At 57.6% G+C, this 115,343-nt stretch carries 99 protein-coding genes and 2 tRNA genes (2 of these 101 only partly in view); 48 read left to right on the top strand and 53 right to left on the bottom strand.

Features of this window, described 5'->3' with window-relative positions:
• From BM069_RS09305 to rpsO, 5 genes are all read left to right on the top strand, one after another.
• On the top strand, positions 1-582 hold the 3' portion of the coding sequence (locus BM069_RS09305) for a phosphodiester glycosidase family protein (protein WP_425288674.1). The gene continues 156 nt to the left of window position 1, outside the view; only the last 582 of its 738 coding nucleotides appear in the window; its start codon lies off the left edge, out of view; it ends in the stop codon at positions 580-582.
• Between the two features lie 57 nt (positions 583-639).
• A complete protein-coding gene (truB, locus tag BM069_RS09300; protein ID WP_093323171.1) occupies positions 640-1,554 on the top strand; it encodes a tRNA pseudouridine(55) synthase TruB in 915 nt (304 codons plus the stop codon).
• Entirely contained in the window at positions 1,551-2,078 is a 528-nt protein-coding gene (locus BM069_RS09295) for a DUF1643 domain-containing protein (protein ID WP_093323170.1), read from the top strand. Before truB ends, BM069_RS09295 begins: the two co-directional genes overlap by 4 nt.
• 74 nt (positions 2,079-2,152) lie before the next feature.
• Entirely contained in the window at positions 2,153-3,124 is a 972-nt protein-coding gene (locus BM069_RS09290) for a calcium-binding protein (RefSeq protein ID WP_093323168.1), read from the top strand.
• A 132-nt stretch (positions 3,125-3,256) separates the two neighbouring features.
• A complete protein-coding gene (gene rpsO, locus BM069_RS09285; protein WP_093323166.1) occupies positions 3,257-3,526 on the top strand; it encodes a 30S ribosomal protein S15 in 270 nt (89 codons plus the stop codon).
• A 100-nt stretch (positions 3,527-3,626) separates the two neighbouring features.
• On the opposite strand, the gene BM069_RS09280 is transcribed toward rpsO, so the two are convergent.
• On the bottom strand, positions 3,627-4,475 hold the full coding sequence (locus BM069_RS09280) for a hypothetical protein (protein WP_093323165.1): 849 nt from the start codon (positions 4,473-4,475) through the stop codon (positions 3,627-3,629).
• Positions 4,476-4,822: 347 nt separating this feature from the next.
• Here BM069_RS09280 and BM069_RS09275 point away from each other — a divergent pair, with 347 nt between their 5' ends.
• Positions 4,823-5,839 carry an AraC family transcriptional regulator gene (locus BM069_RS09275; protein ID WP_093323163.1) on the top strand — a complete coding sequence of 339 codons (1,017 nt, stop codon included), beginning with the start codon at positions 4,823-4,825 and terminating at the stop codon, positions 5,837-5,839.
• Positions 5,840-5,985: 146 nt separating this feature from the next.
• Here BM069_RS09275 and BM069_RS09270 read toward each other — a convergent pair whose 3' ends face one another.
• Together BM069_RS09270 and BM069_RS09260 are read right to left on the bottom strand one after the other, a co-directional pair.
• Positions 5,986-6,252, bottom strand: coding sequence for a glycine zipper domain-containing protein (locus BM069_RS09270; protein WP_093323161.1), 267 nt, complete (start codon positions 6,250-6,252; stop codon positions 5,986-5,988).
• Positions 6,253-6,523: 271 nt separating this feature from the next.
• Positions 6,524-7,303 (bottom strand): SGNH/GDSL hydrolase family protein, encoded by a 780-nt coding sequence (locus BM069_RS09260; RefSeq protein ID WP_244503583.1) that lies wholly within the window; start codon positions 7,301-7,303, stop codon positions 6,524-6,526.
• 359 nt (positions 7,304-7,662) lie between these two features.
• Here BM069_RS09260 and pnp point away from each other — a divergent pair, with 359 nt between their 5' ends.
• Positions 7,663-9,804 (top strand): polyribonucleotide nucleotidyltransferase, encoded by a 2,142-nt coding sequence (pnp, locus tag BM069_RS09255; RefSeq protein ID WP_093323159.1) that lies wholly within the window; start codon positions 7,663-7,665, stop codon positions 9,802-9,804.
• A 145-nt stretch (positions 9,805-9,949) separates the two neighbouring features.
• Here pnp and BM069_RS09250 read toward each other — a convergent pair whose 3' ends face one another.
• From BM069_RS09250 to BM069_RS09240, 3 genes are all read right to left on the bottom strand, one after another.
• Complete coding sequence (locus BM069_RS09250) at positions 9,950-11,518, bottom strand: methyl-accepting chemotaxis protein (protein ID WP_093323157.1); 1,569 nt, start codon at positions 11,516-11,518, stop codon at positions 9,950-9,952.
• Entirely contained in the window at positions 11,515-11,826 is a 312-nt protein-coding gene (locus BM069_RS09245) for a hypothetical protein (protein WP_093323155.1), read from the bottom strand. Before BM069_RS09245 ends, BM069_RS09250 begins: the two co-directional genes overlap by 4 nt.
• A gap of 119 nt (positions 11,827-11,945) precedes the next feature.
• The gene (locus BM069_RS09240) at positions 11,946-12,599 is read right to left on the bottom strand and encodes a peroxiredoxin (protein WP_093323154.1); all 654 of its coding nucleotides are present in this window, start codon (positions 12,597-12,599) and stop codon (positions 11,946-11,948) included.
• Between the two features lie 255 nt (positions 12,600-12,854).
• On the opposite strand from BM069_RS09240, the gene BM069_RS09235 reads away from it, so the two are divergent.
• Positions 12,855-14,282, top strand: a complete 1,428-nt coding sequence (locus BM069_RS09235; protein ID WP_093323152.1) for an aldehyde dehydrogenase family protein — start codon at positions 12,855-12,857, stop codon at positions 14,280-14,282.
• A gap of 58 nt (positions 14,283-14,340) precedes the next feature.
• Here the strand turns inward: BM069_RS09235 and BM069_RS09230 are convergent, their stop codons facing one another.
• From BM069_RS09230 to BM069_RS09215, 4 genes are all read right to left on the bottom strand, one after another.
• On the bottom strand, positions 14,341-15,156 hold the full coding sequence (locus tag BM069_RS09230; RefSeq protein WP_093323151.1) for a M48 family metalloprotease: 816 nt from the start codon (positions 15,154-15,156) through the stop codon (positions 14,341-14,343).
• A gap of 224 nt (positions 15,157-15,380) precedes the next feature.
• On the bottom strand, positions 15,381-16,595 hold the full coding sequence (locus BM069_RS09225) for an ABC transporter permease subunit (RefSeq protein ID WP_244503594.1): 1,215 nt from the start codon (positions 16,593-16,595) through the stop codon (positions 15,381-15,383).
• 124 nt (positions 16,596-16,719) lie between these two features.
• Positions 16,720-17,526 carry an ABC transporter ATP-binding protein gene (locus BM069_RS09220; RefSeq protein ID WP_093323148.1) on the bottom strand — a complete coding sequence of 269 codons (807 nt, stop codon included), beginning with the start codon at positions 17,524-17,526 and terminating at the stop codon, positions 16,720-16,722.
• A 124-nt stretch (positions 17,527-17,650) separates the two neighbouring features.
• Positions 17,651-18,646, bottom strand: a complete 996-nt coding sequence (locus BM069_RS09215) for a taurine ABC transporter substrate-binding protein (protein ID WP_093323560.1) — start codon at positions 18,644-18,646, stop codon at positions 17,651-17,653.
• Positions 18,647-19,061: 415 nt separating this feature from the next.
• Between BM069_RS09215 and BM069_RS09205 the strand changes: the two genes are divergently transcribed.
• The 5 genes from BM069_RS09205 to pta all read left to right on the top strand — a co-directional run bounded on the left by BM069_RS09205 (position 19,062) and on the right by pta (position 25,640).
• Positions 19,062-20,462: an aminotransferase family protein gene (locus tag BM069_RS09205; RefSeq protein WP_093323145.1), complete on the top strand. Its 1,401-nt coding sequence runs from the start codon at positions 19,062-19,064 to the stop codon at positions 20,460-20,462.
• A gap of 148 nt (positions 20,463-20,610) precedes the next feature.
• Positions 20,611-21,189: a GNAT family N-acetyltransferase gene (locus BM069_RS09200; RefSeq protein WP_093323143.1), complete on the top strand. Its 579-nt coding sequence runs from the start codon at positions 20,611-20,613 to the stop codon at positions 21,187-21,189.
• A 44-nt stretch (positions 21,190-21,233) separates the two neighbouring features.
• Positions 21,234-22,694, top strand: a complete 1,461-nt coding sequence (gene pdxR, locus BM069_RS09195; RefSeq protein ID WP_093323142.1) for a MocR-like pyridoxine biosynthesis transcription factor PdxR — start codon at positions 21,234-21,236, stop codon at positions 22,692-22,694.
• A gap of 116 nt (positions 22,695-22,810) precedes the next feature.
• Positions 22,811-24,592 (top strand): sulfoacetaldehyde acetyltransferase, encoded by a 1,782-nt coding sequence (gene xsc, locus BM069_RS09190; RefSeq protein ID WP_093323140.1) that lies wholly within the window; start codon positions 22,811-22,813, stop codon positions 24,590-24,592.
• A 4-nt stretch (positions 24,593-24,596) separates the two neighbouring features.
• On the top strand, positions 24,597-25,640 hold the full coding sequence (gene pta / locus BM069_RS09185) for a phosphate acetyltransferase (protein ID WP_093323139.1): 1,044 nt from the start codon (positions 24,597-24,599) through the stop codon (positions 25,638-25,640).
• A 14-nt stretch (positions 25,641-25,654) separates the two neighbouring features.
• On the opposite strand, the gene BM069_RS09180 is transcribed toward pta, so the two are convergent.
• Positions 25,655-26,506, bottom strand: a complete 852-nt coding sequence (locus BM069_RS09180) for a phosphate acyltransferase (RefSeq protein WP_093323137.1) — start codon at positions 26,504-26,506, stop codon at positions 25,655-25,657.
• Between the two features lie 32 nt (positions 26,507-26,538).
• On the opposite strand from BM069_RS09180, the gene BM069_RS09175 reads away from it, so the two are divergent.
• The 4 genes from BM069_RS09175 (at position 26,539) to BM069_RS09160 (ending at position 32,280) form a co-directional block, all read left to right on the top strand.
• Positions 26,539-27,672, top strand: a complete 1,134-nt coding sequence (locus BM069_RS09175) for a citrate/2-methylcitrate synthase (RefSeq protein ID WP_093323135.1) — start codon at positions 26,539-26,541, stop codon at positions 27,670-27,672.
• An 81-nt stretch (positions 27,673-27,753) separates the two neighbouring features.
• On the top strand, positions 27,754-30,564 hold the full coding sequence (locus tag BM069_RS09170; RefSeq protein ID WP_093323134.1) for a molybdopterin oxidoreductase family protein: 2,811 nt from the start codon (positions 27,754-27,756) through the stop codon (positions 30,562-30,564).
• Positions 30,565-30,646: 82 nt separating this feature from the next.
• Positions 30,647-31,408, top strand: coding sequence for a 4Fe-4S dicluster domain-containing protein (locus BM069_RS09165; RefSeq protein ID WP_093323132.1), 762 nt, complete (start codon positions 30,647-30,649; stop codon positions 31,406-31,408).
• Complete coding sequence (locus BM069_RS09160) at positions 31,408-32,280, top strand: dimethyl sulfoxide reductase anchor subunit family protein (protein ID WP_093323131.1); 873 nt, start codon at positions 31,408-31,410, stop codon at positions 32,278-32,280. The genes BM069_RS09165 and BM069_RS09160 overlap by 1 nt, the downstream gene beginning before the upstream one ends.
• A 1-nt stretch (position 32,281) precedes the next feature.
• Here BM069_RS09160 and BM069_RS09155 read toward each other — a convergent pair whose 3' ends face one another.
• The 9 genes from BM069_RS09155 to BM069_RS09115 form a co-directional block, all read right to left on the bottom strand.
• Positions 32,282-32,926, bottom strand: a complete 645-nt coding sequence (locus BM069_RS09155; protein ID WP_093323129.1) for a DUF1523 family protein — start codon at positions 32,924-32,926, stop codon at positions 32,282-32,284.
• A 13-nt stretch (positions 32,927-32,939) separates the two neighbouring features.
• Positions 32,940-33,206: a hypothetical protein gene (locus BM069_RS09150; RefSeq protein WP_093323128.1), complete on the bottom strand. Its 267-nt coding sequence runs from the start codon at positions 33,204-33,206 to the stop codon at positions 32,940-32,942.
• Position 33,207: 1 nt separating this feature from the next.
• Positions 33,208-34,557: a DUF6638 family protein gene (locus tag BM069_RS09145; RefSeq protein WP_093323126.1), complete on the bottom strand. Its 1,350-nt coding sequence runs from the start codon at positions 34,555-34,557 to the stop codon at positions 33,208-33,210.
• A 48-nt stretch (positions 34,558-34,605) separates the two neighbouring features.
• The gene (locus BM069_RS09140) at positions 34,606-34,929 is read right to left on the bottom strand and encodes a GIY-YIG nuclease family protein (protein WP_212611527.1); all 324 of its coding nucleotides are present in this window, start codon (positions 34,927-34,929) and stop codon (positions 34,606-34,608) included.
• Between the two features lie 168 nt (positions 34,930-35,097).
• On the bottom strand, positions 35,098-35,478 hold the full coding sequence (locus BM069_RS09135; protein WP_093323124.1) for a hypothetical protein: 381 nt from the start codon (positions 35,476-35,478) through the stop codon (positions 35,098-35,100).
• Positions 35,478-37,412 carry an AAA family ATPase gene (locus BM069_RS09130; RefSeq protein ID WP_093323123.1) on the bottom strand — a complete coding sequence of 645 codons (1,935 nt, stop codon included), beginning with the start codon at positions 37,410-37,412 and terminating at the stop codon, positions 35,478-35,480. The genes BM069_RS09135 and BM069_RS09130 overlap by 1 nt, the downstream gene beginning before the upstream one ends.
• A 69-nt stretch (positions 37,413-37,481) precedes the next feature.
• The gene (locus BM069_RS09125; RefSeq protein ID WP_093323121.1) at positions 37,482-38,603 is read right to left on the bottom strand and encodes a hypothetical protein; all 1,122 of its coding nucleotides are present in this window, start codon (positions 38,601-38,603) and stop codon (positions 37,482-37,484) included.
• A gap of 93 nt (positions 38,604-38,696) precedes the next feature.
• Positions 38,697-39,773, bottom strand: coding sequence for a coiled-coil domain-containing protein (locus BM069_RS09120; protein WP_093323120.1), 1,077 nt, complete (start codon positions 39,771-39,773; stop codon positions 38,697-38,699).
• A 148-nt stretch (positions 39,774-39,921) separates the two neighbouring features.
• Complete coding sequence (locus BM069_RS09115; protein ID WP_093323119.1) at positions 39,922-40,374, bottom strand: MarR family winged helix-turn-helix transcriptional regulator; 453 nt, start codon at positions 40,372-40,374, stop codon at positions 39,922-39,924.
• 121 nt (positions 40,375-40,495) lie between these two features.
• On the opposite strand from BM069_RS09115, the gene BM069_RS09110 reads away from it, so the two are divergent.
• Together BM069_RS09110 and BM069_RS09105 are read left to right on the top strand one after the other, a co-directional pair.
• Positions 40,496-40,921, top strand: coding sequence for an organic hydroperoxide resistance protein (locus BM069_RS09110; protein ID WP_093323117.1), 426 nt, complete (start codon positions 40,496-40,498; stop codon positions 40,919-40,921).
• An 80-nt stretch (positions 40,922-41,001) separates the two neighbouring features.
• The gene (locus BM069_RS09105) at positions 41,002-41,973 is read left to right on the top strand and encodes a P1 family peptidase (RefSeq protein ID WP_093323116.1); all 972 of its coding nucleotides are present in this window, start codon (positions 41,002-41,004) and stop codon (positions 41,971-41,973) included.
• 13 nt (positions 41,974-41,986) lie between these two features.
• Here the strand turns inward: BM069_RS09105 and BM069_RS09100 are convergent, their stop codons facing one another.
• The 8 genes from BM069_RS09100 to BM069_RS09065 form a co-directional block, all read right to left on the bottom strand.
• A complete protein-coding gene (locus BM069_RS09100; protein WP_093323557.1) occupies positions 41,987-42,766 on the bottom strand; it encodes an alpha/beta hydrolase in 780 nt (259 codons plus the stop codon).
• Between the two features lie 144 nt (positions 42,767-42,910).
• Positions 42,911-44,119, bottom strand: coding sequence for an MFS transporter (locus BM069_RS09095; RefSeq protein WP_170846717.1), 1,209 nt, complete (start codon positions 44,117-44,119; stop codon positions 42,911-42,913).
• A 138-nt stretch (positions 44,120-44,257) separates the two neighbouring features.
• Positions 44,258-44,731 carry an Hsp20 family protein gene (locus BM069_RS09090; RefSeq protein WP_093323113.1) on the bottom strand — a complete coding sequence of 158 codons (474 nt, stop codon included), beginning with the start codon at positions 44,729-44,731 and terminating at the stop codon, positions 44,258-44,260.
• Between the two features lie 119 nt (positions 44,732-44,850).
• Complete coding sequence (locus BM069_RS09085) at positions 44,851-45,654, bottom strand: trypsin-like serine peptidase (RefSeq protein WP_244503582.1); 804 nt, start codon at positions 45,652-45,654, stop codon at positions 44,851-44,853.
• Positions 45,655-45,738: 84 nt separating this feature from the next.
• Complete coding sequence (gene glcF / locus BM069_RS09080; RefSeq protein WP_093323111.1) at positions 45,739-47,061, bottom strand: glycolate oxidase subunit GlcF; 1,323 nt, start codon at positions 47,059-47,061, stop codon at positions 45,739-45,741.
• Entirely contained in the window at positions 47,061-47,312 is a 252-nt protein-coding gene (locus tag BM069_RS20205) for a CPCC family cysteine-rich protein (protein ID WP_093323110.1), read from the bottom strand. The genes glcF and BM069_RS20205 overlap by 1 nt, the downstream gene beginning before the upstream one ends.
• On the bottom strand, positions 47,309-48,406 hold the full coding sequence (locus BM069_RS09070; RefSeq protein ID WP_093323108.1) for an FAD-binding protein: 1,098 nt from the start codon (positions 48,404-48,406) through the stop codon (positions 47,309-47,311). Before BM069_RS09070 ends, BM069_RS20205 begins: the two co-directional genes overlap by 4 nt.
• A gap of 75 nt (positions 48,407-48,481) precedes the next feature.
• Positions 48,482-49,921 (bottom strand): FAD-linked oxidase C-terminal domain-containing protein, encoded by a 1,440-nt coding sequence (locus tag BM069_RS09065; RefSeq protein ID WP_093323106.1) that lies wholly within the window; start codon positions 49,919-49,921, stop codon positions 48,482-48,484.
• Positions 49,922-50,007: 86 nt separating this feature from the next.
• On the opposite strand from BM069_RS09065, the gene BM069_RS09060 reads away from it, so the two are divergent.
• A complete protein-coding gene (locus BM069_RS09060; protein ID WP_093323104.1) occupies positions 50,008-50,706 on the top strand; it encodes a DUF599 domain-containing protein in 699 nt (232 codons plus the stop codon).
• Between the two features lie 114 nt (positions 50,707-50,820).
• Here BM069_RS09060 and rlmH read toward each other — a convergent pair whose 3' ends face one another.
• From rlmH to BM069_RS09045, 3 genes are all read right to left on the bottom strand, one after another.
• On the bottom strand, positions 50,821-51,297 hold the full coding sequence (gene rlmH, locus BM069_RS09055; protein ID WP_093323102.1) for a 23S rRNA (pseudouridine(1915)-N(3))-methyltransferase RlmH: 477 nt from the start codon (positions 51,295-51,297) through the stop codon (positions 50,821-50,823).
• 47 nt (positions 51,298-51,344) lie between these two features.
• A complete protein-coding gene (rsfS, locus tag BM069_RS09050; RefSeq protein WP_425288679.1) occupies positions 51,345-51,728 on the bottom strand; it encodes a ribosome silencing factor in 384 nt (127 codons plus the stop codon).
• 233 nt (positions 51,729-51,961) lie between these two features.
• Positions 51,962-53,362: a mechanosensitive ion channel family protein gene (locus BM069_RS09045; RefSeq protein WP_093323100.1), complete on the bottom strand. Its 1,401-nt coding sequence runs from the start codon at positions 53,360-53,362 to the stop codon at positions 51,962-51,964.
• A gap of 271 nt (positions 53,363-53,633) precedes the next feature.
• Between BM069_RS09045 and leuC the strand changes: the two genes are divergently transcribed.
• From leuC to BM069_RS09025, 4 genes are all read left to right on the top strand, one after another.
• Complete coding sequence (gene leuC / locus BM069_RS09040) at positions 53,634-55,040, top strand: 3-isopropylmalate dehydratase large subunit (protein ID WP_093323099.1); 1,407 nt, start codon at positions 53,634-53,636, stop codon at positions 55,038-55,040.
• Between the two features lie 12 nt (positions 55,041-55,052).
• Positions 55,053-55,658, top strand: coding sequence for a 3-isopropylmalate dehydratase small subunit (gene leuD, locus BM069_RS09035; RefSeq protein WP_093323097.1), 606 nt, complete (start codon positions 55,053-55,055; stop codon positions 55,656-55,658).
• 445 nt (positions 55,659-56,103) lie between these two features.
• Complete coding sequence (locus BM069_RS20035) at positions 56,104-56,937, top strand: hypothetical protein (protein WP_093323553.1); 834 nt, start codon at positions 56,104-56,106, stop codon at positions 56,935-56,937.
• A 92-nt stretch (positions 56,938-57,029) separates the two neighbouring features.
• Complete coding sequence (locus BM069_RS09025) at positions 57,030-57,956, top strand: endonuclease/exonuclease/phosphatase family protein (protein ID WP_425288678.1); 927 nt, start codon at positions 57,030-57,032, stop codon at positions 57,954-57,956.
• On the opposite strand, the gene BM069_RS09020 is transcribed toward BM069_RS09025, so the two are convergent.
• Complete coding sequence (locus BM069_RS09020; protein ID WP_212611526.1) at positions 57,923-58,834, bottom strand: Rossmann-fold NAD(P)-binding domain-containing protein; 912 nt, start codon at positions 58,832-58,834, stop codon at positions 57,923-57,925. The two genes, BM069_RS09025 and BM069_RS09020, sit on opposite strands and share 34 nt — an antisense overlap.
• 92 nt (positions 58,835-58,926) lie before the next feature.
• On the opposite strand from BM069_RS09020, the gene BM069_RS09015 reads away from it, so the two are divergent.
• From BM069_RS09015 to BM069_RS09000, 4 genes are all read left to right on the top strand, one after another.
• Positions 58,927-59,823 carry a LysR family transcriptional regulator gene (locus tag BM069_RS09015; protein WP_093323096.1) on the top strand — a complete coding sequence of 299 codons (897 nt, stop codon included), beginning with the start codon at positions 58,927-58,929 and terminating at the stop codon, positions 59,821-59,823.
• 58 nt (positions 59,824-59,881) lie between these two features.
• Positions 59,882-60,985: a 3-isopropylmalate dehydrogenase gene (gene leuB, locus BM069_RS09010; protein WP_093323094.1), complete on the top strand. Its 1,104-nt coding sequence runs from the start codon at positions 59,882-59,884 to the stop codon at positions 60,983-60,985.
• Positions 60,986-61,102: 117 nt separating this feature from the next.
• Positions 61,103-62,047: a DMT family transporter gene (locus BM069_RS09005; protein WP_093323092.1), complete on the top strand. Its 945-nt coding sequence runs from the start codon at positions 61,103-61,105 to the stop codon at positions 62,045-62,047.
• A gap of 57 nt (positions 62,048-62,104) precedes the next feature.
• Positions 62,105-62,181, top strand: a tRNA-Pro gene (locus tag BM069_RS09000).
• A gap of 525 nt (positions 62,182-62,706) precedes the next feature.
• Here the strand turns inward: BM069_RS09000 and BM069_RS08995 are convergent.
• The 8 genes from BM069_RS08995 to BM069_RS08960 all read right to left on the bottom strand — a co-directional run bounded on the left by BM069_RS08995 (position 62,707) and on the right by BM069_RS08960 (position 73,193).
• Positions 62,707-63,660 carry a 2-hydroxyacid dehydrogenase gene (locus BM069_RS08995; RefSeq protein ID WP_093323091.1) on the bottom strand — a complete coding sequence of 318 codons (954 nt, stop codon included), beginning with the start codon at positions 63,658-63,660 and terminating at the stop codon, positions 62,707-62,709.
• An 80-nt stretch (positions 63,661-63,740) separates the two neighbouring features.
• Positions 63,741-64,403: an ABC-type transport auxiliary lipoprotein family protein gene (locus BM069_RS08990; RefSeq protein WP_093323089.1), complete on the bottom strand. Its 663-nt coding sequence runs from the start codon at positions 64,401-64,403 to the stop codon at positions 63,741-63,743.
• Positions 64,400-66,493, bottom strand: coding sequence for an MlaD family protein (locus tag BM069_RS08985; RefSeq protein WP_093323088.1), 2,094 nt, complete (start codon positions 66,491-66,493; stop codon positions 64,400-64,402). The genes BM069_RS08990 and BM069_RS08985 overlap by 4 nt, the downstream gene beginning before the upstream one ends.
• On the bottom strand, positions 66,493-67,293 hold the full coding sequence (locus BM069_RS08980; protein ID WP_093323086.1) for an ABC transporter ATP-binding protein: 801 nt from the start codon (positions 67,291-67,293) through the stop codon (positions 66,493-66,495). Before BM069_RS08980 ends, BM069_RS08985 begins: the two co-directional genes overlap by 1 nt.
• Before the next feature lie 2 nt (positions 67,294-67,295).
• The gene (locus tag BM069_RS08975; protein WP_093323550.1) at positions 67,296-68,411 is read right to left on the bottom strand and encodes an MlaE family ABC transporter permease; all 1,116 of its coding nucleotides are present in this window, start codon (positions 68,409-68,411) and stop codon (positions 67,296-67,298) included.
• Between the two features lie 188 nt (positions 68,412-68,599).
• Entirely contained in the window at positions 68,600-71,659 is a 3,060-nt protein-coding gene (locus BM069_RS08970; protein ID WP_093323548.1) for an efflux RND transporter permease subunit, read from the bottom strand.
• Between the two features lie 11 nt (positions 71,660-71,670).
• Positions 71,671-72,711, bottom strand: a complete 1,041-nt coding sequence (locus tag BM069_RS08965; protein WP_093323085.1) for an efflux RND transporter periplasmic adaptor subunit — start codon at positions 72,709-72,711, stop codon at positions 71,671-71,673.
• Positions 72,708-73,193, bottom strand: coding sequence for a MarR family winged helix-turn-helix transcriptional regulator (locus BM069_RS08960; protein WP_093323083.1), 486 nt, complete (start codon positions 73,191-73,193; stop codon positions 72,708-72,710). The genes BM069_RS08965 and BM069_RS08960 overlap by 4 nt, the downstream gene beginning before the upstream one ends.
• 216 nt (positions 73,194-73,409) lie before the next feature.
• Here BM069_RS08960 and BM069_RS08955 point away from each other — a divergent pair, with 216 nt between their 5' ends.
• Positions 73,410-75,443 (top strand): DEAD/DEAH box helicase, encoded by a 2,034-nt coding sequence (locus BM069_RS08955; protein WP_244503581.1) that lies wholly within the window; start codon positions 73,410-73,412, stop codon positions 75,441-75,443.
• A gap of 77 nt (positions 75,444-75,520) precedes the next feature.
• On the top strand, positions 75,521-75,883 hold the full coding sequence (locus BM069_RS08950; RefSeq protein ID WP_093323082.1) for a hypothetical protein: 363 nt from the start codon (positions 75,521-75,523) through the stop codon (positions 75,881-75,883).
• A gap of 58 nt (positions 75,884-75,941) precedes the next feature.
• Here the strand turns inward: BM069_RS08950 and BM069_RS08945 are convergent.
• A tRNA-Lys gene (locus BM069_RS08945) sits at positions 75,942-76,017 on the bottom strand.
• Positions 76,018-76,119: 102 nt separating this feature from the next.
• On the opposite strand from BM069_RS08945, the gene dapF reads away from it, so the two are divergent.
• The 5 genes from dapF to BM069_RS08920 all read left to right on the top strand — a co-directional run bounded on the left by dapF (position 76,120) and on the right by BM069_RS08920 (position 80,313).
• Entirely contained in the window at positions 76,120-76,965 is an 846-nt protein-coding gene (gene dapF, locus BM069_RS08940) for a diaminopimelate epimerase (RefSeq protein WP_093323080.1), read from the top strand.
• Positions 76,962-78,230: a tRNA (N(6)-L-threonylcarbamoyladenosine(37)-C(2))-methylthiotransferase MtaB gene (gene mtaB / locus BM069_RS08935; RefSeq protein ID WP_093323078.1), complete on the top strand. Its 1,269-nt coding sequence runs from the start codon at positions 76,962-76,964 to the stop codon at positions 78,228-78,230. Before dapF ends, mtaB begins: the two co-directional genes overlap by 4 nt.
• A gap of 67 nt (positions 78,231-78,297) precedes the next feature.
• A complete protein-coding gene (locus tag BM069_RS08930; RefSeq protein WP_093323077.1) occupies positions 78,298-78,939 on the top strand; it encodes a glutathione S-transferase in 642 nt (213 codons plus the stop codon).
• A gap of 120 nt (positions 78,940-79,059) precedes the next feature.
• A complete protein-coding gene (locus BM069_RS08925; RefSeq protein WP_093323545.1) occupies positions 79,060-79,695 on the top strand; it encodes an FMN-binding negative transcriptional regulator in 636 nt (211 codons plus the stop codon).
• 12 nt (positions 79,696-79,707) lie between these two features.
• A complete protein-coding gene (locus BM069_RS08920) occupies positions 79,708-80,313 on the top strand; it encodes a glutathione S-transferase (protein ID WP_093323544.1) in 606 nt (201 codons plus the stop codon).
• A 217-nt stretch (positions 80,314-80,530) separates the two neighbouring features.
• Here BM069_RS08920 and fdhF read toward each other — a convergent pair whose 3' ends face one another.
• The 3 genes from fdhF to BM069_RS08905 form a co-directional block, all read right to left on the bottom strand.
• Positions 80,531-83,314, bottom strand: coding sequence for a formate dehydrogenase subunit alpha (fdhF, locus tag BM069_RS08915; RefSeq protein ID WP_093323075.1), 2,784 nt, complete (start codon positions 83,312-83,314; stop codon positions 80,531-80,533).
• Positions 83,314-85,005 (bottom strand): NAD(P)H-dependent oxidoreductase subunit E, encoded by a 1,692-nt coding sequence (locus tag BM069_RS08910; protein ID WP_093323074.1) that lies wholly within the window; start codon positions 85,003-85,005, stop codon positions 83,314-83,316. Before BM069_RS08910 ends, fdhF begins: the two co-directional genes overlap by 1 nt.
• 88 nt (positions 85,006-85,093) lie before the next feature.
• Positions 85,094-85,984, bottom strand: a complete 891-nt coding sequence (locus BM069_RS08905; protein WP_093323072.1) for a LysR family transcriptional regulator — start codon at positions 85,982-85,984, stop codon at positions 85,094-85,096.
• A 323-nt stretch (positions 85,985-86,307) separates the two neighbouring features.
• Here BM069_RS08905 and petA point away from each other — a divergent pair, with 323 nt between their 5' ends.
• Genes petA through BM069_RS08890 form a run of 3 tightly spaced genes read left to right on the top strand, consistent with a single transcriptional unit; the run spans position 86,308 to position 89,008 of the window.
• Positions 86,308-86,868 (top strand): ubiquinol-cytochrome c reductase iron-sulfur subunit, encoded by a 561-nt coding sequence (gene petA, locus BM069_RS08900; RefSeq protein ID WP_093323071.1) that lies wholly within the window; start codon positions 86,308-86,310, stop codon positions 86,866-86,868.
• 11 nt (positions 86,869-86,879) lie between these two features.
• Positions 86,880-88,202, top strand: coding sequence for a cytochrome b (gene petB / locus BM069_RS08895; RefSeq protein WP_093323069.1), 1,323 nt, complete (start codon positions 86,880-86,882; stop codon positions 88,200-88,202).
• Positions 88,203-88,216: 14 nt separating this feature from the next.
• Complete coding sequence (locus BM069_RS08890) at positions 88,217-89,008, top strand: cytochrome c1 (protein WP_093323068.1); 792 nt, start codon at positions 88,217-88,219, stop codon at positions 89,006-89,008.
• 75 nt (positions 89,009-89,083) lie between these two features.
• On the opposite strand, the gene BM069_RS08885 is transcribed toward BM069_RS08890, so the two are convergent.
• The 3 genes from BM069_RS08885 to BM069_RS08875 all read right to left on the bottom strand — a co-directional run bounded on the left by BM069_RS08885 (position 89,084) and on the right by BM069_RS08875 (position 97,152).
• The gene (locus tag BM069_RS08885; protein WP_093323066.1) at positions 89,084-89,587 is read right to left on the bottom strand and encodes a DinB family protein; all 504 of its coding nucleotides are present in this window, start codon (positions 89,585-89,587) and stop codon (positions 89,084-89,086) included.
• Between the two features lie 81 nt (positions 89,588-89,668).
• Positions 89,669-91,711, bottom strand: a complete 2,043-nt coding sequence (gene pbpC, locus BM069_RS08880; RefSeq protein ID WP_093323065.1) for a penicillin-binding protein 1C — start codon at positions 91,709-91,711, stop codon at positions 89,669-89,671.
• Positions 91,711-97,152: an alpha-2-macroglobulin family protein gene (locus tag BM069_RS08875; protein ID WP_093323064.1), complete on the bottom strand. Its 5,442-nt coding sequence runs from the start codon at positions 97,150-97,152 to the stop codon at positions 91,711-91,713. Before BM069_RS08875 ends, pbpC begins: the two co-directional genes overlap by 1 nt.
• Positions 97,153-97,298: 146 nt before the next feature.
• Between BM069_RS08875 and BM069_RS08870 the strand changes: the two genes are divergently transcribed.
• Entirely contained in the window at positions 97,299-99,494 is a 2,196-nt protein-coding gene (locus BM069_RS08870) for a response regulator (protein ID WP_093323062.1), read from the top strand.
• On the opposite strand, the gene yaaA is transcribed toward BM069_RS08870, so the two are convergent.
• The 3 genes from yaaA to BM069_RS08855 form a co-directional block, all read right to left on the bottom strand.
• Positions 99,479-100,252: a peroxide stress protein YaaA gene (gene yaaA / locus BM069_RS08865; RefSeq protein ID WP_093323061.1), complete on the bottom strand. Its 774-nt coding sequence runs from the start codon at positions 100,250-100,252 to the stop codon at positions 99,479-99,481. The two genes, BM069_RS08870 and yaaA, sit on opposite strands and share 16 nt — an antisense overlap.
• A gap of 20 nt (positions 100,253-100,272) precedes the next feature.
• Complete coding sequence (recQ, locus tag BM069_RS08860) at positions 100,273-102,312, bottom strand: DNA helicase RecQ (RefSeq protein WP_093323060.1); 2,040 nt, start codon at positions 102,310-102,312, stop codon at positions 100,273-100,275.
• 78 nt (positions 102,313-102,390) lie between these two features.
• On the bottom strand, positions 102,391-102,672 hold the full coding sequence (locus BM069_RS08855) for a YggT family protein (RefSeq protein ID WP_093323058.1): 282 nt from the start codon (positions 102,670-102,672) through the stop codon (positions 102,391-102,393).
• Positions 102,673-102,813: 141 nt separating this feature from the next.
• On the opposite strand from BM069_RS08855, the gene BM069_RS08850 reads away from it, so the two are divergent.
• From BM069_RS08850 to BM069_RS08815, 8 genes are all read left to right on the top strand, one after another.
• On the top strand, positions 102,814-103,350 hold the full coding sequence (locus BM069_RS08850) for an acyl-CoA thioesterase (RefSeq protein ID WP_093323057.1): 537 nt from the start codon (positions 102,814-102,816) through the stop codon (positions 103,348-103,350).
• A 56-nt stretch (positions 103,351-103,406) separates the two neighbouring features.
• Complete coding sequence (locus BM069_RS08845; protein ID WP_093323055.1) at positions 103,407-104,759, top strand: MFS transporter; 1,353 nt, start codon at positions 103,407-103,409, stop codon at positions 104,757-104,759.
• A gap of 89 nt (positions 104,760-104,848) precedes the next feature.
• Positions 104,849-105,655 (top strand): penicillin-insensitive murein endopeptidase, encoded by an 807-nt coding sequence (mepA, locus tag BM069_RS08840; RefSeq protein ID WP_425288677.1) that lies wholly within the window; start codon positions 104,849-104,851, stop codon positions 105,653-105,655.
• Positions 105,628-106,539 (top strand): esterase-like activity of phytase family protein, encoded by a 912-nt coding sequence (locus BM069_RS08835; protein ID WP_093323052.1) that lies wholly within the window; start codon positions 105,628-105,630, stop codon positions 106,537-106,539. The genes mepA and BM069_RS08835 overlap by 28 nt, the downstream gene beginning before the upstream one ends.
• Before the next feature lie 89 nt (positions 106,540-106,628).
• Complete coding sequence (locus tag BM069_RS08830) at positions 106,629-107,264, top strand: queuosine precursor transporter (protein ID WP_093323051.1); 636 nt, start codon at positions 106,629-106,631, stop codon at positions 107,262-107,264.
• A gap of 379 nt (positions 107,265-107,643) precedes the next feature.
• The gene (arfB, locus tag BM069_RS08825) at positions 107,644-108,066 is read left to right on the top strand and encodes an alternative ribosome rescue aminoacyl-tRNA hydrolase ArfB (RefSeq protein WP_093323543.1); all 423 of its coding nucleotides are present in this window, start codon (positions 107,644-107,646) and stop codon (positions 108,064-108,066) included.
• 66 nt (positions 108,067-108,132) lie between these two features.
• The gene (locus BM069_RS08820; protein WP_244503580.1) at positions 108,133-109,398 is read left to right on the top strand and encodes an aspartate aminotransferase family protein; all 1,266 of its coding nucleotides are present in this window, start codon (positions 108,133-108,135) and stop codon (positions 109,396-109,398) included.
• Positions 109,395-110,351 (top strand): phosphotransferase enzyme family protein, encoded by a 957-nt coding sequence (locus BM069_RS08815; RefSeq protein WP_093323049.1) that lies wholly within the window; start codon positions 109,395-109,397, stop codon positions 110,349-110,351. The genes BM069_RS08820 and BM069_RS08815 overlap by 4 nt, the downstream gene beginning before the upstream one ends.
• 15 nt (positions 110,352-110,366) lie before the next feature.
• Here BM069_RS08815 and pncB read toward each other — a convergent pair whose 3' ends face one another.
• The 3 genes from pncB to pncA all read right to left on the bottom strand — a co-directional run bounded on the left by pncB (position 110,367) and on the right by pncA (position 114,628).
• Entirely contained in the window at positions 110,367-111,659 is a 1,293-nt protein-coding gene (pncB, locus tag BM069_RS08810; protein ID WP_093323048.1) for a nicotinate phosphoribosyltransferase, read from the bottom strand.
• Positions 111,660-111,727: 68 nt separating this feature from the next.
• Complete coding sequence (locus tag BM069_RS08805) at positions 111,728-113,968, bottom strand: PAS domain-containing hybrid sensor histidine kinase/response regulator (RefSeq protein ID WP_093323046.1); 2,241 nt, start codon at positions 113,966-113,968, stop codon at positions 111,728-111,730.
• A 63-nt stretch (positions 113,969-114,031) separates the two neighbouring features.
• Positions 114,032-114,628: a bifunctional nicotinamidase/pyrazinamidase gene (gene pncA / locus BM069_RS08800; protein ID WP_093323045.1), complete on the bottom strand. Its 597-nt coding sequence runs from the start codon at positions 114,626-114,628 to the stop codon at positions 114,032-114,034.
• 52 nt (positions 114,629-114,680) lie between these two features.
• Here pncA and BM069_RS08795 point away from each other — a divergent pair, with 52 nt between their 5' ends.
• Positions 114,681-115,343: the 5' portion of a YegS/Rv2252/BmrU family lipid kinase gene (locus tag BM069_RS08795; RefSeq protein ID WP_093323043.1), read on the top strand. It continues 342 nt past the right edge of the window; only the first 663 of its 1,005 coding nucleotides appear in the window; it begins with the start codon at positions 114,681-114,683; its stop codon lies off the right edge, out of view.

Here is a 115,343-nt window from a genome sequence, read left to right as displayed (position 1 = left end):
GGCGCGATCCTTGGCCAGTTCCGCGATATCCAACGCGAGTTAGCAGACCGCCGCTTCCTTGCCTTCGCGATGAACGCAGGCATGTATCACTCAGATCGCCGCCCCGTGGGTCACTACGTCGAGTTCGGCGATCAGGAAACGCCGCTCCTGACCAAAGCCTCCAAGGGCAACTTCGGCCTCTTGCCCAACGGAGTATTCTGCATCAACGACACCCGCGCTGATGTGATCGAAACGCTCACCTTCGCGACCACCAAACCCGCCTGCGAACACGCCACCCAATCCGGCCCCATGCTGGTGATCGATGGCGAGTTGCACCCCCGTTTCCTCGTGGACAGCACGTCAAAATTCATCCGCAACGGCGTCGGCACGTCGGCGGACGGCAAAACCGCCCACTTTGTGATCTCGCGCAATTCAGTGACTTTCCACGAATTCGGCCGCTATTTCCGCGACGTGCTGCAAACCCCCAATGCCCTCTACTTCGACGGCAAGATCAGCCGCCTGCACGCACCCGCCATCAACCGCTCCGATCCCGGTTTTCTGATGGGCCCGATTGTGGGCGTGGTGGAAACCTCGGCAAATTGACACGCCGCGCGCGATCCGTTACCTCGCCGCCCTTACCTGATCTCAAAGGCGCACATCATGGCACGCAAACGCAAAGGCCGCGACATTTCCGGTTGGCTCGTTGTCGACAAACCCGCAGGCATGACCTCCACATCGGTGGTCAACAAGGTCCGCTGGGCATTCAACGCCAAGAAAGCCGGCCACGCAGGCACGCTTGACCCCGACGCCACCGGCGTTCTGGCGGTGGCCCTTGGCGAGGCGACCAAAACCGTGCCCTACATCACCGACGCACTAAAGGCCTACACCTTCACCGTACGTCTGGGACAGGCCACCAACACAGACGACGCCGAAGGCGAAGTGATTGCCCAATCCGACCTGCGCCCCGAAGACGACGAGATCAAAGCTGCCCTTGGCCAGTTCGTCGGCGACATCATGCAGGTGCCACCGAAGTTTTCCGCTGTGAAAATCGACGGCCAACGCGCCTACAAACTCGCCCGTGATGGCGAAGACGTCGAACTCGCCGCCCGCCCGCTCTGGGTTGAGGAGCTCTTGATGACCGACCGCGAAGACGTCGATCACGTGACGCTTGAAATGACCTGCGGCAAAGGTGGCTACGTGCGCTCCATTGCTCGTGACCTCGGCCAGGCACTCGGCTGCCATGGCCACGTCCGCGAGCTGCGCCGCATCTGGTCCGGCCCCTTTGACGCCACGGACGGGCTGACAATAGAGCAGATCGACGAAATGGCCAAACAGCCTGAACTCGACCAGTACCTGCGTCCGATCGAAGAAGGCCTCGCAGACCTGCCCGAAGTCAAAGCCACTCCCGAAGGCGCAACCCGCCTTCGCAACGGCAATGCAGGCATGGTGATCGCATCCGACGTAGACTATGGCGAAGAGTGCTGGGCCAGCCTTGACGGCCAACCCGTTGCAGTTGGCACCTTCAAAGCAGGCGAGTTACACCCCAGCCGCGTCTTTGTGTTGCCGCAAGAATGATCACCCGCACGTTCCAAAAAGACGATGCTGCCTCTTCAGCGATCTATTCGGACTGCGAAACCTATCGCTATGCGCTGACCCGCGTCTGGGACGAGAACAAAGAGCGTGTGCTCTTCATCATGCTCAACCCGTCCAAGGCGACCGAGCAGCAAAATGATCCCACAATCGAGCGGTGCGAACGCCGCGCCCGCGCGCTTGGCTTTGGCGGCTTTCGCGCGGTGAACATTTTTGGCCTTCGCGAAACCGATCCTAAACTCCTGCGCAAACACGCGGCCCCTGCAGGCCCTGACAACGACGCAGTCATCAGCAAGAGCTGCGCTTGGGCCGACACCATCATCGCCGCGTGGGGCGCCCATGGAGACCACCTAGACCGCGGCTTTGAGATGCGTGACGTGCTCGCCGCCACCGGCCGACCTATTCACCATCTTGGGCTGACCAAACACGGACACCCCCGCCACCCGCTCTACATCGCCTACGCCACACAGCCGGACCTCTGGAAGGAGCTTTCCGAACAGGGGCGTTAACGACTTTGCCAATTGGTGTTTGGTCAAATCCGCAAGGTGTGGCCTAATACTGGTGGGGGAAGTGGAGTTTTGTGATGCTCATGTTTGCGAGCTTGCTGGCCGTTATGGCTGGCGCAGCCGTTTTTGTCGGCGCGGATGGCGACGTCGAAGATCCGGATTTGGAAGACGATCCAACTGAGGAGCCCGAGGTTTCAGTCTCGACCGGTTCCAGCCTGCTTGATGATCCGGATCCTGACACGACCCCGACGTCGCCGAACCTGATTCACGGCACCGAGGGCCACGATATTCTTTCCGGAACATCCGCTGCTGATGACATTGTTGGCGCCTCTGGTGACGATCAGATCAACGGTTATGCCGACAATGACACGATCTATGGCGGCGCAGGCGATGACATTCTGCACGGGGCACAGGGCGATGACGCACTCTCCGGCGGGTCAGACGATGACATTCTTCACGGAGAAGATGGAAACGACAGCCTACTCGGCGATGACGGCGCCGACAGCCTGTTTGGCCACATGGATGACGACACACTGAATGGCGGTGGCGGCGATGATTCACTGATCGGCGGTTTCGGAGAAGATGTGTTGTCAGGCGGAACCGGCAGCGACGCCTTGCACGGCGGTTATGGCGATGACGAATTGGACGGCGGCGCGGGGCAAGACACCCTTTTTGGCGGCGATGGAAACGACATTGTTATTGGGAACACTGACGCTGAAACAGACTATCTGAACGGTGGCGGCGGGGAGGACACGCTGATCGGTGGAACCGGAGACATCCTGACAGGTGGCGAGGGCGTCGACACCTTTGCGCTGGACGGCGCGGCGGCTTCTCCGATCACGGTCATGGATTTCGATCGCGCAGAAGACAACCTTGTCTTGCTTTATGCGGATCAAGACGGCCCACCGGATATCGAAATCCGCCCCACTTCATCAGACCCCGAAATGATCGAAGTGGTGGTAGACGGAGAACCCCTCGCCGTGGTGCACGGCGGCTCCAATCTCACAACATCCGATATCACCCTGATCGCGCAGGCTGTCGCGGGATAGAAACCCCTTTTCTTTCCACCCGATTCCGCCTATACGCGTCCATCTGCGCAGGGAATCCCCGCGCAGACCTCTATGGACCTTGCTGGACGACATCCCGGCTTGCGCCCGAAACCTTTAGATTAGGAGATCCCGATGTCGATCACTGCTGACGAAAAAGCACGCCTGATGAAAGAATTCGCAACCAAGGAAGGCGACACCGGTTCGCCCGAAGTACAGGTTGCAATCCTCACCTCGCGTATCAACACCCTGACCGAGCACTTCAAAACCCACAAGAAAGACAACCACGGTCGTCGTGGCCTTTTGAAAATGGTTGCTCTGCGTCGTAAGCTGTTGGACTACACCAAGAGCAAAGACGAAGCACGCTATCAGGACCTGATCAAACGTCTGGGCATCCGCCGCTAAGACGTCCGATCAACCGGAATACACGGAAAGCGCCTACTCTTCGGAGTGGGCGTTTTTTTTGCAGACGCCAGTAGTTCGGACGTCGGTCTGCCGGTCATCGCTATTCATAGAGCTCACGCCTCGCGTCGTCCCAGATGCTTGTATCAAAGCCCAAAACTTCGCCTGCAAACTTATACTGATCATCATATTTCGCTCGCAAGTCCTCCAGAAATCCAACCGGATACGTCAGCTTGAAAGGTGATGCGAAGTCTCTTTCCTCTGTGGAAAACCTATGATTTGCCATTCCAAGGAACTCAGCCAATCGCTGAAGTTCCGAGGGGTGGAAGAGGGTTTCATAGAACCCAAGAAATATTTGATGCTGCTCAAAACTTCGCTGCAAATTCGTAGCGGTGCGGCGATAATCTGCGCGGGACAAATCCTGTTCCGTTCCCGCGTAGGTCTCCATAAGCGATATTACTTGCTTCTTCGCGTCTTGGGATTCACCCCGCTTTCTCACAACCATTTTGGCTGCGCTTTCAAGGCGCGTGACCGGTTCTCGCATAACAAAGACAACTCGTGGTTCAATCGATCGCGACCGGAAACCCGCGTTGACCCGACGCAACGCATCGACAGGTAGCGCGGCATAGCTCGGTGTAATATCGCTCGATAATCCTTCAAGTTCGCCAATGAGCGCATCGTAGTAATCGAAATATCTCTCCACGTTCTCGATCATGCTAAAACGGTGCACGCTTTTGGGATCATCGCATTGGAGAGAGGATGCGGCATCGACCTTCCTGGCCCTGTCCTCGACCTGCTTACGCTCCGCCCCAAACGCGTCAATAAATGCGAGATCCAGCACATGCATTTCTTTTGCAAAAGGAGCAGAAAAGGCGGGATCTTTAGAAATTTGCGAATACAGCCACGTCGTTGCAGCCTTCTGAGCCCCTACTCCCAAAATAATCCGTCGCATGGTCGTCTCCGGCATACCTTGAAGGCACGATCGCCTCCGTAATTTAAAGCCAGGTATCGGAACTGATCTGTCATTCAGCGTAGTGCGCGTGACCTGAAAAATCCCTAATAACTTTAGGCGCTATTTCTACTTCGCGAGCGGACCATCAACAATAAGAAAGGGCGCCCGCTTTCGCAGACGCCGCCTGAATTGGAAACCCAAAGGCTCTTTGCCTGAGCTCCCTGCCTCAACCTCTTTGATCACCGCGGCCACCCGCCAACCGATCTCGCGGCCTGCCTTCAGTGTAGAAATTGACCCCATCACCTCTATACTCAAGACATAGACAAACCGAGTTTACTTGAGGCGACATGAAATCTGTTACGCCAACGCACAATGTGATTTGGGCTCAGGTCCTGCTGCAAAAGATCATTCAAGAAGGTGTTTCAGAACGCGACGCTCTAAAGGGGTTGGGCCTCAACCCCAACCAATTCAATGATCCAGACGCACGCTGGTCATTTGACAAAACACTTACCCTGTTTCGCAGAGCCTGCACTCTGACTCGGAATGACCTGTTCGGCTTTGACCTTGCACAGTCACCCGACATCGTCAAAAAGGCCGGACTTCTGGCGTATGTTGGCGTGTCCGCCCCCACTGTCGGCGGGTATCTAAGAAACATTACCCGCTTTCAACGCGTGTTGGGCGATGCCAGCAAATCATCCTTGGAAGAGACTCCGGATACCGGGCTTCTACGTTGGCGTTATGACGTGTCCACATCACTCCCGACCAGCCAGTATGCAGAATTCGGCGCAGTCGGCACGGTGTTCGCTTTGCGCGATTATACCAACCGCCAACTAACGCCGCGATATGTGCACTTTGCCCATTTGCGGAATGCCAACACCAAACCGTTTGAAAAGTTCTTCGGCTGTGACGTTGCCTTCGGGCGGTCGGAGAATGCCATCGCATTCAAATCTTCTGACATGGATGTGCCGCTCTTAACCGCAGATGACAATCTCCAGCGGGCGCTTCTGGCGATTTGCGAAACCACAATCGCCCAACTGCCTCGTTCCCCTGATAGCATTGCGCGAAAAATCGAGAAATTGCTCTCCGAACGCCTTGCTTCAGGATCTGCCACTCAAGACAATATTGCCCGCGAGCTCGGAATGAGCGTGCGCACAATGGCGCGCCGGTTGTCCGAAGAAGGCACCACTTTTGCAAACCTCGTCAATGACCTTCGCAAAGCGTTGGCACGCGACTACCTCCTAAGCAGTGACCTGCCGCTGACCGAGATAGCGTTCCTCTTGGGATACAACAATGCCGGAAGTTTCAGCACCGCATTCCGGCGGTGGTTTGGCACCACGCCACGCGATTTCCGCAAACAAAGCTAAACCGGACCACCGCCCCCGAACGCTGACGAGATGATGAAAGCAACAAACCCGACAAGCGGGACGCCGGCCGGGTTTGCAGCAGAATGTCGGATACCTCCGACACCGGTTGGAAAGGGTGGCCCTTTCAAGCGGTTTCTATTCGCACTTTAGCGACGTTTGTCTTTGCCGTTTTTATGTGAACGACGATCATTCTTGCGGTTTTTGTCAATCGCGCCGCTCAATGCGCCGGCAGCGGCGCCGATCTTTGCCCCATCTTCTGCGTCCCCGCCGGTGATCTCGGAAATGACTGCACCTGCGACCGCCCCTTTGAGGGCCTTTTTGCCAATACTACCAGCGTGAGCAGACATCGGAGCAGCCAGAGCCATAGAAGCGACGATTGCGGCGATTGCTGTGGTTTTGAATGTGTGTGTCATGGGTTCCAACCTTTTCTGATTTTAGCAACCTCCGTGGCTGCCTTTCATGAAAAGAAAATGGGATGTTCCCGTGCCAAAACTTCGGCCTGACTGCCACGAACTTTTGCATGCGCGCCAATCTGCAAAAAGGGACACTTTTTTGGCAAAGCGAGGCCAAAGCTTCAGGTACCGATGTACATGCGTTTGCCCGCCGTCTCCCAACTGCCCCCAAGAGAAACGGCGCCCGCTTTCGCAGACGCCGCCTGAATTGGAAACCCAAAGGCTCTTAGCCTTAGCTCCCTGCCTCAACCTCTTTGATCACTGTGGCCACCCGCTGACCAATCTCGCGACTTGCCTTCAGCGAGGGGTGGATCATGTCCACCGTGTGATAGCTGCGGTCCCCATGTGGCACCAGATCTTCAAGCGACACAAAATGCATCTCCGGTACGATGTCCGCCAGCTTCTTGATACGCGCCTCAAGACGATCCCCATCATCCTTGCACCCTTCGATCGGCGACCACGCGCCCGGGCTGCGCAAATAGCCGACATAGACAATCTTTGCCCCCGTCCCGCGCAGGCTGTCCACCAGATGCGGAATCGCGCCCTTGCGACCGTCCTCGGAAATCATCTTGCCCATACGCGCGTCACAAGCACCACAGCCACAGCCCATCCACAGATCATTGCCGCCGCCGTTCAGCACAACCCAATCCCAATCGCCTTTGCGGTATTGGTTGGCGATTTTCATGCCCATGGCACCCGACATCGGCAATTTATAGATGATACGCGCGCCACCAATGGCATGGTTGGCAACCGGCTCGTTCAAAGCGTCTCCAACCGCGTGCGCGATCGAATTGCCGGTCATGTTGTGCCATGCCATCAAACTATCACCCATCGCGAGAATACGCGGTGATGAATTACGGCTTACCTCGGGTTCCGAGGGGATTTCTGCCACAGGAATGTCTTCAATGACATTGCGTGTCACAGGCTCGGAACAACCCGGCAGAAACAGAAACGCCCCCATAAACAGGGCGAGAATCAGCGTAAATGGAATACGTAAAGTGGGGACTTTCATAATAAAACTCGCAGCATAGCGCCGATTCTGGCGCGTCAATATCTCCGCGCAACCAGCCCCCACTGCCACGCGATCTCCGCCACATATTCGCCTTTTTTGCGCCCCAAATCCACCTCGGATTGGGAAACAATGTGTTCAAGGGTCGGAATCAAACGTCAAATTTGACGCTTCGCGACCTTATTCTTCGACAAATTTGGTTTCCAAACGCCTTGTTTTCAGATATGCGCGCTGCATCTGAGACGTTGCGTCCTGACCCCGGCGTTGCAAATCAAGGATAGAGGGGTCGGCGGCAATGGGGCCGCCATTTCAAACGGGAGACCCGGGATACGCCTGGGAGTGCTCCCAGCTAGGAAACGAAAATGTTCGAAGTTAGCAAAAAATCCATGCAGTGGGGCGAAGAAACGCTCACGCTGGAAACGGGCAAAGTTGCCCGTCAGGCCGACGGCTGCGTCATCGCCACACTGGGCGAGACCTCTGTTATGGCCGCAGTGACCTTTGCGAAGGCACCCAAGCCCGGTCAGGACTTCTTCCCCCTGACTGTGCACTATCAGGAAAAATACTACGCTGCCGGTAAAGTACCCGGCGGTTTCTTCAAGCGCGAAGCGCGCCCGACTGAAAAAGAAACACTGACCGCGCGCCTGATCGACCGTCCGATCCGCCCGCTGTTCGTGGATGGCTTCAAAAACGAAGTCCTCGTGATGTGCACGGTTCTGTCCCACGACCTCGTCAACGATCCCGACATCGTTGCGATGATCGCGGCCTCCGCGGCTCTGACCATCTCCGGCGCACCGTTCATGGGCCCGATCGCCGGCGCCCGCGTTGGTTTCGAAGATGGCGAATACGTCCTGAACCCGACCGTGGACGACATGCAGGATCTGCGTCAGAACCCCGATCAGCGTCTGGACCTCGTTGTTGCAGGCACCAAAGACGCCGTGATGATGGTGGAATCTGAGGCCTACGAACTGTCCGAAGCAGAGATGCTCGGTGCCGTGAAGTTCGCTCACGACTCCATCCAGCCGGTCATCGACCTGATCATCGATCTGGCAGAAGACGCTGCCAAAGAGCCGTTTGATTTCCAAGCACCCGACTACGCCGACCTGTTCGCCGCAGTCAAAGCCGCCGGCGACGAGCAGATGCGCGCAGCCTTCGCGATCTCCGACAAGCAAGAGCGCACCGCCGCTGTTGCCGCTGCACGCGACGCGATCAAAGCCGCGCTGACCGAAGAACAGCTGGAAGACGCGAACCTCGGTTCCGCTCTGAAAAAACTCGAAGCCGGCATCCTGCGCGGCGACGTTGTCAAAACCGGCAAGCGTATCGACGGCCGCAAGACCGACGAGATCCGCGACATCGTCTGTGAAACCGGCATGCTGCCGCGGACCCACGGCTCCGCCCTGTTCACCCGTGGTGAAACTCAGGGTCTGGTTGTGACCACACTCGGCACCGGCGACGACGAGCAGTTCATCGACGCGCTGCACGGCAACTTCAAATCCAACTTCCTGCTGCACTATAACTTCCCTCCCTACTCGGTTGGCGAAGCTGGTCGCGTGGGCCCTCCCGGCCGCCGCGAAATCGGTCACGGTAAACTCGCATGGCGCGCCCTTCAGGCCGTTCTGCCTGCCGCAACCGACTTCCCCTACACAGTGCGCATCGTGTCTGAAATCACCGAATCCAACGGCTCGTCCTCCATGGCGTCCGTATGTGGTGGTTCCTTGTCGATGATGGACGCAGGTGTGCCGCTGAAATCCGCAGTCGCGGGTGTGGCCATGGGCCTGATCCTCGAAGACGACGGTTCCTACGCGATCCTGTCCGACATCCTGGGCGACGAAGACCACCTCGGCGACATGGACTTCAAAGTGGCAGGGACCGAAAACGGCATCACCTCGCTGCAGATGGACATCAAGGTTGCAGGCATCACGCCTGAGATCATGGAAAAAGCACTTGCACAGGCCAAAGACGGCCGCATGCACATCCTCGGTGAGATGAACAAATCCATCACGGGTGCCGCTGAATTCTCGATCCACGCACCGCGCATCGAGACCATGAACATCCCGACCGACAAGATCCGTGAAGTTATCGGTTCCGGCGGTAAGGTCATCCGTGAAATCGTTGAAGTGTCCGGCGCCAAAGTCGACATCAACGACGAAGGCGTGATCAAGATCGCATCGCCAAACGGCGAAGCCATCCAGAAAGCCTACGACATGATCCACGCGATCGTCGCAGAGCCCGAGGAAGGCGCCGTTTACACCGGTAAAGTTGTGAAGATCGTCGACTTCGGCGCCTTCGTGAACTTCTTCGGCAAGCGCGATGGTCTGGTGCACGTGTCTCAAATCGAGAACCGCCGCCTGAACCACCCGTCCGACGTTCTGAAAGAAGGCCAGGAAGTGAAAGTCAAACTGCTTGGCTTTGACGACCGCGGCAAGGTGCGCCTGTCCATGAAAGTTGTGGATCAGGAAACCGGCGAAGAAGTCGTTCCGGAAAAGAAAGAGAAGAAAGAAGACTAAGCGCTTCTCTCTGACAAACAGAAAGCCCCGGTGGAAACACCGGGGCTTTTTGCTTTCCTGCCAGCTCACTTTGCTTGGCCACCCCGTCGCCAAACAAAAAAACCGCCCGATTGCGCGGGCGGGTTTTCTACGTCAGTGCGTCAGATCAGGCCACTTGCAGGTTTGCCCTTTCGGTGGAGGCATCTCTCGGATCTTGGCTGACCACGACAAAATCGCGCAGACTCTCAACCAGCCTCTCGACCGAAGAATCAAGGCTCGCGGTCGACGCCGAAGCCTCTTCTGTGCGCGCCGCGTTGCCCTGTGTCTCGGCGCCCAATGTCTGCATCGAGCCGCGAATGTCCTCAATCGAGGCAGCCTGCTGTCCCGAAATATTTGCCATCTCGTAAATCGATCCGGACACTTCGTTCACTTCACTCAGGATCGTCTCAAGCGCATCCCCCACTTGCCGCACTAAAGACACGCCGACCACAACGTGTTCGTTGCTTTGGCTGATAAGCTTGTTGATGTTCTGCGCCGCCTCGGCCGAACGGTGTGCCAGGGCCCGCACTTCAGAGGCGACAATGGCAAACCCCGCACCCGCTTCACCAGCCCGCGCAGCCTCGACACCGGCATTCAGCGCCAAGAGATTGGTCTGGAACGCGATGTCCTCGATCAATGCCACAACATGGTCAATCTGGCTCGAGCTTTGCTCAATCTCATCCATCGTATCCACGGCCTGTCGGACGACAGCCGTCCCCGACGTTGTGACCTGACGTGTGTTGTCAAACCGCCGCTGCATCTCTTCGGCCTTGTCCACGGCACTCTTCATACCATCGGCAATCACTTCAACAGAGGCAGTGACCTGCGACAACGCATTGGCCTGCTTCTCGGTGCTGATCGCGACATTCGCCGATGCTTCCGCAAGTTGCGATGCGTCCACGCCAATTTGATCGGTGACAAAAGTCACATCTGTCACGGTTTCTCTTAGCGACGACATCGACGCGTTAAAACTCAACCGCAACGCCTCATACTCCGGCGGGAACGTCTCCGTGATGTCATCCGCCAGATTGTTCGCCTCCACCTTCGCCAAGCCGACACGCAACTGTTCCACAACCATGCTCGACGCTTCCTCCTTGGCCTCAACCAAGGCTTTTTCACGCTCAAGAATCTCCATCACCTCCGACAGCCGATCTTGCTCTGCATTGAGGTCAGCCATCCGCGACACATTACGTCGCACGCCATAAAAAAGCGCCGCTGTCTCAACCGCAATCACCGCGCCATGGAACAACGACCGTAGAATATTCTCGCTCAGGTCTGCGGACGGAAACACCAGCGCTGGCATGACAAAAGACAAACCCAAATGGTGCACAACCGCGACCAGCGCGGCGACGATAATGGACGTCGGGCAAAGCATCGCCGCGGTCATCGGGATATAGGCAAAGAAAATCATATGCGCATCCAGTTGCCAGGGATGGCCGGCAAAAGCCGCAAGGATCAGCGTCACCTGACCCGCGCCGGCAACTGTGGCCGCTATCCTGTGCTGGGTCTCATAGCCGCCACGAAGAGCCCATGCCCCGATGGCGAGAAAAACCACGGCCGCCGCGCCGACCCCGACAATCTCCTTGCCGAGAAAAACCGCCACTGACACGGCCGATACCGCTAGCAGGATATTGATCCCAAGCAGGGCTTTGACCCCCTTTGCTCGGATGCCATCAAGATCGTTCATCTCGTTCATATTTCCACTCCACAAAGTCCGGCCAACACGCGACCATCCAATACAGCCCAGGCACCGTTCGCCTTCAGTTTTTCCTCGAACCCGGGAACAGCTGAAAACCCCAGTGTGCCCATGGGGGCATTTTCAAGTCCGATGACGTTCCCTCCCGAGGCCTCGATGATGTGCACAGGGTTTGCGCTCGGAGCTGTCACCACAACAACGGGACCGGCTGGATCGACAGGCGTCATCGCAAGCGTCAGTACCGGAACAAGCACGAGGCTCAGTACCAACGCCAAGGCGGTGGGAAGATATGCCAGTCCCTCTTTCATCACCCGAGAGATGGCAGAAAGTTATTGCCAGCGGCTTAACGAGGGACAGCGCCCCCGCCAAAGCAAAAGCGCGCCCGAAACCGGACGCGCTTGTCATTGTTTTTGATTATGAAAAGCAATCAACCCGAAAGCTTGGTGGTCCGCAGATACGGGAAATGGGTGGTAAAACCGCCATATTTTGCAGTCGCATCCTCGTCGCTGACAGCCACGGGAATCACCACATCAGCTCCGGGTGTCCAGTTTGCCGGTGTGGCCACGTTCTCTTTGGCCGCGGTTTGCAACCCGTCCAGCGCACGAAGAACTTCGCCAAAATTGCGGCCCACGTTCATCGGATATGTCATCGACAGCTTCAGCTGTTTGTCCGGCCCAATGATGAACACCGACCGCACGGTCGCGCTGTCTGCCGGTGTGCGCCCGTCCGGCATATAGGCTTCTGCAGGCAACATGTCGAAGGCTTTGGAAACCTCTAGTCCCTCATCAGCAATGATCGGAAAGCCCGCTTCGGTGCCTGCAAAGGATTCAATGTCTTTCTTCCAGCCTTTGTGGTCTTCAACACCGTCCACGGACACGCCGATAACTTTGGTGCCGCGCGCGGCCCATTCATCGGCCAACTGCGCGACCGCGCCGAACTCGGTTGTGCAAACCGGTGTGAAATCCTTGGGATGGGAAAACAGGATGGCCCAGCTGTCGCCAATCCAATCGTGGAATGTGATTGTTCCCTGATCGGTGTCCGCCGTGAAATTCGGCACAGTGTCGTTGATTCGAAGACCCATATCTCGCTCTCTTTTCGTGCATGAGGACATCAGGCTAACGCGCGCCGCTCAAAAAAACGGCAATCATTCCGACATCCGAAAAACAAATCCTGGCCGACAAGCGACCTACAGCAGACTACATCCGTCGCATTTGAACACCACCCCCTGTTATCGGGAATAATTTGATCAAATCCTTTGTGACCGCGCGTCTCTTTCCCTTGCGGGGGCCGAATTGCGCGGGCAAGGTGCCTTTCAAGATCGAGAGGGAGAGATGCCATGATCGAGAAACGCGACTTTTATATCAACGGCGCTTGGACTGCCCCAGCCGCTGCCAACGACTTCAACGTGATTGATCCCGCAACCGAAGAGGTGTGCGCGGTGATTTCCATCGGCGACCAAGCCGACACCGATGCTGCGGTGGCCGCAGCTCGGAATGCATTCCCCGCATGGGCGGACACCCCGCTTGAAGAGCGTGTGGCGCTGGTCAAGAAGCTGCGCGACGTCTATGTGGCGCGCCGCGACGACATGGCCGAGGCCATGCGTGCCGAAATGGGCGCTCCGATTGATCTGGCGAAGAACAACCAGTGGGGTTCGGGCACTTGGCACCTCGACGGCTTCCTCGAAGCGCTTGAGGATTTCGAATTCGAATACGCTATGGGCAGCGACCGCATGCGCAAGGAACCGATCGGCGTCTGTGCGATGATCACCCCATGGAACTGGCCGATGAATCAGGTCTTTCTCAAGGCGATCCCCGCGCTCTTGGTCGGCTGCACCATGGTTCTCAAACCATCCGAAATCGCGCCTCTGTCGTCCATCGTCTTCACTGAAATGATGGACGAGGCTGGCTTCCCCGCCGGTGTCTTCAACATGGTCAATGGCGACGGTGTTGGCGTCGGCAGCCAGTTGTCGTCCCATCCTGACGTGGACATGGTCTCCTTCACCGGCTCCACCCGCGCCGGCATCGCGATCTCCAAAGCCGCCGCCGACAGCCTCAAGCGTGTCAGCCTGGAACTCGGAGGCAAGGGCGCCAACCTGATCTTTGCCGATGCTGATGAAAAGGCCGTCAAACGCGGCGTCATCCACTGCATGCAGAACTCCGGCCAATCCTGTAACGCGCCGACCCGCATGATGGTGGAAACCGGCCGCTACGCCGAAGCTGTGGATCAGGCCAAAGCCGCTGCCGAAGCCACCGCCACCGGCCCGACAACCGAATCCGGTCGCCATATCGGTCCCGTGGTCTCTGAGTTGCAGTTCAACAAAATTCAGGGCCTGATCGAAACCGGCATCAAAGAAGGCGCGACTCTGGTCGCCGGCGGTCTGGGCCGCCCCGAAGGTATGAACAAAGGCTACTATGTGCGCCCGACGGTGTTTGCCGACGTGACGCCCGACATGACCATCTACCGCGAAGAAATCTTCGGCCCCGTTCTCGCGATCATGCCGTTTGAATCCGAAGAGCAGGCTGTGCAAATGGCCAACGACACGGTCTATGGTTTGACCAACTATGTGCAAACACAGGACGACGACAAGCGCCTGCGCGTGGCACGTCAACTGCGATCTGGCATGGTTGAAACCAACGGCGTCGGCCGCGTGAACGGCTCGCCCTTCGGCGGCTATGGCCAATCCGGCAACGGCCGCGAAGGCGGCACATGGGGTCTGGACGAATTCTGCGAGGTCAAGTCGATCTCCGGCGTTCCGATGGGCTAAGCCCCCAAGAGACAAAACAAAAAACGCCGGAGGATTGTCCCCTCCGGCGTTTTCTTTTTCACTCGGCCTTCTTCAAACCGATATCGTTTTCAATGCGTTCAATCGTAGCCAAGACCGTCGCGACGCGTTTTTCGTCGGGCGGGTGAGTGCCCCAAAAGCTCAACTTGCCAGCCTCGGTTTTGGCATCCTCGGCACGGGCAAAAAACTTGGCTCCATCCAACGGGTCATAGCCTGCCGCGTGCACGATATAGGTGCCCACCGTATCACTTTCCAATTCATAAGATTGGGAATAGGCCATGCTGCCCGCCGCCGCGCCAAGGGCCACGCTTGCATCAACCAGATTTGGATCGTAGTAGTCCGCCGAAGCGCCTGCCGCCACTGCGATGCTGCCAAGGATCAGGGCGCCCACCATGGCTTGTTGTTGCTGTTTCTCGATGTGTTTCCCGATCAGATGGCCATATTCGTGGCCAACAACAAAGGCCACCTCATCGTCGCTGGCACTGTCTTTCAAAAGCGGCATTGTCACGCGAATGATCGGGGCATTGTCCTTGTAAGTGAAATAGGCGTTGCGCTCATTCAAACTGTGATCAATCGCGAGGTCCACATCACAGACCGCATCGGCCTTGTCTTTGGCAGCATGCTCACACACGGCCTTTCCGACCGGCGCAACTTTTGCCTTCACCCGCTGAAACCGCCGTTGCGCAGCCGCATCCGAAAGCTGCCTCCGCGCGCCTTCTTGCTGGCCCTCCTCAAACAACAATTTGGCCCGCTGTGTTCCTGTGTCACCAAGCGAGGGTATCTCATAAGTTGTCCCGCAACCAGAGACACCCACTGCGACCACAAGGGGCCAGCAGATCCTCGAAAGAGCTTTCATTTGAGAGTCCGTCCTTTTCCGTTTCAGTGTCGCGGTTCCGGCCTCAGGACCTACTCAAAACCGATTAAGAAAATGGAACCTGCCGACACCTGATCGCCCTCAACGGCAAAAGGCTGCCTGTTGGGCAATGCCGGCCTTTAGCCCGCCGTATAGGAGGCGCCAAACGAAAACCGCCGCCGGATCTCTCCGACGGCGGTTCGTTGTTTGTCAAAGACGACTTGCGATCAGCCTTTACCTTTCCAAGGCACAAGATACTTCTCGGCCCAGCGCATCAGCATGTCGATGCCAAAACCGATGATACCGATCAGGATGATCCCCATCAGAACAATGTCGGTGTCCTGAAACTTGGACGCGGCCACGATCATCTTACCGACACCTTTTTCCGCAGCCACAAGTTCCGCGGCCACAACCGTGCCCCAACAGACCCCCATCGCTACGCGTGCGGCGGTGAAAATCTCGGGCAAGGAGTTCGGAATGATCACATGGCGCAGGATTTGCCGCTTGCTCGCGCCCAGCGAATAGGCCGCATGAACCTTGGAAATATTGACGCCTGACACGCCCGATCTTGCTCCGATGGCCATGATCCACAAGGCCGCAAGGAACAGCAGGATAATCTTGCCCTGTTCGCCAATACCGGCCCAGATGATCACCAGCGGGATCAACGCAAGCGGCGGCACCGGACGCATGAATTCCACAATCGGATCAAACCAGCCACGTGCCCAGTCACTCAGACCCATGGCATAGCCCAGCGGGATCCCCACCATCGCGCCAAGCGCGAAACCGACAATCACACGGAACAGAGAATAGCTCAGGTGCTCGGCCAAAGTGACGTTCTGATAGCCTTCGCGGCTGACCGAGATCAGGCGACGCCATACGCTTTCAGGGGCCGGAAGCCAGATGCTCTCCATCTGCATGCCAGTGGCAGGGGCAAAGTTCAGCGTGCCTTTGTCTGTCAAAGTGACAGAACCAAAGCCCACATCCACATCCGTTTCGCGATCAATCGGCTTTCCGTCGATGGCGACTACCTTCGCCCCGTCCTTGCGCGTCACCTCGTCGTTCTGATCCCAGCGCAATAGCTTACTGCGATAAGACTGCACCACGATTGCATCATCTTTGGCAACGCCTTCACCTGGCGCTACAATCGGATCTTCCGGTTGCTGACCGGCAGGATGCACCACAACATTCACAGTCGCGTCATCTGTCGATCCGTCTTCCGCCTCAACCGTGTAGGTAAAGCTCGCCTCACCCACAAACGGACCCGGCGCGTGCAGGAAACCCGGCACCCATGCGGATCCGGTAAAGCTGCCCCAGAACACAAAGATCAACACAACCGACACAACAGATGCGACCTTGTTAGATACAACGGCGCTTTCGTCGCCAAAGGTCACAGTTTTCAAAGAGGTATAATCATGCACCGGCGTAAGCTGGCGTTTGATCATGTGATAGATAAAGAAGGCCGCCAGAATGACGCCCACATAGATTGCCAAATACGGCAGGCCGAAAACCACCGAAACAAACAGCGTGACCAATTCGCCGCCAAGGTCTGTGAAAATCTGTCCCATCTTATGAGCCCTCCTCGCTACGGCCCATGATCTCTTCTTCCATGTTCCAGATCATGTTGAGGATTTCTTCGCGTGTCGGCGCGTATTCGGGATGCTTCTTCACCTCGCGCAAATCCGCACCCACGCCCATGTCGGCAAATGGCAGACGGTATTCCTTGTGAATACGCCCCGGTCGCGGAGCCATAACGATCAGCCGCTCGCCCAGTAACAACGCCTCTTCTACCGAGTGCGTAATCAGAATGATTGTCTTGCCGGTCTCTTTCCAAAGCTTGAGAACAAGGCTCTGCATCTTTTCCCGCGTCAGCGCATCCAGTGCGCCAAGCGGCTCGTCCATAAGGATCACGTCGGGATCATTCGCCAGACAGCGGGCCAAAGCCACACGCTGCTGCATCCCGCCTGATAGTTCGTAAACCATCTTTTCCTTGAAGTCCTGCAAGCCCACAACATCCAGCAGATGATCGACGATCTCCGCGCTTTCGGACTTGGACATGCCCTTCATATCGGGGCCGAATCGCACATTGTCCCGCACACTCATCCATTCAAAAAGCGCGCCTTGCTGGAACACCATGCCGCGTTCGGCATCCGGTCCCTGCACCGTGTGGCCGTTCATCTCGATCTGGCCTTCGGTCGGGGCCAGAAAGCCCGCTACGATATTCAGCAACGTTGTCTTGCCACAGCCCGACGGCCCCAACACGCTCAGCAGTTCGCCTTGTTTTAGGTCAAGGCTGACGTCCTTGAGCGCCTGAACATGACTGCCGTTTGGCAGGTCAAAGCGCATGGACAGATTTTGTATTGTTAATCCGGTCATGGTCCCTATCAGTCTTTCAAGCCGTTCACGCAGCTGCGCGACGGGTCTCCCAAAAAATCGTCATGAGAGAGTATGAAAATAGGCCGGGCGCAACCCGCGCCCGGCCCGTATTCAAAAGGCTGCTTTACATGCCTTTTGCAGCTTCCAGCGGGCCGGTGTTTACCGCACCGTCATAGCTGTCCAGAGCGCTTGGGATCGAACCCGCATCGACGAAGACACCAGCAACACCGCCCATGAAGGACTGTGCAGTGCCACCGAACCATGCGTCGCCCAGCTGCTCGTCAATGGTTGGGAACTTGAAGGTCGCCAGTGTTGACGCTGTGCCTTCTTCGTCCATGCCCGCATCCTTGGCGATCACCGGCAGCATCTTCGCGTGGTTGGCTTCATCCGCCCACATCGCGTTTGCATCAGCAGTCACCTTCAGGAACTTCGCCAGCATGTCGCCTTCTTCAGCGATAAACGATGCCGGAGCGGTGGTCGCGTCAAACACCAGAATGCCGAGTTCTTCTTTTTCTGCACCAGTCAGCAGCACGTTGCCATGCTCTGTCATACGACGCAGTGCGCCGCCCCAGCCACAGGCCATGTCCAAAGAACCCTGCGCCAGCGCTGCTGCGCCTTCTGCGGGGGCCATGTCCACGACTTCCATGCTGGCGACATCAACGCCAAAATGCTTCATCTGGCTCAGGAAGCCATAGTGCGCCGCGGTGCCCAGCGGCACAGCCACTTTCTTGCCTGCCAGCTCACCGGCGCTGTCTTTGTCAATCTCGAGACCGGACGCAACAACGCAGTTGTCGTTGTCAGAGTAGCTCACAGCCACGTCCACAATCTGGATGTCCTGACCAGCGGAGGCCGCAACCACGAAGGGCGGCACGCCCTGGCTGACGGAAATCTGCACGTCGCCAGACGCCATCGCCGCGCTCATCGCGGTGCCGGTGTCAAAGCTAACCCAGTTGATCTTGGTGCCAAGAGCTTCTTCATATGTGCCCATCTGCTTGGCGTACTGGAACGGCATCGGCCATTCGAGGAAATACGCGACGGTGATTTCCGCCTGAGCCGCCTGAGCGCCAGCCATCATAGCAGTGGCGGCAATTGCGCTCGTCAGAGTCCGTTTGAATGTCATTTTCATTTTCTCCCGTTGTCGTTTTGGTGCCGTTCAAGTCCGGTCCCCAATGGGTGCAGAGAGGGTCTTCATGCCCTTTGTCACTCACCGGCTTCACGCGCCGCCTACAATCGGAGCGGAAATCTCGGCACCGATCAATGATTTTTTGTGCCTGTGTCACAGTTATTTTACTGCCCAATCAGATGGCAAAGTCGCCTATATGTCCAATTTTTTACTTTTTAATCAGAAAGTTATCGCACTCAAAGCTTAACCCAAGGGCAACAAAATTCGCATTTTGGACATACATTGCCAAAATAACTGGCCCTATAATCCTGCTTGAAAAACTCGCGAGGATATCGTGCAAACTTATGATCAGATTCCCGTTGGGGATTCTGTTTTCCACGCGACTCCGCATAACGAAAAGGGAGGGTCCACCATGGACGGCACATTGAAAGAGAACGATCTGAGCCATGTGGTGAGCGCTGACAAAGCCCACGTCTGGCACCATTTGGTACAGCACAAGCCCTTTGAAACAAGTGATCCCCGCATCATTATCGAAGGCAAGGGCATGCGCGTTTGGGATCAAAACGGCAAAGAATACATCGACGCCGTGTCCGGCGCTGTCTGGACAGTCAACGTCGGCTATGGCCGCGAACGCATTGCCAATGCCGTGCACGCCAACCTTATGAAAATGTGCTATTTCGCCAACGCAGCCGGCAACGTGCCCGGCGCGCTTTATGCCGAAAAGCTCATTGAAAAGATGCCTGGCATGAGCCGCGTCTACTATTGCAACTCCGGCTCCGAAGCCAACGAAAAGGCCTTCAAACTGATCCGCCAGATCGCGCACAAGAAATACGGCGGCAAGAAAACCAAGATCCTCTATCGCGACCGCGACTATCACGGCTCCACTCTGGCGGCGATGTCCGCAGGCGGTCAGGACGAGCGCAACATGCAGTACGGCCCCTTCGCGCCGGACTTCGTTCGCGTGCCTCATTGCATGGAATACCGCAAAGATGAACTCGGGCTCGGACACCTGTCTGGTCGCGAATTCGGCATTGCCGCGGCCAACCAGATCGAAGAGGTCATCCTGCGCGAAGGCCCCGAAACCGTGGGCGCACTTTGCCTTGAGCCTGTGACCGCAGGCGGCGGTGTGATCACCCCGCCCGAAGGCTACTGGGAGCGCGTTCAGGAAATCTGCAAGGAATATGACATCCTGCTGCACATCGACGAAGTGGTCTGTGGCATCGGTCGCACCGGCACTCACTGGTTCGGCTATCAACACTACGGCATCAAGCCCGACTTCGTGACCATGGCCAAAGGTGTGGCTTCCGGCTACGCCGCCATTTCCTGTATGGTTACGACCGAAGAAGTCTTCGAGATGTTCAAGTCTGATCCGTCCGACAAGCTCGACCACTTCCGCGACATCTCCACTTTCGGCGGCTGCACCGCAGGTCCTGCGGCGGCGCTAGAAAACATGGCGATCATCGAAGAAGAAGGCCTGCTTGAGAATTGCACCGCTATGGGTGACCGCATGATGGCCAACCTTCAGGCGCTCATGGAGAAACACGAGGTCATCGGTGACGTGCGAGGCAAAGGTCTGTTCCTTGGCTGTGAATTGGTCAAAGACCGCGACACCAAAGAACCGGTGGATGAGGCCGACATTGCCGCTGTGGTTGGCGATTGTGGCGCTCAGGGCGTAATCATCGGCGCCGCAAACCGCTCTGTTCCAGGGCGCAACAACGTCATCGCCTTCTCACCGGCGCTGATCGCGACTGCGGCTGACATCGATGCCATCACCGATGCCGTCGACAAAGCCCTGACCAAAGTGTTTGGCTGAGGTTTTTGGCCCAAGGCACGCTCCGTGTCTTGGGCATCTCATCCCAAATACTCAAAGGCTTTTGGGGCAAAAGGTCCGATTATCTTTTTCCCGCCTACCCGAACACTCTCAGGTTCGGGCCAATCTCATCGATCGACGGAATTCCAAAATGTGGCCCGCCCCCATCACCTTGACTGGCATTCACGCCAGCCTTGCGCCCTTGTCACAAGAGCACGCCGAAGACCTCAAAGAGGCCACGGCAGACGGCGATCTGCACAAGCTGTGGTACACCATGGTGCCACCTGCCGACGGCATTGAGGCTGAAATTGACCGCCGCCTCGGACTTTCTGATATGAGCGCCTTTGCGATTGTCGATGCGAACGGGCGGGCCGTGGGCATGACAACCTATATGAACACCGATTCTGCAAACCGTCGGGTTGAAATCGGCTCCACTTGGATGCGTAAAGCGGCCCAAGGCACGCCAATCAACACCGAATGCAAACTCATGCTTCTGCGCCATGCCTTTGAAACGCTGGATTGCATCGCTGTGGAGTTCCGCACCCACTTCATGAACCGCCAATCGCGCGCCGCCATCGAGCGTTTGGGTGCAAAATTTGACGGCGTTCTACGCAACCACATGATTATGGCCAACGGCACCCTGCGCGACACCGCCGTTTATTCCATTTGTGCCCACGAATGGCCCGCCGTTCAGGCCGGACTGAATCTGAAACTCTCACGATTTTCCTAAAGACCAGTTGGCAGCCATCATAAGTCCAGTATAGCCTCTTACCCATGGCGATTTCAGTCGAAACCTTCTTTCTGTCCCCTGACTCTCAGGGAACGCTTCAGGCGCAAATCCAGCAGCTGATCGCAGAAGGCATTTTGTCCGGCCGGTTCCGACGCGGCGAAAAACTTCCCTCATCCCGGAAACTGGCCGCCCACCTCGGCGTCAGCCGGATCACCGTGACGCTCGCCTACACCGAGCTGTTGGCAAACGACTACCTCGCCTCTCGCGGGCGCTCTGGCTACTACGTCTCCGACAACGCACCAGTGCCTCCGTCTTTCACACCTCCAAAGCATCGCGAAGACAGCATTGACTGGACCCGCGCTCTTGGCCGGCGTTTCACAGGTGGCGACACACCGGAGAAACCGCAAGATTGGGCCTCCTACCGATTCCCCTTTGTCTACGGTCAAACAGATCATTCGTTGTTTGATCACACCAACTGGCGGCTTTGTTCCTTGCAGGCGCTTGGGCAAAAAGATTTCACCGCACTGACCGCCGACTACTATGACCAAGACGACCCACGCCTTGTCGAATTCATCGCACGTAACACGCTTCCCCGCCGCGGCATCATCGCCCGCCCCGAGGAAATCCTGATCACTTTGGGTGCGCAGAATGCGCTTTGGATTGCGGCACAGGTCCTTCTGACCCAACGCCGCACCGCCGCGATCGAAAACCCCTGTTACCACGCGTTGCGGGACATTCTGAACCAATCCCGCTGTCATGTTGAACCCGTCAATGTAGACAGTGATGGGTTGGAACCCTCTGAAATTCCAGAGGAAACTGACGTTATCTTCGCAACACCCAGTCACCAGTGTCCGACCACAGCCACTATGCCTCTGGCCCGACGCAACGCGCTGTTGGAACGGGCGCGCGACATCGACGCCCTGATCGTCGAAGATGATTACGAATTCGAAATGTCCTTCGCCGACAGCCCCTCACCGGCTCTCAAATCTCTCGATACCGAAGGCCGCGTGATCTATGTCGGCAGCTTTTCCAAATCCCTGTTTCCCGGTCTGCGCCTCGGCTATCTGGTCGGCTCCGAAGCCTTCATCCGCGAAGCCCGCGCCCTGCGCGCGTCGGTGCTGCGCCATCCTCCTGGCCACATTCAGCGCACCGCAGCCTATTTTCTGTCCCTCGGCCACTACGACGCCCTGATCCGCCGCCTGCGCAAGACGTTGAAGCACAGACGCGCAGTGATGAAAGACGCGATCCGAGAACACGGCCTGACCATTGCGGGGCCCGACGCCAAAGGCGGCTCCTCTTTCTGGATGCAAGGAAAGGAGAGGCTGAACACGCACGAATTCGCGCAAAGATTGCAAAGCGAAAGCGTTTTGATCGAACCGGGAAGTTCTTTCTTCGTCACCGACAATCCGCCGCAAAACTTCTACAGGCTCGGCTACAGCTCGATCCCGGCAGACCGCATTCCAGAAGGCATTGCCCGCATCGCGCAAATTCAGAAGAACCTCTAAACTGGTATGATTAAGCGCCAACAACTGGCCCTAACGCCACCCTGCACCAACCCGTAATTTCGCCTCCAACCCCACGCGCGCAACGCGCGTGTTCACGTGATTCAGGAGGCCCCCCAATGAAAATGACCACCGAAGAGGCGTTCGTAAAAGTCCTGCAACGCCATGGCATCGAACATGCCTTTGGCATCATCGGCTCGGCCATGATGCCGATCTCCGACCTCTTCCCTAAAGCCGGCATCATGTTCTGGGACTGCGCCCACGAAGGCTCCGCCGGCATGATGAGCGACGGTTACACCCGCGCCACCGGCAAGATGTCGATGATGATCGCGCAGAACGGCCCCGGCATCACCAACTTCGTGACCGCCGTGAAAACCGCCTACTGGAACCACACGCCCCTGCTTCTGATCACGCCACAGGCCGCCAACAAGACCATCGGTCAGGGTGGCTTTCAGGAAGTCGAGCAAATGGCCCTCTTCCAGGACATGGTTGCCTACCAGGAAGAAGTCCGCGACCCCTCCCGCGTGGCAGAAGTTCTGACCCGCGTGATTTCTCAGGCAAAGCGCCTCTGCGGTCCGGCACAACTCAACATCCCGCGCGACTTCTGGACTCAGGTGGTCGACATCGACATTCCCGATCCCATCGAATTCGAAGCCTCCTCGGGCGGCACCAACTCCGTGGCGGACGCAGCTGCGCTTCTGTCTTCTGCCAAGAACCCCGTCATCCTGAACGGCGCGGGTGTGGTTCTGTCCAAAGGTGGCATTCCGGCGTCCATCGCATTGGCAGAAAAACTCGATGCGCCCGTTTGCGTTGGCTACCAGCACAACGACGCTTTCCCGGGCAACCACCCGCTCTTTGCCGGTCCTCTGGGCTACAACGGCTCCAAAGCCGGCATGGAACTCATCAAAGAGGCCGACGTTGTTCTGGCCCTCGGCACCCGTCTGAACCCCTTCTCCACCCTGCCGGGTTACGGCATGGAGTACTGGCCCGCGGATGCGAAAATCATTCAGGTGGATATCAACCCCAACCGCATCGGCCTGACCAAGAAGGTCTCTGTCGGCATCGTAGGTGACGCCGCCAAAGTGGCCACCGGCATCCTCGAACAACTCGCCGACAACGCAGGCGACGAAGGCCGCGCAGACCGCAAGGCACATATCTCCAAAACCAAATCCGCATGGGCACAGCAGCTGTCCTCGATGGATCACGAGGACGACGATCCAGGCACATCCTGGAACGAACGCGCCCGCGCTGACAAACCGGACTGGATGTCCCCCCGCATGGCATGGCGCGCGATCCAATCCGCCCTCCCGCGCGAAGCGATCATTTCGTCTGACATCGGCAACAACTGCGCCATCGGCAACGCCTATCCGGACTTCGACGAAGGCCGCAAATACCTCGCACCCGGCCTTTTCGGCCCCTGCGGCTATGGCCTCCCCGCCATCGTCGGCGCGAAAATCGGCCAGCCTGATGTGCCGGTCTGCGGCTTCGCAGGCGACGGTGCCTTTGGCATCGCGGTCAACGAACTGACCGCCATCGGCCGCGGCGAATGGCCTGCCGTCACGCAGATCGTCTTCCGCAACTACCAGTGGGGCGCGGAAAAACGGAACTCGACCCTGTGGTTTGACGACAACTTCGTTGGCACCGAACTGGACACATCTGTGTCTTACGCCGGCATCGCTCAGGCTTGTGGCCTGCAAGGCGTCGTGGCCCGCACCATGGACGAGTTGACCGCCGCGCTGAACAAGGCGATCGACGATCAGATGAACCATGGCAAGACCACCCTGATCGAAGCCATGATCAATCAGGAACTTGGCGAGCCCTTCCGTCGGGACGCGATGAAGAAACCGGTCGCAGTCGCCGGCATCGACGCCGCCGATATGGTCAAACAGACCGGAAGCTGACCCTTTGCAGCCGCTCCGCCAGATACTTGGTGCCGCCAGCGGCTCTGACAAGATCATCGCCCTTTCCGAGGGCGATGATCCCCGCGTGGTAGAGGCCGCGCTCATGATCCGCGACGAGGCTGTTGCCCGAGTCCTCCTTGTGGGCGATCCCGCAACCATCGCAGGCCACCTCGCCACCCACGGCACAACGCCGGATGAGGTCGCAGGTCACATCGACATTCACGACCCCGACAACAGCCCTCTGTTCGAGGAATTCCGCGACACGCTTGTCGCCTTGCGGGCCCACAAAGGCATGACGTCCGAACAGGCCGCGGAACAGGTCCGCAACCGCCTGACCTATGCTGCGCTCTTGGTGCAAACCGGTCACGCGCACGGCACTGTCGGAGGGGCGGCGGAAACCACGTCCGACACCGTCCGAACCGCGCTTCAGATCATCGGCAAAGCGCCCGACGCCGCCATGGTCTCGTCTTTCTTCTTCATGCTCTACTGCAAGGAACACCACACAGTAAAAGGCGCGCATATCTTTGCGGATTGTGGCCTTGTGGTCGACCCCGACGCGCACGAAATGGCCGAAATTGCCCGCGCATCCGCCGCGTCTTACCGCGCGCTGACCGGCGACACGCCGCGTGTTGCCATGCTGTCTTTTTCGACCGCTGGAAGTGCGGACCATCCCAAGGTTTCCAAGGTGGTCGCAGCGACGCATCTGGCCAAAGTGGCCGACCCCACGCTGATCATCGACGGAGAGTTGCAGTTTGACGCCGCATTTGTGCCTGAGGTCGCCGCCTCCAAGGCTGGCAAATCCTCCCTTGGCGGCGCGGCCAATGTGTTTGTTTTTCCCAGCCTGAACGCTGGCAATCTGGGCTACAAAATCGCGCAGCGGGTCGGCGGCGCCACCGCCATCGGCCCCGTACTGCAAGGTCTGGCAAAACCCGCCAACGATCTCTCACGCGGTTGCACAGCCGAAGACATCCTGCACATGGTGGCCGTCACTGTCGCGCAATCAGACGCACAGGATAAGGCAGATCAGGCGTCAGAGGCCAACGCATGACCCCTGCCCGAACGTCATTCCAACGCCAGCGTGACCACGGTGGCCGCCACGATATCCTGCGCGCTGGCGCCACGGCTCAGATCACAGACCGGTTTGCGGAACCCCTGCAAAATCGGGCCCAGCGCTTGCGCGTCGCCCAAAGCGACCGCCAGCTTGTAGGCGATGTTGCCCGCATCCAAATTCGGGAAAATCAAAACGTTGGCATCCCCCGCCCCCGCGCCCTTGCGCTCGGCCACGTCGGGGATCAGCGCCGCGTCCCCCTGTACAGGGCCGGTAAAGCCGGTAATCGCGGCAGCCTCTCGCACCTTGTCCACGCTCGCGCCCGAGCCGCTTGTGCCGGTGGAGAACGACAGCAAAGCCACCCGCGCCTCGCCCAACAGGGCCTCACCGCTGCGCGCAGACGCTTTGGCAATCGCCGCGAGCGTTTCGGCGTCCGGATCAACGGTCAGGCCACAATCGGCAAAGATCAGCGACCGGCCTTCTGGAAAATTCATCAAAAAGAAACTCGACGGAACGCTGACACCATCAGCCAATCCGATCGCCATGGATGCCGCCTCGATCACGCGCCGCGTCGGGGCCACTGCACCGGCGGTCATTGCGTCTGCCTCACCAGCCGCAACCATCGCAGCCGCACGATAAAGAGGCTTGTCGACCAGTCGTCGCGCAATCCCTTCCTTCATGCCACGCGTATCCATCAACGCCTGCACGTAACTTTCGGTGTTCTCGCCGAGTGTCACAGGCCGGCACAAGCCATCCCGATCCAACGCCCGCATGGCTTCCGCCGTGCGCGGCTCTTTGGCTTCGGGAAACACAACCCGCGCGTTTTTCGCGGCCACTTTGGCCGACAGCGCATCCATAAACTTCATGTATACCTCCGTATACGCAACAGGAGCCATCCGTGACCGAAAACGTCAAGATCAACCGCGGCCTCAAAGGCATTTATTTCGAACGTTCCGGCGTTTCCCACATCGACGGCGCCGCCGGCGAGCTCTCCTATCGCGGTTACTCGATCCACGACCTCGCGACCAAATCGACGTTTGAGGAAGTCTGTTACCTGCTTATCCACGGAGAGCTGCCCACCCAAGACGAACTGACCGCATTTGACGCAACGCTCAAAGCCGCCCGCGAGTTGCCGGATCAGGTCTACGACATCATCCGCGCCACCAAAGACGGCCACCCGATGGACGTCCTGCGCACCGCCGTTTCCGCCCTCGCCGCGCTGGAAGCAGACAGCCAGAACGTCGGCCCCGAGGCCTTCCTCGCCAACGGCCTGCGCCTGACCTCACAAGTTCCGATGATCATCGCCGCACATGAAAACATCCGCAACGGCCGCGATCCGGTGCCAGCCGACAAAACCCTCTCCCACGCCGCCAACTGGCTCTGGATGCTCAAGGGAGAGAAACCTTCTGAGGACGCCGCCCGTTTGGCGGATGTCGACTTCATCCTGCACGCAGAACACGGCGCCAACGCGTCGTCCTTCGCCGCCCGCGTGACCATCGGCACCGAGGCCAACCTGCACGGCGGCATCGTCACAGCACTCTCCACCCTCGCAGGCCCCGCCCACGGCGGCGCGGCTGAGGACGTGATGAAAATGGTGCACGAGATTGGCACACCCGACAACGCCGCCGCCTACGTCAAAGCCAAACGCAAAAACCGCGAGGCTGTCACGGGTTTCGGCCACCGCGTCTACCGCGCCGAAGACCCCCGCGCCCGCCACATGCGCGACGGTGTGAAAAAACTCGGCGAGGAAATGGGCGCGCCGGAGTGGTACGAAATCCTGCAAGGCGTGGTCGACGCCATGAAGCCCTACGCCCGCCACGGCCTGAACGTGAACGTCGATTTCTACTCCGGCGTGATCTACCAGCTGCACGGTATCCCGATGGATCTTTACGTGCCGATCTTCGCCATCGGCCGTATGCCCGGCTGGATCATCCAATGCATGGATCAACAGGACAGCAACATCCTGATCCGCCCGCTGACGCTTTACAACGGGCCGGACATGCGCCCCTACACGCCGATGACGAAGCGATAACTTTCCGACAAAACACTTTGCGAGGGGAAACATTCCCCGCAAAGATACAATTTCCGGAACAGCCAGACCGAAAGCCCGCCAATGACCTTCCAGCAGCCCAAGCTTAACACCTCTCCCAAAGTCTCTGACGAGGTGCGCCAGACCACCTGCTACATGTGCGCCTGCCGCTGCGGCATCAACGTGCATATGAAGGACGGGAAAGTTGCCTACATTGAGGGCAACCGCGACCATCCGGTGAACAAAGGCGTTCTCTGCGCCAAAGGCTCCGCTGGCATCATGCAGGTCAACGCGCCCTCGCGGCTGCGCGCGCCCCTGAAACGCGTCGGCCCGCGCGGATCGGGTGAATTTGAAGAAATCACATGGGACGAGGCGCTGGACATCGCCACCGGCCTTCTGAAACCGATCCGCGAAAACAACCCCGAGAAACTCGCTTTCTTCACCGGCCGCGATCAATCGCAATCCTTCACCGGCTTCTGGGCGCAGAATTTCGGCACCCCCAACTTTGCGGCCCACGGCGGCTTCTGCTCGGTCAACATGGCCACCGCTGGCATCTACACCATGGGCGGCGCCTTCTGGGAATTTGGCCAACCCGACTGGGATCACACCAAACTCTTCATGCTGTTTGGCGTTGCTGAGGACCACGACAGTAACCCGATCAAGGCCGGCATAGGCAAGATCAAGGCCCGCGGTGCCAAGGTCATCGGCGTGAACCCCGTGCGCTCCGGTTACAACGCCGTGGCCGACGAATGGGTGGGCATCACACCGGGCTCTGATGGTCTCTTTATCCTCAGCCTTGTGCACGAGCTGATGAAGGCGGGCAAAATCGACCTGCATTATCTGGCGCAATACACCAACGCACCGGTTTTGGTAGACGCTGAAACCGGCCTTCTGATGCGCGATGAGAACGGCAAGGAACTGGTGATCGATCGCACAACAGGCAAGCTCACACCGTTTGACCAAAAAGGCGTACAACCCGACCTCTCCGCGCAATACCGACACGCAGGCACAACCCACAAAACCGTCATGCACCTGTTGGCCGAGAAATACCTCGACCCTCAATATGCACCCGAGGCCGTGGCCGAGCGCACGGGCGTGACTGCTGACAAAATCAAAACCATCGCCGCCGATCTTGCCCGCGTCGCCTTTGACGAGGCGTTTGAGTTGGACCAGGAATGGACCGACTTCCGCGGTGAGACCCACAAAACCATGACCGGTCGTCCTGTCTCGATGCACGCCATGCGCGGCATCTCGGCCCATTCCAACGGCTTCCAGACCTGCCGCGCCCTGCATGTGCTGCAAATCATCCTCGGCACCGTCGAGGTCCCCGGGGGTTTCCGGTTCAAACCGCCCTATCCGAAACCCTACACCGCCCATCCCAAACCGCACTGCGGCGTGCAACCCAACTCAGCCCTCGACGGCCCGCACCTCGGCTTTGTGCAAGGTCCAGACGATCTGATGCTCAAGGAAGACGGCAGCCCCGCCCGCATCGACAAAGCCTTCACGTGGGAAAACCCCATGAGCGCCCATGGCCTCATGCACATGGTGATCTCCAACGCCCACGCGGGTGATCCCTACAAGATCGACACGCTGTTTATGTATATGGCGAACATGTCGTGGAACTCTTCGATGAACTCGGGCGGTGTCATGCAGATGCTGACCGACACGGATGAAAACGGCGACTATGTGATTCCCAACATCATCTATTCCGACGCCTACAGCTCGGAAATGGTGGCCTATGCCGACCTCGTGCTGCCCGACACCACCTATCTGGAACGACACGACTGCATTTCGCTGCTGGATCGTCCAATTTGCGAGGCCGATGCCGCCGCCGACGCCATCCGTTGGCCGGTGGTGGAACCCGACCGCGACGTGCGCGGCTTCCAGACTGTTCTGGTGCAACTGGCCAACAAACTCGGTATGCCCGGTTTCACCAACAAAGACGGCAGCGCCAAATATCAGGACTACGCCGACTATATCGTCAACCACCAGCGCAAGCCGGGCATCGGCCCGCTCGCCGGCTTCCGCGGTGAAAACGCCGATCAGGTTGGCCGCGGTGACGTGAACCCCGACCAACTTGACCGCTACATCGAAAACGGCGGCTTCTTTGTCGAACACATCCCCGACGGGGCCAACTACTACAAACCGTGGAATGCCAGCTATCAGGACTGGGCTGTCGGCATGGGGATCTATGATGCCCCCGAGCCATACCTGTTCCAGCTCTACTCCGAACCGGTCCGCAGCTTCCAACGCGCCGCCGAAGGACACGGCGACCGCCAGCCGCCCGAACACCTGCGCGACCGTCTGAAGGCAGTGATGGATCCGCTGCCCATCTGGTATCCCGCACTCGAGGACAATGGTGTCGATCTCGACGAATTCCCGATCCACGCACTGACCCAACGCCCAATGGCGATGTATCACAGCTGGGGCACCCAAAACGCGTGGCTGCGCCAGTTGCACGGCCACAACCCGCTCTACCTGCCGACCAAACTATGGGAGCAGCACGGATTTGCCGATGGCGACTGGGCGCGTGTGACGTCTACTCACGGCGAAATCACGGTGCCGGTGGCGCATCAAGCCGCGCTCAACGACAACACCGTTTGGACATGGAACGCCATTGGCAAACGCAAAGGCACTTGGGCATTGTCTGAGGATGCGCCGGAATCCAACAAAGGCTTCCTGCTCAACCATCTGATCCACGAGTTGCTGCCCCCGAAGGGCGACGGCCTGCGCTGGTCCAACTCCGACCCGATCACCGGTCAGGCGGCTTGGTTCGACCTGCGTGTGAAAATTGAAAAGGCCGACGCACCAGCGGAAAGCCAACCGGCCTTTGCGCCTATCAAATCGCCGGTCGCCCAAGGCCCGTCTGAGCTGAAATGGAAGGTGGGCAAATGACCACGACACAGCGCGCCTGCTTTCCCGACGCAATACCGACGCAATACCGACGTGATACAGCCCGCCTTCTGGAGGCCCAGCCATGACCACGCTTCCCACATCCACCGACCGCAAACTCGGCCTCGTGATTGACCTCGATACCTGCGTTGGCTGCCACGCCTGCGTGATCTCCTGCAAAGGCTGGAACACCGAAAACTACGGCGCGCCTTTGTCGGACCAACGCCCCTATGGCACTGAACCCATGGGCACTTTTCTGAACCGCGTCCACAGCTACGAAGTGCAACCCGAAGCTGGCCCCGCCCAGACCGTGCACTTCCCGAAATCCTGCCTGCACTGCGAAGACGCCCCCTGCGTCACAGTCTGCCCCACCGGCGCCAGCTACAAACGCGTCGAGGACGGCATCGTCTTGGTCAACGAGGACAGCTGCATCGGTTGCGGCCTCTGCGCTTGGGCTTGCCCCTACGGCGCCCGTGAACTTGATCAGGCCGAAGGCGTGATGAAAAAATGCACCCTATGTGTGGACCGCATTTACAACGAAAACCTACCCGAAGAGGATCAAATCCCCTCTTGTGTGCGCACCTGCCCCGCCGGTGCCCGTCACTTCGGCGACCTTGGCGATCCGAACTCCGATGTCAGCCAACTCGTTGACTCCAGAGGCGGTTTTGACCTGATGCCGGAAATGGGCACCAAGCCGGTCAACAAATACCTTCCGCCACGCCTCAAAGATTCATGGGACGATCAATCCCTGCTGGCCCCGCTGCTGGAACCCGTCGCCGAAGAACCCAAAGGCTTCCTCAGCTGGCTCGACAAAACTCTCGACAAAATCCCCGGAGGGGCTTCCTGATGCATCCCGCACCGTCCGTTATCATCTTCACCACGCTCTCCGGTCTCGGCTTCGGCCTGCTCTTCTGGCTCGGCATCGACCCGACGCCCCCCACTGGCTTCACCGGCTTTATCTTCTTCGCCATTGCCTATGCGCTGGCCGTGGGCGGGCTGCTGTCGTCCACTTTCCACCTCGGCCATCCGGAACGCGCATGGCGTGCCTTCAGCCAATGGCGCACAAGCTGGCTGTCGCGCGAAGGCGTCTGTGCCGTAGCCGCACTGTGCATCCTCGGGGTGTATGCTGCCGCCTTGATTTTCTTAGGCCAAAACATCGCCATTCTCGGCTGGATCGGCGCAGCTTTCGCGGTTGGAACGGTCTTCACAACTTCAATGATCTACGGGCAACTGGCCACAGTTCCGCGCTGGAAAACCCCTTTGACACCAGCGCTTTACCTGACCTTCTCCCTCGCAGGAGGCGCGCTTTTGTCTGGCCGTACATTCACCGCTATTGTGCTGTTGCTGTTTGCGGCTGCCGTGCAACTCGCTTGGTGGCAACGTGGCGACAAGGCGCTCTCTGAAAGCGGCACAGACCTCGGCACCGCCACCGGCCTTGGCGAGCGTGGCACCGTGCGCTCAATGGCGCACCCGCACAGTTCGCCCAACTATCTGATGAAGGAATTTGTCTACGTCGTGGGCCGCAAACACGCGCTCAAGTTGCGCGTCATCGCTTTTTGCCTGACCTTCGTTCTGCCACTGATCCTACTGCTTGTGCCGTTCAACCACGTCTTCGCAGCTCTCGCAGTCCTCAGTCACATCGCAGGCGTCGCCTGTTCCCGCTGGCTGTTCTTCGCAGAGGCCGAACACGTCGTCGGCCTCTACTATGGCATGCGTTAGGTTATTTGGATTTCCAACTGTCCAGCCAACGCCGGAAGCGCCCGCGCTTCTCCGCAAGGCTGTCGCCCGCAGCTTCAAAGCTGTCGCCCATATCCTCCAGCACCGGATCAATCCGTGCAGCACGGAATCGGCGCCAGCGCACCCATATCGCCCAGACCACCGCAAAGAACACCGTCAGAATGGCGATGTTGAGCCACGGAATGAACGTCACATCCGGCCCTGCAACGGCCTTAACACCCACTGCATTTGGATAGATCGACAGAAACTCGTTTCGCCAGCCATAGTGCTTGATCGCGACCCATTTGGGCGAGTCCGCCGTCGATTTCAGATCTCCCGCCTCAGCCTGTAGATTCGCGGTATCGAACTTGAAATAAGGTGGCCATCCGGCGCTGGTGTCCTCGTTGCGATAAACCATCACACGATCATTGGGCTTCTTCGTCTCGATAAAGAACACATCGCGATTGACGGTTGTCTCGGCATTGCCCGCATCCGATTTGGCCCAGAAAATCGAATTCTCCCCAAAATCGATCCGCTTTTCATAGGTGTCCGTGATCCGCACCACGTCATGTTGCGGCAACGTATAGTGGAAGAAAGACGCCACCAGTATCCAGAAAACCGCCCAGAAACCCCATTTTATATAGACCATCACACCGGTCCCCCTAGTGGAAATTCATGAAGTAGATCAGCGCTATAACCGCTGTCACCGGAATGATATAGACACCCCAAATCAATTTACGACGCAAAGATCCATCATAGTCGGCCAATCCCTGCTCAATGAACGCGTCCCGATCCCCGCTCATGCCCTCGCTGTCCCATTCCGCCTCAAGTTTGTCGCGCCGAACGGACCGCGAATACCACGACAGACAAACATAAACGATCGTCAGAACCACAAAGCCGACAACGGCCAATCTCGCCAGTGCAAACATCTTATCTCCTCACCGCTCCCCAAGGCCCGACACGCGCGATCATATCCTCACTGGCCCGTTTGCGCACCTTTGGCATTTCCAACGGCGCGTCATGTCCGAAAAGCGCCTCCCGCGCGCCCGCCTTATCCGCCAGATATTCCCGCTCAAGAAAGTCGGCGACAAAGCTCTTCTTGGTTTCGGTCCACCCCTGATAGGCGCGATAAAACACCTCTTTGTGGCAGATAAACAGCTGTCGAATGTCCTTGGGCGCCAGTTCCGCCAGCAGCATATTCACCAGATCCGCCTGATCCGTATCCGTCGCTCGCAGGGTATAAAAGTAAGCCGGATGATCAGAGCTAATACGCGGCCACTTGCCTTCGTTCTCCGCCCAATCCACCATCTGCCGCAGACCGTGATATTCGGGTGGCAACTGATCCGCATGATCCCGCGCCAACCGCCGGATATCGCGCCGTGTGGCCCCTGTCAGGTCTACCCCGGCATCCTGCGCTGCATCCACAACGATAAAGTCCATCTTCTGACGCAGGATCGCACTGGCATCGATGCCCCGCGCCTTTACAATCGGCTCCACCAAATCGTTGTAGTCAAAGAACTTCGCAATCTGGTTTCGGTCATTAAAATCAAAGATGTACTTGATCGGCAACTTCCCCAGATCAGCCTTGTCTCCCGAGGTGATCGCCGCTGGATGCCCCAATCCGCGGAAGACATAGACCCCACCGAAATGCGCGGTCCAGAAATCTTCCTGATCAAATGTCATATGCTTGAGCGACACCGGATTGCGCGTCACATCACCCGTGCGTTTCGCAAGGCTGATCATGTCCGCAATCAGCACATCGTCAAACCAGCCGTCTTCCTCCTGCTTGAACCGATCCGCTAGGTCACCCAACTTTTCCGCATCCCGCAGCGTGCCTTCAGTGGTGTCGGCCTCAATCGTAACCTTGCGAATGTCCAAAAGCCGCGCGGGCTGGCTCACGGAAAACACCGAGTTCACCAATTCCCCTGCAACCGCATCCCGCGCGGTCAGGGCAAAAAGCTGCGGCTCGTTTTCCTCAATGAAATGCCGCAGAATATCGCGACTGGTGGAGAACTTGATATTGAGCAGCGGCGCCGATTTCTGATCCGTGGTCAGCAGGATGAACTGCCGGTTACAGCCCCCGTGGTTGAGGTAAAGGTGATCCTCCAACTCATCCCCGATCTCGGGGCTATAGCCTGAGATATCGATATGAAAATCGGTGAGATTGGTGGTCTTGCCGGTTAAGTGTTTCAACGCGCGATTATAGCGCTCCAGAAGGATCGGCGAGGCCACCTCGATCAGGTTGCCAAACATCAGGCCGCGTTGGATCAGTCTATGCATTTGAAAATCCGATGTTATCGTGAAGAGCAACAGTTGCCATTGTCCGAGCTACCCCTGAAATTTTGGAATTTTATTGTATCCTTTTTTGGGGTTGTTTGCCTCCAGTTCAACAATCAACTCCATTTCCTTTTTTCCAACTTCAACTTTGTCCGAACTCTCAAACAAAATTTGTTTTCTCACATGGAAATCTGAAAGCTCTTCTTTGGTAAAGTCTGCCTCAACTACCTCTCGATTCCATGTTCCGAAGTATCTGAGACTGTGACCGCCCTTCCCTATGTCTTTTCCGACATAAATCTTTCCATTCGGAAAAGTGACTTTATAGACGACATATTTGAACGTTCTCGAGAAGCTAGGCGAATTGATTTTCGACACTTCAAACCTCCCGCACGGCCTCAAGCCGGGTCGCGCCCGACCTCCCCCCGGAGGGCGCGTTTGCACCGTCAGCCAAACACACGAACACCTGCGCACTTTGCACCAAAGCGCCAACACCAAACCAATCCAAAGCGCCCACCAGGTCGGGCGCGGCCCTCTTCTCCATCATCACCGTCCTCTCGCCACAAGGTCCTGCCCCCGCCGCGCTTCCACACCCTGCGCTTGGCCAAACCAGACCAGCCCCAAAATCGGCGCCCAAACGATCGCCGCCATCAGAGACAACCGTGAATGCACCCAAAGCGCCGAACCAAGCTCGGGCGAAGACCCAAGCGCCATCGCATGAACTCCTCGGGTGTGCGTCAGCACATATGAAACGGCATACCCAACCGCAAACAGGATCACTGCACACACACCAATTCCCGCAGCGACTTTGCCATGCGAACGTGTGTCGCCGTCCACAACAAGCCGTGGCAGAAGCACCGCAAGCACACCCAGCACAATCAACGGCAGCCCTGTGTTCACGAACCCAATGCTGTCGAGCACAAACATCAGGCTTTGCCTTCCAGATACCGCCGCTTCGCCGCCTCGCTCCGCTGCATATCCCGCACCATGTTGGAGATCGCGACCTCATCGGACTTATCAGCATAACGGAACTCGCTGTCCGCATAGCGGTTGATCTCCTGCACCACCATCTCGGTGGTGATCGGCACCCGCAACTCGCCAATCATCGCCTTCTTGGTGTCGTAGTCCTTCGCCAAGAAAAGCTCGGGCTGCTCCATCCACTCATCGGGCAATTCGAAATCCATCGCCCGCACCTTCACGGCATCGGTGATGTTCTTGATCGCCCGCCCCGTAAACCGCGGATCGGCTTCCTGAATGGCCTTCAGATAGGCCCCCATCTTGGCAATGGTGTCCAGATCGCCGACCTGCCCATGCACCTTATCAAACACGTTCATCAGCCCCGGTTCATGCGGCCGCGCATGACTCTCAAAACTCGCCGTCACGGCCTTCTGAATCGCCTGCGCTTCAAACAACTCATGATCGCCCAGCGCGATGTCGTGGTTCTTGCCCATCAACAGCGCAAGAATGTCGATGTAATCCTCCCGTGTCTGCGGCCCGTCCACCAGAAACCGCGCACCGGCCCGCTGGCGCAGCGCGTCGTCCACGTTCTCCGGATAATTCGAAAACATCCCGAACGTACAATTCCCGCGCACCACCGTATTGGCCCCGGCAAAGGCCTCCATGAAGACCGCCGTGACTTCCTGCTGCCCTGCTGAGGACTGACGATCCCCACGCTTGCCGGCGATCTGATCGATGTCATCAATCGTGCCAAAGCCAATCACCTGCGGGTCCAGAACATTCTGCACAAACGCCTTTGCATTCTGCCCCGACTTGCCCTGATAGCTGTCGATATTGTCGATGCCAAAGTTCTGATAGCGGAAGGCATAGCCCGCCACCTGACAATAGTCGTTGATCAGCCCCGCCATCATCTGAATAAGCGTGGTTTTCCCCGTCCCCGGTGCACCGTCTCCCATGAAGGTAAAGATAAACCCGCCCAGTTCCGCAAAAGGATTGAGCTTGCGATCAAAATCATAGGCCATCAGCATCTTGGCGAGCTTCATCGCCTGATATTTGGCAATGTGGTTGCCCACAACCTCATTAGGCTTTTTAAAAGTCATGGTGAGCGTCGAGCCTTTGGCAGCCCGCGCCGGCGTGAACCCGTTGATGGTCAGATCATCCGCCTCAACCTTCCAACTCGCCCCGACAAAAGCCCCCAACTGCGGCGCGTTCTGCGCCCGCAAGGCGACCTTCTCCATCAACTGCTCGGCAAAGGCGCAGACACACGCGACCAACCGATCTTCATCGCTGACCAACGCGGCAATATCCTGATCCAACTCCCACAAAGCGCCATGCAAAGCCAGTTGCGCGTTGTCGGTCAAAACCTCCTCAACCTCGCCCACCTCAACCTGCGTCTCGCCCAACATCGGCGCCAACAGGAACGAGGTCGCATTGGCAAAAACATAGGACACCGCTAAAGCCTCTGCCGAGAGCAACTCAGAAAACGTCGTCTTCTTATCCGCACCCAGCGCGCCCGCTAGATTGTCCCTCTTCAAATCCGCCAGACCCGAAGCTTCGGCAAAGTTCTCACCAACGGCCAATGCAATTGCCAACGCCCGCCGCGTCCCGTGCAACACATTGGCCTGCACCGGCGAAACCAGCGGATCCTCACCGCCCGCACCTTCGATGCGCTCCACCAAATGCACCCCTTCGGGCCGCGCAGTTGACCGTGTAACCAGCCCCGGCGTGGTCGATCGAAACCGCCGACGCGTGCCGATACCGCTTGACCGCTCCGCCACCGGCGCATCCATGGCCTTGGAAATCCGCGGCGTGTGGTCAAACCCGTCAAGCATCCCGACAGCCGCATCATAGTGCTTGCGAATGTCCTCTTCGCGCAGCTCCATCAAGTCACTGGTCACGCTCATCTATGTCTCCACCCAAATCTTCATCTTGCCAAAAATACGCGCGCTGCAGGCATAGTCCGCAAGGCCGTCTCAATACCTCAACACCCGTCCCTGCGGGCTCACCACATATTTGGTCACGCTACTAAACCCCGGCGGATTGAGCTCCTCCAACGCCTGAAACGGGCGTTGCGGTAGGATGATCGATCGCTCCATGCTGGTCGCCCCTGTGTCGCCGCCACGCCCCGCAAAAGGATCAAGCGCAAAGACCTGCCGCTCTACTGATCCGAACCAGCCGGATTTCTCATCCGTAACCCGCTCGCTCATCAGTTCTTCTGTGGTCCAAGCCAATGCCCAGTCCTCCCCTTCCGGCGCGCGCGCAGCCTCAAGCACCTCTCGGATCGGCCCCGACTGACGCGTGAAGGCGCTGGAATACATCGGACCCACGTGAATCCGTCGCAACCGTTTCGGGTGCAAATCGTCAAAGCTCTCGTCAAAGCCTTTTGCGATGGTCAAAAGCTTCAGCCCGCCCACCGCCTGCGCCATCAGATGGGCCTGCACTTCGGGCCAGCGCCGCTCGTCGTTGGGCAGGGCGCGCCGCCCCGTGTCCTCAAGGTCCATCAAATAGATCGTCGGCAGGTTGACCTGACTGTCATAAACCGCCCAATGCAGCAGATATTTGCGCCGCCGCTCCGACAGGTTCCCCATCCAGCGCACCTCAGGATGGTTCTGCGCCCAGAACAGGTCGCCCTTCAGCAATTCCTCAAAATAAAGCCGTTGGCTCAGCGCGAATTGCAGCTTTGTCGGGATTTCCTGATCACCAATGATGGTACGCAGCATCTCGTCCTTAAGCGCTTCGCTGTCCGGCATATTGCGCAAATGGTTTTCAGCCTGCTGCGCATCATTGGCCATCACCAAAAGCTCGTTGAACACCGGAAATCCGCTTTCCACAGCGTCCATTGCAAGGCTGCCGAAAAACTGCCCCGTCTCGCGCCCGACCAGCAGATACTTCATGCTCAGCGCCTTGAAGGTGTAACCGATTGCAACGAGGTAGCGGGTCAGAATCTTGACCTCCTCCTCACCAATCGCCCCTTCAGCCGCCCGCGCCGCCGCCACCTGTGTCAGGTGTTCGGTGATGCGTTCAAACTTCTGGAAATACCGGCGACTGGCGCGGGTTTCCATCAGAGCTGTATACTCTTTGGTCGTGTCGGTCATGCATTGCCCCCGGGGCACACAGTGTCACGGATCACGCCCGACCTCGTCCTCTTGGACGGGCGCGAACCTTTGTTGGGCCCTTCACCCAAAGCATCACGCCCCATAGAGGTTCTTGTCATGCTTCTCGACAATCTTGGCAAAACGCCGCGCGAACCGCTCGTCCGCCTTGGCCTTCGCCTCCAGCACATCACGCGCAAACACCATGTGTTCCTCATGGGCTTCCATCATGTCCGCCATCTTCTGATTGGTCGCCGTACCAATCGCCGCCATCGAGGCCTGAGCCTCCTTGTCGGTCTCCACACCAATCTCGTTGATCCGGTGGGCGATGTCCTGCTGCTGCGCGGTCTTGAGCGATTTGGTCAACGCATCATAAAGCACCACGCGCTGCTTGGTGTCTGTCTGCAACTTGTTGATCAGCACCATCTGCGTCGCCGCTTGGTTTTGCAGACTATCAACCCATGTCTTGCCCTTCTCGATATAGCGCTCAAGCGTCTGGCTCTGCGCCAGCTTCACCTGCTCCTGCTGCACCATCTCGTTGTAAGCCTTGTTCAGGTCCGCCAACTCGGTCTCAAGCTTGGTACGCGCCGCCGCGTCCTGCTCCACTGAAATCTTGTTCTCAAGCGCGATGATCTTGGGATCCATGCCCAATATCTCCGCCCGCAGATTTTCCAGCTCACCCACAGTGAACTCGCGCTCATCCAATGTCTCGGTCAAGTTCGCCTCAACCCTCACCTTCTGCTCTTCCAACGTCGCCAACTGTCCTTCCAGCAGCTTGGTGATCACATCGGATTTCGCAATCAGGTCTTGCAACTTGTCATCGATATTGGCGGTCTTGATCCGCTCTGCGCGCATGCTCTCAGATTTGCCGCGGCTGAAAATACCGACAAAGCTTTCCCAGCCGGTCTTGTCCCGCATCTGGTCAAAGTCCTTGGAGAACGCCGACGTCACATCATCGAGCCCCATAATCAGTTCGGCAATATTGGCGTTCATCACCTCTGTGTGGGCATGCACGTCGTCCAGCGTCGCGTTCTCAATGTCGATCGCAACATCTTCGCCCGTCTTCATCTTGGACCGCGCCGCATCAATCCGGCCGGTCAACTCGGCAATCTTCGCCTGCGTTTCCTGAACCTGCGCCTGAGATTCCCGCACCTGCGCTTCAAAATTCGCCATGAAACACTCCCTCTTTTCAATTATTTGAGACTGATATGGGTAATGTTACGCCCATTTACATCAGCCTGCGCTGTAAATCCCGCAAAGTGTTGCAAATGCGCAAGACAAAAGAAAGGGCAGAGGCATTTACACTCCTAATTAGGAAGCCTCAGTCGGCGGCCGCGCCATGCGACGCCAATCCATTCCGCAGTTTGCGCAGATCCAGCAACAGCGACTTCAACTCTGCTTCAGGCATCCCCGTCGCCTGAGCAACACAGGTTCCAATGCCTTTCGCTTCCTTGCGCAAGGCGTCACCGGCCTCTGTCAAAGCAACGCGCACCCGACGCTCGTCCTCGGCATCCCGCACGCGCGTCACCAAACCGGCTTTCTCCAGTCGTTTCAGAAGTGGCGTCAATGTGCTGCTCTCCAGCCCCAACTGCCCGCCAATCCCGTTCACCGTCTGATCGTCCGTTTCCCAAAGTAGGATCATCACCAAGAACTGCGGATAGGTCAGGCCAAGCGGCGCCAAAAGCGTTTTATACAGCCGCGAAAACGCGTGTTCCGTGCTGTAGACCTCAAAACAAAGCATCTGGTCGAGGATGGAGCGGGGCGAGTCTGACATGGGTGTCTCCTTGTCAGCAAAATAAATCGCACACGATTAAATCGCAAGTCCTTGACGAATCGCACGCCACAAACTTACATCGCCAACAATTAAATCGCACACGACTTAAATGGAGACTCCCATGCTGAAAACGACCCTCTACACAACATCGGCTACCGCAACCGGAGGCCGCGAAGGCCGCGCGACCTCTGACGATGGCAATCTTGATGTGACGCTGTCCACACCCAAAGCGCTTGGCGGCGCGGGTGGCGACGGCACCAACCCCGAGCAGATGTTCGCGGCGGGCTATGCCGCTTGCTTTCTGTCGGCCATGAAGTTCATTGCAATGCAGCAGAAACTCGCCCTGCCCGAGGACGCCGCCGTGACCGCAACCGTCGGCATTGGCCCGCGCGAGGACATCGGTTTCGGCCTTGAAGTTGGCCTGAAAATCTCCCTGCCTGGCGTGGAAACAGCTGTCGCCGAGAAACTCGTGGAAACCGCCCACATCACCTGCCCCTACAGCCACGCCACCAAGGGCTCTCTGACCATCACGCCAGAACTGGCGTAACCCAACCCAAGGCCGCCCCTTTCCGGCGGCCTTGTTCCTTTGGTTCAACACGTTAGTGTCAGTTCCAAAGGAGACATCCCATGCGAACCGGCCCCAGAAACCTGATCACCGATGTCACCGGCTTGCTAGTCGGCAATGCGCAAGACGACGTCATCAAGACCGGCACCACGGTGTTGGTAGGGGACAGACCATTCACCTGCGGTGTCTCCGTCATGGGCGGCGCGCCTGGCACACGGGAAACCGACCTTTTGGCGCCAGACAAAACCGTTCAACAGGTGGACGCGCTGACACTCTCCGGTGGCTCTGCTTTCGGGCTGGATGCGTCCTCAGGCGTGGCCGATGCCCTGCGCAACCAAGGCCGCGGTTTTGCGGTGGGTGATCAAAACGTCCCGATCGTGCCGGGTGCGATCCTTTTTGACCTGCTCAACGGCGGCAACAAATCTTGGGCTGAAAACCCCTACAAATCTCTCGGGGCTGCGGCCCTCGACGCGGCCAATGTCGACTTTGCGCTCGGCTCCACCGGAGCGGGATGCGGCGCGACACTCGCCAGCCACAAAGGCGGGCTCGGCTCCGCGTCAGTTGTACTGCCTTCAGGCCACACAGTTGGCGCGCTGGTGGCGGTAAATGCCTTGGGCGACGCAAGCCCTGACGGCGGGCATTTCTGGGCGGCCCCATGGGAAATCGGCGATGAATTTGGCGGCAAAGGGTTGATGACCTCCGCGCCGTCCGACTGGCCCAAAACTAAACTCAGCGCCCACAACACCACCATCGCGATTGTAGCCACAGACGCCGACGTTTCGCAGGCCGTCTGCACCCGCATCGCCACCGCCGCCCACGACGGTGTGGCCCGCGCGTTGGTGCCTTCGCACACGCCAATGGATGGGGATCTGGTGTTTGCGGTTTCGACGAACACAAGGCCGCTAGAGAACGAGGCTGCCGATGCCCTGATGCTCGGCCACGCGGCGGCCACCTGCTTGGCGCGCGCAATTGCCCGCGGCGTTTGGGAAGCAACCCCTGCAAGCGGCGACCTATTGCCTTGCTTCAGGGACTAGTCGACCCCACTCGTCAGCCAAAAACCGCCTTGCACAAATCGCTCTGCGCATCCGCCAGCGCGTCGATCACGTCAAAATGGTGCTTGCCGCCCAATACAATCCGGTCAGCGCCCCACGCCTCGCACAACCATTCTGCCTGATCCAGAAACACCGGCCGCTCTGCCGCGCCAACCACAACCGTGACCTCAACTCCGTCCCGAGGTGCCATCAACGCGGGGCTTTCCGCCTGACACTCGGCGTCGTCCAGCCTCAAGTTTTCATTCATCGACGTGTTCATCAAAGGCCGCAGATCCGACACCGGTGAAATCGGCACAGATCGCACAACACGGTTAGCGACATCGTCAGACAACACCCCGGGGCACACCGCGCGGGCCACAAGATGTCCGCCTGCGGAATGCCCTGCCAACACAATCGGCCCTGCGACCTGCCCTGCCGCATGCGTGATGGCTGCAGCCACTTGCTGGGTGATCTCCGAAATGCGCGCCGTCGGTGCCAGATCATACGATGGCAAAGCGACCGCCCAGCCCAACTCCCGCGCACCGCGTGCAAAGGCACTCCACCACGATTTGTCAAAATTCAGCCAATACCCGCCGTGCACAAAGACAAACAACCCTTTGGGCGCCGACACAGGCAGGATCAGGTCATAGACGTTGCGCGCGCCTTTTCCATAGGCCACATCAACCTGCGCATCCACGGCCTCACGATATGCAGTCGCCTCTGCCGCCCAGCGATCAGGGAAGGCACTTGCACCCTCGATATAGGCCCCGTTGGCGTATGCGTCATCCCAATCCATGTCACTCTCCGCTTGGACTTGTCGCGCACTTTGAAGGACGGCGACGCCAACCGCAAACAGCTTATCCCGGCTTGGGCAATCGCCACCCATGCCACCGACGCAATACCGACACGATACCGACGTTTTTCATTTAGGGTCTTTCCGTCAAAGTCCGCGCCGCACCCAGACAAGCGCGAAATACCCCCCCACCAAAACGGTTGAGAAACTACCGGTGAAAATCAGAGCTTTCTGCAAGCCGATGGCATCCGCCAAAATCCCCATCATGCCGGCACCCAAAGCAGACCCACCCGCCGCAATTACGGCCCAAAGACTCATGACGCGACCCCGCATGTCGTCCTCCAGATCCAGCTGAATCGCTGTTTGCGTAGAGATCGCGGTCACGGTGGTGACAAACGACATCGCCGCCGCCACAACAAGCGCCAATTCCCACGTCTGTGCCGCGCCCAGAGCCACAACCATCACAAGACCGATCACGATGGCCAGACGCGTGGACAACGGCAGCCGTCCCGGCTCTTGCGGAGGCAACAAGGCTTGTGAAAACCCACCCAGGATCGCACCCACACCGGTGACACTCATCAAAAGCCCCAACCCGCTCGCGCCACGGTTAAAAACACCATCTGCAAGGGGGGGCAGAATTTCCAAAGCGCCCCGTGCGACGACCGCCAGAACGCCCGCTACAAACATTGCCTCTCGCACGGGCAAGGTTTGCCAGACAAACCGAACCCCCGTTGCTAAGGCCTTGAAAAAAGGCTCTTGTGCGCTGCCGGTATCGCGCCGCGGGCGCAATGTCAGGCGCGACAGAACCAGCAAATAGGGCAAGAACAAAAGCCATTGCACCAAAAGAGTATGCGCCACCCCAATCTGCGCGATCAGGACGCCGCCAACCGCTGGCCCGATCATCCGCGCGATGTTGAAATTGATGGCCACAATCGTCACCACCGATCCGACAAATTCACGCCGCACCAATCGCGGCGTCAATGCCATGCGAACCGGATGGTTGGCCGCCATCACAACGCCCAACAGCACCGAAAAACACATGAGTAAAAACGGCGTCGCGACATCTGCCGCAACCGCCAGCCACAAGGCTGCCGATAAGGCTGCATTCAGGGTTTGCACCACCAAAACCGCCCGTTTCACATTCATCCTGTCGACCCAGACACCAAAAAGCGGAGACAGAACGATCGAAGGCGCAAACATAAAGAACGCCACGGCCCCGACCAAAGTTGCGGAACCGGTCATGTCCCAAGCAAGCCAACCCACCGTGATCCGTTGCATCCAGATCGCCAGCAACCCAAAGGCCGATCCCGCCACATAGGCGCGAAAATTGCTCGATTTCAAAGCGCCAAGGTTCACGCGCCACTCCTTTTTGGGGATGAAACGCAACTGTGACCTGCGCCCCAGAGAACCGCAATCCCTGAACGCAAAACGCGCGCCCCGAGGGGGGACGCGCGTCTGACAACAAGGGAAGAATGTTGTGTCAGTATTCTAAGCTCAGTTGACGGCTTTGGCCTCAACCACGTCTTGTTCCACAGCTTCTGCCGCGCCGTTAGAAATCTCGATCCGGCGCGGCTTCAGCGCTTCGGGGATTTCACGCTGCAAGTCGATGTGCAACATACCATCTGTGTGGCTTGCGCCCGTCACGCGGACATGATCGGCAAGGTGGAAGCGACGCTCAAACGCACGGGTTGCGATGCCGCGGTGCAGATAGGTTTTCTCAGTGTCTTCCTGCCCCTTTTTTGCGGTCACAAGAAGCGCGTTCTCTTTAACTTCGATGCTCAGGTCATCGGAACCAAAACCGGCGACAGCCAGAGAAATCCGGTAGGCGTCGTCAGCGGTTTTTTCGATGTTGTAGGGCGGGTAGCTCGGCTGTGCGACATCATTGGTCAAAACCCGATCCATCAGGCTTGCAAGTTGGTCAAAGCCAACGGACGAACGGTACAGCGGTGCAAAATCATAAGTGCGCATAAGGTTATCCTTTACGTAAGCGACAACATATTTTGCCTTCCTCAACGGACAGGCGGTGTGTTTCAGGACCCGAGTTTGGCGTCCAGATACAGTGTCATTTGGGAAAGGATTTTGGGGTTTCAACCCCCATTGGGCCGTACAAATTTCGCGCCAGTGCTGTTGCGCTGCTGCAAAGGGGTTTGTGAGCGGATTGTCACCGGTGCGGGCTGTGCCATCACTGCCTGTACCTCTTCCAACGCAAAATCCAACGCCGTGGCCAAAGCCACCTTGTCGCCCTTAAGCTGCGCCTTTGCCGCGACGACAGACGCAATCTTAACCTCGTCGTTTTCCAGCAAAAACACTGGCGCGCCGCTGCTGCCGAAATCGATGTCACAACTCAGCACATACACGCCTCTCTGGCGTCCAAGAACCTCGCAGGCCTCTTGAAACGAAGGGGCAGCTTCTCGGCCAACAGCATAAGATACAACGCCGATCTTTGATCCCTTGCGCAAACGAGGCGCGGTCTCAAAGGGTTCAATACGGGTGTTTCGGATCGCGTGATGCAGCTCCAAAATCGCAAGGTCGTTTTGCGATCGCGTCATCAGGTCATCCTGTCCGAAGACGTAGTCCGGATGCACCGTCGCACGCCGAATGGTGCGATAGGCCTCGGCCCGTCCGTTGCGCCATCCAGCGCGAAATTCCATTTTCCCCAGATCAAATGCTTGCCCTGTGTGACGGTCAAACAGACAATGCGCAGCTGTCAGCACTTTGTCCGGTGCAATCAAAGCACCCGTGCAAAACCCGCGACCGTCAATTTCCAGTCGCCCAACCGCGCCCCAACCTTTGCCTTGCTCACCAGTTTCAAGACTGCGCAAGCCAGCCGTTTGCGCCGAAACACCGCTGGCCAGAAGGAAGACAAAAAACGTTGCAAAAAGCCGGATCAAGGTGCGCTCCTATCGGTAGTTGCACACAGAGCTACCGCCTCCTCTTGGCGGAATTGAGGCAGCACCTTGGCGCACTGGCTCAAATTAGCGCAGAATTGGGACCTCCGGCACGCGTTTGCCTGGCTCCGTCAGCGCAGGCGGCTGTGGCCCCCCTGTTGCCCAATCCAAAAGTTCCACCGTATGGACAATGGGCACCTCTGTTCCGGACCCGATCTGCATCATGCAACCGATGTTACCGGCCGCAATAATATCGGGGTTTTTTGCCTCCAAAGTGCGTATTTTGCGCTCCTTTAGTTTCCCGGAAATCTCGGGCTGCATCAGGTTGTAAGTCCCCGCCGAACCACAACACAGGTGGCTGTCCGCTGGCTCAACAACCGTAAATCCGGCACGTCTGAGAAGGTCTTTGGGGAAAGTCTTGATCTGCTGGCCATGCTGCAAGGAACACGCCGCATGATAGGCCACTACGGTTTCCTTGTCCGCACCTTCCGGCATGTCTAGTGTCATCAGCACTTCAGACACATCCATCGCAATCGCGCTCACCCGCGCAGCATCGTCGGCCAAAGCCTCATTGCGGAACATGTGGCCGTAGTCTTTCACCGTCGTGCCACACCCCGAGGTGTTAACCACAATCGCATCCAACCCATCGCCGTCCATTTCCGCACACCATGCGCGAATGTTTTTGGCCGCCGTCGCGTGGCTTTCGGAAGTCTTGCCCATATGATGCGTTAGCGCCCCGCAACACCCTGCCCCTTCGGCCACCACAACCTCGCAACCAAGCCGTGTCAGCAAGCGGATGGTTGCGTCATTAATGTCGGTGTTCAACGCTTTTTGCGCGCAGCCCGTCATCAACGCGACACGTTTCCTTCGTGGCACTTTGGGCGCAAAACTTTGAGGATCATCATTGCGGCTGACCGGCGGGATGGATTTCGGTGCCATGTCCAGCATCGCCTTCAATCGCGCGCCAGGCATCAGAAACTTGAAAGGCCGCCCGATCTTTGCCCCCAATAGCGCCAAGCGAAACCTTGTGGGGTAAGGTAGAATTTGCGCCAACATCCAGCGCAGTACGCGGTCTGACAGAGGCCTTGTATAGTTTTCCTCGATGTATTCGCGCGCGTGATCCACAAGATGCATATAATGCACCCCACTTGGACAGGTGGTCATACAGGCCAAACAGCTGAGACACCGATCCACATGCAGCACGGTTTTTTCATCTGGAACGCGCTCGTTCTCCAGCATGTCCTTGATCTGGTAAATGCGGCCGCGCGGGCTATCGAGTTCATCTCCGAGCACCTGATAGGTCGGGCATGTGGCGGTACAGAACCCGCAATGCACACAGGCCCGCAGTATCTCGTTTGCACGTTGGATGCCGGGATCTTCGAGTTGTTTTTCAGTAAATGTCGTCTGCATCAGGCAAAGCCTTTTTCTTCTGGTATCGGCGGGCGCACACATTCAAGCGCCTCGCGTTCGCACGCTCCAAAAGCACGGAAATTCTCCCGCGCCTCGTTCAAACAAGGCACATTTGCCCCTCCGCCGTAGTCCGGCTGAACGCGTTGAAGAAGGTCATCCTCCCAAAAGCACACCTCGCAAAGATCAAAATGCCCATAGCTCTCCAACGTAAGAAATCCGCAACAAGGACAGGCGATGCGGTCTTTGATCATGCCATCAATCCAGGATTCAGGATGCCTCTTGGATCAAACTTGGCCCGCAACCCCTTCGAAATCGCAGCAAGTGGTGCCGGCTCAGGGTGGAAGGACGAAAATGCACCGCCTCCCTTGATCAAGGAGGCGTGCCCGCCAAACCCCGCGAGCTGGTCGCGGACGTTCAATGTTTCCGAAACAACCGCCCAGATAAGCCCGCCGCCCCAATCACAAACCGCCTCGGGATTGCCCAGTTTCTCCAAGACGTTTGGCGCATCGCTGGGCTTCACAGAAATCCGCCACACCGCGCCCTCTCGGCCGATCAAAGGCCGCACATCTCTGACATCACTCCAAAGGGTCGCACTGCTGTCGGCCTCAACCACTGACCAACCGGCACAAGCGTCAGCCTGCAATTGACGGACCCGATAAGCGACAGACTCGGCCAGCCCCTCTACCCGCACCAAGGCCTTGCCACCATCCGAGATAAACGCCGCGCCACTCACGTCATAAGGCGATCCCAATGCCGCAGACAAAGCGCTCACGGCCGTCTTTGCGCTCACGCCATCCGCAACAAGCGTTGCCTCGGCTTCCGGCACGGCCTGCACCTTCAGGCTCACCTCAGACAAGACACCCAAAGTACCCCAGCTGCCCGCCATCAGCTTTACCAAATCATAGCCGGTGACATTTTTCATGACCCGTCCGCCATTCTTGATCACCCGTCCGGCGCCATCGACAAACCGGACGCCCAACAGACTGTCTCGACACGCGCCCACCTGAATGCGCCGCGGCCCGCTGGCATTCGCGGCCACCACGCCCCCGATGGTTGGAACACCGTCTGTTCCCAGCACTGCACGATGATCCATCGGCTCAAACGCCAAACGCTGATTTTCCGCACGCAATGCGTCTTCCACGGCCGTCAACGGCGTGCCAGCCTGCGCCACCAGGGTCAGCGCACCAGGCTCATAGAGCATCACACCACTTAATCCTTGCGTGCATACCACCTCGCCTGACCCAGCTTTGCCCACCGGCCGCGTCCCTCCGCCGCGAATCCGCAACGCGCCCTTTGCATCCGCAATCACGGCAGCCAGCTCAGCTTCACTTTTTGGAATCGTCATTTTCTTATTGGCCTCAAATACCTTGGGGTGAACTGGTCGCCCTGCGACCAAGAGGGGCAACGCCCTTTTTTGTATCTATTGCGCCGCCATCCGCCGCGCCGCGCTCGATGCCAATGGAAACACTTTTGCCGGATTCAAAAGCCATTTGGGATCAAAAACATCTTTGACCGCCATCTGAATATCGAGATCTTCGGTCGCATACTGATCGACCATTAAATCCCGCTTTTCGATCCCGACACCATGTTCGCCCGTCAAACAACCACCGACCTCAACGCACAGCCGCAATATGTCCGCGCCCATGGCCTCGCATTTCTCCAAATCACCGGGCTTGTTGGCATCAAACAAAATCAACGGATGCATGTTTCCATCACCGGCATGGAACACGTTGCCCACATCCAACCCGTAGTCCTTCGACAACTCGCTGATCCGTCGCAACACATACGGCAACTGGCTCACGGGTATGGTACCGTCCAAACACATGTAGTCATTGATTTGCCCCATCGCGCCAAAAGCAGACTTGCGCCCCAGCCAAATGCGCGCGCTTTCCTCTGCGCTGGTACTCTCTCGTAATTCCATAGGGTTATGCGTCCGCGCGATGGCCAGAATACGCTCTAACTGCGCATCGATTTCTGCCTCGGATCCCTCAACCTCGACAATCAGAAGAGCCTCACAGTCCGGATAGCCGGCACCCGCGAAAGCCTCGGTTGCCCTAATACAAGGCCGGTCCATGAATTCGATGGCCACGGGCAAGATACCGGCTTTGATGATGTCGCTGACGCACTGGCCCGCGACCTCGTTGTTGTCAAAACCCATGAGAACAGGGCGCGCACCCTCTGGCTTGTGCAAAATCCGCAAAGTTGCTTCTGTGACGACACCCAATTGACCTTCGGAGCCGCAAATCAGACCGAGCAAGTCAAGACCTGCGGCATCCAGATGTGCTCCGCCGATTTCCACGACCGCGCCATCCATCATAACCATTGTGACGCCCAAAAGGTTGTTGGTCGTTACCCCGTACTTGAGGCAATGCGCGCCACCGGAATTCATCGCAATGTTGCCCGCAATCGCGCAGGCCAACTGGCTGGAGGGGTCAGGGGCATAAAAAAAGTCCCTCTCCTCCACCGCGCCGGAAACACTCAGGTTTGTGCGTCCGGTCTGCACACGAATAAAGCGATTGGCATAGTCGGTTTCCAAAACCTCATTCATCCGCGCCACCCCGAGGATCACAGAATCCGCTGTGGGCATCGCGCCACCCGCCAGCGACGTTCCTGCACCCCGCGGCACGACCGGTACACCCTCTGCATGGCAGACCTTAAGCACCGCTGACACCTCTTGCGTAGAGGACGGCAATACGGCTGCGAGCGGCGGGCATTTGTAGGCAGTAAGTGCATCGCATTCATAAGCCCGTGTCTCGGCTTCATCCGAAATCACCGCATCAGCCGGCAACACCTCTCGCAGGCGTGCGACAATCCTGTCCTTGCGCGCCAGTATTGCGCGATCCGGGTCTGGCATTTGCATGGCTTGCCCCTCCTCAATAATTGGTAAACAAATATAACCAATTTTTCCCGCTGGCAAGTCTACAGTTCACCCGCTAGCTTGCAACTATGCTCTGGAACACCATTTCATCTCTGTTCACACCCTTTGATATCGCGGCTCTCGTGCTGATGGTTGTTGGCTGGCTTTCTGTCGGTTTTATCATTGAAAATCCGCCCCTTAGCCGACCTTCAGTGTCACAGATGATGGGGTTTTACCGGCGGGAATGGATGCTGCATCTGGTGGATCGCAATACTCGCGTATTTGACGCGCAGATCGTCGGCAACCTACGCCAAAGCACCGCATTTTTCGCCTCAACTTCGATGATTGCCATTGGCGGCTTGATCGCGCTGATGGGCAATGCGGCCAAGATTTCCGGTATCGCGCGTGACCTGACGCAAGTGCCGGAATCACAGGTAGAGATCGAACTCAAACTGGCCGTGATCCTTATCTTTCTGGCAAACGCCTTCCTGAAATTTGTGTGGTCCCACAGACTCTTTGGCTATTGCGCGATCCTTGTGGCCTCGGTGCCCAACGATGTCGGCCACCCGTCCGCCGTGGCGCGGGCTCAAAAGGCAGGGACCGTGAATGTCACTGCGTCGCGCAGCTTCAATCGCGGGCTTAGATCCGTGTATTTCGCCATGGCGTGTCTTGCATGGCTGTTTGGCGCGGGCGCCTTGATGGCCGCAACCGTGATCACGGTTATTGTCCTCGCCCGACGGGAATTCGCGTCCCAAAGCCGCGCAGCCCTGCTTCAGGAACCGCGCTAAATCCCGTTCTGCATAACATCGGTATCGCGTCGGTTTTTCGTCGGTGAGGCGCCATTCCTATTGCCAAAAATACCTTGGGGGAGCCGCAGCGCGCTGTGGCGCGGGCAAAGCCCCTCAAACACGATGATAGGGGGCGCCCGCCAAAATACTGGCAGCCCGATAAAGCTGCTCACTCAGCATCACGCGGGCCAGCATATGTGGCCAAACCATTTTACCAAAACTCAGTTTCGCATCAGCCTGCGCCCGCAACGCGGGATCGATTCCGTCAGCACCGCCGATCACGAACGCCAAATCTCCGCGTCCGTCGTCACGCCAACCGCCCAGCATGTTGGCAAAGTCCGGAGAACTCATCAGTTTGCCGCGTTCATCTAGCGCGCAGATGACGGCCCCCTTCGGGATCACACCCTGCAACAGCGGCGCCTCAGACGACATACCGCCGTTTTTTCGATCTTCCACCTCATGCATCGACACAGGACCAAGACCCAGCGCACGGCCGGTTCGGTCAAATCGGGTGAGGTAGTCATCAAGCAGATCGCGCTCGGGACCGGACCGCAGCCGACCCACGGCGCAGATGTGCACCTTTAGTGCCATGTCACTCTCCCTGACCGCCCTTGCAGGCGGTCAACCGGATCAGCAGATCATGCGTCGCCGCCAGGCATCCACATTTTTTCAAGCTGATAAAACTCCCGAACCTCGGGACGGAAGACATGCACGATCACATCGCCGGTGTCGATCAACACCCAGTCACCGGTTTCCTTGCCTTCGACCTTGGCGCCACGGCCAAAATCGGATTTCAGGCGTTCTACCAGTTTCTCGGCCATGGCGTTCACCTGACGCGAAGAGCGTCCGGAACAGATCACCATGTAATCGCCAATAGACGTCTTGCCGCGCAGATCAATCTGCACCACGTCTTCGGCTTTGTCTTCGTCGAGAGAGGAGAGGATGCGGGTCAGCAGTGCTTCGCTGGTCGCACCCGTATCATCCAACCCAGTGGCAGGATGGGGGTTTGCAGCCTTGGCCACGTCTGTGTTCAGAGACAGAAGTCTGCCCTCCTTATAACGCACCTGAAGGCCCCGGTGCCGGACATAAGTCAAGAATAGCACCCCCTGCCTCCATTCTCAATGAAAGGCAAGAGGCAGCGGCCGGTTCACGCCACAGAGAATGCGATTTTGTGTTCACAACACAGGAAGGGGCCCGCCCCTCTTGGCCTTCGGCCAATTCACCCCGAGGTATTTCAAGCAACGAGAAGTCAGGCTCAGGCCCCATCTTCTCCATCCAACATCCGCACCTCGCGCTGAGGGAACGGCAAGGAGATGCCATGCGCTTTGAAGGCATCCCAAAGCGCCAAATAGACGTTACCGCGGATGTTGGTCAGCCCACCTGTGGGGTCTTCGATCCAGAACCGCAGAATATAGTCGACGCTGCTGTCGCCAAAACCGGTGATATGGCAAACGGGCGTTTTCGGAAAATTCAGAACACGGCCGACCGACTGTGCGGCCTCAACTGCGATTTTGCGCACCAGATGCGGATCATCGCCGTAGGCGGTGCCAAAAAAGATATCGAGCCGCACATATTTGTCGGAGTGGGACCAGTTCACCACCTGATTGGTGATCAGATCTTCGTTCGGGATCAGGAATTCCTTACCGTCGCGTGTCACAACACTGACATAGCGTGCGCCAAGGGAGTTGATCCAACCGAAGGTTTCCCCAAGCGAGATCACGTCGCCGGGCTTGATGGATTTGTCCATCACGATGATCAAGCCCGACACGAGGTTGGAGACCACCTTTTGCAGGCCGAAGCCAAGACCCACGCCGATAAAGCCGGTGAGGAACGCCAGTCCTTTCAGATCAAACCCAATGATACGAAGCCCGACAAAAAACGCCGTTGTATAGAGCAGCACCTGAAGCAATTTGCCAAAGAGCACGCGCATTGAGGGCGAAATGTCCTGACTGCGTTTCAATCGAGCGTCCGCTTGCCGCGACAACAGGCGGGTTATTGCAAAGGTCAGCCCGAGCAAAACAACGGCCTGTGCGATCATCCATAGGGAGATGCGCGCTTCGCCAAAATTGATCGCCATGCTGTCCATGAGGCTGACAGCATCGTCGCGCAGACCCGTGATCACCAACGTAACCCAGATCCAAAGCCCATATCGAAGGAAGGCCCGCAGAGTCGGGTTGACCACAACCCGCAACACGATCACCACCACCAGCCACGACAGCGCAAGGCTGGCCAACATGGCAAGCAGGTAGGACCGACTGGGCCAGGTGACAGATTTCAGCACCCAGACCACGGCCCATATCAGAACGGTAAACAGAATAAGTGGCATCCGCCGATGCACCATTACTCCATACCGGTAGCGCAACTTTGACCAGCCTTCCCGTGTCTTGAGCCAATCATAAAAGCGCGGCTTCAGCACCGCCGACAGGACAAAAGCCAACAGCAGGAGAGCGAGGGCAATTCCGACCTGATAGGCGACCCAAGGACGGGTCAGACTTTCCATGAAGGACAGCACCCTGTCCCAGATGCCCAATGCAATTTCCGTTGTTGCCGGTGTGTCGCCTTGCTGCACAACATCCGCCACTTGGCGCTCCGCCCCAGCGATGCGGTCTAATTCCGAAGTTTGCCCTTCGGCGGTCAGTGTTGCGTCCTCTTCCATCCCCCTCACTTTGGCACGTTAATACCAATTGCGGCAACTTGAGCTTTATTGATGTTGCACAGAAGCGGGATGCGCTTGAAGGAATCTGTTGGAGGGTGTAGGTGGGGCGTGATGAAACGTATCTACGACATAGCCGACCGCGCCTTTTTGCCTTGGCGTTTCTATGGTCAGAGCAAGTCTGTTATCGCCGCGCTATGAATTCGCGGCGCGCGTTTGCACGCCTGTTTGACAGCCACATCACCTAGCTACCCCAACAGAATGGAGAGGACCGATGTCCCCCAAGACGCTCTATGACAAAATCTGGGATGCCCATGTCGCGCACGAAGCCGACGATGGCACCTGCCTTCTTTATATCGACCGCCACCTCGTACACGAAGTGACCAGCCCGCAGGCATTTGAAGGCCTGCGCATGGCGGGCCGCAAGGTGCGCGCACCGGAAAAAACCATCGCAGTGCCGGACCACAACGTGCCGACCACCGAAGGTCGTGACGATCCCGCACAAATGACTGAAGAGAGCCGCATTCAGGTGGCCGCTCTGGACACAAATGCCCGCGAATTCGGTGTGCATTACTATCCCGTCTCTGACGTGCGTCAGGGCATCGTGCACATCGTTGGCCCCGAGCAAGGTTGGACCTTGCCGGGCATGACCGTTGTATGCGGCGACAGCCACACCGCGACGCACGGTGCATTCGGTGCGCTGGCGCACGGCATCGGCACCTCCGAGGTTGAGCACGTTCTGGCGACCCAGACTCTGATCCAGAAGAAATCGCTGAACATGAAGGTGGAGATCACCGGCAAACTGAAACCGGGTGTGACCGCCAAGGACATCACGCTGGCCGTAATTGGCGAAACCGGCACCGCCGGCGGCACCGGCTATGTCATCGAATATTGCGGCGAAGCGATCCGCGATCTGTCGATGGAAGGCCGCATGACCGTCTGCAACATGGCGATCGAAGGCGGCGCACGTGCTGGCCTGATCGCGCCGGATGAAACCACGTTCAACTACGTCAAAGGCCGCCCGCACGCACCCAAGGCCGGCGCATATGAGCAGGCTCTGGAATACTGGAAAACGCTCTACACCGACGAAGGCGCGCATTTTGACAAAGTCGTGACGCTCAAAGGCGAAGACATCCAGCCGGTCGTGACCTGGGGCACCTCGCCTGAGGACGTTCTGCCCATCACCGGTGTGGTGCCGCACCCCGAAGATTTCGAAGGCGGCAAGGTCGACGCGGCCCGCCGTTCGATCGAATATATGGGTCTGACGCCCGGTCAGAAGCTCACGGACATCGAGATCGACACTGTGTTCATCGGCTCTTGCACCAACGGCCGGATCGAAGATTTCCGCGCCGTGGCCGAAGTGGTCAAAGGCAAGAAAATCAAAGAAGGCATGCGCGCCATGATCGTGCCGGGCTCCGGCCTTGTGCGCGCTCAGGCCGAAGAAGAAGGTCTGGCGGACATTTTCCGTGAGGCGGGCTTTGAATGGCGTCTGGCGGGCTGCTCGATGTGTCTGGCAATGAACCCCGACCAGTTGTCCGAGGGCGAGCGCTGCGCAGCAACCTCGAACCGCAACTTCGAAGGCCGCCAAGGCTATAAAGGCCGCACACACCTTGTGTCGCCAGCTATGGCCGCCGCTGCTGCCCTGACGGGCAAGCTGACTGATATTCGCGAGCTGATGTAAGGAGCCAGCGAGATGGAAAAGTTTGAAAAACTGCAAGGTATCGCCGCGCCCATGCCGCTGGTGAATATCGACACCGACATGATCATCCCCAAGGTGTTTCTGAAATCGATTCAACGGACCGGCTTTGGCAAGAACCTGTTTGACGAGATGCGTTACAACCGCGACGGCACCGAGATCGCAGATTTTGTGTTGAACAAACCGCAGTACCGCGAAGCCTCCATTCTGGTGGCGGGCGATAACTTCGGATGCGGCTCTTCGCGCGAACACGCGCCTTGGGCGATTGCGGATTTCGGCATCAAATGCGTGATCTCCACGTCCTTTGCCGACATCTTCTTCAACAATTGCTTCAAGAACGGCATCCTGCCGATTGTCTTGCCGCAGGAACAGGTCGATCTGCTGATGAAGGACGCAGAAAAAGGCGCCAACGCGCGCATGACCGTCGATCTTGAGGCGCAGGAAATCACCTCGTCCGATGGCGACGTGATCGCGTTTGAGGTGGATGCCTTCAAAAAGCACTGCCTGTTGAACGGTCTGGATGACATCGGACTGACTATGGAAAAGGCTGCGTCGATTGACGCCTATGAAGCCAAGGCAGGCGCTGAGCGCCCCTGGGTATGATCCAATCCAAAATTGTGAAGCGCCGGTCCCAAGGGGCCGGCGCTTTTTTGTTCCGCTGATCCCCGTTGAGCATTGAGCCTCGGGAGAAAAAATTAACAAATTTGCTCAATTATGGCAAAATTGGGGCGGCCTCCGGATATCCAAACACAGGTAGTCCACATGCCTTGTGGGTCTCCGCGTCCAAGCCCACCACATCTAGCATCCACCTGAGTTTCTTGCACTTTTACGGATCCGAAGTTGATGCATTCCCGCACCAGTCCAGGAAATCCGTAGAGAAAAATTTACCATTCCGGAAACAAATCCTTGAGCAAGCGCCTCCTTGGGTGCCACATTAAGGCGAGAATGAGGCACCCCGCCGCAATGTTGGCGGGATCAAGTTGGAAAAAGATCGCGGGTCACAACGATGACCATAAATCGCGGCATCCAGTTTGAAGGGAAACGGGCAGTGTTTAGCAGAATAATCAGCGCGATGACTCGGGCACTTTTGGTGGCATTGCTGTTTGCTCTGCCAGCGATTTTGATGCCAACGGTCAGCGCGGATGCCATCCACATCATGTTGCTGTTTGCGCTGTTTGCAGGACTTCTTGTCTTTATCGAATACCTGTCGGCCTACCCGTCGATCCTTGAATTCCGCTATGCGGCCCCTTTCAACCGACTGCGGTTTCTCGCAGTCTTCCTCACTGTTTTCACACTGGCTGTGATCGCCCGCGGAGAAGCGGCGCCAAATGCCTTCACCGCTTTCCTGCACACGTTGGGATATATCGTTGGAGACGCAATCGATTTCCCCTATTCTCCGGTTCGGCTCATGGTGATCATGTTGCCCAGCAACGCCTCGCCGGAATTGATGCTTGCGGTGCGCACCGCGTCCGGAATGGCCTATCTCATTTCGCTGGCTGCCTTGGCTGTGTTCTATTTCTATGTGCGCATTCTTGGGTGGCCTGCACGCAATGGCGCCTTCAACGTTTGGGTAAATCTGCCTCTTTTCGACCCCACGGCAGGCGGAGATGTCTTGCCGCGGCTACAGCGTGATGGACGTCTTAACATTGCGTTAGGATTTTTGATGCCATTCTTGATCCCAGCGGTGGTGCAGATGATGTCGGATCTGATTGATCCGATCCATCTTGATGATCCGCTGACATTGATTTGGACAATTACGGCATGGGCCTTCATTCCCGCGAGCATGATTATGCGCGGTATGGCGATGGTGCGGGTCGCCACGATGATCAGCGAAAACCGGCGACGCGCCTATGCAGCGGCGCGGGGCGTACAGCCTGCCTGATCCTTGCTCTGTTTTGGGCGGGACCGGCCCCTGCGGAAACCCTTCGCATTGCCACATATGACCTGGAATTAAGCCGGCGCGGACCGGGCGTTTTGTTACGTGACCTTCTGCGTGGTGATGATCAGGCACGAGCAGCGGCGCAGGTGGTGTCCCATGTCGCGCCGGATATCCTTGTTTTGCAGGGCGTGGATTATGACGCAGAGCTGCGCACTCTCACCGCCTTGCGTGAGGTGATTGGCACGGTGGGCTGGCGCTTTCCGCATGTTTTTGCCCTGCCCCCGAATACAGGTGTTCAAACAGGACTGGACATGAATGGTGACGGACGGTTAGGCGGGCCTGCTGACGCGCAGGGCTATGGCCGGTTTCGCGGGGCGGACGGTATGGCCATACTATCGAAATGGCCCATCATTTTGTCGGAGGTGCAGGACCACTCCGACCTTTTGTGGCGGGCTCTGCCACGGGCGGATTTACCAAAACGGGACGGAACACCGTTTCCAAGCGAGGCAGCACAAGCTTCACAAAGGTTGTCGTCGGTTGGACATTGGGTGGTCCCGATTGCCCATCCCGATGGCGTCGTGACAATAATGGCCTTTGCTGCCGGACCGCCCGTGTTTGACGGGCCCGAAGATCGGAACGGGCTGCGAAACGCCGATGAAATCCGGTTTTGGCAGGTGTATTTGGGCGGGGAATTTGGCGCGCCACCCAAATCCCGCTTTGTGATTGCAGGAAATGCGAACCTTGATCCCGACAATGGCGAAGGACGGCGGGACGCGATTGCAGACTTGATACGTGACCCGAGCCTGCAAGATCCGTTGCGTGACGCCGGACCAACGGTGGACTGGCCGGAACCGACACCAGGAGATTTGCGGGTGAGCTATGTTCTGCCCTCCGCAGATTGGACCGTTGAGAATGCCGGCGTGTTTTGGCCCCGCGAAGGCGCGCGGGACCATGATCTGTTGGTATATGATGAAACAGCCGCGAGCCGTCACAGACTGGTCTGGGTAGACATTGGGTTCTGACCGGTCGGATGCTGCAAGGCTGCGGGTGGCACCGTACTGGCGAGCGCGCGCTCCAGAGGTGTGTGCTGAAACTCCGGCAAAAGCACATTCAGGCGCGCACCGCTCAAACGATGCGGCATGTTCCAGAGATAGCGCATCTCAAGCAGGTGCGGCGCGAGCTTCCAAAAAGGGCGCGCGAGCTGAATTGGAAGCCAGTTCATCTTCTTGAGCGAGATGCTCCGCCCTGTGACCGCTGCCAGACGGTCGGCCATCTTTTCTCCGCTCAAAGTGTAACCCGGAAACGGTACGTCCTCGAAACGGTTCAGCTCATCCCGCTTCTCCGCCAACTGCACGGCCGCGCGGCAGAGGTCGGGCAGATAGGCCCAGGCATGGTCGATGTCCGTCGCGCCGGGATAGGTGAACACGCCCTTCGCCAACTTCGGCGCCATGATCATGTCGAACCAGTTGCCCGACGGCTCTGTGTCGAGAAAGTCTCCCGCCCGCAAAACAATCGTGCGAACCCCGCTTTCGCGATAGGCATCCTCCAAGTCGCGGCGGATTTTTCCAAGCGGATTTTGCGCCAAATGCGGTGTCGTCACGTCCCAAGTGCCGCCGTTGCCATCCCCAAAGACATACACGTTGCCCGGAACGATCACCGTGGCGTCCACCAGTCGCGCCGCTTCGATCACATCCGCATGCAACCCTGGCACCTGCGCCGCCCAGTCATAGTAGGGTGGGTTCCACGCATTCACGATCACCTGCACCCCATGTACGGCCTGTCGCAGCGTGTCTTTACTGCGGTCAAACCGGCGCACGTCCCAGCCAGCGCTTTCAAAGGCCGTGGCGGCGTTGCGGCCAAATCGGCCTGTGGCGCCGAGGATCAAAACAGTCTTGGTCATTGTCACGCACTCCTTGTTTGCTGCCCTCAAGATGAGGCATTCGAAAACAAATGTGCATTGGCAAAAATCAAAGCCGTGCTATTCATTTATGAATGGAAAAACGACTCACAGATCTCGATTGGTCCCTGATCCAATCCTTCGTGGCGGTCGCCGAAACCGGTTCTCTGTCTGCCGCAGCACGCCAGCTGAACGCGTCGCAACCCACCTTGGGGCGCCATATCCGTGTGCTCGAAGACCACCTTGGCCTCGAACTCTTTCACCGACAGGCAAGGGGGTTTGAACTGACGCACAAGGGACAGGAGTTGCTCACCCCTGCCCGAGACATGGCTGCGGCCATGGCCGATCTTTCGCTGCGCGCGGCAGGACAGGAAAACCGACTCGAGGGTGATGTACGCATCGCCTGTTCGGTGTTTATGGCCCACCACGCCATGCCCGATATCATCGCGGACATCCGACAGAAGGAACCGGCGATAAAGATCGATCTGCTGCCCTCGGACCAATCTGAAAACCTGCTTTTTCGCGAGGCCGACATCGCCGTGCGCATGTACCGACCCGAACAGTTGGATATGATCACCAGACATCTCGGCAATATCAGCCTCGGCATGTTTGCCGCCCAAAGTTATCTGGACCGCAAAGGCCGCCCCCGCGGTGCGGTTGACCTGCCACACCATGACATCGTGGGATATGACGCCAACGACGACATCATTCGCGAAATGCGCGGCATGGGTATTCCGGCCACAAGGGACTGGTTCGCCGTGCGATGTGATAATCAATCCGCTTATTGGGAACTCGTGCGCGCAGGCTGCGGGCTCGGATTTTGTCAAACTGACGTCGCGCGCAAAACTGCGGGAATAGAAGAGGTGACCGTAGACTTTCCACTACCTGTTTTGCCAGTCTGGCTGACCGCACATGAGGCCCTGCGCCACACCCCCCGCATTTCTCGGGTCTGGGAGCTTCTGGAGGAGGCATTAAAGCCCCTTGTTTCTTGATCTTTGGGCCTTCAGCCGCTAGGCCATTGCGGACCCATTTGGACAAGGACGACACCCCATGAGCAACCCTTCGCTTCTCATCCTCGCTGGCGACGGCATCGGCCCCGAAGTCATGGCGCAAGTACAGCGCATTATCGGCTGGTTCGGCGACAAGCGCGGGCTAAAATTCGACGTGAGCGAAGACCTTGTGGGCGGTGCCGCCTATGACAAACACGGCGTGCCCCTGCATGACGACACGATGGCCCGCGCACAAGAGGTAGACGCGGTTCTGCTCGGCGCGGTGGGTGGCCCGAAGTACGACGAACTGGATTTCTCGGTGAAGCCCGAGCGTGGCCTGCTGCGTCTGCGCAAGGAAATGGACCTGTTTGCCAACCTGCGTCCTGCACAGTGCTTTGATGCGCTGGCGGACTTCTCCTCGCTAAAAACGGAACTGGTCTCCGGCCTCGACATCATGATCGTGCGCGAGCTGACCTCGGGCGTTTACTTCGGCGAGCCTCGCGGCATCTTTGAAGAAGGCAACGAGCGCGTGGGCATCAACACCCAGCGCTACACCGAAAGCGAAATCGAGCGCGGCGCCCGCGCGGCGTTTGACCTTGCGATGAAGCGTGACAAGCGTCTGTGCTCCATGGAAAAAGCCAACGTGATGGAAAGCGGCATTCTGTGGCGCGAAGTGGTGAACGAGGTGGCCAAGGACTACCCCGAGGTCGAAGTTTCCCACATGTACGCCGACAACGGCGCGATGCAGCTGGTACGTGCCCCGAAACAGTTCGACGTGATCTACACCGACAACCTGTTTGGCGACATCCTGTCCGATTGTGCCGCGATGCTGACCGGCTCGCTGGGCATGCTGCCCTCCGCGTCACTGGGCGCGCCGATGGACAACGGCCGCCCCAAGGCTCTCTACGAACCCGTACACGGCTCTGCACCGGACATCGCGGGCGAAGGCAAAGCCAACCCCTGTGCCTGCGTGCTGAGTTTTGCAATGGCGCTGCGCTACTCTTTTAATGAAGGTGGCGAAGCGGACCGTCTGGAAGCCGCTGTGGAGAAAGTTCTGGCGGACGGCGTGCGTACCGGCGACTTGATGCAAGCGGACGGTGGCACACCGGTGTCGACTTCCGAAATGGGCGATGCGTTGCTGGCGGCACTCGACGCAAGCCTTTAATCGCACAAGCTTTTGGTTCAAGGGCGCCTTCGGGCGCCCTTTTCTTTTGCGCCCGCCTATCGTCGCCACGCCGATTGCGCTAACATGCGCCAAACTCAGCACATTCGGGACTGTTTCATGCACATCAAAGCCGTTCTGGTGGCGCTTTTGGCCTTTGCGATATTCTCGACCCATGATGTGATCGTGAAATACCTCGGCGCGACGTTTTCTCCGTTCCAGATAGTGTTTTTCTCGGGCTTGTTCAGCTTCCCCCTCATCACTTTGATGCTGGTGCGCGACCCAACCCAAGGCAATCTGCGCCCTGTGCATCCGTGGTGGGTGGCCTTGCGATCTGTATGCGTCGTGACCTCTCCGGCGGCGGCATTTTATGCCTTCACGGTACTCCCTCTGGCCCAGGTCTATGCCTTGCTTTTTGCCGCCCCGCTTTTGATCACGGTTTTGGCTATCCCGGTTCTTGGAGAAAAAGTCGGCGTCATGCGCATGTTGGCTGTGCTTTTGGGCCTTAGTGGCGTCATCGTGGTCGTACGTCCGGGCGTGACAGAGCTGCAACTAGGACATTTCGCAGCTCTTTTGGCGGCCTTTGCGGTGGCTTTGCAATCTGTGATCCTGCGCAAAATTGGCCGCGAAGAACGGCGCGCTGTTTTGATGCTGTACCCAGCCCTGATCAACGTCAGCGCCATGGGTGTGGCAATGATCTTTGTCTATCAACCGGTTGATCTGCCGGCTTTGGGCGGCATGGCTATGGTGGCACTCTTTAGCTTTTCCGCCTCGTTGATGCTGGTCTTCTCCTACACCAATGCCGAGGCTGCACTGGTCGCACCGATGCAGTACTCACAAATCATCTGGGCCACGCTGTTCGGGGTTCTCTTGTTTGACGAATGGCCCGACAAAATGACGCTTGTGGGCGCGAGCATCATCGTGGCCAGCGGCCTTTTCATCATCGCCCGAGAGGCCCGAGGCGGCACCTCCAAAGAGACGCCGGTTTTGCGCACCCGCTCCCGCGGCATCTCCGCGGGCAGCTTCCGCGTCAGTCAGGCAATGCGCCGCGCGGATCCGGAATAATTTGCACCAATTGTGCTTGCCAAAGTTCGCCGAACGGACTACATCGCCCGTCACGGTCGGAGTGTAGCTCAGCCTGGTAGAGCACTGTCTTCGGGAGGCAGGGGTCGGAGGTTCGAATCCTCTCACTCCGACCAGTAAAACAAGGCGCCCAATGGGCGCCTTTGTTGTTTTCAGGATAATGGTACGAGGTGCGTATCCGTCGTCAGGTATTGGGCAGACGGCGTCGTGAACTCGTCGTCGGCAAACGGCAAAGCTATGTCATACGACCGCCAAGCGCGCAGTTCCTCACGCCGCTCAACGGCGGTACCGACCCGCAAATGCGCTCGGCCGTTTCCGTCACACACCACAGTCGCACCCGAAGCGCACAGCGTTTCCAGCGTCGCAAACAAACGGTCACGGCTGGATTATGCAAGGATCATCGGAGATTTCCCTTTCGGGCAGTATCCTGTCGAGAGGTTTGCCTCCTAAAAGCGGATCAGCCTTTCGGCGAGCCGCCCCAGAAGCCGGTGATGGAACTTGGGTCACACAGGCACTGTGTGGAAATCACGCATGCCAAAAAAATGCAAATCTGCCGTTTCCGGCAGGCCTTTCCCGACTGCAAGCGGGCAAAATTTCGAGTTTTCCCAAATATCACGGAAGCGCATGACCTCAACAAACCACTAAAACAGTCCTCGGCTTTCTGGAATCGGCGTCAGAGGATCACGCCCTTCTTTCACGGCAATCAGGTTGTCCACCGCAAGTTTGCCCATTGCAAAGCGGGTCTCGACCGTCGCGCTACCGATATGAGGGGTCATGACCACATTCGGCAGGGCCCGCATCTCTGCCGGAATGTTCGGCTCGTCCTCAAAGACATCAAGTCCGGCCGCCGCAATCCGTCGGTCCCGCAACGCAGCGATCAATGCGTGCTCATCGACAATTGATCCCCGCCCGACGTTCACAAGATACCCCTGAGGTCCGAGCGCCTCCAGCACTTTGGCGTTGATGAGGTGTTTGGTCGCCTCACCGCCTGGTGCAATGCAGACCAGCGTGTCGCAGGCCCGCGCCATAGTCACCAGATTGTCGAAATATGAATACGCGACGTCCTGCCTTGTGCGGCCGTGATAACTGATTTCGGCATGAAACGGCGCCAGCTTTCGCGCGAAAGCTTTGCCAATCCGGCCAAGGCCCAAAATCCCGACCCTGCGGTTGTCCGCGGTATGCGGCAGCGGCCGTGCGCCTTTAACAGCCCAATCGCCGGACCGCGCGTGATGCATTGCGTTTTCCATGTCGCGCCAGATCGCCAGACACAACATCAAGGCCGTGGTCGCGACCTCTTCGTTCAGCACATCCGGCGTGTGCGTCACAGGCACTCTGGCGGCATTTGTTACGCGGGTGTCTATGGCGTCATATCCTACCCCATAGCTGCTGATCAGTTTAAGATTGGGCAACATTTCGAGAACGGCCTCCGACACGCCACGGTGCCCGTCCGTCAAGATATACCGAACGTCTGTTCCATGCGCTTGCAGCCACTCCTGCGGCGCGGACATCTCCTCCAAACGAACTGCGTCAAAGTGCTGGGCGAGGTGTTTGTCCATCTCCGGCGTTGTGCGGCAGAGTATGAGCAGATCAGCCATGAGAAAGTCCTCGGTGAAGGGCGATGAAGGGTACCGGCGGGCACGACAAGCCACAGGCACACAGTTTCAAGCGGCTTGGGTTACCGCAACTGTGGTCTCGGATTGGCCTGTGCATGGCCATATATCTTGCGGACGCTCCACTCTACGGAATCCCGCATTGCCCGCCCCAGAGCGGAATCAAAAGCCGTCACGATATCAAGCATCTCATCACTTTGCGTCGGCACGACCTCAGTAAAGGAGTTCGAGCCGATGATGTGATCGCTGAAACTGTCCACAATCTTGAGATTCAACCGCACATGAATCTCCAAGGGCGCGTCCGGCTCTTCGCTTTTGGGCAAATGCGCCTGAAATTCACGCACATCGGTCACGATGGTATAGTCCGGCCGCAGGCCGACTGTGGATCGTCCAACCGCAGCAACCTTGCCGCTGTTTTCAAAGCTCTCGATCAACAATGCCTGCACAATCAGAGGAGCACGGTCGACCCAGCGCACGCCGGGAAGATATTCCACCTGCAAGGGCGTCGGATGTACCGCAATCTGGTCGGTGTCGACCGCCGCAGTCGCCGTGGGCTCCTCAATAACAATTTGCTGCCGCAGTCGCGGTAGATTGGCGTCAAACGTGCTTTTGGGAGTCAGCGCATACAAATCCGTCGGCGTCGCAGCGCGGTTTATCGTGCCGATACCCGCACAGCCGCCTAGCAGCAGAGCCGTAAGAACAACGAACAGAGAGACACTTTTGTTCATCGACTGAACTCCGATCCTTGAGTGCCAAGCAGGAAGCGCGCGGGGTCACGCTCCACCCGATCTACCAGCCGGTCCAGATTTCCGACCAAATAGCGGCTTTCTTCAATAAAGCGCAGGAACTGCGGCAAGCCCACCCCAAGGAAATCCGACACCTGCCTTTGGTTTTTCACCACAATGCCGTCCACGGTGCCCACCAAACTTGCCGCCGCTTGCGAGGCGCTCAGCACCTCGGCGCTGGCCAATTCGATGTCGTCTGTCACGTTGACCACTGTGTTGGAAAAGGCGTCCACTGCCCCGCGAACGTCGGCGATGATGGCATCCATATCGCCTTCTAGAATGTCATTTGCTGCTGTGAATGTGTCATCAGCCGTGTTCAACGTGGTTTCAGCCGCCTCCATGGCCGTGGTGATGGCTGCCAGAGTTTCATTGGCATTTGTGAAGGCAACGGTCGCGGATTCCAGAGCCACCTGTCCGTCCGCCGACAACATTTCCACATTGTCGCCTAGCGCCGCGATCACGTCCTTCGCACCTTTGGCCGCAGCACGCACATCTTCCATCACACCAGGCAATTCTTCGTCCACAGACGCGTTGATGGTTTCAAGTGCCGCGCGCGCAGCTTCGGCGGCAGCGCTGGCATCGACAAAAAACGTGGTCGCATCCCCTTCGACAAGCGTCTGGACGCTATTTGACGTCGACGTCAGAGACGTTAGCATTGTGTCAGAATTCTCAAGCGTTTCCTGGAACCCAGCCAAAGTGCCACGCGCCTCCTGCAAGCGGAGAGTAGCCTCAATGATCATGTCGTTGGCGGTGTCGCCCACCTGCTGAGCCTCCTGTTGAATGGTCGCCAGCGCAGAGTTCGCACCTTCTATCAACTCCGGCAGTTGCTCGGACGCCAAAACACGGGTCTGCTGCAAGGTCGCGGTGGCTTCCTGCGCCAGCGCCGCAACCTCCTGATTCATCAAATCGGTTGCGGTTTCCGCAGTATCTTTCACCGAATTGAGCGTCGCGGTCGCTGCGTCTGACGCCTCACGCACTGAAACAATCGCCGCCTCGGTTTCGGTCACACGCTGTTGCAGCACTTGCCCCACGTCCTCATATCGCTCCATTAAAGTCGTCGCGGATTCGCTGACACTGGCGATTTCGGTTTCAAGTGTTTTGGCTGTACTTTCAACCTGATCCACAAAGCCCGGCAACCGGTCCGTGATCAACCCATTTGCCGCGTCAAACGCCGCGATAGCTGAGGGCTCCACGGTCTCAAGAATGGTGTCCAACGCCGCTGCGGCATCCGCACCCCGTGCCACCAATTCCTTTAGCTCTCCCGTCACCAGATCATTGGCGGTGTCAAAGGCAGTTTTGGCACTGTCCAACGTGCCCTGCGTCCGGTCCGCGGCACCGCGAATAGAAACCAGCGTGTCGGTTGCCTCTGTTAGTGTCACTTCGGCAGTATCTGACAGCCCTTCCAGTGTATCTGTGAAGTTTGCAACCTCACGTGCCGCAGCGCCAAGATCGGCAGACAACCCCTCGAAATCTTCAAGTGTTCGGTCCAGCTTGCCAGAGGCTGATGCCAAGTTGGAGAGGAGTTCCGACACCGAGTCCTTGTTTTCTTCGCTCACCACGCTGCGCACATCTTCCAGTAAGGCAACGGCCTCTTCCAAAAGCTCCGGCGCGCCTTCAAGCAAAGTCTGTATTGTGCTGCGCTCAGTTGTGATTTCGCCGCCAGAGCCGAGAAGAGCCGCCTCAGGGGACCCACCGGAAAGCGCCACAAAGCTAACGCCGGTGACGCCCAGAGAATTGAGTTGGGCAATCGTGTCGGTCTTAATCGGAGTTTCCGCATCCACCTCAACACGGACCCGCACAAGCGATGGATTGTCATCATCCAGTTCCAGACCAACAACCTGTCCAACCGGCAAGCCGTTGTATCGCACATCCCCCGCCGTGCCGAGGCCCGACACATTTTCAAACGTCATTTCATAATACGCAAAGCTCCGGTCCACATCGAGTTTTGCCAACCACAACAGGAAGGCAAAGGACCCGATGAGGCCCATCAGGGCAAACAGCCCGATCAGCACATAATTGGCCCGCGTTTCCATTATCCCGCCCCCGTTTGGCCAGTGGCCTGACCCTTCACCTGTGCCGCCCGCGCACGCGGTCCGGTGAAATACTCTTGCACCCAGGGATGATCCACTTCGGTCATCCCCTCTATCGGACCTTCTACCAGCACGCGCTTTTCGGCAAGCACCGCGATACGGTCACAGATCGCATAAAGACTGTCCAGATCATGCGTGACCATAAAAACGGTTAATCCCAAAGCCCTCTGCAACTCGCCGATCAATTCGTCATACGCTGCGGCTCCAATCGGATCGAGGCCCGCAGTCGGCTCGTCGAGAAACACAATCTGCGGATCAAGCGCCAAAGCCCGCGCAAGGGCCGCGCGCTTGCGCATGCCGCCAGACAATTCGCTCGGCAATTTGCCACAGGCCAACGGCGGCAGCCCGACCATCGAAATCTTCAATTCACCCAACGCCTTCATCAGCGCCGGGCTGAGATCGAGGTGTTCGCGCATCGGGGCCATGACGTTGTTTAGAACCGATAGGGATGAGAACAAGGCGCCGTCTTGAAACGCAACGCCCCAGCGGGTTTCCACCTCGCGCCGTTCGATGTCCGGCGCGTTGAGAACATCCACGCCCAACACCTCTATGCTGCCTTTGGCGGGTTTGTTCAGCCCGACAATAGTGCGCAACAGCACGGATTTGCCCGTACCTGATCCGCCCACAATACCCAACACTTCTCCGCGCCAGACATCTAGATCAAGATTGTCATGCACAACTTGGCGTCCGAACTGATTGCGCAGGCCTCGCACTTTGATCACGGCTTCACGGGTCTCCGTCATCCTCAAATCCCCATCTGCGCGAAAAAGATCGAGAACATCGCGTCCAAAACAATCACAAGGAAAATGCCCTGCACCACCGACGCCGTTGTGCGTTGTCCGACACTTGTCGAGGACCCGCGCACCTGAAACGCCTGCCAGCAGGCAACCACACCAATCACCACCGCAAAAAACGGAGCTTTGATCATGCCCACCGCAAGGTGCCAGACCCCCGTGTTGTCATAAAGCCGTGTCAGAAACATACCCGGACTGACCCCAAGATCGATCCAGCTCATCAAGGCCCCGCCAAACAGACCACACAGGTTCGCCACAAATCCAAGGATCGGCAGAACAAGAACCAACGCCAGCACCCGCGGCACCACCAGAACCTCTATGGGATCCAGCCCCAAAGTGCGCATGGCGTCGATTTCTTCCTGAACTTTCATCGAGCCGACAGACGCCGTAAATGCCGATCCCGACCGGCCTGCCACGATAATCGCGGTCAAAAGAATGCCCAGTTCCCGCAGCACCGAAATCGAGATCAGTTCAACAACGAAAACCTCCGCGCCAAAGCGTTGCAACTGCGTCGCGCCCTGAAAAGCCAGCACGATACCGATCAAAAACCCCATCAGAGCGACGATCGGCACGGCATGAAGGCCGGCATCCTGCATATGCGTCACCAAAGACGCCCAGCGCAGCTTCCACGGCCGCAACAACAGATAGAAAATCCGCACCAGAGTTTCGCCCAGAAATCCGTTAAAGGAAATCACGGCCTCTTGCGCGTGCACCACTTTGCGCCCGAACTGATCCAGCGCGGCCATCACACCGCGCGGCCCTTCCGGGTCTTCGTCACTCTCGGGAATGGCGCCTTCGACGTTGGCCAACAAGGCCTCATAGGCAGGAGCCAGACCTTGCACGGTCACAACACCGCCTACGCCTAGCCGCGTTTTCAGGTCGGCCAGCATCCAAGCGCCACCTGTGTCAAAGGCGGAGACCTCGGCAGCATCAATGACCACATCGCCCTCGGCCGTTAGAGCGGCAAAGTCGTTCTCGATGCGACCAATTGTAGATGTCAGCAAAGCGCCACCAATCCGGACAACGCCCGCGTCACGACTCACAAAAGGTGGCGGCAGAGCGTTCATTGCGTCACGCCCCTTTGGCTCACCCCGATCAAAGGCACCGACTTCAAATACCTTTTGGCTGGCAAAAAATCCCCCAAGGGTCACAGCATGGCGCGGCAAATGTCCGCATTCAAAAAGAGCTTAGCAAAGCCCTCCTCAGTGGGAAAGGGATCACCGCCCCCGTTGCAAAAACAGGGGCGGTGCAGGGGTCAGGCGGCGACCGCCTTGGTCTGTGCGTCACGCTTCCTTCGATCCTCTCGGCCAAAGAAGATCATATAGAACACAGGGGCCGCAATCAGGGTCAAAATGGTGGCAAAGGCCAGACCGCCCATGATTGTCACAGCCATCGATTCAAAGAACTTGTCCGACAGCAACGGCGCCATTCCTAGGATCGTTGTCACAGCCGCAAGCATCACCGGCCGCAGTCGTGATACGCTTGCTTTCACAATCGCCTCTTTAAGCGGGCCGCCTTCTTCGCGGACAAAATCGATTTCCTCTACCAGAACAATACCGTTCTTGATCAACATGCCCGACAGGCTGAGCAGACCAAGCAGCGCGGTAAAGGAGAACGGAAGACCTGTGCCCAAAAGCCCGATCACCACACCGTTCACCGACATAGGCACCAATAGCCAGATGATGATAGGTTCGCGGATTGCGTTAAACAGCAGGACCGAAATCAACACCATGATCAGAATCGTCAGAGGCAACTGGCTGCCAAGGCTTTCCTGTGCCATGGCAGAGTTTTCTTTCTCGCCGCCCCACTCCATTCGATAGCCAACAGGCAGCTCCATCGCCTCCACCGCTGCGGTCACTTCTTTCTGAACCTCCGCAGCATTCAGGCCCGGCGCAATGTCCGCCCCAACAGTGATTGTCGGCACCCGATCACGGCGATGATACAACGTGTTCTGAGTTTCATAGGCGAAGCCGTCGACCATTTGTTCCAGCGGCAAGAAGCTCTTGGTGTTGCCCGAATAGACCACCTGATCCAGCAGTCCGAACCCCTCGGAATTGGACCGGCGAATGATAATCGGCAGCAAACGGTCTTTCTCGCGGAACCAGCCACCGCTGATGCCGTCTGTCGAGAAATTCAGCATGTCCGCAACATCATCCCGAGTCACACCCGCCGTTTGCGCCCGCTCCGTGGCATAAAGCGGTTTGATCACAAGCTCCTGTTCGCGCCAATCTGTACGCACCTCGCGAATGTTCGGCGATGCGTCTTCCAGAACAACCGCTGCCTGCGACGCCAATTCGCGCAACACCACCGGATCGGGGCCGGAGAACCGCACCTGAATCGGATCACCACCACCTGGGCCGAACACCAGACGCTTGGTCCGGAACTCACCCTCAGGAAAGGCCTCTGCGCCAAAAGCATTCAGATCCGCCCGCAAGTCCGGAATCTGATTGGCATGTTCGGTGCGAATGATGATGTGCCCGTAGCTCGGGTTTGATTTTTCGGACTCATAAGTCAGCATGAAGCGGGTCGCCCCCTGTCCGACAAAAGTCGAGTAACTGGATACGTCCTCACGCTCGGCCAGCCAACTTTCCATCCTAGCCATATGCTCAGACGTCTTAGCGATCGGCGTGCCCTGCGGCAGCTTGTAGTGCACAAAGAAGATTGGCGTGTTGCTTTCAGGGAAGAACTGGTTCTCCACACGGCTAAACCCTGCATAACTCAGCGCGGTGACAGCAAATAGACCGACCACCACCAACCAGCGTAGCCTCAGCGCAAGGTTCAGGCTCCAGCCGTACATGCGGAAAATCCATCCCGAATACGCATCCGTGTCGCCGCCACTGCCCTGTTTGAACAGATAGTGACCCAGCATGGGTGTCACGGTCAGCGCTAACAGCCAACTCAGCAAAAGCGAAATGCCAATCACCGCAAACAGCGAGAACATAAACTCGCCGGTGTCGTCTGGGGACAGACCGATGCCTGCAAAGGCCATGATCCCGATGATCGTTGCTCCAAGCAGCGGAATCTGGGTTTTGCCGGCGGCCTCGTCTGCGGCCGCGCGGGAAGCCTTGCCCCTCAACATCGCAATCTGCATGCCTTCGGCAACAACAATGGCGTTGTCCACCAGCATGCCCATTGCAATGATCAAAGCCCCAAGCGAAATGCGTTCCATCTCAATCGAGAACATCGACATAAAGAGGAAAGTGCCGATCACCGTCAGGAACAGGGTCACACCCACCACCACAGCGGCGCGCCACCCCATAAATACCCCCAGAACCGCAATCACGATGCAAACCGACATCGCAAGGTTCACAAGAAAATCGTTGGACGCTTTGTCCACAACCATGTGCTGTTGGTAAATTGGGTGCAACTCAACACCGGCTGGAATGTCGCCCTGCATCTCTGCAAGTTTCGCGTCCACGTTTTTGCCAACTTCAACAATATTTTCCGTGCTCAAACCGGCCACGCCAAGTGTGAAGGCCTCGACGCCGTTGTAGCGAACGATCTGGCTCGGATTGGGTTTGCGCTCACGGGAAACGCGGCTGGTGTCCACAAGGTTCACAACCTGACCTCCCGATCCGACAGACAGGCCCTGAATGGCGCTGACTGTGTCGCTGCCATCGGGGGTCATAATCCGCGTTCGCGCGCTCTCGGTGGTCAATGTGCCGGCAGGTGTCACACTGTCGGAATTGGCAATGGCCTGCGCAATCGCTTCGATCGACACGTTCTGGTTTACCGACAGCGCAAGGTTGGGTTCAATGTAGATTGCCTCTTCCGGCAAGCCGTTGACTTCGACATCCGCCACCCCGTCTACCGTCCGTAATTCACGGCGCAGATAAGTGGCGAGTTCGTGCTTCTCGGCATCGCTGAACCCTTCAGCGGTGATGGCATAAAACATGCCAAACACATCGCCGAAACTATCGTTCACATAGGGCTGGCCAACGCCCTGCGGCAATGCACGAGAGGCGTCCCGCATTTTGGCGCGAAGCCGTGTCCAGATTTCCGGCAGATCATCGCCATTTACCGTCGACTTAATATGGACCTCGATCAGCGACTGACCCGGGCTGTTGATCGAAGTGATACGATCCACTTCTCCCATTTTCTGAATGGCGCTTTCCAGAGGTTCACTGACTTCTGTTGCGACTTGCTCTGCCGTCGCACCCGGATAAGACGTAGAGACAACCGCCTGTTTGATGGTGAACGCCGGATCTTCAAGGCGTCCAAGGTTCAGGAAGCCGAGAATACCGCCCCCCAAAAACACAAGAATGATCAGCCAAGTGTAAATTGGCTTCTCAATCGACATGCGTGCAATGTTCATCTGCATTGACCTCAGTTGCCAAAGCCGGCAAAGCGGCGCACTTGCTGGCCTTCGCCCAACGCGGCGCCACCTGCAACAACGATTTCTGCTCCATCATCAAGCCCGCTCAGAATGCGGACCTTTGTGCTTTCAGAGGGCTGAATATCAACAGGCACAAATCGCACATGGCCGACATCGCCGCCTTTGGGATCGAACTGCATGACACCGGTTTCCCCTGTGTCATTTGTCACGATGGCAGACATCGGCACTTCAATGGCTTTTGCCGGCTCGACTGCACGGACAGATACGGTGACAGAGGAACCGGGAAGGACTACACGCTCCTTGGGCGGCTCCAATCCAAAGGTAATCCGGAACGTTTGTCCAATATCCGAGGTCTCCGCGTCGTATTCGCGGATGTCGAGCGGATAGACGTCGTCCAGCCCGGGAAAGCGCGCGAAGATCTCGATATTGTCACCACGGTTGCCCGCAGTTTGGAACAGGATTTCCGGCACATCCACTTCAATGCGCAACTCGCTCAGGTCATGAATGCGTACCACAGGCGCTCCCGCGCCAACTGTTGTGTAAAGCTCTACATTCCGGCTGGAAACCAAGGCATCAAAAGGCGCACGCAAGGTCGCATGGCGCAGCGACCATGCTGCGTTGCTCACTGCGATTTCCGATAGGCCGGCCTGTGTCTCGGCGTCATCAATCGCCACCTGGCTGACCGTGTTGCCCTTGAGTTTCTTAAGACGATTCACCGTGCGATCCGCCTGGGCTTTTTGCAAACGCGCCTGCGCCAGTTGCAACTCGAACTGCTCTTGATCCAATTCGGCAATCACCGACCCTTTGGCGATGCGCAAACCCTCGGTCACGGGGAAATCAACGATCTGACCTCCCACCTGAAACGCAAGATCAACGGACTGCCGTGCTTTGACCTGACCAAAGAACTGCCGTTCAAACGACGCTTCGCCGGCGTTGATTTCCATCAGCTTTACCGGTTTCAAATGTTCTTCGGCTATCGCCGGCACCGCCAACAAGGCCGCAGCCAGAGCCGCATACGTCATCAGTTTCATTCTTTTCCCTCACTGGCCAATTTCGCCAAAACCGGAATTGGAAGCGCCTTTGTGGCCAGCTTCCAAAACGTGTCAATTTCCTCAGGTGTCAGCGCCGAAATCTCTCGAAACTTCTTAGACACCCTTCGGATGGTTTCTTCCCGTGCAGCTTCGCCTGTTTCTGTCAGCGCCAGCCGCCAGACCCGCCCGTCATCCGGATCACGTTCTCTGCGAAGCAATCCACGATCCTGCAATGCGTCCGCCATCGCCGTAACGCTTGAGGGCAAGGCCCCCATCACATCTGCCATTGCCCCCATACGCCGTGGCGGGTTCAGAAACATCACCATCCGGCGTTCCTGCTTGCTCAGCTGGATTTCAAAAACACCATCATCGAGATGAGATTCCATTTGCCTTACAAGCGCAAAAGCACCGACAACCGCCATCATTTCAGGCGGCAAGTCGGTGGGAAAAAACGGCTCGTCATCTTTGATATGTTGAATCATCACGCAGATACTTCATAATTTGAAATAACCAACTAAGAACCCGCGCAAGGATCTTCAAGAGCAAAACTGAACTCTTCGGTTCAAAATTCGAAGCACCCTACTCTATACATCCTACCACATTTGCTTTAAGCGGGCCTCTTCTTGTTCTTTCTCGTGCATAAGGACACCGCGTCAGACGGTGCAAAGGGATGCCAGTCAAAGGACAGCAACACTCCTATGAGAGAAAGAGACATCGTGAAATCTGCCTTGCAATCCGCGCTTGATGAGCGTGGCTATGACACCCTGACGCCTGTTCAAACTGCCGTACTGAATCCGGACTTCGAAGGCCGCGACCTTTTGGTATCCGCGCAGACGGGCTCCGGTAAAACGCTGGGCTTCGGCCTCGCCATTGCGCCGACCATTATGCAAGACCTTGAGGCGTTTGAGGCCCCCGCCGCGCCGCTGGCGCTGGTGATTGCCCCGACCCGCGAACTTGCGCTTCAGGTGAAACGCGAACTGGGCTGGCTTTATGCCAAAGCCGGTGCTGTGATGGCATCCTGTGTCGGCGGCATGGACATGCGTGACGAACGCCGCGCGCTGGCCCGTGGCACCCATATCGTCGTTGCCACACCGGGTCGTTTGCGCGACCACATTTCGCGCGGGGCCATCGACTTGTCGCAAATTCGCGCCGTAGTGCTGGATGAAGCGGACGAGATGCTCGACCTCGGTTTCCGCGAAGACCTCGAATTCATCCTTGGCGAAGCACCCGAAGAGCGCCAGACTCTCCTGTTCTCTGCCACTGTTCCCAACGCGATCCTTGGCCTCGCAAAAAGCTATCAGCGCGACGCCGAACGCGTCATCGCCAAAGCCAAAGAAGGCCAGCACGCCGACATCGAATACCGCGCCATGACCGTTGCGGATCGCGATGTCGATAATGCCGTGATCAACACCCTGCGTTTTTACGAGGCGCCCAACGCCATCGTCTTTGCCAACACCCGCGCCATGGTGAACCGCCTCACGACGCGTCTGTCGAACCGCGGCTTTAATGTTGTGGCCCTGTCTGGTGAACTGTCCCAATCCGAGCGCACCCACGCGCTGCAAGCCATGCGCGATGGCCGCGCTCAGGTCTGTGTGGCAACCGACGTGGCCGCACGCGGCATCGACCTGCCAAACCTCGATCTGGTGGTTCATGCCGAACTGCCCAACAACCACGAAACCCTGCTGCACCGCTCGGGTCGTACTGGCCGTGCAGGCCGCAAGGGCGTCAGCGCGCTGATCGTGAACCGCAAATCCAACAAGAAAGCCAGCCGCATCCTTGGCATGGCGAAACTCAAGGCCGAGTGGGGCGGCGCACCGTCCGCAGACGAGGTCAAAGCCCGCGACATGGATCGCCTCTTTGCCGATCCTGCATGGCAAGAGCCCATCCCCGAAAGCAACGAAGCCACCATCAAATCCATGATGGACGCCTTCACGCCCGAGCAGATCGCCGCCGGCTACATCCGCCTGCTGAGCACCATCCGCACCGCCCCTGAGGAATTGTCGGAAGTGAACGCCAAACCCGAGCCGCGGAAGGAATTCGGAGCCTCGATCTGGTTCTCGATCTCTGGCGGCCGCGAAGCCGGTCACGACCCCCGCCGCCTTCTGCCCATGCTTTGTGAGCGTGGCGGTCTGGGTCGCAGCGACATCGGTGCGATCCGCATTCAGGCCAACGAAACCTACGTGCAGATCCTCGAAACCTCCGTGCCTGCCTTCCTGACCTCTGTTGGTCCCGAAGGCAAACTGGAGCGCGGCGAGACCCTGACACAGCTTGCCGAGGCACCGAAACTTGACCGCATGCGCGGCGGCAAACCTGGTGGCAAACCGAAATATGACAAACCTGGTCATCGCGGCAAAGGCAAACCCCACGGTGACAAACCTTGGGGGGACAAACCCAAGGGCGAGAGCTTCGACAAGCCAAAAACCAAAAGCGCACCGGTTGAGTGGAACGACGATCCGGCACCACGCGCGCGCAAGCCAAAACCGGTCTCAAAGGGCGGCAAGCCGACCAAACCGAAGTTTGAAAAGCCAAGGTCGGACGACAAACCGGGCAAGCCTAAGGCGCATAAGCCCGCGGCCTCGGCGAAATCCAAGGGCGGCGACGCAGCTCCCCGCCGCGCGACATCCGGCGACAAGCCCAAAGGCCCGCCACCCCCGGTTGGCAAGGCAAACAGCAAGAAGAACAAGGCCCGCAAAGCCGCTGCCAAAACTGCCAAAGGCAAAAGCACGAAATAGCAGGTGAACCGATCGCACCTTGACGCAATGGCCCGACACGCACAGTGTTCGGGCCATTGTTGTTTTGTGAGGTCGCGATGTATTTTCTCAGACCGTTGACAGCGGTAACCCTTGCCGCGCTTCTGCCAGCAGCCGCCTTTGCCACGTCGTTTGATGGTCTCTACAAACCTGCGGGCACCGACTACTGGACCTGCGATCCCGAACGTATTGGCGAAGACCGCCACGCCGTTGCCATTCAGGGTGACAAACTATTTGGTGTGGAAAATACCTGCACACTGACAAATGCTGTGCCTGTTCGCGAAATGAATGCCACGCTTTATGATGCCAAATGCGCTGCAGAAGGCGCGACCTACGCCTACCGCATCATCCTCATGCGGCACGCAAACGGCGTTTATGTGATCGAAGACGGCTTTGCGTCAGAATGGCTCAATTGCCCATGAAAACATGCACCACCCCGCACGGGAAATGTTGATATCACACGCATTTTAGGAGGTTCAGTGGTGAGCCGTGTAGGATTCGAACCTACGACCCACTGATTAAAAGTCAGTTGCTCTACCAACTGAGCTAACGGCCCACTCTGTCTGTGGAGCGCTAACTATGCTGTGTGCGCAGAGGGGTCAACCCGATTCTCAAGAAAAAATGCACACCACTGGAATCCGATCTTCAACGGGCGTATATGCGCCCAATGAACACACGCGCGAACACCTCTTTGGCCTTCATGAAAATGCATGGTCTCGGCAACGATTTTGTCGTTGTGGACGCGCGTGCGCGTTCGTTTGACCTGACCCAAAATCAGATCACCGCCATTGCCCACCGGCAAAAAGGTGTGGGATTTGACCAACTTGCCGTGATTGAAACCAGCACGGACGCGGATGCGCACTTGGTGTTTTACAACGCTGATGGCTCCACCTCCGCGGCTTGCGGCAATGCCACCCGCTGTATTGCGCGGTATCTGATGGACGAAACCGGCACCGACTCACTCACGCTGACCACAGATCGCGGAACCCTTTATGCCCGCGACGCAGGCAACGATCTGACGTCCGTGAACATGGGCCAGCCGCAACTTGCCTGGCACGAAGTGCCTTTGGCTCGCGAAATGGACACGCTGGAATTGCCCATCGACGGTGCACCCACGGCCACTGGCATGGGCAACCCGCACTGCACGTTCTTTGTCGCTGACGCCGAAGCCGTGGACCTGTCTGTCTTTGGCGCGACGCACGAACACCACGTACTTTATCCTGAACGCACCAATGTGCAGGTCGCACAGGTCGTTGGTGACAACCACATCCGCATGCGCGTTTGGGAACGCGGTGTCGGCATTACGCTGGCCTCCGGCTCCTCAAGCTGCGCCACCGCCGTCGCCGCACACCGTCGTGGCCTGACAGGGCGCAAGGTGCAAATCGACCTCGACGGCGGCACCATCTGGATCGACTGGCGCGACGACGGCGTCTGGATGACCGGCAAAACCGAGCACGTCATGAGCGGTGAATTCACCACCGCCTTTCTGGAGCGGGCAAAATGACCGCTGCTCCGCCTAAATTCACCACGCTGGGGTGCCGCCTGAATTCCTATGAATCAGAGGCGATGAAAGACATGGCGCAATCCGCGGGTCTGGAGAACGCGGTGATCGTGAACACCTGCGCCGTCACTGCCGAGGCCGTGCGCAAGTCCCGTCAGGAAATCCGCCGCCTGCGCCGTGAAAACCCCGACGCCAACATAATTGTCACCGGCTGTGCCGCACAGGTGGAACCGGAAACCTTTGCCGCCATGGACGAGGTCGACAAGGTTGTTGGCAACACCGAGAAAATGCAGCCCGACACTTGGGCCGGCATCGCAAAGGGGCCGGATTTCATCGGCCAGACCGAAAAGGTGATGGTTGATGACATCATGTCCGTCACCGAGACCGCCGGCCATCTGATCGACGGCTTCGGCACCCGCTCGCGCGCCTATGTGCAGGTGCAAAACGGCTGTGACCACCGCTGCACCTTCTGCATCATCCCCTACGGCCGCGGAAACTCGCGCTCGGTGCCAGCAGGCGTTGTGGTCGATCAGATCAAACGGCTCGTAGACAAAGGCTTCAACGAAGTTGTGCTGACCGGCGTTGACCTCACCTCTTGGGGCGCCGACCTGCCCGCCACGCCGAAACTCGGCGATCTGGTGATGCGAATCCTGAAACTGGTGCCCGACCTGCCACGCCTGCGGATCAGCTCGATCGACAGCATCGAGGTGGATGAAAACCTGATGATGGCAATCGCCACCGAACCGCGCTTGATGCCGCATCTACATCTCAGCTTGCAACACGGCGACGACCTGATCCTAAAGCGCATGAAGCGTCGCCACCTGCGCGATGACGCAATCCGCTTCTGCGAAGACGCTAAAAAACTGCGCCCCGATATGACCTATGGCGCGGACATCATTGCAGGGTTCCCGACCGAAACCGACGCGCATTTTGAGAACTCGTTGAAACTGGTAGAAGACTGCGACCTGACATGGCTGCACGTTTTCCCCTATTCAAAGCGCGAAGGCACACCGGCCGCGAAGATCCCGACGCAGGTGAACGGCAAAATCATCAAAGAGCGCGCCGCGCGCCTGCGGGCGGCGGGTGAGGTACAGGTCTCTGCGCATCTGAAGACGCAATTGGGAAAAACCCATCACATTCTGATGGAAAACCCACATATGGGCCGCACCGAGCAATTCACCGAAGTGACGTTTGACACCCCGCAGAACGAGGGCGCCATCGTGACCGCGCCCATTCTCGACCTGCGCGGCACTCAGCTCGTGGCGTGAATTTTCTTCAGGTCCGGCTGGGGCATCATCCCCAGCCTCCCAAATTATTTGAGGAACAAAAGAGACCATGATGCCGATCCTCTACAGCTTTCGCCGCTGCCCCTATGCGATGCGGGCGCGACTGGCCGTATCGGTGTCAGGGATTGCGGTCGAGCTGCGCGAGGTCGTTTTACGAGACAAGGCTCCGGCCTTTCTTGAGGTGTCGCCCAGCGCAACGGTGCCGTGTTTGCAGCACGATGACAGGGTGATCGACGAAAGCCTCGACGTGATGATTTGGGCCCTAGAACAAAACGATCCCGAAGGCTGGCTTACCATGCCAAAGGCGGGACATGCCCTGATAGCGGAGGCCGACGGCCCCTTCAAACAGGCCTTGGACCGCACCAAGTATCACACCCGTTATCCGGATCACGATCGCGAAGACAGCCGCGCTGCGGCCATGGCCTTTTTGGCCCAGTTGGAGCCGCAGCTTGCCAAGGGTCACTTGTTTGGTGCGCGTGTCAGCCTTGCCGACATGGCGATCCTGCCGTTTGTGCGCCAGTTCGCATTTATCGACAAAGCCCGTTTTGACGCCGACGCGGGACCGCATCTGGCGGGCTGGGTGGACACCTTCCTCGTAAGCGACCTGTTCGCCACCATCATGCCAAAGCTGCCGAAATGGGCCGAAGGGGATGCGCCCACAATTCTCAAAGACACCATCACGCAGCCGTAGTCAGCGCGACGCAGGGGACGCCTTTGAATCAGCATCGCTTAAGACCACCATCAGCATTTGCGTGTTGCCTTGCGCCTTTGTCCGCTGCACCATCCTGCCGACTTGACCAAAGGCCTTGCGATGCACCCCAATCCCGCCTTCAGAGGCACCGAAACAGCACACAATCTTGTCTTCGCCCGCGAGCGGGGCTTTGGCGTTCTGGCGCTGTCTGCTGAGCAAGCGCCACTGATTTCCCACGTTCCGTTCCTGCTCACCGAGGACGGCGCTGTCGCCGACCTGCATCTGGTGCGCTCCAACCCGATGGCACGGGCCCTAAGCGAGCCAATGCCAGCCCGCCTCGTCGTTTCGGGACCTGACAGCTATGTCAGCCCGGACTGGTACGAAATCGACGATCAGGTGCCGACTTGGAACTATGTCGCGGTGCATCTGACCGGCACGCTTGCGCCATTGCCGCAAGATGACTTGCCTGATCTGCTGGATCGTCTTTCCGCGCATTTTGAGGCACAGCTACTGCCCAAATCCCCGTGGACACGAGACAAAATGGATGCCGAGGCGTTCCATCGCATGCTGCGGATGATTCAACCCTTCCGCCTGCATATCGAGGATGTGCAGGGCACTTGGAAACTAGGTCAAAACAAACCGAGCGAGGCGCGCCATGCCGCCGCGCGCCACATGGCCACACAGTCGGTTGGCAGCCACACCGCCGAACTTGCCGCGCTGATGCAATCGTCCTTTTCAGATCCCACCAAGGAATAAACCATGTCCCGTCTGCAACTGATCCATTCCCCTGCCTCGCCCTTTGTCCGCAAGGTCCGCGTGACCCTCGCGGAAACAGAGCAAACCGACGACGTCGACCTTGTGCGGGTGCATACCACTGCGCTCTCCACCGCGGACGAGGCCGCTGCCGCCAACCCGCTTGGCAAAATTCCCGCGCTTGTGCGTCCCGATGGTCCTGCGATCTACGACAGCCGCGTGATCTGCCGCTATCTGGTGGCGCGTGCCGGCGCCGATCTATATCCCGAAGACCGGCTTTGGGATGTTCTGACACTCGAAGCCACCGCCGACGGTATCCTCGAGTCCGCAGTGCTTATTGTATATGAAAAGCGCCTGCGTCCTGCCGAAATCGTCTTTGACGATTGGCTCGAGGCGCAATGGGGCAAAGTCGCCGGTGCCCTAGATGCGCTCAATGACCGCTGGATGAGCCATCTGCACGGCCCGCTGGATATGGGACAGATCGCGGTGGGCTGTGCGCTTGGCTATCTTGATTTTCGCCATGGAGACCGCGACTGGCGGAGTGGCCGTGAAGCGCTTGCCACATGGTTTGAGGACTTCGCCACACGTGAAAGCATGATCACGACAACGCCAAGTGACTGATCGCGTGGGGTGTTCGGCCCCTGCACGCCTTGACAACGCCATTTAATTCACGACTCAAACAAAATACTTTGCAGCGGCGTAAAAATCCACTACGCCTAAGCCTGTCAGGCGCAAACCTTGCGTCCTGACTTTGCTTTGGTCGTGGCTAAGGGGTTACTGCGTCCAAAGGGGACTCCGGTGGCGAAGCGTCACAAACGCCTCACCACCGGAGTTCATTCTATTCCGCCGCAACCGGCGTTTCGGCCTTCTCCACACGCACCGCGGAGAATTTGAACTCGGGGATTTTGCCATAGGGATCGAGCGCTGCATTGGTCAGGATGTTCGCCGCCGCCTCGACATAAGCAAAAGGCAGGAACACGTTGTCCGGCGCCACCGCGCGGTCTGCACGCGCCATCACCGTGACCGTACCGCGACGGGTCGACAACGCAATATAGCCACCCGGTTCCACGCCCAACTTGCGCAGGGTCGACGGATGCAGAGAACAGTTCGCCTCCGGTTCCAACGCATCCAACGTGCTGGCACGGCGTGTCATCGACCCTGTGTGCCAGTGCTCCAACTGACGTCCTGTGATCAGCACAAAAGGATAGTCCGCGTCCGGGGTTTCATCCGGCGGAATGACGGACGCAGGCGTAAACCGAGCACGGTTGTTGTCCCGAGGAAAGCCGTCACCAAACACAATCGCCTGACCGGGGTCTTCGGGTGAAAGCGACGGATAGGTCACCGCCTCGCCCTCAAGCCGCTCCCATGTGATGTTATCGAGCGAGCCCATGTTGAGCTTCATCTCCGCAAACACCTCTTTGGGATGGGTGTAGGACCAATTCAGGCCCAGCCGCTTGGCAAGTTCGACCTCAATCCACCAGTCTTCTTTGGCCTCCCCCGGAGGCGCCGTGACCGGCCGCCCCATCTGCACCTGACGGTTGGTGTTGGTCACGGTGCCGGACTTTTCATACCAAGCCGAGCTTGGCAGGATCACATCCGCATAGTTCGCGGTTTCGGTCAGGAAGATGTCCTGCACCACCAGATGCTCCAGCTTAGCCAAAGCGGCGCGAGCGTGATCGACATCGGGATCCGACATCGCCGGGTTTTCGCCCAGAATATACATGCCCTTGATGTCGCCATCATGGATCGCATGCATGATCTCCACCACGGTCAGACCCTTCTGGCTGGAGAAGTCCTCCGACTGCCAGACATCGGTGAATGCCGAGCGCACACCGTCATCCATCACAGACTGATAGTCCGGCAGGAACATCGGGATCAGGCCCGCATCCGACGCGCCCTGTACGTTGTTTTGCCCGCGCAGCGGGTGCAGACCCGCACCCGGCTTACCGACATTGCCAGTCATCAGCGCCAACGAGATCAGGCAACGCGCATTGTCGGTGCCGTGGATGTGCTGAGACACACCCATACCCCAGAAAATCATGCCCGCTTTGCCCTTGGCAAAGGTCCGCGCCGCATCGCGCAGCAGCTCCGGCTCAATGCCACAGATCGGCTCCATTGCCTCGGGACTGAAGTCCTTCAGATGCGCCTTCATCTCCTCCCAGTTCTCGGTGAACTGGCTGATGTAGGCCTCGTCATAAAGCTCTTCTTCGACGATCACATGCATGATCGCGTTGAGCATCGACACATCCGCGCCTGGCTTGAACTGCAACTTGTGGCTCGCATGCCGCCCAAGGCCCACGCCGCGTGGATCACAGACAATCAGCTTGCCGCCGCGTTTGGCGAACTGCTTGAAGTAGGTCGCCGCCACAGGGTGGTTCTCGATGGGGTTACAGCCAATCGCAATCGCCACATCGGCGTTCTCGATCTCGTTGAACGTCGCAGTCACCGCGCCGGAGCCCACGTTCTCCAACAACGCCGCCACAGAGGACGCATGGCAAAGACGCGTACAGTGGTCGACATTGTTGTGGCCAAACCCCTGACGGATCAGTTTCTGGAACAGATAGGCTTCCTCGTTGGAGCACTTCGCAGAGCCAAATCCGGCAATGTTCGTGCCTTTTTCCGCGCGCAAACGCGCCATGCCACCGGCGGCAAAGTCCAACGCCTCATCCCACGATGCTTCGCGGAAATGCGTCATCAGATTACCCGGATCGACGTTCAACCCCTTCGCCGGCGCGTCTTCGCGGCGGATCAGCGGTTTTGTCAGGCGATGCGGGTGGTCGATATAATCAAACCCGAACCGGCCTTTGACACACAGGCGGTTTTCGTTCGCCGGCCCGTCTATGCCTTCGACATATTTGATCTTGTCGTCTTTGACCTTGAAACTGATCTGGCAGCCCACACCGCAATAGGGGCAGACGCTTTTCACTTCTCGATCATAGTCCGAGCTGTCCCCCGCGCCGGTTTCATCCACCACGGTCGCCGGCATCAAAGCGCCGGTCGGGCAGGCTTGGACACATTCACCACAAGCCACACAGGAGGAGGCGCCCATGGCGTCATCCTGGTCGAACACGATCTTGGCTGTGTTGTTGCGCCCGCTCATGCCGATCACATCATTGACCTGCACCTCGCGGCAGGCCCGCACACAGAGATTACAGTGGATGCAGGCATCAAGATTGACACTCATCGCCACGTGGCTGTTGTCCAACAGCGGTACGCGTTCGGCTTCCTTGGCCGGAAAGCGGCTTTCCTCAACACCGGCGCTTTCGGCCATGTTCCAGAAATGGCTGGACGCGTCGTGCTTGACCTCGGGCTGATCCGCCACCAACAGCTCAAGAACCATCTCACGCGCCTTGGTGGCCCGTTCGCTCTCGGTCTTCACAACCATGCCGTCAGAGGCCTCGCGGATACAAGACGCCACCAGCGTCCGCTCGCCTTCGACCTCGACCATACAAGCGCGGCAATTGCCGTCGGGGCGGTATCCTTTCGCCGGCTTGTGGCACAGGTGCGGAATCACAAACCCCTTACCGTTCGCAGCGTCCCAAATTGTTGTGCCCTCGGGCACGGTTACGTCTTCACCGTTCAGCGAAAAAGTCACCATATCAATGCGTGCTCCGTCAGCCATCACACTTCCTCCCCGAAATGCTTCATCACCAACCTGATCGGGTTTGGTGCCGCTTGGCCCAATCCACAGATCGAGGCATCGCTCATCACCTGACATAGATCTTCAAGCAACGGCTGATCCCAGCTGTCCGCCTGCATCAGCTTCACCGCCTTCTCGCAACCGGTCCGACACGGCGTACACTGACCACAGCTTTCGTCTTCAAAGAACCGCAGCATATTGAGGGCCGCCTCTTTCGCGCTGTCCTTATCCGACAGGACCACAACTGCGGCCGAGCCAATAAACGTGCCATGCGGCTGCAGGGTGTCGAAATCCAACGGCACATCATTCAGCGACGCAGGCAAAAGCCCAGACGACGGTCCACCCGGTTGATACGCTTTGAACTCATGCCCGTCGACCATCCCTCCGGCGGCCTCGATCACGTCAAGAATCGTCGACCCAGCCGGCAACAAATAGACGCTCGGATGTTTCACGCGGCCCGACACAGAGTAGTTGCGCAATCCGGTGCGGCCGTTCTTCTCAACGGAATTCAGGACTTCCGGACCGAACCGCGCGATCCGCGCCACCCAATAAAGCGACTCGACGTTGTGCACGAGCGTCGGTTTTCCAAAGACCCCCACCTGCGCCACAAACGGTGGGCGGTGGCGCGGCAAACCACGCTTGCCTTCAATTGACTCGATCATGGCGCTCTCTTCGCCACAGATATATGCGCCAGCCCCTCGGCGGACGTCGATATAGTCTTCCGAAACGATCCCCTCGGCGACGAGCTTTGCAATCTCACGATGCAAAATCCGGATCACGCCCGGATTTTCGTCGCGCATGTACACAAAACAGGTCTCAGCTTCGACGGCCCATGCCGCAATCAACATCCCCTCAAGGAACATATGCGGGTTGCGCTCAAGGTGATGACGGTCCTTGAACGTGCCAGGTTCGCCCTCATCGCCGTTCACCGCCAAAAACCGCGGTCCCGGGTTGGCTCGCACAAAGCCCCATTTTGTGCCCGACGGGAAACCCGCACCGCCGAGGCCGCGCAGGCCCGCTTCGCTGATCATCGCCTGAAGCTCTTCCCAATCGCCATGCTCGCGCAACTGCTTAAGCATGCGATATCCGCCGTCAGCCTTGTATTCAGCCAAACCCTGATAGTCAGGCACCACAGGATGCACTTCACCCGCATGCAATGCGGCGACGACCTTTTCGTCCGTGGCGTGTCCAATATGATTGTGCCCCAGCTCAACCACCGGCGCGGTATCACACCGCCCCATACAAGGCGCACGCACAACCCGCACGTCTTTGGGATCAACGCCATCTTTCAGTGCCTGCGCCAGTTGATCGGCACCAGCCAACTCGCAAGACAATGATTCGCACACCCGAATGGTCAACGCAGGCGGAGGTGTCTCACCATCTCGCACCACATCAAAATGCGCATAGAAGGTCGCAACTTCATAAATTTCGGCCTGAGCCAGTCGCATCTCTTCGGCCAGCGCCCGAATGTGGGCAGCGGACAAATGCCCATAGGCATCTTGAATCAAATGCAAAAATTCAATCAGCAGGTCACGCCGACGCGGGGTGTCCCCCAACAACGCCTGAACGTCGCTCAGCGCCTGATCATCCACCTGCCGCCCTTTCGGGGTGCGGCGGGACTTTCCGGTGCCTTTTTTCTTCCAAACGCCTTTTTGATCGTCGAGTGGTGCCATCTTAACCTCCCTGCAAGATAGGAAAGCGTCGCATCACCGAAACGAATAATCAATCAAGCAAAATTTAATTTACCATAACTAAAAGTTATCAAGAAACATCCGACAGCCCCAACACCCGCCGCAAAGCTTCAACCGTGGACAAACCGGGATCTCTGTGGGGCGACACAAGGCTCACATCTTTGGCGACCTCCGGCTCCTCAAGGGCCAAAGACACAAGGTCTGCGTTCACACCAAACGCCTCTGCCAAACCTTCGGGCACCACGGTCGCCGCCATGCCATTGGCCGCCATCACCATCGCAGACGTGAATTCGCCCGTTTCCGCAACCACTTCGGGCACCACACCTGCTTCGCGAAAGACCAAGTCGAGAATCCGCCGGTTCTGCATCCCCGGCTCCAATAGAGCCAAAGGCACCTCGGCTGCCTCCGCCCAACTGGCCCGTCCTTTGTCGCGCGGCGCAATCGCCTTTGGCGCCAAAAGCAGATAGCGCTCGTCATAAAGATGCTCGACCCGCATCAGATCGGGCGCGACCCCTTCTCCATAGGTGATCCCCGCATCGTAGAGGCCGTTTTCCAGACCTTGTTGAATTGCCAGCGAACTCGCCGCCTGCAAACGCACAGTGATTCCCGGATGACTGTTCCTTAGCCGTTGAACCACACCAGCCGCATAGGCCACCGCTGTCGGCACAACACCCAAAGCCAATTGCCCCGTGATTTCTCCGCCCGCCGAACGGAACTCCTCTTCCAGAAGCTTCACCCCGTCCATAATCTTGCGCGCATGGCGCACAAGCGCCTCACCTTCTGGCGTGAACCCCTGAAACCGGTTGCCCCGCTTCACGACTGCTGCGTCCAGACGCTCCTCCATCTTGCGGATTCGCATGGAAAACGCCGGCTGGGACACGCCACATTCCTCCGCCGCCCGCGCAAAATGCCGGTGTCGGGCCAACGACGACAGAAACTCCAGATCTTTGAGGCTAATCACAGAGGCGGCTCCTTCAACACTGCTTCACGTGTCTACCCCACGGCGTGCCTTCGGACCAGAACCGACGACATCCCCCTCAGACGATTCGCCTCTGCACCATCTACCGTGCCAAGACGCCGCCCTAAATTGCGCCTGCAAACCTGTGTGAAGGGCAAATTTGTCAAGGCACCAAGCGCGACAGAGGGACGCGACATGCAAAGACAGGCGAATGTTCGCTGGACGGGTGGCATCCCCTTCGTTAAATAGCGGCGGGGAGAGGCTGCGGGACACCGTGGCCCAGAGCATATTGGCCGCTTGCCGGCTGAATAATTGGAGAGAACCTCGTGTCCCACGCAGAAGATCACGAAGGCACCCGGAGAGACTTTCTCTACTACGCCACAGCTGGCGCAGGTGCAGTGACCGCAGGTGCCGCCGCATGGCCCCTCGTCAACCAGATGAACCCATCCGCCGATGTGCGCGCGCTGTCGTCGATTCGCGTCGACATTTCCGGCGTCGAGCAGGGCACCCAGCTGACCGTCAAATGGCTCGGCAAACCGGTATTCATCCGCCGCCGCACACAGGCAGAGATTGACGAAGCCCGCGCCGTGACGCTCGAAGAGCTGACCATCGACAAAGCAAGCGAAAACGCCAACAAGCCCGGAACCGACGCGATGGATGAAAACCGCGCGATGGACGAGGCCGGCGAATGGCTGGTGATGATTGGTGTCTGTACCCACCTCGGCTGCGTGCCGCTGGGCGACGGCTCTGGCGAGTTCAACGGCTGGTTCTGCCCCTGCCACGGTTCGCACTATGATACCTCCGGTCGGATCCGCAAAGGTCCGGCGCCTGAAAACCTTCACGTTCCGGTTGCCCGCTTTGAGGGCACTGAACTGGTACTCGGATAAGGAACGCGAAAATGTCTGGTATTCCTCACGATCACTACGAACCCAAAAGCAAGGGTGCAAAGTGGATTGAATCGCGTCTGCCGATCATCGGTCTGTTGTATGACACCCTGATGATCCCGACCCCCAAGAACCTCAACTGGATGTGGATCTGGGGCATCGTTCTGACTTTCTGTCTGGCGCTGCAAATTGTCACCGGCATCATTCTGGTGATGCACTACACCCCGCACGTTGACCTTGCGTTCGCTTCGGTAGAACACATCATGCGTAACGTGAACGGCGGTGCCATGATCCGCTATCTGCATATGAACGGCGCATCGTTGTTCTTCTTTGCGGTCTACATCCACATTTTCCGCGGTCTCTACTACGGCTCCTATAAGGCCCCGCGCGAAATCACGTGGATCGTCGGCATGATCATCTATCTCCTGATGATGGCAACCGGCTTCATGGGCTACGTACTGCCTTGGGGTCAGATGTCCTTCTGGGGCGCGACCGTGATCACCGGCCTGTTTGGCGCCATCCCCTTTGTTGGCGAAGCGCTGCAGACCTTCCTGCTTGGCGGACCTGCGGTGGACAACGCTACCCTCAACCGCTTCTTCTCGCTGCACTATCTGCTGCCCTTCGTGATCGCCGCTTTGGTTGTGATCCACATCTGGGCCTTCCACACCACGGGCAACAACAACCCGACAGGTGTTGATGTACGTCGCGGCTCCAAGGAAGAAGCCAAGAAAGACACCCTGCCATTCTGGCCTTACTTCGTGATCAAGGACCTGTTCGCACTGTCCCTGATCTTGGTGATCTTCTTCGCAGTTGTCGGCTTCATGCCGAACTACCTCGGCCACCCCGATAACTACATCGAAGCCAACGCTCTGGCCACGCCAGCACACATCGTGCCCGAATGGTACTTCCTGCCGTTCTACGCAATCTTGCGCGCCTTCACCTCCGAGGTTTGGGTTGTGATCTTCGCAAGCTGGATCACCGGCGGCATCATCGACGCAAAATTCTTCGGGGTTCTGGCGATGTTTGCAGCGATCATCGTGATGGCTCTGGTGCCTTGGCTTGACACCTCGCGTGTCCGCTCTGGCCGCTATCGCCCGATGTTCAAGTGGTGGTTCGCTCTGCTGATAGTCGACTTCATCGCTCTGATGTGGCTCGGCGCAATGCCCGCAGAAGAACCCTATGCAACTTTCTCGTTGATCGCATCGGCCTATTGGTTCGGCTACTTCCTCATCATCCTGCCGATCTTGGGTGTGATCGAAAAGCCGACAACACCGCCGGCCACCATCGAGGAAGATTTCGAAGCTCACTACGGCAAACCTGCCGAACCTGCTGAATAAGAAGGACAACAGCCATGCTTAAGAAGCTTAGCATTATCGCTCTCGCGGCCCTGTCCCTCACGGCAGGAGGCGCATTTGCCGCCGGCGGCGCTGGCCACATTCACGACACCAAGTTCTCGTTCGAAGGTCCGTTTGGCACCTTCGATCAGAACCAGCTGCAACGTGGCCTTCAGGTCTACACCGAGATTTGCTCCGCATGTCACGGTCTGCGCTATGTACCGCTGCGTACTCTGGCTGATGAAGGTGGCCCCCACCTGCCCGAAGATCAGGTACGCGCCTATGCGGCACAGTTCGACATCTATGATGAAGAGCTCGAAGATGACCGTCCCCGTAAGGTGACAGACTTCTTCCCGATGAGCGGCATCGCAGAAGCCCCTGACCTGTCGCTGATGGCCAAGGCCCGCGCCGGTTTCCACGGTCCCTATGGCACTGGTATCAACCAGCTGTTCAAAGGCATGGGTGGACCTGAGTACATCGTATCGCTTTTGGACGGTTACACCGGCGAAGAGAAAGAAGAAGCGGGCACAACATTCTATGAGAACACCGCCTTCCCTGGTGGCTGGATCTCAATGGCACCGCCTCTCTACGGTGAAGACGTTGAATATGCAGACGGCCACTCCAATAGCCTGCACCACGAGGCAGAAGATGTCGCAGCCTTCCTGATGTGGGCCGCGGAACCCAAGATGATGGCCCGCAAACAGGCTGGCTTCGTGGGCGTGTTCTTCCTGTCCCTGCTGACTGTTCTTCTCTACCTGACGAACAAAAAGCTCTGGGCGCCGGTCAAAGGCAAAAAGCTCAACCTCTGAGCTTAATCCGGACTTAAAGACTTCAAAGCCCCGCAGGTGTCACCGGCGGGGCTTTTCTTTGGTACCGAGGCGTCGTCAGCGCTGAGGCATCGCTGATAGGTCTGTCACCTCTGGCGTGACACCTGCCAACGTCAACATCGCATGAACCTGCCCGCGATGATGGGTCTGGTGATTGAAAAACTGCGCCGCACAAAGCGATTTGGACATCTCAAGTCGCGGTGAGCCGTCCGGTGGATACCATCTGACCACCCCTGCCAGATCGTTCTCGTTCAGTCCTTCTGCCCAACGTTCGATGTCGCGATCCCGTGCCGCCCGCAACGCAACAAAATCCGCCCACTGAGCTGGCTCGCTTAGATTGTGAACGATGGTGTCATGCGGCCGCTCGTTGCCCTCAATGCGCGCCAGGATCAGCGCGTCAGCCCAATACAGGTGGTTGAGTGTCCCCGCGATCGACCCAAAGAATGCGCCCCGATCACGCCAACGCTCAGCCTGAGTCAATTGACTGGCAGCGGCCACAAGAGACGAGTTTTGCCATCGGTTGTAGCGGGCAAACAAATGACAATACGCGGCGGTAATCATGCCGGGATCTCCTGAACAAGAATAGTGACTGTAAGCGCACCGACGTAATACCGACGCGATACCGACGTAGTGCCGACACCCTTAATCAAGCCAGATTTGCACCCTGTCAGAATGGCCTTCGGCATCAATCACAGTGAGCGTTGACGCGCCTTTTTCCACCATCGGCAGTGCAAATTCGTGGCGCCGGATACCAGTGGCTACAGGCAGTCCATTGGCAAGAACAGTAAAGGGCTGAACCCCATGCTTTATCTTGATCACGACCCCCTCCCCGCTGTCCACGAGCCGCGCTCCGCTTGGTGGAAAAGCCAGTGCAAGTTGGTCTTTGGGGGCCTCAAACACCGCAGATCGACCCCTAAATTTCCTAAGCGGTTCAGGCAGTTGCGCGTTGGACAACATAATTGTCTCAGGCGGTGGTGGACCGAGAGGTGCCAACTCCGGCTTGATGTGCTGGAACACATCAAACAAAACCGGCGCAGCGATATCCGCCCCAAACGCCCCCGGTACCGGCGTGCCGTCCGGCCGACCAATCCAAACACCGGCCACGTGCTGTCCGTCAAAACCAATCGCCCAGGTATCGCGATGCCCATAGCTGGTCCCTGTTTTATACGCCAACCGGTTCCGCGGCGCCCCTGCCGGGGGGCGGATACCCGAGAGGATATGTCCAAGATGCCAAGCGGCTGATCTGCTCATAAGACGTTGTGAGTGATCACTTTTTTCACCCTGTCGCCAAAAGATCTCCACCGACTTTCCACCCCGTGCAATTCCCGCATAAAGCTGCACCAGCTCCTTCAAAGACACCCCAACACCACCAAGGGACACCGCCAATCCGGCCGTCCCCCCCGGCAGCTTTGGCGCGGCTCCGGATCGTTGTAGCGCGGCCATCAAATTGGCCGGTCCCAACTCATCGGTGAGCACCACAACCGGAATGTTCAAAGACAATGAAAGCGCCTCGGATACACGCACATCTCCGCGAAATTGACCGTCAAAATTCTGTGGCGCATAGGAACCGAACGATACGGGGGCATCACGGATCATGGTTTCCGGATGGACCAACCCCTGGTCAAAAGACAGACCATAAATCAGAGGCTTAAGGGTCGACCCCGGAGATCTTTTGGCAACGGTCATATCCACGAAACCCTGCCGCTGACCATCTCTCAAAAACCCGGCAGACCCCAAGGACGCCAAAACTTCACCGGTTTCGTGGTTCGCCACCAAAATCGCAATTGAAAGCTTGTGACCCAGCCCTCGCACCGTTTGCTCCGCCAAGCGTTCCAAGCTGCCTTGAAGGCTCTCATCAAGTGTAAGATCGTGGCGCCTGTGGTCCGGCGCCTCTGCCAATGCACGGTCCGAAAGGTGTGGCGAATTGTTTGGGAATCCACGCTTTTGGCTTGGCAATGGCTCGCTCAAGGCCGCCTCCACATCACCCGCGCCCAAAACATCCGCCGCCGCCGCGCGCCTCAGAACCCGCTCCCTCGCCGTCGCGGCCCGCTGGGAATGCCTGTCCGGTCGTCGTGCGTTGGGGCTCTGTGGCAACGCCACCAATAGAGCCGCCTGAGCGGGGGTCAAACGCTTCGGCTCTTTCCCAAACCACGCCAGCGTCGCGGCTCTGATGCCTTCGATATTACCGCCAAACGGCGCGTGGGTAAGGTAGAGAGTGAGGATCTCGTTCTTGGTCAGCCCGCGCTCCATTGCCAACGCCAGCCGGATTTGCCGCAGTTTGCCTGCCCATTCGCCAGTTCCCGAGTTTTCAAGCAGGCGGGCAACCTGCATCGTGAGGGTCGATCCGCCGGACACGATTTCGCGCTGTGCCAAGGCGTGGGCTGCGGCCCGCAGCAACGCGCGAACGTCTACTCCGGAGTGCTCAAAAAACCGTTTGTCTTCATAGGCCAAGAGCATCTCAACATAAGTCGGATCCACATCCTGAACCCTCGCGCCCAGCCGCCAGATCCCGTCCTCCACCGTATACGCGCGCAACAGACCGCCCTGCCGCCCGCGCACCTCTATCGAGGTATCTGACACGAGGCTCGGCAAGTCTGTTTGGTCGATCCATTGATCCACCCCGTCCCGCGCCGCTGCAGCCAGCAGCAACACGGCGACGAGGAAAATGGGCCACGCCCTACGCATCAATCAAGCACGACCAACTGTCCGGCGTCTGTATTGGCGCGGTATTGCGGCCTGTACATATCTTCAACCGAAGCCGCAGGATGATGATAGGTGCCAGAGGACACTGCACGCACCACATAGGCCAAGCGGAACGGCTTATCCGACCGCCAATCCACAGCCGCCAAAAACCGGTCTGAACGGAATTCGGTGGACTCTGCCCATGTGGTTTCCAACCAGTCGAGTTCCTTTACGTCCCCACTTTCCAACAAATTGGGATTGTCGATCTCAAACCCAGCCGGCAGCGGGTCATTGATCATCAATCGCGCGCCGCCGCTATCAAACGGATCCACTGTGATCACCGTTACAAACCGATCGCCCGATTGCACCTCGGACGAGGTCATAGGTGTGCCATCCATCGCAAAGTACTCACGCGACAGCGCATAGCCATATCCGCGCGCGACGACTGGATAGCTGGGAACGCCAATGGCTGTGACCGTCACGTTCTGTTGAACCGCCTTTTTGTTGAGAACAGTGGCCGGCGAGAGATCAATGTCATCCTCAACCCGTCGCAACAGGGAGCCGCTCAACGGGACCCCATCCACATGCAGACCACTGTCGCTCTCATCTTCGATCAACGCATGCGCCGCCATCAAAGACCAAACGTTTTCCTGCGTTGACAGGCTTTGACCCGAAGCGGCCACCCGCGTTGCCAAGGCATTGATGTCTACAGCCTCGCTTCCAGCCTCCATTGCCAGAGTCAGAAGGCCCGCCGCATCCCGCAGGTTAGTGCCATAGTCCGCCCGCCAGACTTGAGCCTGTTCGATTGTCGTCTGCTTTTCCACCATCCGCGCTGCCGTTCGGAACATGGCATCTGCCCGGGTCTGATCTCCATAGTACGCGAGTGCAGCACCTATTTGCGCCGCCGCCAATGGCGTTGCAAAAGCTTCGGATTTCACGTCGGCATAGTAGCGCAGATCCCCCATTGCAGCGGCGCCTTCCCGTGCCAAAACCAACAAGGCATAAGCAATATCTTCGCCGCCCTTGTCAAAATCCGGCGCATAGTTCACGCGGTTGCGCAGGTTGTCCATCGCTTGACGGAACGCCAGATTCGGCACGTCGAAGCCTTTGGATTTGGCCCGAGACAGAAAATCACTCACGTAGGCATCCAGCCAGAAATCACCGCTTTCGGCTCGCCACAGCCCGAATGCGCCATTGCTTGCCTGACGGGTCAGTACCTTGGACACCGCCTGATCCACACGTACTTGTATTTTGTCCCGCGGCGTGAGGCCCAGCGCGTCGGAAACACCGCTGAAATACAAAAGCGGCAACGCCTGCGACGTTACCTGTTCGGTACAGCCGTAGGGGTAGCGATCCAAAGCCTGTAGCAATCCGGGCGCATCGAATTTGGCCAGAGCACCAGATGAAATCACCGCCGAGCCTGTTCCCGGTCGCATCTCCGAGAAGAGATCGGCACCAATCGTGAGCGAGTCACCCGAGGCCAAAGTGATCTGGCGGGTTTCACTTACCTCGGGGTCATTGGCCCGTACAGGAAGCATCAGGGTTTTCACCAATTGCTTGCCGTCCGGAGTGGTGAGAGCGATGCGAATTGTGTGATCCCCAACGTCGCCCGCCACAACGGGTAATGACACGCGTTCTGTGCCATTCTCAACAACGGACACGCCGCTTGGAACCGCTTCGGCAAGCGTCACGCCCTCCGCTACAACGTCAAGGCCCATCCGGCCTGCAGGTCCTTCTGCATGCACGATCTCCAGCAACAGGCGCGATCGATCGCCAGGTGCGAGGAAGCGCGGCAAACTCGCTGTGACCACCACCGGATCGCGGACAAAAACGTCCCGCTCCGCCTGACCAACACCGGTTGCCGACCACGCCACCGCCATCAAGCGTACGGTGCCATTGAACTCCGGCATATCAAAGGTCAGGTTGGCCGTGCCGTCTTCTCCGACCTCAACCGGCCCGCTGAAATATGCGACCAACTCTTCTGTTGGAGGTGGAGAGTCAAACCCCGTTCCGGCCGTTGCATCGCCTCCGGAGCGCAATGCCCCCATGTTGCCGTTCATGCCGTCGATCAGCCGCCCATACACATCACGGATTTCCATGCCGAGACGCCGCTGACCGAAATAGTGCTCGGACGGGTTCGGGCTTTGGAAACGCGTCAGATTGAGGATACCAACATCAACTGCCGCAACCGTCACAAAGGCGGTTTCGCCCGCCCTGACGCCTGAAACGTTTACAGACAGGTCGAGAGGCCCTCTTGGGGAAACTTTCTCCGCGGCTTCGATTGCCACAGAAAGATGCTTCTCTCCTGGATCAACTTTGGCATACGACAAACCCAGCGCGCGCGCCGGATTTTGAGCGGCAGGTTCGTCCGAAGGACGGATGACCGATGCTGTGACATAAGCCCCTGCGCCCCATTCATCTGTGACATCCAGCGGAATGAGGTTTTCTCCCTCGTTCACTTCTACCGCTTTCATCGAAATCAAACGGTTGGACATAACCGATACAAGTGCCGTTCCCGCATAGCGTGGCACGATGCGGACAACGGCGGTTTCACCACTGTGATATCCGTCTTTATCCAGCGACAGTTCAAGTGTGTCTGGCGTGTCTGAGGCGTCAGCGGGCGCATACCAGCCGGCATAGAATTCCGATGAACTGGCGACATGATCGCCTCCCACCTGTTCAACAACAACCTCGTAACGCCCCCATTCCACAGGGGCTTCGATTGCAATGGGATCGTCACCAAGCGTAAGTTCGCCGCTGGCCACGCGGGTGCGACGTGTTGTGGGCTCCCACTCCCAATCACCATAAAGTTGATACCACTGATATGTGGTGCGCACACGGTTGACCGTCCACTGTACTTTCATGTTTGTCGGTTCCAGCTCGGCATCAAGCGCGATGATTTGAAACCGGGCACTGGTGCCTTCCGCCACCACATCTTCAAACATTGGTTTGACGCCGATCATGGACCCAGCCGCGGCCACCGGGTGGGTCAAGGTGCGTTCTACCGGACGGCCGGATCCTTCAAGCACCCGCACTTTGATGTCTGCTTGCAATGGACGGCCTTCCGCCACTTGGTCCGGCAACGGCAAAAAGACGTCCGCGAGACCATTTGCGTCTGTGACTTCGCCACCGAAATACTCTGTGCTGGCATAAAACGGTTTGTCGTGCCAGCCAAAGCTATACCCGTCGAAACCCGCCACATCCTTGCGCGGTTTTAGGCGGAGCTCGCCTTCGATATCCAAATCCGAACCCGGTGCGCCAAACAGATAACGCGCGGCCACTTTGAGTGGCGGCATATTGGCCGAGTCCAGTGGCGCATTCGGCAACGTCAGGTCGAAATCGATGCGCTCGGGCAGAAAATCTTCCACGAGGACCTTTCTGGTCGCCAAGGCAGGCGCATCCAGATCAGTTTTGAAACTGATCCGCCAAGCCCCGCGGGGCACGCTTGCGCCCAATGGCAGAGAAAACACATGCCCTCCGGCGGCGTCCCGCATCGAGATATGTCGGGCATATTCCACGCCATCGGGTCGGGTCAGGATTGCCGTGACCGGCAGGCCGGGCAGAGCTTGTGCGACATCGCCCCGTGTTAGAGCCGTCACGTGAATGGTTTCGCCAGCACGATAGGCCCCTCGGTCGGTGGTCACGAAAAGATCGATTGGCGGTGCTGGCTGACGCCCTTCAACTCCGCGGTCTGACAAGTCGAACGCAGGATCCGTCAGCGACAGGAAGGAGAAGTCATCCCCAGCTTCGACCAAAACCAAAGCCGGTGCTGCTCCGCCAGACCCACGTGTCAATCCGGCATCAAAACGCGCGTAGCCTTCAGCATCACTATCCACGGTGCCCAATACACGATTTGCGCGGCTCAGAAGCGTTACCTTGGCGCCTTCCCATGCACTGGCATCACTCAAATGGCGTACAAACACATGGAGGCCGTCGACCCCGCTCAGGCTGGTCATGCCAATGTCTGACAAGATGAACCACTGGGTGCTTGATGTCTCGTCATACACATCGGCCCCCGGCAAATCGGCGGTCAGCGCATAGACACCCGTTGGTTGATCCTTCAGAGCTTCACCAATCGGCAAACGCGTGGTCATTGTCTGGTTCAGGGTGTTCTGTACATCGCCGGACCCGGTCCACACGGTTTCTGCCACGTCCCTATTGAAGTCCTCGAACTGCCAATAACTCAGTGGCTTCCCAAAATAGCTGTCTTGTATTGCGCGCAGCAGATTGCGGTCGCTGACCCGTTGAAGGGTCAAATCCACCTGATCGAGATTCACTGTCTCGATAGGCAAACCCGCGGCACTGGTGCGTGGTAAGACATAAGCCCGTCCAGCGAACCCGACGCTCGGGCTGCGGTCACGCACATAGGCAGTGATGGCAATATCCTTGATTAGGGATTCGCCGCTATCGGCGGGCAGGCCCTGCCGGAAAGTGACCGTGACGCGCTGGCCATGAGTCAGACCTTCAACACAAAGTTGGCTGCCCTCTGCCTGCACCGCCAGCCGGGCATCCGGAAGTTTCACATAGGGTGCGTAGTCCACACCGGATTTCACCAACGGTTCATTGAATTCCACACAAAGACGAGGGTCCGCCAGATCGTTTTCCACTTTGTGCTCGGTGATGCGGAAGCCGTACTTCCCAATGGCGTCATCCAGCGCGGACACCACGTCTGATCGCGGTTGGATTGTTTCTGCCAGACGCAGGGCTTGCAGCATGTTGCGACCCCGATTGCGCTGTTCAAGCCGTTCCGACAAAGTGAGCAGCGCTGTCACACGCTCACCATCGGTGCTGGCACGAAGATAGGCATTTATGGACGCAATGAAAGCCCGATCGCGATAACGACGGGTTTCTGCGGATGTCTCTCCTTCGATGGTCCCGTTGAGACGCGCATATTCCACCCAGAGATCGCTGGTATCAGCCTTGCTGAGTGCGCCACCTGTCCACCGCATTGCACTTGTCAGCTCGTGTTTTGCACGCCGGTCCGATGCGGCTACCAGCATTTCTTCGACACTCCACGGACCTGCCGCGTGAGTACGCCCGATATTGAGAGCTTGTTCCTTGGCGCGGCGCAGATCGGACGCGCCCAGAAACCCGATCTCGTCGGCACGCACCGCAGCTAGCTCCGGTGCGCCGGCGTTTGCGGTCAGAACTTCGCCGGACAACGCGCCTTCGTACGGCTGCTTGTCGGTGATCCCACCCTTGGGAAAGCAGGCATTGGAACGCGAGTTGAATGTAAAAGCTGCGCAGTCATGATTCGCGAGGCAGGCATTCACACATGCCTCATAGGTTGTGTCGAAAATATTCTGCAGATCCGACCCGTAGAAATCGAGATCGCGGCTTACAACGATGCGGCGATCGGGAATATTGGATTGCTCTGCAATCGCCAACACTCCATGAAAAGCAAATGAAACAAAACTGATAAATGAAATCGCGAGCCGGCGCATAGGTCTCTCCTGCTGAAAGCATCGGAATGGTGGCACGGGTGCGTGGACCAATGCAACGATTCCACCTTTATGACTTGGCTTAAGTTGATGTTCATCTCCTGCCACCAGAATGCCGGCAACCCAACTCCGAGTCTGAGGTCGCACGCATGTCGCTTGCTCAAAAAATTTCAGATGAACGTCGCGCCAGATTGGCCGCGGAGCAACTGCTCGAACTGAAGCAAGCGGAACTCCTGTCCTTAAAGGAACGCTGGGGCGCAAAATCGCAAAAACTTGCCAATGAAATCCACGAAGTCCGCGCCGACTATAAGGTCGTGCTTCGAGAAACCCGGCAACTGAAGACCGCCGCAGAAACAGCGGGCTATCGCGCCGATCAAGCGGAGCAGCGTTTGTGGAACTCTATTGGCGCTGTGCGAGACGGTTTCGCATTCTTCAATGCCAAAGGCGAAATGGTCGGGGCAAATCCCACGTATCTGTCGTTCTTTAAGAATACTGACCTGATCAAACCCGGCATCCATATGGACGATATTTTCGAACATGCGTTTGATGACGGTGTAATTGATTTGGGCGGCGAAAGCGCCAACAAGCTGCGTCAGGATCTCAAGCAAACAATGTTGGACGACAACGCGGAGCCTGTTTTAGTGAAGCTTTGGAACGGCCAATTTGCGCAAATATCCATGAAAACCGGCGACAACGGCGACCGCATCAGCCTGATCATGGATGTGACCGATGCCGTTACCTATGAGGCCTCTTTGCGGGCAGCCTTGGAAGCTGCGGATGCAGCCCAGCGTGCAAAATCGGCCTTCCTAGCCAATATGAGCCACGAAATCCGCACGCCGATGAACGGGCTCGTCGGCATGGCTGACCTCCTTATGGAAACAGAACTTAGCGAGGAACAACGTCTCTTCGCGGCAACTATCAAAAGCTCTGGCGAAGCCTTAATGTCAGTGATCAACGACGTTTTGGATTATTCGAAAATTGGTGCGGGCGAGCTTGCAATCCGGCAGGAAGCCTTTGATCTGGAACGTTGTATCCACGAAGTCATCGCAATGCTGCAAATTCCTGCGCGGGAACGTGGGTTGGAGTTGTCGGTCGACTATGACCTGTTCTTGCCAACCGAGTTTGTTGGCGACCCTGCCCGAGTGCGGCAGGTGCTTACCAAATTGATCGAGAACGCGATCAAATTTACCCATGAAGGGCACGTATTGGTCCGAGTCGTGGGCGTCATCGTGAACGAAGGTGAAAAAACCGTTGTGCATGTCACCGTACAGGATACGGGGATTGGCATTCACGAAGAGCAGTTGGATCATATCTTTGGCGAGTTTACTCAAGTCGATGAGCAACAAAACCGCGCCTTCGAAGGCACAGGTCTAGGGCTTGCCATAACGCGGGAGCTGATTCACCGGATGGGCGGTGAAATCTGGGTCGACAGCGTGGTCGGAGAAGGCACATCCTTTGGCTTCCGACTGGCGTTGCCCGTGCATGAAAACTGCGATCAAATTCCGACCCCACTGCCCACGCACGTGGAGAAAATCCTCGTAGCATCAGATATTGCGATCAACTGTGATCTGCTCAAAAAACAGCTGGAGCAACTCGGTGCCCGAGTGACGATCTGTGGAGAGGGGCATCAGGTTCTGACCTTTGCGCAAGATGCCGATTTGATCGTTGTTGATCACGGTGCGGGCCATTTGGACGCGCTGGAGGTGACACGGGCGTTGCAAGAGCAAAATCTGAGCGTGCCTGTCATTTTCATGACCGGTGATGAATCCGTCCGATCCAAAGCGCAAGAATTGGAAATTGTAGCCGCTGTTGTTCGCAAACCGATTTCGCGTCACGCGCTCTGTTGCTGTATTGAAAAGGCTGCGGGGGGTGATCTGCCCGTGAATGTGGCGCCGGCAGCATCTGCAATCCGCCGGATGCGTGTGCTCTCCGCAGAAGACAACAAAACCAATAGGCTGGTTCTTCAAAAACTGCTTCGGCCGCTCGATTTGGATCTCGATTTTGCCTACAATGGCGTGGAAGTTCTCGAAAAATATCGCGAAACACCGCCGGATTTGATCCTGATGGACATTTCTATGCCCGAAATGGATGGCAAGGAAGCCACCCGCAGAATCCGCGAAATTGAGAGAGAGACCGAGCGCCATACGCCCATCATCGCTTTGACGGCCTTGGCCGGAGAAGGCGAGGAAGAGGCCATACTCGATGCTGGTTTGGACATCTACCTAACCAAACCAGTACGCAGGGCTGAGGTATTTGGCGTGATCTCTGATGCGCGCCCGAGCGATGTGACGAACCCCTTCACCGGCGAAGGCACACCAGATCTCATTTCTCAACTTTCGGGATAATCTCTTAGGAAAACCCAACGGTCGCCCTCTGACATGTCCGGCTGAAAACTATATCCGCCGTAGTCAAAGTCCTTCGCTCCATCGGCGCTCGTAATCCGGTTCTGGATGACAAACCGCGCCATAGACCCCCGCGCCTTCTTGGCAAAGAACGACACGATTTTGGCCTCTCCGTTTCTTTCCTCCATAAACACAGGCGTCACGACCCGCAGCTTAAGCGCTTTAAGGTCCACCGCGCCAAAATACTCCTGACTTGCACAGTTCAGGAGTGTGTCGGTGTCAACAGCTGCAGCCTGATCTTTCAAAGCTTTGGCCGGACCATCGCGCCAGTAGTCATACAATGACTTGCCGCGACGGGTTTTCAGGCGGCTTCCCATCTCGAGGCGATAAGGCTGAATCGCATCACAGGGACGAAGGACTCCGTACAACCCCGACAGAATTCGCAGGTGGTCCTGCGCAAAGCCCATCTCGTCAGCATCCAAACTGCCGGCATCCAATCCGGTGTATGTGTCACCGGCAAAAGCATACACCGCAGGTCTGGTGATCTCGGCGTCCGGTGCATCGGAAAATGCCTTGAACCGATCGCGGTTGAGCTTTGCTAGATCAGGACTCAGGTCCATAAGTTTGCGCAGATCACCAAGCGTCAAATTACGCATCGTCTTTGCCAATCTGATGGCGTCCTCCTGAAACTCGGGTTGCGTGATCGGGCCATCTACAGCGTCCCAATTCAGGCGTTTGGCCGGAGAAATCACAGTCAGCATCGGTGGTTCCTTTTCCTTGGTCAGTCGGCGTGTCGCAGCACGTCCAGAAACGCATCACCAAAGCGTTCCGTACGGCGTTCACCCAGAATTCTATTCATCGCAGTCATGTCGCTGGGACGAGAGCTGGCAACTTTTGCCAACAAAGACGCCGAACAACTCATCGGCTTGTCGATCCCGTCGGGGCCGCGCATCAGTTCAGACTGCACTTCGAGTAATTGATCGTAGACAGACGCACTTTGGTGTCCGGCAATCTTGCGTCGACTCGGATGCATCTCGTCGGCCGCCCCGTTGATCACCTCAAGAAAGGCATCACCATAGGTGGCCAACTTCTTGGCGCCTACACCGCCAACCTGCGCCATTTGATCCAAATTCGCGGGGCGGCTTTCGGCCATTTCGGCCAAGGTTTTGTCGTTGAAAATAATATAGGCCGGCACCTTTGCGGCCTCAGCCAACGCGCGGCGCTTTGCCTTGAGGGCCGACATCAGCGGGGTGTTTTCCTCACTGACCAACGTTTTCACTGCCGGACGGCGTGCCGCTGTTTTGATGGTATCCCGTCGAAGCTCCACAGATTGCTGCCCCTTCAAAACCGGAAGGGCACAATCTGTCATGGTCAGAGCACCATGACGTTCTGGATTTGGTCGCACGAGGTCATGACCCATCATCTGACGAAAAACGGCCTGCCATTGGCGTTTATCATATTCTTTGCCCACGCCGAAGGTCGGCAAACTGTCATGACCGCGCTCGCGCACACGGTCGGTTTCATTGCCAAGAAGAATGTCGATCAGATGTCCGGAGCCGAACCATTCTTCTGTACGCAGGATGGCGGAAAGCGCTTTGCGGACCGCTTCGGTCCCGTCAAAGACATCTGCGGGGGTGTCGCAAAGATCGCATTTGCCACAGGTCACTTCGGTTTCGCCAAAGTATGCGAGCAGTTTTTCCCGCCGGCATCGCAAAGCCTCGGCCAATCCAAGCAACGCATTCAATCGCGCATGGTCCGCGGCACGGCGTTCTGGCGGTGCGAGCCCTTCGTCGATCTGGGAGCGCCGCAGGCGAATATCGTCTGGGCCAAAAAGCGTCAGCGTTTCCGCAGGCCCGCCATCGCGTCCAGCGCGGCCAATTTCCTGATAGTAGGATTCGATTGATTTCGGCAAATCGGCGTGGGCAACCCACCGGATATCAGGCTTGTCCACACCCATACCAAAAGCGACGGTTGCCACCACAATCAGGCCGTCCTCCTGTTGAAACCGGACTTCGGTATCACGACGATCGGCGGCCTCCATTCCCCCATGATAATGCAGCGCGGAATGTCCGTCTTCGCGCAGAGCCTTGGCCAGAGTTTCAGTCTTGGCTCGCGTGCCGCAATACACGATTCCGGACTGCCCTTTGCGCCCAGCGGCAAATTGCAAAATCTGGCGTCGGGGATTGTCTTTGGCAGCGAAGGCAAGATGAATATTGGGCCGATCAAACCCGTGCAAAAATGTCTGGGGTGCAAGGCCCCCAAACAGCCTTTCAACGATCTCGGCGCGGGTTTCCGCATCCGCTGTGGCAGTGAAGGCGGCGACCGGGACATCCAGCGCCCGCTGCAACTCGCCAATTCGCAAATAGTCGGGGCGAAAATCATGCCCCCATTGGCTGACGCAATGTGCCTCATCTACAGCTATCAGAGACACGTTGATATCGCGCAGCATTCCCAAAGCCGCGTGCGACCCAAGGCGTTCTGGCGCGATATACAACAGTTTCAGTCTGCCATCGCCGAGTGCATCCCAAACCTGAGATGTTTCCTCATCCGTATTTCCGGAGGTCAGCGCGCCAGCCTCGACACCGCTTTCGCGCAGAGCCCGCACCTGATCCCGCATCAAGGCAATCAGAGGGGAAATCACCACGGTGACACCATCGCGCAAAAGTGCGGGAAGCTGAAAACACAAGGATTTGCCACCGCCGGTCGGCATAATCGCAAGCACGTTGTCGCCACGCGTCACCGCGTCAACGATTTCTTCCTGACCTGGGCGGAAGTTTTCAAAGCCGAATACATCGCTCAAAACCGTGGCAGCGGCTGGCATATGGGACCTGTTTCTTGGGGCAGTCTGCTCTTTGTCAGACTGTCCCACAGGCACCGATCGGGGGCAAGGGGGTCCCGCCTAGAACAGAATAGTCGGGAGGATATAATCGCGCAGCGAGATGATGATGATAAAGACCACCAACGGTGCCAGATCAAGAGGTCGTGTATCAGGCAGGATGCGGCGCACCGGTTCGTAGATCGGCTCAAGCAGGCGGTTCAGACCCATCCAGATCTGCCCGACAATCGGCTGGCGCAGATTCAAGACCTGAAAATTGATCAGCCAGCTCATGATGATGTGCACGATCATTATGAAAAAGGCGACGTCCAGAATGAGCTTTAGCGGGCCATAGATTGCCATCATCGCCAAGGATCCTTTTTGTTGGTTTCGGCCAACAATTAAGCACCCTCAGACGGAATCACAAGCCTGTCGCGGGTTCACGGTTGACGATCCGTTGCAACAGGCGTTGAAGGCCCACATCGCAACCTAGCAAGGACCGAGTCGATGTATCCCATCATGCGAATGGTCAAAGAAATGGTGAAGTATCGCAACGCGGCGCCTTTGCCGTTGACGGGCACGCATGTGTCAGAGCACCGATGCTGGCCGTCGGACATCGATTTGTGGATGGAGCTCAACAACGGGCGTACACTCACGCTTTTTGATTTGGGCCGCATACCCTTGGCGCGACGTATAGGTTTAATTGAAACCTTGCGGTCAAATCGGTGGGGCATGACGATGGCCGGAGTGTCCGTTCGATATCGCCGCCGGATACGCACATTCGAGAAAATCACGATGCGCAGTCGCGCGGTGTATTGGGATGACAAATTTGTTTATCTGGAACAAACCATGTGGAAGCAGAATGGCGAATGCGCCAATCAGGCGTTGTATCGGGCTGCAATCACCGGCAGCAACGGCATCGTGCCTCCTGACACCGTGATGAACGCCTTGCCCGTGAAGGCACCACGACCGTTGGCACCCGCGTGGGTCATGAATTGGATCGAGGCCGACGCAACAAGACCTTGGCCGCCAGAGCAGGATTAACTTGCTATTAATCCGGACTGGCGGTCTAAGTATGGAAAAACATACTGGGGACGGGGATGTCTGAGGTTTCCGCGCGTAAGCGCATCTGGGGCTGGTTTTTCTTTGATTGGGCAAGTCAGCCGTACAACACCTTGTTGATCACCTTTATTTTTGCGCCATACATCAAGGATTTGATCGGTGATGGCGCCGAAGCACAGGCTGCATGGGGATTTGGCATCGCCGCAGCAGGTGTTGTGATCGCGATCATGGCGCCTATCCTCGGGGCAATGGCCGATACCTTTGGCAACCGGCTTCGCTGGATCTGGCTCTTTTCCATCATGTATGTCTGCGGCTCTTTTGGTCTGTGGTGGGCGGCACCGGGGAGCTTTAACCTGACGTGGACCTTGACGCTTTTTGCGATTGGTATGATCGGGATGGAATTCGCCACGATCTTCACCAACTCAATGCTGCCCGATCTTGGCAACAAAGAAGAGCTGGGGCGCATTTCCGGAAACGGCTGGGCATTTGGGTACGTAGGGGGCCTGCTGGCGCTCGTGATCATGTTGACGCTTCTGGCGGAAAATGCCGAAACCGGCAAAACGCTGATCGGCATAGACCCGATTTTGGGGTTGGACGCGGAACAGCGCGAAGGCACGCGGTCGGTCGGACCGCTGACCGCGATCTGGTACATGGTGTTTATGATCCCGTTTTTCCTTTGGGTGCGTGACCCCAAACCGGCGCGACCAGCCAAGGGCGCAACGCTCAAGGCCATCAAGGACGTGGTCGGAACGGTAAAGAATCTGCCCAAAACCCCGTCGCTTTTCGCCTACCTCAGCAGCTCCATGTTCTATCGGGACGCGCTGAACGGGATGTACACCTTTGGTGGCATCTATGCGGCCGGCGTGCTGGAATGGTCCGTGGTTGATGTGGGTATCTTTGGCATTCTGGCCATCATTGCAGGTGCCATTTTTGCATGGCTTGGCGGGAAAGCGGACACCCGGTTTGGCCCCAAACCCGTCATAACGTGCTGTATTTGGGTTCTTTGCGGCGTGGCCATATCCATCGTCTTTATCTCTCGCGAAAGCGTTTTTGGCGTCGCGGTCGGCCCCGAATCCTCTCTGCCGGATCAAGCCTTTTATGTGATGGGCGTTCTGATAGGTGCCGCCGGGGGCGTCATCCAATCGGCAAGCCGTACCATGATGGTGCGTCAGGCCATTCCTGATCGCACTGCGGAATCCTTTGGCTTATATGCCCTTGCCGGCAAGGCGACCTCCTTTATCGCTCCTTTCCTGATCGGCGTCATGACTGCGATATCGGGCAGCCAACAAATTGGCGTTACACCTTTGATCGCTCTTTTCCTGCTGGGTCTGATCCTGCTACGTTGGGTCAACCCCGCAGGAGATCACAAACAATGGGACGTCGCTTCCTGATACTCCCTCTGCTGGTGGCTCTGGCCGCCTGCAAAACGCAAACGGTTGAAAATCCAACTGTCTCTACGCGTCAGGCCATCCCGGCTGCGATGCAGGGGGTTGAAGCAAAGCAGCTTTTTGGAGCCAAGCCCGCTGGTAGCGCTCAGGCGCCTGCCCCTTTTGGCAGCTATTCAAAGGGGTGCGTAGCGGGCGGTCAGCAGCTGGCGGAGACCGGCCCAACCTGGCAGGCGATGCGTTTGTCGCGGAACCGGAATTGGGGCCATCCCGAGGTCATAGACTATATTCAGACATTGTCCGCCAAGGCCGCACAACAACCCGGTTGGGAGGGTCTCTACGTTGGTGACATCAGCCAACCTCGCGGCGGGCCGATGTTATCAGGCCACCGCAGTCACCAGTTGGGATTGGATGTCGACATCTGGATGTTGCCGCCCAAACGCCTGAATCTAAGCGTGGCAGAACGAGAGAGTATTTCGTCAATTTCCATGCGCCGTGAACGGGGCGCGTTTGTGAACAGCAGTTGGACCCGGCAGCACCATGAGGTTCTCAAGGCCGCAGCCAGCGATCCGCGCGTCGCGCGAATTTTTGTTTTCCCCGGAGCAAAAGTACAAATGTGCAAGGACGCAAAAGGGGATCGGAAGTGGTTGCGAAAAATTCGACCCTGGTGGGGCCACCACTATCATTTTCATGTGCGTCTGGCGTGCCCGAAGGGGGCTCAGGGGTGTGTAGATCAAGCTTCCCCTCCGGCGGGTGATGGGTGTAAAGACGCAGAACAATGGGTGCAGGATATCCTATTCCCGCCTCCCCCCGACCCGAATGCACCGGCGCCCAAGCCGCGACGTGAACTGACTATGATGGATCTTCCTGGCCAATGCGTCGACGTTTTGCAATCTCCTTGATCGCCCTGTTTTCCTTACTTCTAAGTCTTGTCGGCCTCCCGTTTGCGCAGGCCGCGCAGGACGATCAAGCCTCGTTTCTGAGTGCGTTTCATTGGCAGTTGACCAACACTTGGTTCGGAGGGTTTTCGGCGCTCGAAGTGTCAGAAGATGGTGGCAGAATGGTTGCACTGTCTGACCGCGGGGTCTGGGTCGAGGCCGACTTGAAGCGGCAAGACGGAGAAATCATTGGTGCCGAGAATGTGCGGATGAGCCGCGTTCTGCATAGAGAGGGGCATTTTGCGAAGCACACGAAATGGCGGGATTCCGAAGGCGTTGCCCGATTGGCGGACGGGTCGCTTGTTGTTTCGTTCGAAGGGGAACACAGGCTGGAGAGCTTTTCGTTCCCCGGCGCAAAGCCACATAAGATGCCATGGCACAACGACTTCGATGCAATGTCTTTGAACGGCGGGTTTGAAGCTCTGGCTGTGGATGCCCGTGGCGTACTGTATGCTATCCCCGAAGCAGCCGTCGGTGCTGAAAACATGATCCAGATCTTTGCGCTACGGAATCGGGTTTGGACCCGCGCGTTTACTTTGCCTCGCAATAAACAGTTTCAACCGGTCGGTGCGGATTTTGGCCCCGACGGGCGACTTTATGTGCTTGAACGTGGTTTCAACGGATTGGGCTTTCGCACGCGCGTGCGGAGTTTCGAAGTTGAAAGCGGCGACGTAAGGAATGAAAAACTGTTGTTTTCCAAAGGGATAGCTCAACACGACAATCTGGAGGGGATCAGCGTGTGGCGCGACGAGGACGGCGCTATTCGGCTGACCATGATTTCAGATGACAATTTCCGCTTCTTGCAGAAGACCGAAATCGTCGAATACGTGCTGCCTGTCTCTCCTTGACCTATAGCTGACTAGCCTTTAAACGCGCTCCGTCCCGCGACGAGCGCGGGGCCAAGTCGCCGCTACCTTGTCAAAACGGGCATACAGACATGAAAACGATCCATCTTCCCGGCATTATTGCCATGGCCGCCATAGTTGTGGCCTCCAATATCCTTGTGCAGTACCTGTTCGGCCAATGGCTGACCTGGGGTGCCTTCACCTATCCTCTCGCCTTCCTTGTCACGGACATCATGAATCGCGTCTATGGCGCGCACGCAGCCCGTAGGGTTGTTGTTGTCGGCTTCGTCGTTGGCGTCATTTGTTCTCTTATCGGCACACAAGTCATGCTGCAGGGCGACGGATACACGTACCCTGCTGTCACCTTGCGTGTGGCCATTGGCTCGGGTCTTGCTTTCTTGACGGCGCAAATGACCGACGTAGCGATCTTTGATCGTTTGCGTGAGGGCGCATGGTGGCGGGCGCCGTTGGCGTCGACATTGATTGGCTCCACTCTGGATACCGCCATCTTCTTTACCATCGCTTTCTCGGACGCACTGTCCTTCATTGAGCCAGCCAACGATGTAAGCTGGGCGGGCGAAATGCTGCCCTTGTTGGGCAGCGGTCCGGTTGTCCCGTTGTGGGTGAGCCTCGGCGTCGCCGACTGGATGGTGAAGCTGAGCCTGGCTCTGCTTGCTCTTGTGCCATTCCGCATCATCGTGGGGTCTCTTACAGCCCGCACCACATGATTTTGTTTGACATATCCCCAACCTGTGGCAGGCTGGAGATACGCGAAATCATCTGAAGGGAGGTGCCCATTGTCTAGAGAAGCTATGGAGAACGAGGTCGGAACAGTTTGGATGGAGTGCAGCTGAGGCAGCCCTTGGCTGACATAAAGTCCGAATTGGTGTGATCCTAACCGACGCACCTCCAATCATCTCGAAGGGCTGTTTCCACGCGGGAAACGGCCCTTTTTGCTGCCAATCGGATCACTTTGCGCGATAAAAACACAACGTCAGTATTGCGTCGGTATAACATCGGTATCGCGTCTGTGTTGCAGCGCGCCGAGTTTTCAGCCCATATCTGTGGCACGGAATGACCTTTGGGCCGCGTCATGCGGAATTTGCTATGTTGCGCGTCAACGATGAGATCAAGATCGAGGATTGGGAACTGACCGAACAGTTCGTTCGCGCCAGCGGTCCGGGTGGGCAGAATGTGAACAAGGTCGCCACAGCTGTGGAATTGCGGTTTGAAGCCGACCGCTCACCATCCTTGTCCGCGCAGGTCAAAGCGCGCCTCAAGCGGCTGGCGGGTCGGCGCTGGACCAAGGACGGGGCCCTTGTGATCCAATGCGACGAAACCCGCAGTCAATCTCGGAACAGGGACATAGCGCGCGACCGGTTGGCAGAACTCATCCGCAAAGCATTGGTGGCACCCAAACGCCGGATCAAAACCAAACCGACCTATGGCAGCATGCAACGTCGCCTGAAATCCAAGAAGGAACGAGGCGAGGTCAAGGCAATGCGGGGCAAAGTGCAGCGCGACGATTGATCCGGGTTGCATCGCAAAGCGCGGCGGCGCAGAACTGCGTCGGGGACTTTCTGAGGGAGACATCCGGTGCAAGACATCGCAGCGCGTCGGGCGCGGCTTTTGGGGCCACATATGACCACTTTCTATCGTGAGCCAGTGCACGTTGCGCGCGGCGAGGGGGTTTGGCTTTGGGACACCGAGGGACGGCAATATCTGGATTGCTATAACAACGTGCCGCATGTTGGCCACTGCCACCCGCGTGTGGTTGACGCAATTGCCAAGCAGGCAGCGACGCTGAACACGCACACGCGGTATGTGCACGATGCCATTCTGGACTATGGCGAAGCGCTCACCGCGAAATTTGAACATGATCTCGAGAGCATGATGATGGTGTGTTCCGGATCAGAGGCCAACGACCTTGCCCTGCGTATGGCGCAAGTGATGACAGGCAAGACCGGCATCATTGGCACTGACAACACCTATCACGGCAACACAACGGCGGTCAGCCAGCTGAACTCCTCCAAGTTGCCGATTGGTGGCTATCAGGATCACGTGCGCCAAGTGCCAGCGCCTGACAATATGGTCCCCGTCGGCGGAAGCCGCGAGGGGCAGGCCGAAGCTTTTGCCAAAGGCGTTGAAAAGGCGATTGCCGAACTTGAGGCGTCCGGTCACGGGGTCTCGGCGCTGATTGTTTGCCCGTATTTTGCCAACGAAGGCTTTCCCACGTTGGAGCGCGGTTTTCTGGACCGTGCCGTTGCCGCCGTGCGCAAGGCCGGTGGTTTGATCATTGCGGATGAGGTGCAACCCGGATTTGGCAGGATTGGCAGCCATTGGTGGGGGCACGAGAAACTCGGCTTTGCGCCGGATATTGTGACCTTGGGCAAACCGATGGCCAATGGGCATCCGGTTGCTGCAGTGGTGACGCGACTTGAGATTTTGACCGCCTTTCAGGAACAGTTCAAATATTTCAACACGTTTGGCGGCAATCCGGTGAGTGCCGCTGCGGCGATGGCAGTCCTAAACGTCATTGAAGATGAAAACCTTATCTCCAATGCCGCAGATGTGGGGGCCTATACCGTTGATCTCTTGCACGATGTGGCCTCGCGCCATGAGGTGATCGCCGATGTCCGAGGCTCGGGCCTGTTTTTCGGAGCTGAGCTTTGGCGTGACGGCAAACCCGCCACGAAGCTATGCAGTTTAATGGTCGACGAGATGCGTGAGCGGGGTGTTCTTCTGCATTCCGAAGGTCGGCACGACAACACACTGAAGATCCGCCCGCCCTGTGTATTTGACCGCGCCAACGCAGATCAGCTGGCAGAAACGCTGGATGCGGCACTGGAGGCTGTGACGTGAACGATCGGGAAGCATTTGAGGCCGCACAGAAGGCGTTGCTCGCGTGGGGCGTCACAGCCAAACCAAGGCTGATCAAGAACCGTGAGAACATTGTTTTCCAAGCAGAAGGCCCCGATGGCAGCAAGGTTGCGTTGCGGCTCCATAGGCCCGGATATCAGAGTGCCGATGCGATCCGGTCAGAGCTGTGGTGGTCAGAAGCATTGGTTGAGGCTGGTATAATCGTGCCCCAAGCGATCAGAACAGATGCTGGCGACATTCTGGCGACGGGTGGTCCGCGGGTGGCCTCGATGTTGACTTGGCTTGACGGGGAACCGCTTGGCGAAGGGGACGTTCCATTGGCAATGCCCGCCGCCGAGCAGGAGGCGTTGCATGCGGCACTGGGCGCCGAATTGGCGCGGCTACACAACGCAAGCGATGCCATGGACATGGGCGACGACTTCACCAGAGAAACGATGGACATCGAGGCGCTCTTGGGAGAGCAACCGAGTTGGGGGCGTTTCTGGGAGAACCCGAGCCTGACCGCGGATGAGTCAGCCTTGTTGCTCGAGGCGCGCGCCAAAGTTCGCGAGGTGCTGGAAGCCCATGCGGAAGGTGGCGACTGGGGGTTGATCCACGGGGATGCCTTGCGGGAAAATGTTTTGGTTCAGGGGCATGCGGTTCGGTTGATCGATTTTGATGACGGTGTGTTCGGGTTCCGGATGCATGAACTCGGCATTGCCATGGCGCAGAATTTCGACCAACCAAATAGGGACGCATTGGGACGCGCGTTGCTGCGCGGGTATGGCTCCGAAAGAGTCTTGCCGGAGAATGCCGAGGCCTTGCTTGAGGCCTTTATGTTGGTGAGAGGGCTCGCGAGTTGCGGCTGGGCTATCGGGCGCTATGACGACGATCATCCGGCGATGCGCCAATACGCTGAGCGGGCGCTGGCGATCGCGCGGCGCTGGCTGGGCTAGTCGCGGCAGTATGGGTCAGACGATCACGTCCATCTTTTCTTGCTGACCCACACCAAACACCCGTTTGTAACGCTCAATCTCTTCCGCAGGGCCCATCGCCTTGTTTGGGTTGTCGGAGAGTTTCACGGTGGGCTTGCCGTTGGCCTTGACCGCTTTGCACACCATGGAGAACGGAGAAAGACCGTCGTCCGGTGTAAGCCCGCGGAAATCATTGGTCAGCAAAGTACCCCAGCCAAAGGAAATACGGGCGCGACCGGCGAATTGGTTGTGCAGCTCAACAATCTTGTCGGTGTCCAAACCGTCGGAGAAAATGATGAGCTTCTTGGTCGGGTCTTCGCCGCGATCCTTCCACCATTGGATCGCCGTTTCCGCGCCGCCGGCCGGATCGCCGCTGTCGATGCGGATACCCGTCCAGCCAGCCAGCCAATCCGGCGCGCGGTCAAGAAAGCCCTTGGTGCCATAGGTATCGGGCAGAATAACGCGCAGGTTGCCTTCGTGCTCCTCGTGCCAGTCGGCCAGAACCTTGTAGGGCGCCTGCAACAAATCGTCGTCATTTTCCGCCAAGGCCGAAAACACCATGGGCAGTTCATGTGCATTGGTGCCGATGGCCTCCAGATCACGTTTCATCGCAATCAGGCAGTTTGAGGTGCCAACGAATTTGTCACCGAGCCCTTCGACCATAGCTTGCACGCACCAATCCTGCCAAAGATAAGAATGGCGGCGGCGGGTGCCAAAATCGGCGATGCGCAGGTTGGGCAACTCGTTGAGTTTGCCGATTTTTTCCCAGAGTTTCGTCATCGCGCGTGCGTAAAGCACCTGAAGTTCGAATTTGCGCATATCGTGCAAAACCGCGCGACCGCGCAGTTCCATCAACACCGCAAGCGCTGGAATTTCCCAGAGCATAACTTCGTGCCATTTACCTTCAAACGTCAGCTCATACTGGCCGTCCCGCTTTTCGAGATGATAATCGGGCAGGCGCATGTTCTCGAACCACTCCATAAAATCGGAGCGGAACATCTGACGTTTGCCGTAAAATGTGTTGCCGCGCAGGAAGGTGCTTTCGCCACGGGTCAGAGAGAGAGACTTGATGTGGTCGAGTTGCTCGCGCAGTTCGCCCTCGTCAATCAACTCCGCAAGCCGGATGTTCTTGGACCGGTTGATCAGACTGAAGGTCACATGAGCGTCAGGACGGTTGCGAAAAATCGACTGACACATCAGCAACTTATAGAAGTCGTTGTCGATCAGAGAACGGACGATCGGGTCGATCTTCCATTTGTGGTTCCAGACGCGCGTGGCGATGTCGGACATGGTAAAAAAGGTCCATTTATCAACGTTTGAATGTTGATAGCCAGTATTGGCAAGGGGTCCAACCCCTTTCAGGACGCTTTGCTGTGGGCGCGGGCCTTAGCCGTGGCGAGCGAAAGCTCATGCAAAAGCTGCCCTCGACGCACCGGTTTGCTCAGAAAAGCATCCATACCCGCATCAAGGCATGTTTCTCGATCTGAAGAATAAGCGTTGGCTGTCAGAGCAATAATTACAGGCTGCGGGATATCCAAGGCCCGGATGCGACGTGTGGCTTCAAGCCCGTCCATCACCGGCATGGACATGTCCATCAAAATGACTTCAGGCGTCAATTTTCTGGATACGTCAACGGCTTCAGCCCCATTTTCAGCCGTGATCAGTGTGACCCCGGAGCCTTGCAGGAATTTCTGAACCACGAGGCGGTTGGTCATGTTGTCCTCGGCCAACAGAACGCGGGTGCCCAGCAGCGCATCCGGTTCAGCCCGATCTTCGCCGGATTGAGTCACCGTTAGGCATTTTGAGATGCCAAGCACCACCGATATGGAGAAACACGATCCCCTCTCGACAACGCTGTGAACTTGAATGTCGCCCCGCATCAATTGCACGAGGCGGCGAGAGATCGAAAGACCCAACCCTGTGCCGCCAAAACGCCGAGTAGAGGCTGTGTCGGCCTGCGCAAAGCGTTCAAAAACCTGATCTAGTTGATCCTCGGGGATGCCAATACCAGTGTCGGAGACCTCAAGATTGAGGTGCAACTCTCCATTGTCCTGTCGACCGGAAACAGCCAGCGTCACACTTCCCGAATCTGTGAATTTAATGGCGTTGCCAATGACGTTGATCAGCACTTGCCGCAAACGGCCCCCGTCGCCCAAAACGGTTTTTGGCAAATCGGCCTGACAGTTCAGAACCAATTCCAGACCTTTGGCCCGAGCCAAAGGGCGCATAAGATTCATCACTTCGTGCAAGCTGGGATATAGCGCAAATGTCGTGGGTTTGATGGTCAGGTGGCCGTCGTTGAGTTTCGAGAAGTCCAAAATGTCGTTTATAATTGTGAGCAACGCCTCACTCGAAGATTGAATCGTGTCCACATAGAGCCTGTCGGTGTCCGACAGGTCCGATTTGGAAAGGAGTTCGGTCATACCGATGATGCCATTCATCGGTGTGCGAATTTCGTGACTCATGGTTGCCAGAAACGACGACTGAGACCTCTCACCTTTTTCGGCGGCAACCCGGGCGTCTTCCAACTCGGCCTCTCTGGACTTTATGTCGCTGACATCACGGTCGATGATGAACAACAGTTCGAGTTGCCCCGCGTCGTCCCAAACGGGGCCAAAGCTGGTTTCCAGCCAACGTTTACTGCCATCCTTGGCGACAGATTCATTTGTAACTTTGCCTGACGACCCTGATCGCAAGGCGTCTTCAATCATCTGGCTGGCCTTGTTGACCACACCGGGTTCGTTAAAAAACAAGCTCGACTTTTTGCCCAGAACCTCCTGAAAACTGTATCCGGTCAGTGTCGTAAACGCCTTGTTCACCCAGACGATTTTTCCGCCGCTATCCACCAGAGTCACTGCGTCAGACGCGTGTTGCACCACAAGAGCAAGCCGGCGCGATTCCTGTTGTTTGGTGTAGAGAGATTCATTGGCTCTGGCCAAGGCAAGACCTTGAGCAATCAACCGTCGTTTTGACATGTTTCCTTTTCGCCGTTCATGTGTGGACTCGGCAACAAACGGCACAAGTAAATAGACCAGCATCAGTGTGCCGATCAGGTTGAAAATGACGTAGGTCGGGAAAGTGTCGAACCGTTGCAGATCTATCAACGCCAAGCTGACAACAAGAATTGCGAACATCCCAATCCGCATGATCGATATGACGCGATTGAGCGTGAGTGCGTTCAATGCGTTGACGACACTGCCTCCAATCAGGGACAGGCACAGGATCATGGAAGATTCGCGCGGAACGTAAATCCACGTGAAACCGATAAACACACAGACCGTCGTTGTTTGTAAAAAAGATCCAAAAAGCGCGAGGCACTCAGCTCGGGTGAGGGGCATGCCCTTTTCAATCCAGTCGGGCAGCTTGGTCAGAATCCATGTATCTACGGCTTCGCCGATGAGATAAATCGAGGTGGCCGCCAGAGCAACCATCGGGTCAATCAAAAAGCCAATCGCCAAGGCGCCCATAAAAATAAAGACGACGCGATTGAAAACATGTCCAATCCGCGACTGACGATAGCGATTGAGTTTACCCAAAGGCGACCGACGGGCATCAAAATCCGCAAGAGCTTGCTCAAGTTCAAATATGGCGTTTGCCATTAACGAGAATCCCCAATGTTTCCCGTTCAATGCCAAGAATTGCTTAAGAAAGCGCTATTAAGATCACGTCAGGGCGACACCGGCTGCGCGCATACCATCCTGTGCGGCTGCCAAAGATCCGTCGAGGTCAATGGCGCGACACAGAGATTGATTGACGGTGACGTCAAACCCGAGTTTTGCGGCATCAACTGCTGAGAAATTCACGCAAAAATCCGTTGCCAGCCCCACCATTGTGAGTGTCTCAACACCACGGGTGCGCAGATATCCTTGGAGGCCTGTTGGCGTTTTCTGGTCGTTCTCATAGAAGGCGGAATAACTGTCGATGGCGGGGTTCATGCCTTTGCGGATGATTAGGTCCGGACGGGTCTGGTCGAGGCCTTTTTGAAAGGCGGCACCGTCGCTGCCCTGTACGCAGTGATCGGGCCAGAGAACCTGAGGACCGTATGGCATATCGATCATGTCATAGGGTGCTTTGCCGTCGTGGCTTGAGGCAAAGGAACTGTGTCCGGCCGGGTGCCAATCCTGGGTAAGGACAACCACATCAAAGTCCGCCATCAAAGCGTTGATGCCAGGCACGATAAGATCGCCTTCGGGCACGGCCAAAGCCCCGCCAGGACAGAAATCATTTTGAACATCGATCACAATCAGAGCATTGGACATGGGGTCTCCTTGGGCTTTGCGCCACGGATAACAGTGTGAAACGGGATCGTAAATGCGGCGCTTAAGCGACGGTGCATCACATCGGCATGGCGTCGGTATTGCGTCGGTGCGCTTTGCGGATAAAGTCAGAGGACAATCCAGACGCAAAAACCGGACAACCCCAATGTGTGCGAAATCTTTACTGCTGTTGAACCGCAAATCAGCGGTGCGGTCCGATGTGCGAAGCATCGTGAAGTCTCTTCAAAAGGAATTTGAACTGGATGTTTGGGTGCCTTGGTCGGGCAAGCAAACGCGCAAGTTAATCAAGCAGGCGATAAAGGGCGGCACAACAAGGGTGATCGGTGCCGGAGGAGACGGCACGGTGAATGCCGTTGCAAACGCGATCCTGCGGATGGGTGTTGCGGACAGCGTCGACATGGGATTGGTCCCTCTGGGAACAGCCAATGATTTTGCCCGCGCATTTGGCGATGATGGCAGCGACCCGGAATCCTCATTGCGCCGCGCCATCACGGGAGAAAGCAAAGCCATTGATCTTGGACGGATCAATGGAGAGGTCTTTGTGAATGTGGCGAGTGGTGGCTATGGCGCTATGATCACGGCAACCACGGATGTCGAAATCAAACGACGCCTAGGAGGAATTGCTTACACGCTTACCGGCATCTCGAGGCTCAGTGAATTGGCGCCCACCAAGGCAAAAGTGACATTGGATGATGGC

It is taken from the genome of Shimia haliotis, from assembly GCF_900114415.1.
Taxonomy (GTDB): Bacteria; Pseudomonadota; Alphaproteobacteria; order Rhodobacterales; family Rhodobacteraceae; genus Shimia; species Shimia haliotis.
Note: the sequence above shows the minus strand (reverse complement) of the source record. Positions and strands in the feature narration are given on the sequence as shown.

Excerpts from the sequence above, each read along its gene's own strand:
- rpsO (WP_093323166.1), top strand. The coding sequence starts at position 3,257 with ATGTCGATCACTGCTGACGAAAAAGCACGCCTGATGAAAGAATTCGCA.
- BM069_RS09270 (WP_093323161.1), bottom strand. The coding sequence starts at position 6,252 with ATGACACACACATTCAAAACCACAGCAATCGCCGCAATCGTCGCTTCT.
- BM069_RS08890 (WP_093323068.1), top strand. The coding sequence starts at position 88,217 with ATGCTTAAGAAGCTTAGCATTATCGCTCTCGCGGCCCTGTCCCTCACG.
- BM069_RS09260 (WP_244503583.1), bottom strand. The coding sequence starts at position 7,303 with ATGAAAGTCCCCACTTTACGTATTCCATTTACGCTGATTCTCGCCCTG.
- BM069_RS08955 (WP_244503581.1), top strand. The coding sequence starts at position 73,410 with ATGAGAGAAAGAGACATCGTGAAATCTGCCTTGCAATCCGCGCTTGAT.
- BM069_RS09240 (WP_093323154.1), bottom strand. The coding sequence starts at position 12,599 with ATGGGTCTTCGAATCAACGACACTGTGCCGAATTTCACGGCGGACACC.
- BM069_RS08950 (WP_093323082.1), top strand. The coding sequence starts at position 75,521 with ATGTATTTTCTCAGACCGTTGACAGCGGTAACCCTTGCCGCGCTTCTG.
- BM069_RS09045 (WP_093323100.1), bottom strand. The coding sequence starts at position 53,362 with ATGGAAGAGGACGCAACACTGACCGCCGAAGGGCAAACTTCGGAATTA.
- BM069_RS09150 (WP_093323128.1), bottom strand. The coding sequence starts at position 33,206 with ATGTTTGCACTGGCGAGATTGGCCGTTGTCGGCTTTGTGGTTCTGACG.
- BM069_RS09110 (WP_093323117.1), top strand. The coding sequence starts at position 40,496 with ATGCTGAAAACGACCCTCTACACAACATCGGCTACCGCAACCGGAGGC.
- BM069_RS09065 (WP_093323106.1), bottom strand. The coding sequence starts at position 49,921 with ATGCAAATGCCAGACCCGGATCGCGCAATACTGGCGCGCAAGGACAGG.
- BM069_RS08885 (WP_093323066.1), bottom strand. The coding sequence starts at position 89,587 with ATGATTACCGCCGCGTATTGTCATTTGTTTGCCCGCTACAACCGATGG.
- BM069_RS09280 (WP_093323165.1), bottom strand. The coding sequence starts at position 4,475 with ATGCGACGGATTATTTTGGGAGTAGGGGCTCAGAAGGCTGCAACGACG.
- BM069_RS09115 (WP_093323119.1), bottom strand. The coding sequence starts at position 40,374 with ATGTCAGACTCGCCCCGCTCCATCCTCGACCAGATGCTTTGTTTTGAG.
- BM069_RS09180 (WP_093323137.1), bottom strand. The coding sequence starts at position 26,506 with ATGAAGTTTATGGATGCGCTGTCGGCCAAAGTGGCCGCGAAAAACGCG.
- BM069_RS08870 (WP_093323062.1), top strand. The coding sequence starts at position 97,299 with ATGTCGCTTGCTCAAAAAATTTCAGATGAACGTCGCGCCAGATTGGCC.
- BM069_RS09020 (WP_212611526.1), bottom strand. The coding sequence starts at position 58,834 with ATGACCAAGACTGTTTTGATCCTCGGCGCCACAGGCCGATTTGGCCGC.
- BM069_RS09230 (WP_093323151.1), bottom strand. The coding sequence starts at position 15,156 with ATGAAAGCTCTTTCGAGGATCTGCTGGCCCCTTGTGGTCGCAGTGGGT.
- BM069_RS08845 (WP_093323055.1), top strand. The coding sequence starts at position 103,407 with ATGTCTGAGGTTTCCGCGCGTAAGCGCATCTGGGGCTGGTTTTTCTTT.
- BM069_RS09275 (WP_093323163.1), top strand. The coding sequence starts at position 4,823 with ATGAAATCTGTTACGCCAACGCACAATGTGATTTGGGCTCAGGTCCTG.
- BM069_RS20205 (WP_093323110.1), bottom strand. The coding sequence starts at position 47,312 with ATGATCAAAGACCGCATCGCCTGTCCTTGTTGCGGATTTCTTACGTTG.
- dapF (WP_093323080.1), top strand. The coding sequence starts at position 76,120 with ATGCGCCCAATGAACACACGCGCGAACACCTCTTTGGCCTTCATGAAA.
- recQ (WP_093323060.1), bottom strand. The coding sequence starts at position 102,312 with ATGCCAGCCGCTGCCACGGTTTTGAGCGATGTATTCGGCTTTGAAAAC.
- leuC (WP_093323099.1), top strand. The coding sequence starts at position 53,634 with ATGTCCCCCAAGACGCTCTATGACAAAATCTGGGATGCCCATGTCGCG.
- mepA (WP_425288677.1), top strand. The coding sequence starts at position 104,849 with ATGCAGGGGGTTGAAGCAAAGCAGCTTTTTGGAGCCAAGCCCGCTGGT.
- BM069_RS08850 (WP_093323057.1), top strand. The coding sequence starts at position 102,814 with ATGTATCCCATCATGCGAATGGTCAAAGAAATGGTGAAGTATCGCAAC.
- BM069_RS09250 (WP_093323157.1), bottom strand. The coding sequence starts at position 11,518 with ATGAACGAGATGAACGATCTTGATGGCATCCGAGCAAAGGGGGTCAAA.
- petB (WP_093323069.1), top strand. The coding sequence starts at position 86,880 with ATGTCTGGTATTCCTCACGATCACTACGAACCCAAAAGCAAGGGTGCA.
- BM069_RS08985 (WP_093323088.1), bottom strand. The coding sequence starts at position 66,493 with ATGGAAACGCGGGCCAATTATGTGCTGATCGGGCTGTTTGCCCTGATG.
- BM069_RS09120 (WP_093323120.1), bottom strand. The coding sequence starts at position 39,773 with ATGGCGAATTTTGAAGCGCAGGTGCGGGAATCTCAGGCGCAGGTTCAG.
- arfB (WP_093323543.1), top strand. The coding sequence starts at position 107,644 with ATGTTGCGCGTCAACGATGAGATCAAGATCGAGGATTGGGAACTGACC.
- BM069_RS09155 (WP_093323129.1), bottom strand. The coding sequence starts at position 32,926 with ATGGTCTATATAAAATGGGGTTTCTGGGCGGTTTTCTGGATACTGGTG.
- BM069_RS08930 (WP_093323077.1), top strand. The coding sequence starts at position 78,298 with ATGATGCCGATCCTCTACAGCTTTCGCCGCTGCCCCTATGCGATGCGG.
- BM069_RS09005 (WP_093323092.1), top strand. The coding sequence starts at position 61,103 with ATGCACATCAAAGCCGTTCTGGTGGCGCTTTTGGCCTTTGCGATATTC.
- glcF (WP_093323111.1), bottom strand. The coding sequence starts at position 47,061 with ATGCAGACGACATTTACTGAAAAACAACTCGAAGATCCCGGCATCCAA.
- BM069_RS09225 (WP_244503594.1), bottom strand. The coding sequence starts at position 16,595 with ATGATCAAACGCCAGCTTACGCCGGTGCATGATTATACCTCTTTGAAA.
- xsc (WP_093323140.1), top strand. The coding sequence starts at position 22,811 with ATGAAAATGACCACCGAAGAGGCGTTCGTAAAAGTCCTGCAACGCCAT.
- BM069_RS09160 (WP_093323131.1), top strand. The coding sequence starts at position 31,408 with ATGCATCCCGCACCGTCCGTTATCATCTTCACCACGCTCTCCGGTCTC.
- rlmH (WP_093323102.1), bottom strand. The coding sequence starts at position 51,297 with ATGGCACTAAAGGTGCACATCTGCGCCGTGGGTCGGCTGCGGTCCGGT.
- fdhF (WP_093323075.1), bottom strand. The coding sequence starts at position 83,314 with ATGGCTGACGGAGCACGCATTGATATGGTGACTTTTTCGCTGAACGGT.
- pncA (WP_093323045.1), bottom strand. The coding sequence starts at position 114,628 with ATGTCCAATGCTCTGATTGTGATCGATGTTCAAAATGATTTCTGTCCT.
- pnp (WP_093323159.1), top strand. The coding sequence starts at position 7,663 with ATGTTCGAAGTTAGCAAAAAATCCATGCAGTGGGGCGAAGAAACGCTC.
- BM069_RS09090 (WP_093323113.1), bottom strand. The coding sequence starts at position 44,731 with ATGCGCACTTATGATTTTGCACCGCTGTACCGTTCGTCCGTTGGCTTT.
- BM069_RS09235 (WP_093323152.1), top strand. The coding sequence starts at position 12,855 with ATGATCGAGAAACGCGACTTTTATATCAACGGCGCTTGGACTGCCCCA.
- BM069_RS09205 (WP_093323145.1), top strand. The coding sequence starts at position 19,062 with ATGGACGGCACATTGAAAGAGAACGATCTGAGCCATGTGGTGAGCGCT.
- BM069_RS08875 (WP_093323064.1), bottom strand. The coding sequence starts at position 97,152 with ATGCGCCGGCTCGCGATTTCATTTATCAGTTTTGTTTCATTTGCTTTT.
- BM069_RS09145 (WP_093323126.1), bottom strand. The coding sequence starts at position 34,557 with ATGCATAGACTGATCCAACGCGGCCTGATGTTTGGCAACCTGATCGAG.
- BM069_RS09105 (WP_093323116.1), top strand. The coding sequence starts at position 41,002 with ATGCGAACCGGCCCCAGAAACCTGATCACCGATGTCACCGGCTTGCTA.
- pbpC (WP_093323065.1), bottom strand. The coding sequence starts at position 91,711 with ATGCGTAGGGCGTGGCCCATTTTCCTCGTCGCCGTGTTGCTGCTGGCT.
- BM069_RS09130 (WP_093323123.1), bottom strand. The coding sequence starts at position 37,412 with ATGAGCGTGACCAGTGACTTGATGGAGCTGCGCGAAGAGGACATTCGC.
- BM069_RS08980 (WP_093323086.1), bottom strand. The coding sequence starts at position 67,293 with ATGACGGAGACCCGTGAAGCCGTGATCAAAGTGCGAGGCCTGCGCAAT.
- mtaB (WP_093323078.1), top strand. The coding sequence starts at position 76,962 with ATGACCGCTGCTCCGCCTAAATTCACCACGCTGGGGTGCCGCCTGAAT.
- BM069_RS08835 (WP_093323052.1), top strand. The coding sequence starts at position 105,628 with ATGCGTCGACGTTTTGCAATCTCCTTGATCGCCCTGTTTTCCTTACTT.
- leuB (WP_093323094.1), top strand. The coding sequence starts at position 59,882 with ATGAGCAACCCTTCGCTTCTCATCCTCGCTGGCGACGGCATCGGCCCC.
- BM069_RS09200 (WP_093323143.1), top strand. The coding sequence starts at position 20,611 with ATGTGGCCCGCCCCCATCACCTTGACTGGCATTCACGCCAGCCTTGCG.
- BM069_RS08960 (WP_093323083.1), bottom strand. The coding sequence starts at position 73,193 with ATGATTCAACATATCAAAGATGACGAGCCGTTTTTTCCCACCGACTTG.
- pncB (WP_093323048.1), bottom strand. The coding sequence starts at position 111,659 with ATGTCCGACATCGCCACGCGCGTCTGGAACCACAAATGGAAGATCGAC.
- BM069_RS09015 (WP_093323096.1), top strand. The coding sequence starts at position 58,927 with ATGGAAAAACGACTCACAGATCTCGATTGGTCCCTGATCCAATCCTTC.
- leuD (WP_093323097.1), top strand. The coding sequence starts at position 55,053 with ATGGAAAAGTTTGAAAAACTGCAAGGTATCGCCGCGCCCATGCCGCTG.
- BM069_RS08805 (WP_093323046.1), bottom strand. The coding sequence starts at position 113,968 with ATGGCAAACGCCATATTTGAACTTGAGCAAGCTCTTGCGGATTTTGAT.
- BM069_RS08970 (WP_093323548.1), bottom strand. The coding sequence starts at position 71,659 with ATGAACATTGCACGCATGTCGATTGAGAAGCCAATTTACACTTGGCTG.
- BM069_RS09135 (WP_093323124.1), bottom strand. The coding sequence starts at position 35,478 with ATGTTTGTGCTCGACAGCATTGGGTTCGTGAACACAGGGCTGCCGTTG.
- BM069_RS09220 (WP_093323148.1), bottom strand. The coding sequence starts at position 17,526 with ATGACCGGATTAACAATACAAAATCTGTCCATGCGCTTTGACCTGCCA.
- BM069_RS08855 (WP_093323058.1), bottom strand. The coding sequence starts at position 102,672 with ATGATGGCAATCTATGGCCCGCTAAAGCTCATTCTGGACGTCGCCTTT.
- yaaA (WP_093323061.1), bottom strand. The coding sequence starts at position 100,252 with ATGCTGACTGTGATTTCTCCGGCCAAACGCCTGAATTGGGACGCTGTA.
- pdxR (WP_093323142.1), top strand. The coding sequence starts at position 21,234 with ATGGCGATTTCAGTCGAAACCTTCTTTCTGTCCCCTGACTCTCAGGGA.
- BM069_RS09125 (WP_093323121.1), bottom strand. The coding sequence starts at position 38,603 with ATGACCGACACGACCAAAGAGTATACAGCTCTGATGGAAACCCGCGCC.
- BM069_RS08925 (WP_093323545.1), top strand. The coding sequence starts at position 79,060 with ATGCACCCCAATCCCGCCTTCAGAGGCACCGAAACAGCACACAATCTT.
- BM069_RS08910 (WP_093323074.1), bottom strand. The coding sequence starts at position 85,005 with ATGGCACCACTCGACGATCAAAAAGGCGTTTGGAAGAAAAAAGGCACC.
- BM069_RS09215 (WP_093323560.1), bottom strand. The coding sequence starts at position 18,646 with ATGACATTCAAACGGACTCTGACGAGCGCAATTGCCGCCACTGCTATG.
- BM069_RS08975 (WP_093323550.1), bottom strand. The coding sequence starts at position 68,411 with ATGAACGCTCTGCCGCCACCTTTTGTGAGTCGTGACGCGGGCGTTGTC.
- BM069_RS09070 (WP_093323108.1), bottom strand. The coding sequence starts at position 48,406 with ATGACGATTCCAAAAAGTGAAGCTGAGCTGGCTGCCGTGATTGCGGAT.
- BM069_RS08965 (WP_093323085.1), bottom strand. The coding sequence starts at position 72,711 with ATGAAACTGATGACGTATGCGGCTCTGGCTGCGGCCTTGTTGGCGGTG.
- BM069_RS08830 (WP_093323051.1), top strand. The coding sequence starts at position 106,629 with ATGAAAACGATCCATCTTCCCGGCATTATTGCCATGGCCGCCATAGTT.
- BM069_RS08995 (WP_093323091.1), bottom strand. The coding sequence starts at position 63,660 with ATGGCTGATCTGCTCATACTCTGCCGCACAACGCCGGAGATGGACAAA.
- BM069_RS09100 (WP_093323557.1), bottom strand. The coding sequence starts at position 42,766 with ATGGATTGGGATGACGCATACGCCAACGGGGCCTATATCGAGGGTGCA.
- BM069_RS09295 (WP_093323170.1), top strand. The coding sequence starts at position 1,551 with ATGATCACCCGCACGTTCCAAAAAGACGATGCTGCCTCTTCAGCGATC.
- truB (WP_093323171.1), top strand. The coding sequence starts at position 640 with ATGGCACGCAAACGCAAAGGCCGCGACATTTCCGGTTGGCTCGTTGTC.
- BM069_RS09170 (WP_093323134.1), top strand. The coding sequence starts at position 27,754 with ATGACCTTCCAGCAGCCCAAGCTTAACACCTCTCCCAAAGTCTCTGAC.
- BM069_RS09245 (WP_093323155.1), bottom strand. The coding sequence starts at position 11,826 with ATGAAAGAGGGACTGGCATATCTTCCCACCGCCTTGGCGTTGGTACTG.
- BM069_RS09165 (WP_093323132.1), top strand. The coding sequence starts at position 30,647 with ATGACCACGCTTCCCACATCCACCGACCGCAAACTCGGCCTCGTGATT.
- BM069_RS09060 (WP_093323104.1), top strand. The coding sequence starts at position 50,008 with ATGCTCTGGAACACCATTTCATCTCTGTTCACACCCTTTGATATCGCG.
- BM069_RS08990 (WP_093323089.1), bottom strand. The coding sequence starts at position 64,403 with ATGAACAAAAGTGTCTCTCTGTTCGTTGTTCTTACGGCTCTGCTGCTA.
- BM069_RS09290 (WP_093323168.1), top strand. The coding sequence starts at position 2,153 with ATGCTCATGTTTGCGAGCTTGCTGGCCGTTATGGCTGGCGCAGCCGTT.